Origin of the sequence: Klebsiella sp. CN_Kp104 (assembly GCF_040064515.1) — a bacterium.
Lineage (GTDB): Bacteria > Pseudomonadota > Gammaproteobacteria > Enterobacterales > Enterobacteriaceae > Klebsiella > Klebsiella aerogenes.
The window spans coordinates 1-92,446 of the sequence record NZ_JBEAII010000041.1; the positions used below are offsets into that span (position 1 = coordinate 1).

The window sequence follows — 92,446 nt, forward strand, 5'->3', positions numbered from 1 at the left end:
TCTATCACCGACCAAATTTGAAAAGCCTGCTCAATGAGCAGGCTTTTTTGCATCTGCGGCCCGAAGAGGATGAGAACCTCCGGGGGCAGAGGTTCGACTCGAGCGTAGCGAGAGAACGTTGCGTCAGCAACGGCCCGTAGGGCGAGCCACGAAGTGGCGAGTCATCCTCTATCACCGACCAAATTTGAAAAGCCTGCTCAATGAGCAGGCTTTTTTGCATCTTCGGCCCGAAGAGGTTCGACTCGAGCGCTTCCCTGATTGCGGCGCAAGCGCCTTATCAGGGCTACATTCGCACAGCGCATAGCCCGCTCGGTAGCCCGGCTCAGCGCAGCGCAAGCCGGGGCGAAAACCCCGCCATAATCACAAAAATCGCATTTCCCCGCGTATCTCGCCAGCTGTTCGCTGTTTTGTGACATCTTCCATTGCATTTTTTTATCGATGAACAGATCTTTTTTCGCGAAGCTTATGGCTAACTACAGCATTTTCCGCTGTGCGTTTTAACGTTCGCGCTATTAATCGCTCACATAATGGTCACATGGGAAGAAATTTTCACCATTTTTAAGAATTGTTTATCACCAGATGTTGCAAACTATTAAGGGGTTTATTCTGGCTTATGGCCGCTAGCATAAATTTCTCTGCTGAAAATAGCGCCACCAAGTTTTTTTAATCTTTGCCCACCGATTCTCACCCCTGACGCAAAACCCGGTTAGCTGTATTGACGTTTAACCATTCTGTTGACAGATTGTACGGCATGAGGGGCATTTCATGGAGAATCCGTACTGCAACTCAGTCGTTTTAGCGAACGGAATCCCCATCTCTCTCAACGCCTTCGGGCACCACCGACCAGACCGGGTAAAAAATAAATAAAGGTCTGGCGGCTATATGCAAACAACATCACAGTTTTGGAGCAGAATAATGAGTATTTCCTTGAAAAAGTCAGGGATGCTGAAGCTTGGTCTGAGCCTGGTCGCCATGACCGTTGCCGCAAGCGTACAAGCTAAAACCCTGGTTTATTGTTCTGAAGGTTCGCCGGAAGGCTTTAACCCACAGCTCTTCACCTCGGGTACCACCTATGACGCCAGTTCGGTGCCTATTTATAACCGTCTGGTTGAATTCAAAACCGGTACGACTGAAGTTATTCCTGGTCTTGCTGAGAAGTGGGATGTCAGCGAGGACGGTAAAACCTATACCTTCCACCTGCGTAAAGGTGTGAAGTGGCAGGATAATAAAGACTTTAAACCAACGCGCGAGCTGAATGCCGACGACGTGGTGTTCTCCTTCGACCGCCAGAAAAATGACAAAAACCCGTACCATAAAGTCTCTGGCGGCAGCTATGAGTACTTCGAAGGGATGGGCCTGCAGGACCTGATTAGCGAAGTGAAGAAAGTGGACGATAATACCGTCCAGTTCGTGCTGACTCGCCCGGAAGCGCCGTTCCTCGCTGACCTGGCGATGGACTTTGCTTCTATTCTGTCGAAAGAATATGCCGACAACATGCTGAAAGCCGGCACGCCGGAAAAAGTAGACCTTAACCCAATCGGCACCGGCCCATTCCAGCTGCTGCAGTATCAGAAAGACTCGCGCATTCTGTATAAAGCCTTCCCGGGCTACTGGGGCACCAAGCCGCAGATCGATCGTCTGGTCTTCTCCATCACTCCGGACGCTTCCGTACGCTACGCCAAGCTGCAGAAAAACGAGTGCCAGGTGATGCCGTATCCGAACCCGGCTGACATCGCGCGCATGAAGGAAGATAAAAACATCAACCTGCTGGAACAGCCGGGTCTGAACGTGGGTTATCTCTCCTTCAATACCGAGAAAAAACCGCTGGATAACGTCAAAGTTCGCCAGGCGCTGACCTACGCGGTGAACAAAGAAGCGATCATCAAAGCCGTTTATCAGGGCGCCGGCCAGTCGGCGAAGAACCTGATCCCGCCGACCATGTGGGGCTATAACGATGACGTTAAAGACTACACCTACGATCCTGAGAAGGCGAAGCAACTGTTGAAAGAAGCGGGCATGGAAAAAGGCTTCACCATCGACCTGTGGGCAATGCCGGTACAGCGTCCGTATAACCCGAACGCGCGCCGTATGGCTGAAATGATCCAGGCCGACTGGGCGAAAGTCGGCATACAGGCCAAGATCGTCACCTACGAGTGGGGCGAGTACCTGAAACGCGCGAAAGCGGGCGAGCATCAGACCGTGATGATGGGCTGGACCGGCGACAACGGGGATCCGGATAACTTCTTCGCGACCCTGTTCAGCTGCGCCGCGGCGAAAGACGGCTCTAACTACTCTCGCTGGTGCTATAAGCCGTTTGAAGACCTCATTCAACCGGCACGCGCCACCGACGACCACAACAAGCGTATTGAACTGTACAAACAGGCTCAGGTAGTGATGCATGACCAGGCTCCGGCGCTGATCATTGCTCACTCCACCGTTTACGAGCCAGTGCGTAAAGAAGTCAAAGGCTATGTGGTTGATCCGCTTGGCAAACACCACTTCGATAACGTCTCTGTCGAATAATAAGCACGATGCCTGACCCCCTCTCCCCGCGCGGGAGAGGCGGGGGGCGTATTCCCGCTATTCGGGGAGTACTTTTGTGAGCAATACAGACGCCTTGTCACCAGGCCTGGCGTCACTATAGAGAATCCGGGTTATGTTGCAGTTTATTCTCCGACGTTTGGGACTCGTCATCCCGACATTTATCGGTATTACCCTTCTCACCTTTGCTTTCGTTCATATGATCCCCGGCGATCCGGTGATGATTATGGCGGGCGAACGTGGTATTTCCCCCGAACGTCACGCGCAGTTGCTGGCCGAAATGGGCCTTGATAAGCCGCTGTGGCAGCAATATGCCCATTATATTTGGGGCGTACTGCACGGTGATTTAGGGATCTCGCTGAAAAGCCGAATTCCCGTGTGGCAAGAGTTTGTGCCTCGCTTCAAGGCCACCCTCGAACTGGGCGTCTGCGCGATGATTTTCGCCGTCGCCGTCGGTATTCCGGTGGGCGTGCTGGCTGCGGTAAAACGCGGTTCCATCTTTGACCACACTGCCGTGGGTCTGGCGCTGACCGGCTACTCGATGCCTATCTTCTGGTGGGGCATGATGCTGATTATGCTGGTTTCGGTACAGCTGAATCTGACGCCGGTCTCCGGGCGTATCAGCGATACGGTATTCCTTGACGATACCCTGCCGCTGACCGGTTTTATGCTGATTGACACCGCCATCTGGGGCGAGCAGGGCGACTTTATTGATGCCTTAATGCATATGATCCTACCCGCCATCGTGCTGGGTACGATTCCGCTGGCGGTGATCGTGCGTATGACCCGCTCATCGATGCTGGAAGTGCTTGGCGAGGATTACATCCGTACCGCACGAGCTAAGGGGTTGACCCGCATGCGGGTGATCGTCATCCATGCGCTACGCAACGCGATGCTGCCGGTGGTGACGGTGATTGGTCTCCAGGTGGGCACGCTGCTGGCGGGCGCCATTCTAACCGAAACCATTTTTTCGTGGCCAGGTTTAGGCCGCTGGCTTATCGATGCGCTACAGCGCCGCGATTATCCAGTTGTGCAGGGCGGGGTTCTGCTGGTGGCGACGATGATTATTCTCGTCAACCTGCTGGTCGACCTGCTGTACGGCGTGGTGAACCCGCGTATCCGGCATAAGAAGTAAGGGGCCATCATGTCACAAATTACAGAAAATAAAGTTGTCGCCGCACCGGTGCCAATGACCCCGCTGCAGGAGTTCTGGCACTATTTCAAACGCAATAAGGGTGCCGTCGTCGGGTTGGTGTATGTGGCGGTGATGATTATCATCGCGGTATTCGCCAACTTTCTCGCCCCTTATAACCCGGCGGATCAGTTCCGTGATTCGCTGCTGGCGCCGCCGTTCTGGCAGGATGGCGGCAGCCTGGCGCATCTGCTTGGCACCGATGACGTGGGTCGCGATATTCTCTCACGTCTGATGTACGGCGCGCGCCTGTCGCTGCTGGTGGGCTGTCTGGTGGTAGTACTGTCGCTGATCCTCGGCGTGGTGTTGGGGCTGATTGCTGGCTATTTCGGCGGGGTGGTGGACTCCATCATCATGCGCGTGGTCGATATCATGCTGGCGCTGCCTAGCCTGCTGCTGGCGTTGGTGCTGGTGGCAATCTTCGGGCCGTCAATCGTCAATGCTTCGCTGGCGCTCACCTTTGTTGCCCTACCGCACTATGTGCGTCTGACGCGCGCGGCGGTGCTGGTGGAAGTGCACCGCGATTACGTTACCGCTTCCCGCGTGGCGGGCGCCGGCGCGATGCGCCAGATGTTCGTTAATATTCTCCCTAACTGTCTTGCGCCGCTGATTGTTCAGGCGTCGCTGGGCTTCTCTAACGCCATTCTCGACATGGCAGCGCTGGGGTTCCTCGGTATGGGCGCGCAGCCGCCGACGCCTGAGTGGGGCACCATGCTTTCCGACGTATTGCAGTTCGCGCAAAGCGCCTGGTGGGTAGTGACCTTCCCGGGTGTGGCGATCCTGCTGACGGTGCTGGCATTTAACCTGATGGGTGACGGTCTGCGTGACGCGCTCGATCCCAAACTGAAGCAGTAAGAGGTTCGAGATGGCGTTATTAAATGTAGATAAGTTATCGGTGCATTTCGGCGATGAGAATGCGCCGTTCCGTGCCGTAGACCGCATCAGCTATAGCGTGAAGCAGGGCGAAGTGGTCGGCATCGTGGGGGAATCGGGTTCCGGTAAGTCGGTGAGCTCGCTGGCGATTATGGGGCTGATTGATTACCCCGGCCGGGTGATGGCGGACAAACTGGAATTTAACGGCCGCGATTTGCAGCGTATTTCGGAAAAAGAGCGGCGCCAGCTGGTGGGGGCGGAAGTGGCGATGATCTTCCAGGATCCGATGACCAGCCTCAACCCGTGCTTTACCGTCGGCTACCAGATTATGGAAGCGATTAAGGTCCATCAGGGTGGCAATAAGCAAACCCGCCGCCAGCGGGCGATCGACCTGCTGAACCTGGTGGGTATTCCTGACCCGGCGTCGCGGCTGGACGTTTATCCGCACCAGCTTTCCGGCGGGATGAGCCAGCGCGTGATGATCGCGATGGCGATCGCCTGCCGGCCAAAACTGCTGATTGCCGATGAACCGACCACCGCGCTGGATGTGACCATTCAGGCGCAGATTATCGAACTGCTGCTGGAGTTACAGCAGCAAGAGAATATGGCGCTGGTGCTGATTACCCACGATCTGGCGCTGGTGGCGGAAGCCGCGCATAAAATTATCGTCATGTACGCGGGTCAAGTGGTGGAGACCGGCGATGCGAAAGATATTTTCCGCGCGCCGCGTCACCCGTATACCCAGGCGTTATTGCGTGCGCTGCCGGAATTTGCCCAGGATAAAGCGCGTCTGGCATCGTTACCGGGTGTGGTGCCGGGGAAATACGATCGTCCTAACGGCTGCCTGCTGAACCCGCGCTGCCCCTACGCAACGGATAAATGCCGGAGCGAAGAGCCCGCGCTCGCGGATCTCGACGGCGGCCGTCAGTCTAAATGCCACTACCCACTCGATGATGCCGGGAGGCCTGGATTATGAGTACGCAAAAGGCCGCCACGCAGCAACCGCTGTTGCAGGCCATTGATCTGAAAAAACACTATCCGGTGAAGAAGGGTCTGTTCGCTCCGGAACGGCTGGTGAAAGCGCTGGATGGCGTCTCCTTTACTCTTGAACGCGGTAAAACGCTGGCGGTAGTGGGGGAGTCGGGCTGCGGCAAATCGACGCTGGGTCGTTTACTGACGATGATTGAAATTCCCACCGGCGGCGAGTTGTATTATCAGGGGCAGGATCTGCTCAAGCACGACCCGCAGGCGCAAAAGCTGCGGCGGCAAAAAATCCAGATTGTGTTCCAGAACCCGTATGGTTCGCTGAACCCGCGTAAAAAAGTGGGGCAGATTCTGGAAGAGCCGCTGTTGATTAACAGCAGCCTGAGCAAAGAGCAGCGGCGTGAAAAGGCGCTGGCGATGATGGCGAAGGTGGGCCTGAAAACGGAGCATTACGATCGCTACCCGCATATGTTCTCCGGCGGTCAGCGCCAGCGTATCGCCATTGCCCGCGGGCTGATGCTGGATCCGGATGTGGTGATTGCCGATGAGCCGGTCTCGGCGCTGGATGTTTCGGTACGCGCCCAGGTGCTGAACCTGATGATGGATTTGCAGCAGGATTTAGGGCTGTCCTACGTGTTTATCTCCCACGACCTGTCGGTCGTCGAGCACATCGCTGATGAAGTCATGGTGATGTATCTTGGCCGCTGCGTAGAGAAGGGGACCAAGGATCAGATCTTTAATAACCCGCGTCATCCGTATACTCAGGCGCTGCTGTCGGCGACGCCGCGACTGAACCCGGACGATCGGCGCGAGCGCATCAAGCTGACCGGCGAACTGCCGAGCCCGCTGAATCCGCCGCCGGGCTGCGCCTTTAATGCGCGTTGCCGCCGACGCTTTGGCCCATGCACCCAGCTTCAACCGCAGCTTAAGGATTACGGCGGCCAACTGGTGGCCTGCTTTGCCGTTGATCAGGATGAGAATCCGGAGAAAGCGCGGGCGTGATGGGAGGCGGGTTGTCGCGTGATGATTTCGGCGGGAGATGGCTGGAATGCGCCTCGCAGATTGCCAAAGGGCGGGGTGAAGGCGATGACACGGAGCAGTAGAATCGACGCCAAGCCGGGTTCGCCCGGTGAGGCGCAATGTTGCGGGGGCTTGAACCCCGGCGGCATAGATAAGTTGCTGGAAAGAGAAAACCCTCGCACGTTGCTGGTGTTAACCAGGCAACTGAACGAGGGCTATCATAACTCCAGACAAGTTAAAGATAGCCGCGAACGGTTGCCATTGCAATACAGGCGGCTCTATGACGCTCACACAGTTAGGTCTGATCTTATGGGACGATCTGGCGGCGCCGATAATTACTGGCATCGTGGTCAGTATTATCGTCAGCTGGATGCATAACCAGAAGTGACGGACCGGCGGGCGTGAGTCTGCTGCGTTGGCAATTTGCGCCCGAACAGGCCGCAGGAATTCTCCTGCGGCCTTTTTCGTCTTTACCTGGCGGCACGCAGAATGTGGTTGGATGCTGGAATGCGCCTCGCAGATTGCCAAAGGGCGTGGTGAAGGCGATGACACGGAGCAGTAGAATCGACGCCAAGCCGGGTTCGCCCGGTGAGGCGCAATGTTGCGGGGGCTTGAACCCCGGCGGCATAGATAAGTTGCTGGAAAGAGAAAACCCTCGCACGTTGCTGGTGTTAACCAGGCAACTGAACGAGGGCTATCATAACTCCAGACAAGTTAAAGATAGCCGCGAACGGTTGCCATTGCAATACAGGCGGCTCTATGACGCTCACACAGTTAGGTCTGATCTTATGGGACGATCTGGCAGCGCCGATAATCGCTGGCATCGTGGTCAGCATTATCGTCAGCTGGATGCATAACCAGAAGTGACGGACCGGCGGGCGTGAGTCTGCTGCGTTGGCAATTTGCGCCCGAACAGGCCGCAGGAATTCTCCTGCGGCCTTTTTCGTCTTTACCTGGCGGCACGCAGAATGTGGTTGGATGCTGGAATGCGCCTCGCAGATTGCCAAAGGGCGTGGTGAAGGCGATGACATGGAGCAGTAGAATCGACGCCAAGCCGGGTTCGCCCGGTGAGGCGCAATGTTGCGGGGGCTTGAACCCCGGCGGCATAAATAAGTTGCTGGAAAGAGAAAACCCTCGCACGTTGCTGGTATTAACCAGGCAACTGAACGAGGGCTATCACTAACTCCAAGCAAGTTAAAGATAGCCGCGAACGGTTGCCATTGCAATACAGGCGGCTCTATGACGCTCACACAGTTGGGTCTGATCTTATGGGACGATCTGGCGGCGCCGATAATCGCTGGCATTGTGGTCAGTATTATCGTCAGCTGGATGCATAACCAGAAGTGACGGACCGGCGGGCGTGAGTCTGCTGCGTTGGCAATTTGCGCCCGAACAGGCCGCAGGAATCCTCCTGCGGCCTTTTTCGTATTTACTGCGGATATGGCACCCAACTGCCGCCGTTGAGTTGCACGTAGGGTTTGCCCTGATACTGAATAACAATAGCGTTGGAGTTTTCCGATACCGCCGCGGTCTGCGGCAGGTTAGCGGTGTACTGCTGCCAGTTGACGTTATCCTCGGTAAACATCTTGCCGTCCAGCGCGCGCACCACCAGTTCAGAAACCGCGAGGTAGCTGGAAGGCTGTGTGATTTCCACCGCGGCGCCCTGGTGCGGCGCCTTCATGCCGAAGAATTTCACCGCCGCAGGGACGTTGGTAATCGATGGGCTTGGGATATCGCGCAGCCCGGAAACCTGCATCTTATCCCCCTTCAGCGCGGCGCCGTGTTCCGGCACCACCACCACCATCACTTTACGCCCCGATTTTTCCAGTTCGGTGAAGAAGGCGTCCAGCTCATCAAAGAATTTCTGCGCGCGAGCTTTGTAGTCTGCCGTTTTGCTTTGGCCGGGATAATGGTTGCCATCGTGCAGCGGCAGCGTGTTGTAGAAGGTCGCGGTACGCGGCGTGTTAAGCTTCTCGGTGGACTGTAGCCAGCGATCGAGCGTCGCCTGGTCGTCGTAAACCGGCGATCCGTCGAAGCCTTGCAGGATAACCGGCAAACCGCTCTGATCCATCAATGGACTTTGCATGCCGCCGAGTGAGCGAACCTCTTTGAGGAAGTCACCGAATACGCCGTTATGCCCCAGCATCAGCTGTTGGGTAAAGCCCAGTTTCGCCAGATTTTCGAACAGATAGCACTCGCTGCCCGATGGCTGATACAGGTTGCTATGAGATAGCTGGCCGCAGCTGGCGCGCAGCAGGCGAACCGCTGCCGGGCCGCTGTAGGAGGTCGCGGAGTTGAAGTTTTTGAAGACAATATCGAAATGTTTCCACAGCGGGTGATCCATCAGCCCGGCAGCCTCGATGTCCGACCATGACAGGGAACAGATATTGATCACCAGCAGATCAAACGGCTGCGCATCCTCAGGAAGCTGAGCGGGGAATGACGTTTTTCTTTTCTGTTCAGAAGCATAGAAAGTTTTCAGCCAGTTGCTGAGGTTAGCCGAGGTTGGCGGTTCGGTCTGCGGTGGGATATCGCCGCTGGCGGCAGCGCTGGTGGATGCCGCGGCTGTTGTGGTTCCACCGGTTGTTGCCGCCGGCGTGGCCGCTGCCGTGGTCGGCTGACCGGCAGGCCATAAGGTGAAGGAGGGCAGCAGCGGGCTGATAACCAGCCAGACCATGATAGCCGAAACAAATACGGTAACGCGTAGCCACTGGCTGATGAATAGCCACAGCACCAGCAGCACAAAGAAGGCGCCGACCATATTCCAGTTAATAAAGCGGGTGATCAGATCCCAGATGTAATCGGCGCTGAAACCGGCAATTTGCGAACCCTGGCTCATGATGCTTTCCGGACCCGGTAACCAGGTATCATGCCAGAACAGGGCAAAGCCGAGCGGAATCGCTATCCAGTGGCGTACCCGGTGCAGTTTTTCTCGGGGGATCGGCACCAGCAGAAAGGCGAGGAACACCAGGTTAAGCATCGGATGGAAGTTCAGGTACCCCGCCCACAGCAGGGCAAACTTCACCAGAAAATAGAAGTTCCAGCCAGACAGGCCGCGCCAGTACTGCCATAGCGGAAGCGGCGTAGCGGTAGTTTTTGCTTTGGTCATTTTTTCAGTTTGCCCTGCCTGGTCGCATTATCCCGGCGCAGCACGCCGGCTGGTTTCACATAACGGGGTTTAAAGAACATCAAACGCAATGTCGTGCGAATACGTCGCTGATAATGGCGCGTTAGATATCCCAGCGGGAAAAACAGCAGGGCGCACAATACGATCAGCTGAATGATATCGGCGATAGACATCATGACCGCGGTTCTCCGTCGGTGGAGAGCCGCCAGGGTTCCGGGATTCGCCGCCACTGGCGCCCATCGTGCTTAACGTTAAGAGCTTCGTTTTTGCCTATGGTAATTGGCAGCGGCGTGTTCCAGTTGTCCGGGGAGAGGCCCCGCATCAACAGGATTTCCGCTGAAATTTGCTTGTCTTCAAACCAAATCATACGGTTAGAGAAAATGTCTCCGGTCGGTAATGGGAAGATATGGTTTAATGCGGTGTCGAGGTCATTTACCCGGCAAAACGATAAGAACAGCACTAATCGATTATTACCGATCGTCACGATATCGCCCATGCGGTTAGGTTTACACAGGGTTAATGCCTGTTCAACACGTAGCCCCGGCGCAGGGCGTAACGCCACCATCACCCCTTTGCTATCCGGCGGCAGCAGCGTGTTGGCCATGATATTGCCGACCGCTTCACAGAAGGCGTCCCACTTTTGATAGCCGCGAAGTTTAAGCGGCCGGCTCCACGTCAACAGCGTGTTGAAATCTTCCGGAACGTGGCGAGTAAATTTCTGCTTTTGCACGCTTTCAATGAGCGTCAGGCAGCGTGAAAGCCCGGCGCTGCAGGGGATCACCATGTTGGCGCCGCTGCTTAGCAGCAAGCGTTCATCGGTGGCGCGCAGGCTCGGCGTTTGTTCACGTACCACGATTTTTAGGGCGCTGCCGCGCTGGCGACGCAGGGTATGGATATAGCGGCCGAGCTGCTCTATTTGTTCGTTCTGGGTGATGGAAAATAGCAAGGTGGCCGCTTGCGCGGTACGACCGGCTTCAAACACGGCATCATTGGTTTCGAACAGCGTCCAATATTCGGAAAGTGCGGGCGCCCCTTCCAGCACGCGCAAATTACTGAGGACGATTTTTTCGTCGCTGCGCGGCTGTACCACCGCTTCTTCGTTTTGCGCCAGTCGCCAGCCCTCATCATCGTGTAAAATAACCAACTGCTGCTGCGCGCTAATACCTTTCTCACTGCCCCACCATGCGATATCAAATAGATGGCTATCGCCCTGATAACGAATGCTGGCCAGCCCGGAAAGGGCTCGATACTGGCGTAATAACGGGGAAAGTTGTTTGTCGGTATCGTTAGCAGAATTAAGTATCATAAGAGAGCAGTTATGATATTTGGCCCATCGATTCGATTTTTCTACCCAATGGAGTAATTCTTCTGTTTTTATATTTTGCCAGGAATTTTCTGTACATAGCAGAATAAATAAATAATTGCCAGGTTCCATCGAACAAAGTAGGTCGCGGTGCAACTCCTTCAGGCCTTCCGGGCGATCGGGCATGGTGAATAATGCGATTTTATTAGGGCCGCGATCTTTTTTTAATGACATGACTTCTTTAGGGTTTTTTCCCATCACTATGGCGGCGACTTTGCTGTCCTGCGCCTGGCTTTCCAGCGTTTGATTCATCAGGCTGACGGCGTCGGCATAGCGGTCGACATTAAGCCACCACACCCCGCCAACGGGCATATGGCATACTTCGTCCCATAACGATGAAATACCCAACGTATATACAATATCCACGATGTCCCTCGCGCGCCCTATTTACAATGATTAGTTTACTAGCGAAAGCGTGAGAGTAAACCTAACATTGAAATTAAAGGACATCAGTTTTAGCATGTACACGTAATTTTAGGGATGAGCGGTTTACACTTCCTGGTTTTATAATGTGTTTTTCGAATGGACAGAGAAATGCCGGAAAAAGACCCTGCGGTACCTGGCGATGCGACGCTGGGATATACCTTCCAAAATGATTTCCTGGCATTAAGCCGGGCATTTTCCCTGCCGGATATTGATTACCACGATATTTCCCGACGCGAACAGCTCGCCGCGGCGTTGCAACGCTGGCCGCTGTTGGCCGAATTAGCAGAGAAAAAGTAAGGAAGCCGTCGATGGCGATTCTGGGATTACAAGGCATACGCGGCGGCGTAGGCACCACCTCCATTACCGCCGCACTGGCCTGGGCGCTACAGCTGCTCGGCGAAACGGTACTGGTGGTCGATGCCAGCCCGGACAATATGCTGCGCTTTTTTTTCAACGTTGATTTCGACCATCACAACGGCTGGGCGCGCTCGTTGATTGACGGTCGCGACTGGCGCGACGCCGGACTGCGCTACACCGCGCATATCGATCTTCTGCCGTTTGGCCGCCTGACCCCCGGCGAACGCGAGCACGTTGATAAACTGAGTCCGACCCTGGAACCCATCGCAGCGCAAATCAAATTGCTCGATCAGCAGGGGAGCCACCGCTGGCTGCTGCTTGATATTCCGGAAGGCTACTCTCCGCTTACCCGCGAACTGCTGAGCGTCTGCGATCGTGCGCTGCAGGTTGTGCACCCCGACGGTAACAGTCATATACGTCTGCATCAGCAGGCGCTGCCTGCCAACGCGGATATTTTGATTAACGACCTGCGCGTCGGCAGCCAGCTGCAGGAAGATCTCTATCAACTGTGGCTGGAAAGCCAGCGGCGTATTTTGCCGGTCACGATTCACCGCGATGAAGCGATGGCGGAGTGTCTGGCGGCGAAACAGCCTCTTGGCGAATACCGCCAGGATTCGCTGGCGGCGGAAGAGGTGCTGACGCTGGCCAACTGGTGCCTGCTGCACTATGCCAGGGAGGGGGCGGCATGATCCGCCTGAGTACGTTGCTGCTGGCGCCGCCGGTGGGCGAGCGCTTGAGTGAACGTTATGATGACTATCGTCAGCATGGCGCGTCGGTGCTTTCGGCTTTTCTCGGTTGCCTGTGGGCGTCGCTGGCGTGGGCATTCATGCCGCTTGAGACGCCGCGCTGGCAAGCTATTCGCGAACACCATGGCGACTATTTTCCGCATATTAATCCGCATCGCCCACGCCCGTTAGATCCGCTGCGCTATTTGCTGCAGTCGCTCTGGCTGCTGGCGACCCGGGTGCCGGAAGCGGATAAAAAAATAAACTGGCGCTCGCTGGCGGCGCTGGAAGGGGTTCACGGGCGCTACGCGCAGTGGCTGGAAAAATTACCGGAGAAGGTCAACACCCGTACCGGCCACCTCGATAAGCAAAAAGAGCTTGAACATCTGCATCCGCAGCTGCGGCGGCTGGTGCTTGGCACCATTACCTTCTTCTCGCTGATTCTGGCGCTGTTGTGTATCACCCAGCCGTTTAACCCGCTGTCGCAGTTTATCTTCCTGCTGTTACTGTGGGGCGTTGCGCTGCTGGTGCGGCGTATTCCGGGGCGTTTCTCTGCCCTGATGTTGATCGTGTTGTCATTGACCGTTTCTTGTCGCTATATCTGGTGGCGCTATACCTCCACGCTGAACTGGAATGATCCGGTCAGTCTGGTGTGCGGGCTGATTTTGCTGTTTGCCGAAACCTACGCCTGGATTGTGTTGGTGCTGGGCTATTTCCAGGTGGTGTGGCCGCTGAATCGCCAGCCGGTGCCGCTGCCGGAAGATATGAACGAATGGCCGACGGTGGATATCTTCGTGCCGACCTACAACGAAGATCTCAGCGTGGTGAAAAATACCATCTACGCTTCTCAGGGTATCGACTGGCCGAAGGATAAGCTCAATATCTGGATCCTTGATGACGGCGGGCGCGAAGAGTTTCGCCAGTTCGCGAAAGATGTCGGCGTACATTACATCGCGCGTACCAGTCACGAACATGCCAAGGCCGGCAATATCAACAATGCGCTGAAGTATGCGAAAGGCGAGTTCGTCTCTATTTTTGACTGTGACCACGTGCCCACCCGCTCGTTTCTGCAGATGACTATGGGGTGGTTCCTGAAGGATAAAAAGCTGGCGATGATGCAGACGCCGCACCACTTCTTCTCGCCGGATCCGTTCGAACGCAACCTGGGCCGTTTTCGTAAAACGCCAAATGAAGGGACGCTGTTTTACGGCCTGGTGCAGGACGGCAACGACATGTGGGATGCGACCTTTTTCTGCGGCTCCTGCGCGGTAATTCGCCGCGGCCCGCTGGATGAAATCGGCGGTATCGCCGTTGAAACGGTCACCGAGGATGCTCACACTTCACTGCGCCTGCATCGTCGTGGCCACACCTCCGCCTATATGCGCATCCCGCAGGCGGCGGGGCTGGCGACGGAAAGCTTGTCGGCGCATATCGGCCAGCGTATTCGCTGGGCGCGCGGGATGGTGCAGATTTTCCGTCTCGACAACCCCTTATTCGGTAAAGGGTTGAAGCTGGCGCAGCGTATCTGCTACGTCAACGCGATGCTGCACTTTTTGTCCGGTATCCCGCGGCTTATTTTCCTCACCGCGCCGCTGGCCTTCCTGCTGCTACACGCCTATATCATCTATGCGCCGGCGCTGATGATCGCCTTGTTCGTGCTGCCGCATATGATTCATGCCAGCCTGACCAACTCGAAGATCCAGGGCAAGTACCGCCACTCCTTCTGGAGTGAAATCTACGAAACGGTGTTGGCCTGGTATATCGCGCCGCCGACCTTCGTCGCGCTGATTAACCCGCATAAAGGCAAGTTTAACGTCACCGCCAAAGGCGGGCTGGTGAAAGACGAGTATGTCGATTGGGTTATCTCCCGCCCCTATATTTATCTGGTGTTGCTCAATCTGGTGGGCGTGGCGGTCGGCATCTGGCGCTTTATGTACGGGCCCGAAAACGAAATTTTAACCGTCTGGGTCAGTATCATCTGGGTGTTTTATAACTTAATCATCCTCGGCGGCGCCGTGGCGGTGTCGGTGGAGAGCAAACAGGTGCGGCGTTCGCACCGCGTCGAGATGTCAATGCCGGCGGCGATTGCCCGCCCGGATGGCCACCTGTTCTCCTGTACCGTTCATGACTACTCGGACGGCGGCCTGGGGATAAAAATTCACGGTGAAGCGCGGGTACTGGAAGGGCAACACGTGAATCTGCTGCTCAAACGCGGACAGCAAGAATATGACTTCCCGGTACGCGTCGCGCGGGTGAACGGCGGCGAAGTCGGTCTGCAATTGCTGCCGCTGACAAACCAGCAACATATTGATTTTGTGCAGTGTACGTTTGCCCGCGCTGATACGTGGGCGCTTTGGCAGGATAGCTTCCCGGAAGATAAGCCGATGGAAAGCCTGCTGGATATCCTCAAGCTGGGGTTCCGTGGATATCGTCACCTGGCGGAGTTCTCGCCGCCGTCGGTGAAGGTTATTTTCCGCTCGCTCACCTCGCTGGTGGCCTGGATTGTATCGTTTTTACCGCGCCGTCCCGAACGCGCCGCGGCGGTGCTTTCGGCAGAACCGGCAATGGCTCAACAATGATGATAATGCGATGAAAAGAAAACTTTCCTTGATTTGTGCAGTGGCGGTGGGAATGAGCAGTTGGTACCCCTTCGCAACATTTTCGGCTCCGGCGACGCCGCCGGAGGCCGTGGTTGCCGGAGCTCCAGCGACAGCGGCTCAGCCAGCGCCGGTCATTAACGATGGCCAGCCAACGGCGACGGTTATCGATCCTGCCGCACCGGTGGTGGTAGCGGACAACATTCCCTCTCGCGATGTGAAGCTGACTTTTGCGCAAATCGCGCCGCCGCCGGGGAGCATGGTGCTGCGCGGTTCGCATCCTGAGGGCGCCGTAGAGTTCGGTATGCGCAGCGATGAGGTGGTCGCCAAAGCGCTGCTCAATCTTGACTACACGCCGTCGCCTTCGCTGCTGCCGGTGCAGTCTCAACTGAAGGTTTATCTTAACGACGAGCTGATGGGCGTACTGCCGGTCACCAAAGAGCAACTGGGTAAAAAAGTGAGCGCCCAGATCCCCGTCGATCCGCTGTATATCACCGATTTTAACCGCGTGCGGCTGGAGTTCGTCGGCCACTATCGCGACGTTTGCGAAAACCCGGCGAGCAGTACGTTGTGGCTTGATATCGGTCGTGAGAGCTCGCTGGATTTAACCTATCAGTCGCTGCAGGTCCGTAACGATCTCTCCCACTTCCCGGTGCCGTTCTACGACTCGCGCGACAACCGTCCGCTGACGTTGCCGATGGTTTTTGCTGCTGCGCCTGACGTCATACAACAGCAGGCGGCGGCGATTGTCGCCTCCTGGTTTGGCAGCAAGGCTGGCTGGCGCGGCCAGCAGTTCCCGGTCCACTTCAATGAGATACCGGAACGTAACGCTATCATCTTCGCGACCAACGATAAGCGTCCGGACTTCCTGCGCGACCATCCGCCGGTGAAAGCGCCGACTATCGAAATGGTCAACCATCCGAGCAACCCGTACGTCAAGCTGCTGGTGATCTTCGGTCGCAACGATCAAGACCTGCTGTTGGCGGCCAAGGGCATTGCCCAGGGGAATATTTTGTTCCGCGGCGATAGTGTTGTCGTGGATGGCGTGAAAGAGTTGAAAGCCCGCCAGCCCTATGACGCGCCGAACTGGGTTCGTACCGACAGGCCGGTGACTTTCGGCGAGCTGAAAACCTATGAACAGCAACTGCAATCAAGCGGCCTGGTGCCAGATTCGATTAACGTGGCGCTGAATCTGCCGCCGGATCTGTATCTGCTGCGCGCTAACGGCATCGATATGGACCTCAAGTATCGCTATACCATGCCGCCGATCAAAGATAGCTCGCGAATGGATATCAGCCTAAACGATCAGTTCCTGCAGTCGTTCAGCCTCAATAGCTCGCAGGATGTGAATAAGCTGATTTTACGCCTACCGGTGCTGCAGGGGTTACTGGACGGCCAGAACCAGGTGACCATACCCGCGCTGCGCCTGGGCGCGATGAACCAGCTGCGCTTCGATTTCCAGTACATGAACCCGATGCCCGGCGGCAACATCGATAACTGCATTACCTTCCAGCCGGTGCAAAATCACGTGGTCATCGGCGATGACTCCACCATCGATTTTTCGAAGTATTACCACTTCCTGGCGATGCCGGATCTGCGCGTCTTCGCCAACGCCGGTTTCCCGTATACCCGCATGGCCGATCTCTCTCAGACGCTGATCGTGGTGCCGAAAACGCCTGATGCGGGCCAGGTGGAGACGCTACTGCAGGCGGTAGGTGGCATCGGCGCGCAGAGCGGGCTGGCGGCTATCAACTTGCAGATGACCGATGACGGTAACCAGATTAAGGGCAAAGATGCCGACCTGATGCTGATTGGCGCTATTCCGCCATCGCTGAAAGACGACAGCAAAATCAATCTGCTGGTTGAGGCGACCAAAAGCTGGGTGAAAACGCCGATGCGTCACTATGACCTGGCCAGCATCTACCCGGACGATGACGCCCGCACGCCGCATACGCGAACCGACATCACCTCTTCCGGGCCAATGGCGGCGATTATCGGCTTCCAGTCGCCATACAACGACCAGCGCAGCGTGATCGCCCTGATGGCCGATAGCCCACGCGGCAACGAGCTGCTTACAAACGCCTTAAATGACAGCGGCAAACGGGCGGCGATGTTCGGTTCGGTGGCGGTGATTCGCGAATCCGGCGTCAATAGCCTGCGGGTTGGCGATATCTATTATGTCGGCCATCTGCCGTGGTTCGAGCGCATCTGGTTTGCGCTCTCCAGCCATCCGATACTGTTGGCGATTCTGGCGGCAGTCAGCATTGTGCTGCTGGCGTGGGTGCTGTGGCGCATGCTGCGTATTCTCAGCCGTCGCCGTCTTGATCCTGATGATGAGTAATTGCTGATGAACGCATTTCGTGGGGTACTTCTCTCGGTGTTGATGCTGGCGGCGGGGCAGGTTAGCGCCGCCTGCCAGTGGCCCGCCTGGGAGCAGTTTAAAAAAGCTTATGTCAGTGCCGAAGGGCGGGTCATCGACCCCAGCGATGCGCGCAAAATCACCACCTCCGAAGGGCAAAGCTACGCGCTGTTCTTCGCTCTCGCGGCCAACGATCGCCAGGGCTTCGATAAGCTGTTCCAGTGGACGCAGAACAACCTGGCGCAGGGCGATCTGCGCGCCCATCTGCCGGGATGGCTATGGGGGAAAAAGAGCGAGGATGAATGGACGGTGCTGGACAGCAATTCGGCTGCGGATTCTGATTTGTGGATTGCCTGGGCGCTGCTGGAAGCCGGACGCCTGTGGAAGGTTGATAACTATACTGAGGTAGGAAAAGCGCTGCTGGCGCGGATTGCCGATGAAGAAGTCGGTGATGTTCCGGGGCTCGGGCCGTCGGTACTGCCGGGGAAAGTTGGTTTCGCGGACGACAAGGGCTGGCGCTTTAATCCAAGTTATCTGCCGCCGCAGCTCGCCACCTACTTTACCCGCTTTGGCGCGCCGTGGCCGAAGATCCGCGACAGCAATCTGCGACTGCTGCTGGAAACGGCGCCAAAAGGCTTCTCGCCGGACTGGGTGCGCTATGAGAAAGGCAGCGGCTGGCAGTTGAAAACCGATAAACCGATTATTGGCAGCTATGACGCTATCCGCGTCTATCTGTGGGTCGGAATGCTCAATAACGCCGATAAACAAAAAGCGCCGCTATTGGCGCGTTTCAAACCGATGGCGGTTCAAACGATCAAACAGGGATTACCGCCGGAAAAAACCAATATCGCCAGCGGGAAAACGACTGGCGAGGGGCCGGTTGGCTTTTCCGCCGCCATGCTGCCGTTTTTACAAGATGACGACGCCCGCGCGCTACAACGCCAACGGGTCGCCGATCATTATCCCGACGCGGACGCCTACTACAGCGCGGTGCTGACGCTGTTCGGCCAGGGGTGGGATCAACATCGTTTTCGTTTCGCCGCGGGTGGCGAATTACAACCTGACTGGAACCAGGCATGCGCAAGTTCTCACTAAGCTTCATCACGCTGTCTGTCGGCCTTGGCCTGTTGCCGCTGGCGCAGGCGGAGAATACCCCTGCACAGCAGCATCTGCTGGAACAAGTGCGTCTCGGCGAGGCCAGCAGTCGTGAGGACCTGGTGCGTCAGTCACTTTATAGGCTGGAACTGATCGACCCGAATAACCCCGATTATCTTGCCGCGCGGACGCGCTATCTGCTGCGCCAGGGCGACACCGCCGGCGCGCAAAAGCAACTCGATCTGCTGGCAAAGCTGGCCCCGGAATCGTCGGCGCTACAAGCGACGCGCAACGAGATGAAGATCAGTACCGGTAGCGGTCGCCAGGCGTTGCAGCAGGCGCGATTGCTCGGCGTTGCCGGGAAGGTCGATGAAGCCGTCGCCGCCTATGAAAAGCTCTTCGGCGGCGTCCCAACGGATACCGAAGCCGCTATCGAATACTGGACGCTGGTGGCGCGATTGCCCGCTCGCCATAGCGAAGGCGTCAGCCAGCTGAAAAAACTCAATGCCAGTACTCCGGATAACGTCACGCTATTGACCTCGCTGGCGAAGCAGATGTTTTCAGATAACAAGCCGCAGGAAGGCTTCGCCTATCTGGAACAGATGGCGCGTTCGGCCTCAGGCCGCGGAATTGCGGCTGATATGTGGCTCGGCGAAATTAAAAGTATGCCGGTCAGCAGAGGCAGCGTTCAGGCACTACAGCGATTCCTGCTCCAGTTCCCCGCCGGTTCCGCTGCCGCTAATGCCCGGGTGTTGCTGGCGCAGCAGCAAACTCAACTGCAAGACCCAGCCTTCCGCGCCAAAAGCGAAGGGCTGGCGGCGGTGAAATCCGGGAATGCGGCGCAGGCGGTGGCCGATCTGCAGCAGGCGGTACGCGCGGATGCCCGCGATAGCGATGCCGTCGGCGCGCTGGGCGCCGCCTACTCACAGCGCGGCGATCGGGCGCGGGCGGTGGCGCAGCTTAATAAAGCGATCGCGATGGATCCGAAAAGCCCGAATCGCGATAAGTGGGACAGTTTGCTGAAGACCAACCGCTATTGGTTGTTGATTAAACAGGGCGATAACGCGCTGAAAGCAGGCCAACTGGCGCAGGCGCAAAATGCGTACGCCCAGGCGCAGCGGGTGGATAACACCGACAGTTACGCGGTTCTGGGGTTAGGCGATGTCGCCGCGGCGCGCAAAGATGACGCCGCCGCCGAACGCTACTATCGCCAGGCGTTACGCATGGATCGCGACAATAATCTCGCCGTACGCGGTCTGGCGAATGTTTATCGTCGTGAATCGCCGGAAAAAGCCAGCGCCTATATTGCCAGCCTCCCCGCCAGCCAGCGGCGCAGTATTGATGATATCGAACGCAGTCTTACCAACGATCGGCTGGAAAAACAGGCCGAAGCGCTGGAAAGCCAGGGCAGCTGGGCGCAGGCCGCGGAGGTGCAGCGGCGGCGTCTGGCTCTGGATCCTGAAAGCGTGTGGATAACCTATCGGTTGGCGAAAGATCTAGTCAGCGCCGGCCAGCGGCCGGAAGCGGACGCGCTGATGCGTAACATGGCCAACCGCAAGCCGGGCGATGCCGAACGGGTTTACGCCTACGGCCTCTATTTGTCCGGTAATAATCAGGATGATAGGGCGCTGGCGCAAATTAACGCGCTGCCGCGCGGACAGTGGACCGATAATATTCGTGAACTGGAAGGGCGTCTGCAAAGCGACAAAGTGATGCGCGAGGCCAACCAACTTCGCGATAGCGGGCAGGAAGCGCAGGCCATTGCCTTGATTAAACAGCAGCCGGAATCGATCCGCTACGATCTGGCGTTGGCGGATTGGGCGCAGCAGCGCGGCGATAGCGCAGAGGCGATAGCCCAGTACCATCGGGTGCTGAGCCAGCAGGCTGATAATGGCGATGCGCGTCTTGGCCTGGCGGAAGTCTATCTCGCCGAGGGCGATAAAAACGCCGCCCGCGCGCAGGTCGCGCAGTTGAAGGATGCGGATACGGAATCGATCAACATGCAGCGCCGGGTAGCGCTGGCCCGCGCCGGATTTGACGATACCGCGGGCGCGCAACAAATATTTGACCGCATCGTGCCGCAGGCGAAAAGCCAGCCGCCGTCGATGGAAAGCGCGCTGGTGCTGCGTGATGCCGCGCGTTTCCAGACGCAAAGCGAGCAACCACAGCAGGCCCTGGAAAGCTATAAAGACGCGATGGTGGCCTCGGGCGTGACCCGCGTTCGCCCGCAGGATAATGACACCTTTACCCGCCTGACCCGCAACGATAGCCAGGATGACTGGCTGAAGCGCGGGATCCGCAGCGACGCCGCCGATCTTTATCGCCAGCAGGATCTTAACGTTACCCTTGAGCACGACTATTGGGGATCGAGCGGCACCGGCGGTTATTCAGACCTCAAAGCGCACACTACCATGTTGCAGGTGGACGCGCCGTTGTATGACGGGCGGATGTTCTTCCGTACCGATGTGGTGAATATGAACGCCGGGTCGTTTTCCACTAATAGCGATGGCGGTTATTCGCCGAGTTGGGGAACCTGTGGCGAAATTAGCTGCTATGGCGGCAGTAAAAATCAGAGCGATGGCGGCGCCAGCGTAGCGGTTGGCTGGAAGAACGACACCTGGAGCGGCGATATCGGCACCACGCCGATGGGCTTTAACGTGGTGGATGTCGTGGGGGGACTGAGTTATAGCGGCGATGCCGGCCCGGTCGGCTATACCGTCAACGTCCACCGGCGACCCATTTCCAGCTCGTTGCTCTCCTTCGGCGGGCAAAAAGATAATCCTAACGACGGCCATACCGGCACTACCTGGGGCGGCGTCCGCGCCGCCGGCGGCGGCATCAGCCTCAGCTACGATAAAGGCGAGGCTAACGGCATCTGGTCATCGCTGGGGGCTGACCAACTCACCGGCAAAAACGTCGAGGACAACTGGCGCGTACGCTGGATGACCGGTTACTACTATAAAGCGATCAATGAAAATAATCGCCGGGTGACCGTCGGCCTGACCAATATGATCTGGCACTACGACAAAGACCTCAGCGGTTACACGCTGGGCCAGGGCGGTTACTACAGCCCGCAGGAGTATCTCTCCTTCTCGGTGCCGGTCATCTGGCGTCAGCGTACCGAAAACTGGTCGTGGGAACTCGGCGGGTCGGTGTCGTGGTCCCATTCGCGTACGCAAACTCATGCGCGCTATCCGTTGCTGAATTTGATTCCTTCGCAGTATCGCTACGATGCCAGCCAGCAAAAAGAAGAGGGCGGCAGCAGCCAGGGCTTCGGTTATACCGCACGGGCGCTGGTGGAACGGCGAGTCACCGGCAACTGGTTTGTCGGCGCGGCTGTGGATATTCAGCAGGCTAAAGATTACACCCCGAGCCACGCGCTGCTGTACGTGCGCTATTCTGCTTCCGGCTGGCAGGGCGACATGGATATGCCGCCGCAGCCGTTGGTGCCTTATGCGGATTGGTAGCAGATTAGCCTGATTTCTACGGCTAATCGCCAATCCACCGCGCTGTTCGCGTATACTCGCCGTACCTCGCCCGCCGCTTTCGGGAAGAACCCGCCTTGCGGGCGAGAGCGAACCATTTGCGTATATAATCAGCCTGAAAACGACCGGTATTGATGGATCTTGCCGGATAGTCGTTCAGTTTCAGTGGAGAACACAGTTGCGCGTCAGCCGCTCACTTACAATTAAACAGATGGCGATGGTCGCGAGCGTGTCCATGGCGTTTGTCCTGGTCTTTTGCTCTATTTTGCTGTTTCACTTCGTGCAACAGAGTCGCTATACCACGGCCACGCAATTAGAAAGTATCGCCCGTTCCGTTCGCGAGCCCCTGTCGGCGGCAATTTTGAAAGCCGATATTCCCGAAGCGGAAGCCATTCTGGGCCGCATTCAGCCTGCTGGGATCGTCAGCCGGGCGGATGTGGTGCTACCAAATCAATTTCAGGCGCTGCGGATGCGCTTTATTCCCGAACGCCCGGTGCCGGTGATGATCACCCGCCTGTTTGAACTACCGGTGCAGATATCCCTGCCGATTTACTCGCTTGAGCGCCCGGCAAACCCGCAGCCGCTGGCCTATCTGGTGCTGCAGGCGGATTCCTATCGCATGTATAAATTCGTCATGAGCGCGCTTGCGACGTTAGTGACTACTTACTTACTTTTGGTGCTTATTTTGACGGTGGCGCTAACCTGGTGCATTAACCGGCTGATTGTTCGCCCGCTGCGCGCCATCGCCCGCGAGCTTAACGATATTCCGCCGCAGGAGCGGCTCGGACATCAGCTGAGCCTGCCGCGACTGCACCAGGATGATGAAATCGGCATGCTGGTGCGTTGCTACAATCGCAACCAGCAGTCTTTGCTGCGTCAGCATGATGAGCTATCGCTGCAATCGACCCGTTTCCCGGTGTCTGAGCTCCCCAACAAAGCCTTTTTGATGGCGATGCTGGAGCAGACCACAACCCGTCCACAACCCTCGGCGCTGCTGGTGGTAGCCTGTGAGACCTTGCAAGATGCCGCAGGCGTCCTGAAAGAGAGCCAGCGCGAGATGCTGCTCCTGACGCTGGTTGAGAAGCTGAAAGCGGTTATCCCACCCAATATGGTGCTGACGCAGGTGAGCGGTTACGATTTCGCTATTTTCGCCCCCGGACTCAGCAAGCCGTGGGAAGCGGTGTCGTTAAGTAAGCAAGTGCTTACTTCTATTAGCGAGCGATTGCCGCTGCACGGTGTCCAGCTGCGGCCCTGCGCCAGTGTCGGTATCGCGATGTTTAATAGCGAACTGAGCGCCGAACAGTTTTATCGTCGGGCGGTTTCCGCCGCGGTGACGGCGCGGCGCAAGGGCAAAAATCAGATCGAGTTCTTTGACCCCGAGCAGATGGAAAAAGCCCAGCGTCGGTTAATGGAAGAGCACGATATCCTCACCGCGCTCGAGAATCAGCAGTTCGCCATCTGGTTTCAACCGCAGGTGGATATTGCCAGCGGCGATATTTGCGGTGCGGAAGTTCTGCTTCGCCAGCGACAGGCCGATGGCGGTTGGTCGCTGCCGTGCGATCTGATTGAGCGTATTGAAAACTGCGGGCTGATGGTGCCGGTAGGCTATTGGGTGATGGAAGAAGCCTGCCGCCAGCTGGCAGCCTGGCAGCAGCAGGGGATCATGTTGCCGTTGTCGGTGAATGTCTCGTTACTGCAGTTGCTGCATCCTGACCGCGGCGTTGAGCTACTGGCACTCATTGAACGCTATCGTATCGCCCCGGGCACCTTGGTGCTGGAGGTGACGGAAAGCTGCCGTCTCGAGGATCCGCAGGCGGTGATTGACCTGCTGCGCCCGCTGCGCGACGCCGGCACGCGTATTGCGCTGGATGATTTCGGCATGGGTTATGCCGGGTTGCGCCAGTTGCAACATATGAAATCGCTGCCGGTTGATATCCTGAAAATCGACAAGGCGTTTATTGATATGTTGCCGGATGATACCAGTATGGTCCCGGCGATAATTCAGCTCGCACGCGGGCTCAAGCTGCGGATCGTTGCTGAGGGCGTTGAAAAAGAAGAACAGCTGAAATGGTTGCAAGCGGCTGGCGTGGATGTCGCTCAGGGTTACCTGTTTGGTTGCGCCTTGCCGCTGGAAAGCTTTATGCAGCGCTTCCTGCAGGCCGATAAGGACGATGCAAGTTTGTAACATTTTTATTTGTTTGTGCGAGTCAGCTCAAATATTTTAACAATTCCGTTGCAACTTCGCGCTTACTTATTTCTGAAATGTTTCCAGGGTGTTATTTTTAAGCCACAGACACAGATAACCTTTAATTGTCTGTGGTTATTCCCAAAGGACACCCTATGAAACTCTCTCTCTTCAAAAGCCTCTATGTCCAGGTTTTATCGGCCATAGCTATCGGTATTTTGCTGGGCCATTTCTACCCGGAACTTGGCGCGCAGATGAAACCGTTCGGCGACGCCTTCGTAAAACTGATTAAAATGGTCATTGCTCCGGTTATCTTCTGTACCGTTGTAACAGGGATTGCCGGGATGGAAAGCATGAAGGCCGTCGGTCGTACCGGTGCGGTGGCGCTACTCTACTTTGAAGTGGTGAGTACCATTGCGTTGATTATCGGTCTTATCATCGTCAACGTAGTGCAACCCGGCGCGGGCATGAACGTCGATCCCGCGACGCTGGACGCGCACGCGGTGGCAGTCTACGCCGAGCAGGCTAAAGATCAGGGTGTTGTCGCCTTCTTACTCGATATTATTCCGGGCAGCGTGATTGGCGCTTTCGCCAGCGGTAATATTCTGCAGGTGCTGATGTTTGCCGTCCTGTTTGGCTTTGCGCTGCATCGTTTAGGCAGCAAAGGCCAGCTGATTTTCAACGTCATTGAGAGCTTCTCGCAGGTCATTTTCGGCATCATTAACATGATTATGCGCCTGGCGCCGATCGGCGCTTTCGGGGCCATGGCCTTCACCATCGGTAAATACGGCGTCGGTACCCTGGTACAGCTGGGCCAACTGATCATCTGCTTCTACATCACCTGTATCCTGTTCGTGGTGCTGGTACTGGGTTCTATCGCGCGGGCCACTGGATTTAGTATCTTCAAATTCATTCGCTATATCCGCGAAGAGCTGCTGATTGTACTGGGGACCTCTTCGTCCGAATCCGCGCTGCCGCGAATGCTGGATAAGATGGAGAAGTTGGGTTGCCGTAAATCAGTGGTGGGGCTGGTGATACCGACCGGCTACTCCTTTAACCTCGATGGCACCTCCATCTACCTGACGATGGCGGCAGTGTTCATCGCCCAGGCCACCAATAGCCATATGGATATCTTCCATCAGATCACCCTGCTGGTGGTGCTGCTGCTCTCTTCGAAAGGGGCCGCGGGCGTCACCGGGAGCGGATTTATCGTGCTGGCGGCGACCATCTCTGCGGTAGGGCATCTGCCGGTGGCGGGCCTGGCGCTGATTCTCGGTATCGACCGCTTTATGTCCGAAGCGCGCGCGTTGACCAACCTGGTGGGTAACGGCGTGGCGACCGTGGTTGTCGCGAAATGGGTGAAAGAACTCGATGCCAAACAGCTCGATGATGTGTTGAATAACCGCGTTCCCGCGGACAAATCGCAAGAATTATCCTCGTAATTCCTCATGTTATGCCCATGGACTATGGGCTCCTGCGCAAAATTAGGTATCATTCCCCTTCTGGGGGAATGATACCTCATGATTATTTTACGTCTTCATGTGACATTTTCGCCTACGCGTGGTCTAACCGACGTATTTGATTCACCACCTTTTTCGGTAACCCGGCGATGGGTTGCCTATGTAACCAGGAATGTTCATCAGGGGTTCACATGCAGGGCACAAAAATTCGACTCTTAACCGGTGGTTTGCTGATGATAGCGACGGCCGGTTCTGTGCAGGCAGAAGCGCTCCAGCCGGACCCGGCCTGGCAACAGGGGACGTTGGCGAACGGTTTTTCGTGGCAGGTACTTTCCACGCCGCAGCGCCCTAGCGATCGCGTCGAAGTCCGCCTGGCTGTGAATATTGGCTCGCTGAGCGAAAGCACTCAGCAGAGCGGCTTCAGTCATTTCATTCCGCGCCTGGCGCTGACCCAAAGCGGCAGCCTCCCGACGATGCAGGCGCGTTCGCTGTGGCAGCAGAGTATTGACCCGAAGCGTCCTCTGCCGCCGGCGATCGTTTCGTACGATTTCACCTTGTTTAATCTGAGTTTGCCGAATAACCGCAACGACCTGCTAAAAGAAGCGTTGAACTGGCTGGCGGACGCTAACGGTAAATTGAGTATTACCCAACAAGCCGTCAATCATGCGCTGCAGGGCAGCGATATGGTGGCGACCTGGCCGCTGGATACCCAGGAAGGCTGGTGGCGCTATCGCCTGAAGGGCTCAACGATGCTTGGTCACGATCCGGCGGCGCCGTTGAAGCAACCGATTGATATTAAACAGCTGAAAGAATTTTATCAGAAATGGTATACCCCGGATGCGATGACGCTGATTGTTGTCGGTAACGTCGATAGCCGCAGCGTCGCTGAGCAGATCAACAAAATCTTCGGCGAACTGAAAGGTAAACGCGAGACCCCGGCGGCGGTACCAACGCTATCGCCTCTGCCAGCTGTACCGGTGAGTATCATGACCGATGCCGTGCGTCAGGATAAGCTGTCGATCATGTGGGATTCCCCATGGCAGCCAATCCGCGATTCCGCCGCGCTGCAGCGCTACTGGCGCGATGACCTGGCTCGGGAAGCGCTGTTCTGGCACGTGCAGCAGAACCTGAGCAAAAGCAACGTAAAAGACATCGGTCTCGGTTTTGATTGCCGCGTGCTGTACCAGCGCGCTCAGTGCGCGATCAATATCGACTCGCCGGGCGAACGCCTGAACGCCAACCTGAGCGCGGTATCGCGCGAGCTGGCGAAGGTACGCGACAATGGTCTGCCTCAGGAAGAGTTCGATGCACTGATTGCGCAAAAGAATCTCGAACTGCAAAAACTGTTCGCCACCTATGCCCGCACGGATACCGATATCCTGATTAGCCAACGTATGCGTTCGCTGCAAAATCAGGTGGTGGATATCGCGCCGGAGCAGTATCAAAAGCTGCGCCAGGAGTTCCTGAACTCACTGACGGTCGACATGTTGAACCAGTATCTGCGCCAGCAGCTGTCGCAGGATATGGCGCTGGTATTGCAGCAGCCGAAAGGCGAGCCGGAGTACAACATGAAAGATCTGAAAGCGACATGGGAAAAGCTGATGGCGCCAGCACCCGCTGCGGCGGTGAGCGCGACGCCGGATACGGTTGATGCGCATAACGAGGCGACGGATATTCCCCCAGCGCAGTAGATACTGTTATCGGTTTGCAGCGGTTTTGGTCCGGGAAAAACATGTACTTAGTGTTAATTCCGAGCACATTGCGCTCCCGATATTTCTTCTGCGTTATGTCTCTCATGGCGCAGGGAGCGCACAGAGGGCGGCCAGTCGCCGCCGCCCTCTGTACTCCCGGGCTCTGGCCGCCAAAATCGCCACTTCGTGGTACCTTCGACTTATCCCTGCAGGCTTCGGGTCGGGCCGAGGCAGCGTCCTTGCAAAACACGGCCCTCAGCCCGCATCCATGCGGGCTGCCCCGGCCTTCCGGGAACGTCTCAGCGATTTTGAGGCCGCCAACACCGGCAGTTTCAGCCAGCGAACGGTAGGCCGGGTAAGGCGTTAGCCGCCACCCGGCGCAAAATCAGCTCAGCTTCCGCCGCCTGTGTTGAGGTTTGTGCGGTTTCAAAATCCCCGGTGGCGCTACCGCTTACCGGGGCTACAGCACTGTACGATTTGGTAGCCCTGCTAAGCGCAGCGCAAGCAGGGGGAATAGGGTCTTAGTCCGGCATCGCTTCGCGCGGGATAATCGCCCCGCGATATTGGATAACCGTGCTGGCGGTGAGATGTCCGCGTTTCGCCGCGGATTCCGCGTCGCCGCCGGTCAGGCGCACCGCCAGATAGCCGGCGCTGAACGAATCGCCCGCCGCCGTGGTATCCACTACTTTCTCTTTCGGCAGCTTCACCGCGGGCACCTCCAGCAGCGGCTGGCCGGCGATCGCCACCAGGCAGGAGTCGGCGCCGCGCTTCACCACCACCTCTTCTACGCCAGCGGCGTGGGTGCGGGCGATAACTTCGGCAACCGGTACCGCTCCCCACAGCGCATCTTCATCATCCAGCGTCAGAAAAGCGATATCGGTACATTCCAACATTTGCTGGTACACCTGGCGAGTCTCTTGCTGGCTGGCCCACAGGCGCGGACGGTAGTTATTATCGAAAATCACTTTCCCGCCGTTGGCGCGGCATTCGCGCAGCAGGGTGAGCAACTTTTCCCGGCTGGCCGGGCTGAGGATGGCGAGGCTGATGCCGCTCAGATAGAGGTAATCAAAGGTAGCCAGCTCTTCGCAGATGGCGCCTGCGCGCTCGCTTTCGAGCCAGAATTTGGCCGCCGCTTCGTTGCGCCAATAGTAGAAGGTTCGCTCGCCGGTCTCGTCCGTTTCAATGTAGTAAAGGCCAGGCAGTCGGTCAGCCATGCGCTGAATCAGATCGGTTTTTACCTGTTCGCCCTGCCAGGACTCCAGCATCTGCTGGCTGAAGGTGTCGGTGCCCAGCGCGGTCACGTAGTGTACGCTTAGGGCATCCGCGCTGGTCTGGCGCGCGATGTAGACGGATGTGTTTAAGGTATCGCCGCCGAAACCGCGATTCACCGCCGCGTTTTTCTCTGACAGTTCAATCATGCATTCGCCAATCACGGCAATTTTCTTAGACATAGTGCTGACCTGAAATTGAATCGAAATTAACGGTAGTTTGCGCTGGGCACCCGGCAGGGTCAACCATATTAAAACATCGTTCCATTATTTTTTGACCTGACGCGCAAAATGTGACGAAAAGCGCATTTGGCGGATGAATCCGCGCTCTTCAACTATAGTGAGGAGTGACGAGACGCAAAAGGAGCGGAGAGGGGATGACCAGAACCCGTAAAACGATTGCTATTATCTCGGGAACGATTGTGCTGTTAATCGTTCTTTTTTTCATCGTGTTGGCGACCTTTGACTGGAACCGGCTCAAGCCGACGATCAATCAGAAAGTTTCCGCCGAGCTCAATCGGCCATTCGCCATTCGCGGCGACCTGGGCGTAGTGTGGGAGCGACAGCCTGAGGAGCGCGGCTGGCGTAGCTGGATCCCGTGGCCGCATGTGCATGCCGAAGATATCGTGTTGGGTAACCCGCCCGACATTCCGCAAGTGACGATGGTACATCTGCCGCGCGTGGAAGCGACGCTGGCCCCGCTGGCGCTACTGAGCAAAACGGTCTACTTGCCGTGGATTAAGCTCGAACAGCCCGACGTCCGGCTGATAAGGCTGACGGAAAACAGCAATAACTGGACCTTTAAATTAGCTTCTGACCCGGCATCCGAAAAAGCCAACCCGCCATCGGCCTGGTCTTTCCGCCTTGATAATATTCTCTTCGATCGCGGCAACATCGGCATTGACGATAAGGTAACCCGCAGCAATATCGCGATCGTGGTCGATCCGCTTGGCAAAGCGCTGCCGTTTAGCGAAGTCACCGGTGCGGGCAACAAAGCGCAGGCGAAAAAAGCCGGCGATTATATCTTTGGCCTGTCGGTGAAGGGGCGCTACAAAGGCCAACCGCTGAGCGGCAGCGGCAAAATTGGCGGCATGCTGGCGCTGCGTAGCGATAGTACGCCGTTCCCGCTACAAGGCGATTTTCACTCTGGTAATACCCGGATAGCGTTTAGCGGCACGGTCAGCGATCCGCTTAATGTCGGGGGGCTCGATCTGCGGCTGAAATTCGCCGGCGACTCGTTGCGCGACCTCTACGACCTGACCGGCGTTCTGCTGCCGGAAACGCCGTCCTTTTCCACCGATGGCCGCCTGCGCGCCGACTTTAAACATAAAAACGGCATGCGTTTTGACTATCGCGATTTTAATGGCCGGATTGGCGACAGCGATATCCACGGTTCGTTGACCTATACCACCGGCAAACCGCGACCGAAGCTTACCGGCGATCTGGAGTCTAAACAGCTGCGTCTGGCGGACCTCGGCCCGCTGATTGGCGTTGATTCCGGCGGCGGGGCGAAGAAATCCTCATCACGTAAAGCGGGCGATGCCGTACAGCCAGCGGGAAAAGTCCTGCCGGCCGATCGCTTTGAGACGGATAAATGGCAGGTGATGGACGCCGATGTGCGCTTCAAGGGGCGGCGAATCGAACACGGCGGTACTCTGCCCATCAGCGACCTGGCGACCCACATTATTCTTGAACGCGGCGACCTGCGCCTGCAACCGGTGCGCTTTGGCCTGGCCAACGGTTCGATTGCCGGCAGCGTGCATCTGCAGGGCGATAAAAAACCGCTACAGGGCGAAGCCAATCTGCAGGCGCGGCGGCTTAAGCTCAAGGCGCTGATGCCGAACGTTGAAATGATGCAGAAAACGCTCGGTGAGATGAGCGGCGATGTACAACTGCGCGGCAGCGGTAATTCGGTGGCGGCGCTGCTTGGCAACAGCAACGGCAACCTTAAGCTGCTGATGAATGATGGTCTGATTAGCCGCAACCTGATGGAAATCCTCGGCTTAAACGTCGGAAACTTTATCATTGGGCAGATTTTCGGCGACGAGGAGGTTCGGGTGAACTGCGCGGCGGCCAATATCGATGTGGTCAACGGCGTGGCGCGACCGCAAATTTTCGCCTTCGATACCGAGAACGCGCTGATTAACATTACCGGCACCGCCAGCTTTGCCTCTGAACAGCTGGATCTAACCGTTGACCCGGAAAGTAAGGGCTTGCGGGTGATTACTCTGCGTTCTCCGCTGTACGTGCGCGGTACCTTTAAATCACCGGATGCCGGGGTGAAAGCCGGGCCGCTGATTGCCCGCGGCGCGGTGGCGGCAGCGTTAGCGACGCTGGTCACGCCGGCGGCCGCTTTACTGGCGCTGATCTCGCCGGCGGAAGGCGAGGCGAATCAGTGCCGGACGATTTTGTCGCAGATGAAAAAGTAAGGATGAGATGAGCGATGGCCCTGACGGCAACAGCGTCAGGGCCTGCAACTTACAGCGATTGATGGCGGGTTTCGTGGGTCAACAGCAGGGCGATCAGCGTCAGCGCCGCCATCGCCGCCAGGTAGATACCGACAGCCGGCAGGCCGTAATTGCCCTGCAGCCAGGCGGCAATATATGGTGCGACCGACGCGCCGAGGATCGACGACACGTTATAGGAGAAAGAGGCGCCGGTATAACGAACTTCCGTCGGGAACAGCTCCGGCAACAGCGCGCCCATCGGGCCGAAGGTCAGCCCCATCAGGCTAAGGCCCAGCAGCAGGAAGGCGAAGACCAGAATCGGGTTGCCGGAACCGAGCAGCGGTTTAAAGGCGAACAGCGCGAACAGAATAATCATCGTGGTGATGATAATCATACTTTTACGACGGCCAAAGGCATCCGCCAGCAGGCCCGCCACCGGTACCATCACCCCGAAACCAATGACCGCCATCATCAGCATCCACAGCACTTCGTTACGCGGCAAACCTAAACCAATCGGCGCGGCAGCGGTACTGAAGGTCATGGAGTAAACGGTCATGATATAGAACAGGGTATAGGTCGCCAGCATGATGAAGGTGCCGAGCACGGTCACGCGCACGTGCTTAGTCAGCAGCGTGCCAAGCGGGATTTTGACCTGTTTTTTCGCCGCCGCCACTTTGGCGAACACCGGGGTTTCATGCAGCGACACGCGAACATACAGACCGATAATGACCAGGACCGCGGAGAAGATGAACGGCACGCGCCAGCCCCATTCCATAAACTGCTGGTCGCTCAACAGCCACGACAGCAACAGGAAGGTGCCGTTGGCGAAGAAGAAGCCGATTGGCGCCCCCAGCTGTGGGAAGGAGCCATATAGCGCGCGTTTGCGCGGCGGAGCGTTTTCCGTCGCCAGCAGCGCCGCCCCGCCCCATTCGCCGCCAAGGCCGAGACCCTGACCAAAGCGCGCCAGCGCCAGCAGCATCGGCGCCAGAATACCAATGCTTTCATAGCCCGGCAGCAGGCCGATGACCACGGTGGAGATGCCCATGGTCAGCAGCGAGGCGACGAGTGTGACCTTACGGCCTACACGGTCGCCGAAGTGGCCGAATAGCGCTGAGCCAATCGGGCGCGCGACAAAGGCGATGGCGAACGTCGCCAGCGACTGTAGCGTCGCGGCGGCGGCATCACCCTGTGGGAAAAAGATATGGGGGAAGACGATAACCGCGGCGGTGGCGTAAATATAGAAGTCGAAGAACTCAATGGCGGTGCCGATGAGCGAGGCGACGACGACTTTATTACGCGAGTTAACCGGCGTGGCGTCTTGCGCGTTGTCGATAGTAGTGGCTGTGGCTTGCATAGATCTTTCTTATTTTTGAGCGAACGAAAAGCCATATAGCCACAGCAAAAGAGACATTTCAATCTGTAACAAAACTCGCTATCGCGCAAAAAACAGGCAAAAAGCGGATAATTTTCGCCCTGAGAAAATATCTTCTATGAAATGCTTCACATAATTAAAATATTGGAGAATAAAACCAGTTTTAGGTTAAATAAAAGTTACGCACTGGATTTATCTGCTGAAATGATAGGTCGGGCTGAATTTTGCGTCTTTATTCAGCCCGATAATGACTTTAATCGTGGGCTTTGCCCGGCATCCGCTTATCGTCTTTGTACTCCGCGGTCGCAATCCATGCGGCGCAGAAGAGGGTCAGACGGGCGAAGAAGTAGAAGAAGGCCATTAGCCCGAGTACGGAACCAAAGGCGGCGCCGGATGGGGATTTCACCAGCGCCGGCAGCGTCCAGGTCATCACGATTTTAATAATCTCAAAGCCAATCGCCGCAATTAGCGTACCGCGGAACAGCGCTTTGCGGCGTGGACGGTGGCGCGGCAGTCGCCAGAAGATCCAGAAAAACAGTAGATAGTTCGCGAAGATGGAAATCGCCAGGCCAATCAGGCGCCATGCGGGTTTCAGCCATTCTATATAATCGAGATACAGCGCGGAGATGATCATCTGCTGTGCGGATCCGGCAACGGAGGTAATCGACAGCGTGATAACCAGCGCGACCAGCAGGCCAATCAGCGAGATCAGATCGCGGAAGTATTTTACCCAGATTTTTTCCTGATCCTGCGGCGTACGTTCCCACACGTCGCGCGACTGGGCGCGAATCGCTTCACGCAGGTTGCCCATCCAGTTAATACCGGAGTAGAGCGCGACCAACAGGCCGACCAGCCCGACTGCGGTACGCTGCTGTACGGCGGTGTTGATGGTGTTTTTAAGCGTTGCCGCCAGCGTCGGGTCGCTGACGTTTTGCAGAATTTTATCGAAGATGTCCTGCAGCAGCGTCGGATGCCAGGCCAGTACGAAACCAGCGGCGGCAAATGAGACCATCAGAATGGGGATCATCGACAAAAATGAGAAGTAGGTGATGGCTGCGCCAAACTGATTGCCAAGCCTGTCATTGAACCGCTCGGCGGCGCGCAGCAGGTGGGCTATTACCGGATTGCGCTGAACTTTGGCCGCCGTTCCGGTGACCGTTTTCAGCGCCTGGTTAGCTTTCTGCCCAACGGCGGAATCGTTGATGGCGGCGAGCGTACTTTTGTTTTTCTCCGGCTGCTGGCCCGTTTCCTGTGGCGGTTGGCGATCGTCGTTTTCCGGCGTCATAAGTGATTTCTTCCTTTCTTTACAGCGATATTCAGCCAAAAGTATACCTTAAACGACGCATCTTGCAGGCGCCCATCGGCCCGACGGGCGTTGACGACCCGCGCCGATTAATCGACATAACCTTTCATCAATCCGCCCAGCCACTCCATAAAGAGATGCACGCGGCGGGAGAGATTGCGCCGATGTGGATAGATAATCGACACCGGCATCGGTTCGGCGCGGTACTGCGGCAGGATCTCAACCAGCTCGCCGGTACGCAGCGGTTCACGTACGGCAATGCGCGGGACCTGAATAATGCCGAGCCCGGCCTGGCAGGCGGCCTGGTAGGTTTCGGTGCTATTGACGGTCAACACGCCGCCGGTTTTCACCCAGCGCACGGCGCCGTCGCTGACGACTTCAAAGCCTGACTGCCGCGCGCCGAAGTTGCTGGCGTAGTGGATCAAGGCATGATCCGCCAGATCGTCGAGGCTTTCCGGGTAGCCGAAGCGCGCCAGATAATGCGGACTGGCGCAGTTAATTTGCGTGAGTTTGCCGAGCGGGCGGGCGATGAGTCCCGAGTCTTTAAGCGTACCCACCCGGATCACGCAGTCGAAGCCTTCGCGCACCACATCGACCAGCCGGTCGCTACTGCTCAGTTCGATTTCAATGCCGGGATACTGTTGTAAAAACGCGGGAAGTTTCGGGATGACCAGTTTTTTGGCGACGCTGATCGGCATATCGACACGCAGGCGGCCGCTAATGCTTGACGGATCGCCCTGAAACATACCATCCAGTTCTTCGAGATTACTTAACAGGTCTTTGGCGCGTTCGTAATAGACCATGCCGTCCTGCGTCAACTGCACCCGACGGGTGGTGCGGTGCAGCAGGCGAGCGCCGAGATGGCTCTCCAGCGCCTGGATCTGTCGCGATACGCTACCTTTGGGCAACCCAAGGGTATCGGCGGCGCGAGAGAAACTCTCCAGTTCCGCGACACGAATAAAGAGTTGCATTGCGTGAATTTTATCCATGCTTACTGCCTATTGTTGTTAATAATGAAACAGTAAAACGTAATTTAGCCCATTTATTGTTACTACGTCTGCTAATAAGCTCTTTATTCACACACACGTAATGACGAAGGGGTTTCTGATGACACAACGTATCGCTTTAGTAACCGGCGGCAGCCGCGGTCTGGGAAAAAACGCGGCGCTGAAGCTGGCGGCGAAGGGAACCGATATTATTCTGACTTACCACAGCAACCAGCAGGCGGCGCGGGAAGTGGTGCGCGAAATTGAGCAAACAGGAGCGAAAGCGGCAGCATTGTCGCTGAACGTCGGCGATACCGCCAGTTTTGCAGGCTTTGTACAACAGCTGACGCAATGTCTGAAGGAGAAGTGGCAGCGCGACAGCTTCGATTATTTATTGAACAATGCCGGCATCGGGTTGACCGCGCCGTTTAGCGAGACCAGCGAAGGGCAGTTTGACGAGTTGATGAACATCCACTTTAAGGGACCGTTCTTCCTTACCCAGCAGCTGCTGCCTTTGCTTAAAGACGGTGGGCGCATTCTGAACGTCTCCAGCGGGCTGGCACGCTTTGCACTACCGGGCTATTCCGCTTATGCGGCGATGAAAGGTGCCATGGAGGTGTTAACCCGTTATCAGGCGAAGGAGCTCGGCGCTCGCGGAATATCGGTTAATATCATTGCCCCCGGCGCAATTGAAACCGACTTTGGCGGCGGCGCGGTGCGCGATAATGCCCCGCTTAACCAGCATATTGCCGCCCAGACGGCGCTAGGCCGCGTCGGCCTGCCGGATGATATCGGCGATGCTATCGCCGCGTTGCTGAGTGACGAGCTCGGCTGGATGAACGCCCAGCGCGTTGAGGTTTCCGGCGGCATGTTTTTATAATGATCACGCCCTGCGCATAATAGCGTAGGGCGCCTTCATATTGTGCTTTTTATTATTCCGTAACACTCTTTTGCATCATGCGTATCGCTGATTTTCAGCGACTCGATTACACTGGCAGAAATAATATTATTATCCTGTTATCTATCCGCTTAATTAAGGAATTCCTCACATTAAATGTAATAAATATTATGAATGAGTAATCGTTCCGCGCTGGCGTGTAACTATTCATCATCATGATGTTTATATCATCTCCTCCATCGGTAAAATGGCTTAGGTCATACGGCGAGTTCTTATTTTTGTCGGCTGATATTACCCTTCACCCACTTTTAAAAGGGGTATTTTCGATGGAGAGCAGTCCATGCAAGTAATCATGTTTGACAGGCAGTCAATATTTATTCATGGAATGAAGGTCGGCTTACAACAACGTATTCCTGAAATTAATATTCATAGCACCTGTCAGGCAGAACAGCTGTGGCAACTGCTCACGGCTCATCCGCAGGCGCTCCTCATGCTTGATGGCGACCTGAATAGTGAATTTTGTTGCTGGTTGCTCCAGGAGAAGCAGCAGCGTTTTCCGCATGCCAAAGTATTATTAGTGGTTTCGGATGATAATAAAAGCTGGCTGCAACGGGCGCTGGCGTGGAACGTGCGCGCCATTGCCCAGCGTGAGGATAGCGCCGATATGTTTGCCCAGATCATTAATAGCATCATGTTGGGCATGATGTGTCTGCCTGGCACATGGTTAATGACTTCGGCGGATCGCGGGAAACACGCTGTACATTTAAGTCGTCGCCAGCAGGAAATTTTAAAACTGCTGGCGGAAGGCAGCTCTAATAAGGAAATTAGCCGTACGTTAAATATCAGCGCCGGGACCGTGAAAGCGCATCTTGAGTCGTTATATCGGCGGCTGGATGTGAAAAATCGGACCCAGGCGGCGATGGCATTTAATAGCGTTTGTGACAATTAACCGGTCTGACAAAACCACTCGCACTCCTGCAGGCGAAAGGCGTTATCGCGGTCAATTTTCCGCCATATCGCCAGCGCCTGCGTCATGTTGTGGCCGTTAAGGTAACGCAAAATGGCGTCCAGCTGCGGCTGGGCGCTGCCATCTAAACTGAATACCAGCGCCAGCAGGGCATCGTACTGCGGCTGAGTCAGTTCCACGACCAACCTGCGCTGTAGTATCTGTTGGCACTGCAGCAGGTCTACCGTCAATAGCATCATCGCCAGTTCAGCGGTGATGGGCGTCTCTTTCTCATCTTCATCAATAGCGTGGCCATAGCCGACCCGCCATTGGCCAAACTGGTCCTGATATGGCAGTAGCGCCAGCCCTTGCGTTTGCTGAATAAATCGCAGTCCCGCCAGGCTTAACGTGGTGATAGTCATGGTCTTTTCCTCTATTGTTGGCGGCAGTGTAGAGGAAAAGCGGGGTCGCCCCCATTCGCCGGATGGCCCAGGGCCTTATTGGTAATCGTGGCGCATCAGGCCAAACAGCCAGTCATTATGCCAACGGCCATGTAGCCAGTAGCTTTCGCGTAGCTCTCCTTCCTGTATAAATCCTGTTTTTAGCAGCAGCTGTCTGGAGGCCTGGTTCCCGGCGGTGACGCTGGCGGTAAGACGACGAATGCCGCCTGTAGAAAATGCGTAATCACATAGCGCGCGCAGGGATTCATATCCGTAGCCCAGCCCCTGCGCCTGTGGGGCGAACAGAAAGCCTACTTCGGCGATATCATCATCGTGATGGCAATAGCCGGTCAGGCCAAGGGGCGTATGGCTTTGCCGATCGCGAACCACCAGGCATAGCCAGTGCGAGGACTTAGGCGACCAGACCGGCAGGCGCGCATCAAACGCGGCGCGGATATCGGCGATGGGCCGATTATCCGCGACATAGAGCATCACCTGCGGATCCTGTTGCAGGCTGAGAAAAAAAGACCAGTCGTCAAGCTGCAGCGGCGAGCAGCGCAGCCGCGGCGTAAGCAGTTCGGGCATGTTGTCGGCTCTGGCAAAGGGAAAATAAAACCTTAGCAGCACAGCCTGCCGACGGAAAGTGCCTTACGAAGACCTCGGCTCGCCGTACAGGCTGATAAGCCGCCGCACCACGCCGTTGGTCCAGCCGAAGCCATCCTGCAGCGGATATTCCCCGCCGCCGCCCTCATGTGGTACGCCGCTGGCGATATGATATTTCTCAATCAGCTTGTGGTGTTTGAGATAAAATTGATTCACCGTCTGCAGCCAGCTCTGGGCGATTTCATCGCCAAGCGGGTCGTGGCCGTACATTTTGAATCCCTGTACCGCCATCCACTGCAGCGGCGCCCAGCCGTTGGGTTTATCCCACTGTTCGCCGCTTTCATATTCCGTCGCCATGATGCCGCCAGGGGTGAGCAGACGCGCGCGTACGGCATCCGCCAGCCGTTCGGCCTGGGCGTGGGTCGCCATCCCGACATAAAGCGTGACGATGCTGGCGGCGGAGAACAAGGCCAACTGCTCACGGCGCCAATCGTAATCGCGAAAACAGCCGCACTCTTCATCCCACAGGTAGCGGGTAACCGCCTCCCGGCGCGCGTTAGCTTTACGGCGAAATTCGGCTTCAGCCTCGCGATCGCCCTTCAGGCCGGAAAGATTGGCGATGGTATTTTCCAGCTTAAACAGAAAAGCGTTGAGGTCGATGGGAATAAACTGGGTGGTGCGGATACTCGCCAGCCTGGTGATATCGCGCAGCCAGCGGCTGGAGTAGTCCCAGCCGGAAGCCGCGCCGGCGCGCAGGTCACGATAGACCTCGTTTGGCGGCCGGCCGGAATGCTTCGCCGTTTCGACATCTTCTCGCCAGGATTCATCGCGCGGCGTATCACGGTCGTCCCAGTAGCGGTTAAGCAGTGAACCATCAGGCATACGCACCACGTGACGGTAGGCCTGGTTAGGGATCAGCGATTCCGCGCCGTCCATCCAGAAGGCGTGCTCTAATTTGAGATGATCGAGATAGCGGCGCGCGCCGCGAACGCCATCTTCCTCAAACAGCTCCACCATCAGGGCGAATACCGGCGGCTGGGAGCGGCTGAGATAATAGGTGCGGTTGCCGTTGGGAATGTGGCCGTAGGTTTCAATCATCCAGGCGAAGTTGTCGGCCATACATTTGAGCAAATCTTCACGGCCACTTTCCGCCAGACCCAGCATGGTGAAGTAGGAATCCCAGTAGTAGGTCTCGCTAAAACGCCCGCCGGGGACGATGTACGACTGCGGTAGCGCCAGCAGCGATGACCACGGAATATGATCCTGCGGTTCACGTGTGAGGACTGGCCAGAGCTTATCGATATGCTCTTTTAGCGTCAGTTTCGGATCAGAAGTGTAATCATCGGCGCGGTTATCCGGCAGCCAGAAGTTGTCTTCCACAAACTGACGCAAATCGAACTCCGGCGTACGCTTAACCCGTCGATAGTGCATCAGGATATCAAGCGGATCGTGTTTTGGCGCGCAGTCGGGAAAGGTTTTGCTATCAAGAAAAATGCGCGACTTTTGTACGTTAGTAAACAACTCGAGATAGCGGTCGGCGGGGGTCAGGGCGTCAGACGCCGGTAGCCCTTCGATGATCTCCGGCTCCGGTTCGGCGTCGAACATTTCATCCAGTTTTAACTCATACGGATCGGCTTCGTAGCACGGATCGTTTTCGATCCTCAACTCGTCGTCATCAACGTTGCGTAGTTTCTGGCTGAACATAGCGATACAGGCCTCCGGATAGCGTGAGTTTAGGGGCCGGGCATGCCCGGGCTCTCTAATAAGCGTAGACACTCGCTTCGGTCTGCGGAAGATAAACTGTGCGTCAGGTCACGCTTTTCAGTGCATAAAAATGGCAGGTAATACGAGCAGGTCTTTGAAATTAAAGGGTGAATATTTACCGTTGTCGTGGATGCGCGAAAACGAAATTCGGAGCATTCATTATGCAACAAAATTTGAACCGCCCCGGGTAAACGCAGGCGGTTGGCTCGTTTACTCCCAGGCGGCTTCCAGCATCTCCAGCAGTTGCTCTGACTCAAGCGTGACCGGATTGGCTTTCATCGACGATGAACTACTGGCCGCCAGCGCAGCGGGTTCCAGCGCTTCACGCGGCACGCCGAGGTCGCGTAAATTGCCGAGCCCTGAGCGCTGGCTCCATTCGCGCAGGCTTTGCCACGCGTCATCCGGCGAGACGCCGAGTCCGGCAGCGATCCACTGGCGCACGTCGAGGAAACGCTGGCGCATCGCCGGATTGGTTACCTGCGACTCATTGAGTTCCAGCCCAAAAGGCAGCAGGCAGCCGCAGAGCGCGCCGTGGGAGGCATCGCTTAGCCCGCCAAGCGGCCCCGCAAGACCGTGAACCACACCCAGCCCGGCATTGGCGAGCGCCAGCCCGCCGCACAGGCTGACCCATGCCAGCTCGTCGCGGCTGTCGGCACACTCTTTTTCCATCAGCGTTTTTAACGCGGCGATGCCGCGGGGAATCGCCTCCCGGCACAGGGCATCGGTGAAGGGCGTCGCCCGGGTGCACAGCCAGGGTTCGATAACCTGAGTTAAGGCATCAAGGCCGGAGCCGAGGGTGACGGCGCGGGGGGCGTTATCCGTTAACGCCGGATCGACAATCGCCAGTTGCGGCAGCATGCGATCGTCGCGCAGGCTGACTTTGCGCTGCTGCTGGGGGACGTTGATGACCGCGTTTTTAGTAACCTCCGCGCCGGTGCCGGACGTTGTGGGAATAGCGACAAACGGTAGCGGGCTGGCTTCCAGTATTCTCCCCGTTCCGACGACTTCCAGATAGTCGATGGCAGGCCCGCTTGCCGGGACCAGCGCGGCAATGGCTTTACCGGCATCAATGACCGCGCCGCCGCCGAGGCTGACCACCGCGCCGACGCCGCGCTCGCGCGCCAGCCGTACGCCGCGTTCAATATCGTCCAGCGTGGGTTCATTGGCGATAGCAACAGTGCTGACCTGAAGATGCAATGCGGTCAGTTCGTTCAGTAAAAATTGGGCGCGATTTTTGGTCGCGCCGTGAACCAGCAGCACCGGGGCATCATATTGCGCCAGCCACGGCGCGGCGCTGCGGGCCTGCCCGCGGCCAAAGCGGATATTGCCGGGCGTTAAAATGTTGAAGGGAGTGACCATGTGTAAGGGTACCTGTAGTGGATAATTATTCTGCAATCCACTATACACATTATCCGGCAAGCTTCATGTCTGCCATATTACGAAAAAGGGTTGCTGACGATGATAAGAATCTTGGGTAAACGCTCGTCTATTAACGTGCGTAAAGTCCTCTGGACCTGCGAAGAGGCGGGTATCGAGTATCAGCAGGAAGATTATGGCAGCGGCTATAGCCCGCTTGATACGCCGGAATTTTTGGCGCTGAATCCAAATGCGTTAGTGCCGGTGCTGGTGGATGACGATTTTGTCCTTTGGGAGTCGAACAGCATCTGCCGCTATCTGGCGCGTAAGGTCGGACGTGATGATTTGCTGCCCTCTGCGTTGCGGGCCGCGGCGCAGGTAGAACACTGGATGGACTGGCAGGCGACGGAGTTTAACAGCGCGTGGCGCTACGCGTTCACGGGGCTGGTGCGTAAAGATCCGCGTTTTCAGGATCCGGCGGCAATTAAAGAGAGTATTTCCGCGTGGACGCGCTGCGTACAGATTGTCGACAATCAGCTACAGCGCACCGGCGCGTGGCTGACCGGCGAGACGTTTACGCTGGCGGATATCGTGCTGGGGCTTTCGGTTCATCGCTGGAAAATGACGCCGTTCGCCCATCCGGAGATGGCAAACGTCGAACGCTGGTATATGGCCCTTAACCAGCGCCCGGCATTTATGCGCCACGGCAATAACGGCGTAGCGTAGCGGCTGATTTAGCGTCGCGGGCGGGTACTGCCCCTGACGATAAGCTTCCCCTGCAGAACGTGCTGAACGGCGCTGGTTTCAGCCGCGCCTAGCTGCGTTTTCAGTACGGCGATGGCGGTATCCACCATTTCCGATAGCGGTTGGACCCAGGTGGTTAAATTTATCAGCGGCCAGCTGGCCATGGCGATATCATCGAACCCGACGATGGAGATATCTTTGCCCGCCTTCATGCCCATTTCGCCGACAACCACATTGAGGGCGGCGATGGCCATCATATCGTTGGCGCAAAATAGCGCGTCCGGCGGCGTTGGTAGCGCCATCAGCCTGCGGGTGGCGTTCATCGCTTCTTCTATCGACCACATTCCGCTATCGCGCAGCATCGGGCGGGCGCCGCGGGCCTCCAGACGCTGTCGAAAGCCTGTCTCACGGTCGCGGCTGGTAGAGGAGGTATCTCTACCGGCAACAAATGCCAGCTGCTGATGGCCGAGATCCAGCAGGAAATCGGCAATCGCGGCGCCGCCAGCCAGGTTATCGCTGGTGACGCTGGAAACCGACCGGCTGTCGTTTTTGCGGTTGAGCAGCAGCACCGGCAGGCCGAGCTGCTGGCATTCATGAGCAAAGTGTGAAGAAAGGCTGCTGGACACCAGCACTAGCGCTTCAACACGATGACGCAGAATCTCTTCCATGATGGGGGTAGTGTCATCATCGCGGTACATCGAAAACAACAGTACCCGGTATCCCATCAGGTTCAACGCCTGTGACAGTTCATCCAGAACCGCGGCGTAGAAGGGATTCACCAACCCCGGAACGACGACACCAATAAGCGTTGAGCGGCGGGTGATCAGCGACTGGGCGATAAAGCTCGGACGATAGCCCAGCTCGGCGGCGATCTTACGCACCTTTTCTTTGGTGGCTGGCGAAATTTTCGCTCCTTCGGTAAAGGCGCGGGATACCGCAGATTGCGAGACGCCAGCCGCTTTCGCGACATCGTAACTGGTGACTGCTCGTTTGTTTTGACCTGCCATTCCGTTGCCTCTCCTGACCCATGCCCCGTCATTATGCGTGAATCTTCCCCCCTGTCACTAATTTTGCGATCTCCGTTGCATTCGAATGCATTGCTGCTTCACATAACATTTTATTCACGCCAGGATGCAAGTGAATTCGAATGCATTAGCATTTCATTAACATCATAGTGAGGCAAGTTATGGCTATCTGGCTCAAGCGCGGTGCGGAATCTGAAGCAGTGAAATCTCACGACCGTACGGTTCGTGAAGCAGTAGAGAAAATCCTGGCGGATATTGAAGCGCGCGGTGACGCAGCGGTGCGCGAGCTGTCGATTAAGTTCGATAAGCTCGATCGCGCAAACTTCCGCCTGTCGCAGCAGGAAATCGATGACTGCTATGCTCAGCTGTCGGATCGCGATATTGCTGATATCCGCTTTGCGCAGGAGCAGGTGCGTAACTTCGCTCAGCACCAGCGCGACAGCCTGAAAGATATCGAGGTTGAAACGCTGCCGGGCGTCATTCTGGGACACAAAAATATTCCGGTCAGCGCGGCGGGCTGCTACGTGCCGGGCGGGAAATACCCGCTGCTGGCGTCGGCGCATATGTCGATTATCACCGCGAAAGTCGCAGGTGTGCCGCGCATTGTCACCTGTGCGCCGCCGTTTAACGGTAAACCGGCGCCGGCGATTGTGGTGGCGCAGCATATGGCGGGGGCCGACGAAATCTACTGCCTGGGGGGTATTCAGGCCGTGGCGGCGATGGCCGTCGGTACCGAGAGCATCGCACCGGTGGATATGCTGGTGGGGCCGGGCAACGCCTTTGTCGCTGAAGCCAAACGTCAGCTGTTTGGCCGCGTCGGTATCGATCTGTTCGCCGGGCCGACGGAGACCCTGGTCATTGCCGATGAAAGCGTGGATGGTGAAATCTGCGCCACCGACCTGTTAGGTCAGGCTGAGCATGGTCCTGATTCTCCGGCGATTTTGTTGACGACCTCGGAAACGCTGGCGCGCGAAACGCTGGCGGAAATCGATCGTCTGCTGGCGGTGCTGCCCACCGCGGAAATCGCGCGCCAGTCGTGGGCGAAGTTTGGCGAAATCATTGTGGCTGAAGACCGGGAAGAAATGCTGAAAATCGCCAATGAGCTGGCGTTCGAACATGTGCAGGTAATGACCCGCGACCCGGACTGGTTCCTCGAAAATATGCAGAACTTTGGCGCACTGTTCCTGGGACCTCGAACTAACGTGGCCTACGGCGATAAAGTCATCGGCACCAACCATACCCTGCCGACGCGTAAAGCCGCGCGTTATACCGGGGGGCTGTGGGTTGGGAAGTTCATCAAAACCTGCACCTATCAAAAGGTTCTTACCGATAGCGCCTCCGCGCAGATCGGCGAGTACTGTTCGCGTCTGTGCGCCCTCGAAGGTTTCTCCGGCCATGGTGAACAGGCCAACGTCCGCGTGCGCCGCTACGGCAATAAAGACGTTCCTTACGCTGGGATTCCTGAATAACCCGTAAGGTCTGAAACGGGAAGCGGGATACGCTCCCCAACTTAACATTGGCCGCCCGATAACAAGGAAATAAGCGGCGGCCATGCTGACGGATAACCCTATGGACGTATTGATTGCCTTACTGGCGTTAGGATTGCTGATGCTCGCCGCCTATCGCGGCTATAGCGTGATCCTTTTTGCCCCTTTGGTTGCGCTCGGCGCCGTATTACTCACCCAGCCAGCCGCCGTTGCCCCGGTATTCAGCGATATCTTCATGGATAAGCTGGTCGGGTTCGTAAAACTCTATTTCCCGGTATTTTTACTGGGCGCGGTCTTCGGGAAATTAATTGAGTTTTCCGGATTCTCCCGTTCAATCGTGAGTGCTGTTACCCGGCTGATGGGGCAAAACAAGGCGATGCCGGTGATTATTCTGGTCTGCGCGTTGTTAACCTATGGCGGGGTTTCGCTATTCGTGGTGGTATTTGCGGTCTATCCCTTCGCCGCTGAGATGTTCCGCCAGAGCCAAATTCCGAAACGGCTAATGCCTGCGACTATCGCGCTGGGCGCCTTCACTTTTACGATGGATGCGCTACCGGGTTCGCCGCAGATTCAGAATATTATTCCGACTACTTTTTACGGTACGACCTCCTGGGCAGCGCCCTGGCTTGGGGTGCTGGGTTCCGCATTTGTGGCTATTGGCGGCTGGTTATATCTGGAGGCGATGCGGCGTAAAGCGCAGCGCAGGGGAGAAGGTTATGGAAGCGAGTTGGTAAATGAACCTGAAACACCGGCAGACCTTAACTTGCCGCACCCGGTGATCGCGCTGCTGCCGTTGATTATCGTCGGCGTCGCCAACCTGCTGTTTACCTGGCTTATCCCTCAGGCGTACGGTAGCCATTTCCTGATTGACCTGCCGGGACTGAAAGCGCCGATGGAAAGCGACGTGAAGAAGATGGTGGCGATTTGGGCGGTGATGGCGGCGTTATTGTGCGGAATTATCACTATCTTCTTGTTTGCCGGGCGTAGCCTGAAGGGTAAGCTGGCCGACGGTAGCAAAGTCGCCGTTGGCGGCGCGATGCTGGCGGCGTTGAATACTGCATCAGAGTATGGTTTTGGCGGGGTGATTGCCGCGCTACCGGGCTTTGTTCAGGTGGCCGATGCGCTGAAAGCGATCCCAAATCCTTTACTCAATCAGGCGATTACGATCAATATTTTGTCCGGGATCACCGGTTCATCCTCCGGTGGAATGAGTATTGCCCTGGCGGCGATGGCGGATCGCTTTGTGGAGTCGGCCCATGCTGCGGGGATCCCGCTGGAAGTGATGCACCGTGTGGCGTCGATGGCGGCGGGCGGTATGGATACATTGCCGCACAATGGGGCGATCATCACTTTGCTGGCGGTGACCGGACTGACGCATCGCCAGGCCTATAAACCGATCCTCGGCATCACGTTGTTTAAAATCCTCGGTGCCTTTTTCATTATCGGCGTTTACTACGCCACCGGACTGGTATAAAGCCCGGGCCGTCGGCTGTCTGTGCCGACGGCCTTATTTATTTTTCAGCGTATTCGCTTTGCGCCGGCGGGGTAATGCCGCTACGATCCGCGTCTATTTTTTATCTCATCCCAAAAACGCGCGGCAGGTAGGTGGAGTTTGAACAGGCGGTTAGGCCTTGTGCTATTGGCATTACTGTTGGTTTCAGGCTGCGCCGGCACGCTGTCGCAAATGAGCCCTCCCAGCAATGAAACCAGCCTGGTGGGGCATAACGGGCAGCGGCTTTCCGTCGATACTTTCGTCAGCCAATACATGCGCGAGAAGCAGGTCAGCGGCGTGGTGGTGGCGATTATTCATCACAACGGCCCGGCGGAGTTTCACTGCTTCGGCGTGACGGATGATAAGCAGCGCTACCCGATAACTCCGCAAACGCTTTTTGCCCTCGGTTCGTTAAGTAAAGGTGTTACCGCTGAAGTGGTGACGATGCTGGTCAACGAGGGGCGTTTACACTGGAACGATACGCTGCAAACCCTGCTGCCGCCGGGGACCGTGCTCAGTGAAGATGCCCGCAAGATAACCTTACTGCAGCTGGTCACTCATACCTCCGGGCTGCCGCGTCAGCCGATGAACATGCTGTCGCTTGAGCATCTGTTGGCCTATCTCAACAACGGTGAAAACTTTTATCACGAACTCGATGCCGACGGGGTGCTGAGCTATCTGAGCAACTTCAATGCGCCGCTGGAGCGCGAGCCGAGTTACTCCAACCTGGGTTTTGCGATACTTGGGTATCTTCTCAAATACCAAACCGGTGAATCGATTGAGACGCTGGCGTCACGGATGATCTTCCGGCCATTGGCGATGGGGAATACCAGCTTCCTGCCGCAAACGTTGCGTGAATATCCGTGGCGGGCGCTGGGACACGCAGGCGATCAGCCGAAGTTTAAACCGCGCGGCGCGCTGACGCCGGACTGGCAGTTCACGAATAATATGGTTGGCGCGGCGAGTCTGTACAGCGACGCCGGCGATCTGATTAACTATGCCCGCGCTCACTTCGCCCCCACGGGGCAGGCGGCACTGGATCGGGCGTTTAAAGACGTTAGCGTTGATTATTATCCGCGGCGGGTCGAAGCGGCGAACATTGCCTGGGTGACCGACACATTTGGTCGGCAGCGATTAACTTATCAGGTGGGTTACATCGGCGGCTATTCAAGCTATATCGGCTTCGATAAAGCGAATCAGAATGCGGTGGTGGTGCTGCAAAACAGCTTTAACTGGAGTAACTACATCGGCCATCAGATCCTACGTAATCTGGTGACGGAGTCAAAATGAAGCCCCGTCCTGAGACGGGGCTTCGCGGATTAACGCATGGTGACGAACTCTTCCGCTGCGGTCGGGTGAATGGCGACGGTATTGTCGAAGTCTTTTTTGGTGGCGCCCATTTTCAGCGCTACCGCAAAGCCCTGCAGCATCTCATCCATTCCGAAGCCGATACCGTGAATACCGACAATCTTCTCTTCCGGGCCGACGCAGACCAGCTTCATGCGGCACGGCTGGCGGTGAGAGGTCACGGCGGTATACATTGCGGTGAAGGACGATTTGTACACTTTCACGGCGTCATCGCCGTACTGCTCGCGCGCCTGCGGCTCGGTTAAGCCGATGGTGCCGATTGGCGGGTGGCTGAAGACCACGGTCGGGATATTGCTGTAGTCGAGGTGCTCTTCCGGCTTGTTGTTAAACAGGCGTTCGGACAGACGACGGCCTGCGGCCACGGCGACCGGCGTCAGCTCGACGGCGCCGGTATTATCGCCCACCGCGTAGATGCCCGGCACGTTGGTGTTCTGGAACTTATCAACGATGATGTAGCCTTTATCGTTGGTTTTAACGCCCGTTGCCGCCAGGTTGAAGTTATCGGTCGCCGGTTCGCGGCCAATCGCCCAAATCAGGCAATCTACGGTCTGGCTGCGGCCATCTTCCAGCTCCAGAGTCAGGCTGCCGTCGGCATTCTTGACTACCGCCTTCGGAATTGCGTTCGTGTGCAGCTGTGGGCCTTCGGCATTCATCACTTCCACCAGAGTCTCAACGATCAGCGGATCGAAGCTGCGCAGCGGCGCGTGTTTACGCACGAACAGGTGGGTTTCCGCGCCGAGGCCGTTAATCACGCCGGCCAGTTCAACGGCAATATAGCCCGCGCCGACTACCGCTACGCGCTTCGGCAGCGCCGGCAGTTCGAAGAAACCGTCGGAATCAATACCGTATTCCACACCTGGAATGTTCGGGTGGCTCGGGCGGCCGCCGGTGGCGATTAGGATATGATCGGCGGTAATGGTCTCGCCGTTGACTTCCACGGTATGGGCATCGACAAAGCGCGCGAACCCTTTGATAACATCAACTTTATTCTTACCCAGCACGTTGTCGTAAGAGGTATGAATACGGTCGATATAGGCGCTGCGGCTGGCAACCAGCTTATCCCAGTCGAAATGGTTGATGGTGGTATCGAAACCGTAATCCGGGCCATACAGGTGGATTGCTTCGCGGATCTGCGCCGCATGCCACATCACTTTTTTCGGCACGCAGCCGACGTTAACGCAGGTGCCGCCCAGCTCTTTGGCTTCAATCAGCGCGCACTTCTGGCCGTACATCACCGCACGGTTAATCGAGGCGATGCCGCCGCTGCCGCCGCCGATGGCGAGGTAATCATAATGTTTGCTCATGCCCATATGTCCTTAATCGTTAATTGCCGCGATTGTAGCGCGAGGCTTAAAAGGTTCCACCGATGGTTGCGATTACTCCGGTACGATCCAACTCACGGTCGCGTGACCGGTACCGGCTGGAACCAGTTTGCTGTGCAGCCACGGCAGCACGTTATTCATCTGCTGTTCCAGCTTCCACGGCGGGTTGATGACGATCATCCCGGAGGCGGTCATGCCGCGCTGGTCGCTGTCCGGACGCACCGCCAGCTCGATTTGCAGAATTTTGCGAATACCTGTGGCTTCTAAATCTTTAATCATGCGTTTGATCTGCGCGCGCAGCACCACCGGATACCACAGCGCGTAGGTGCCGGTGGCGAAGCGTTTATAACCTTCGTTGATCCCGGTGACCACCGCCTGATAATCGGTTTTAATTTCGTACGGCGGGTCGATAAGAATCAGACCGCGACGGGAAACCGGCGGCAGCTTGGCCTTCAGCTGCTGATAGCCATCGGCTTTATCGACGCGCGCGCGGCTGTCTTTCTGGAACTCGGCGCGCAGCAGCGGGAAATCGCTCGGGTGCAGTTCTGTCATCTGCAGGCTGTCCTGCTCGCGCAGCAGTTGGCGCGCGATAAGCGGCGAACCCGGGTAGTAACGCAGTTGGCCGCTGCGGTTGAAGTGCTCGACGACCGAAATATACGGCTCCAGCTCGGTCGGTAGATCGTCCTGCTGCCAGATACGGGCGATGCCTTCAAGGTACTCGCCGGTACGTTCGGCGTGCTCGCCGCTCAGCTGATAGCGGCCCGCGCCGGCGTGGGTGTCCAGGTAGAGAAACGGTTTTTCTTTCTCTTTCAGCGATTCAATGATCAAACTCTGAACGGTGTGTTTAAGGACGTCGGCGTGGTTGCCTGCGTGAAAGCTGTGGCGATAACTGAGCATGGATGCAGAGATTCCGGAAATAAACAAGTTAACCGACAGTTTACCGCAGTTCGCCCAGGATTGCCGCTGTCGCACCGCCTGTCATTGAAATTCCCGCAACTATCCCCCATTCTAGATCTCATGCAAAAGCGCCGGAACGCGCGCTTCATTCACCCTCTTCAACAGGACAGCGCATATGACCAATCCATTACTGACGCCTTTTTCATTGCCGCCATTTTCTGCAATTAAACCGGAGCACGTGGTCCCTGCGGTCACTAAAGCGCTGGATGATTGCCGGGCCGCGGTGGAAAGCGCGGTGGCGCACGGCGCGCCGTATAGCTGGGAAAATCTTTGCCAGCCGCTGGCGGAAGTGGACGATGTGCTGGGACGCATCTTCTCGCCAATCAGCCATTTGAATTCGGTAAAAAACAGCCCGGAGCTGCGTGAAGCCTACGAACAGACGCTGCCGCTGCTCTCCGAGTACAGCACTTGGGTCGGCCAGCATGAAGGCCTGTATAAAGCCTACCGCGACCTGCGCGACGGCGATAACTACGCCACGTTGAACACCGCGCAGAAAAAAGCGGTCGATAACGCACTGCGCGATTTTGAATTATCCGGGATTGGCCTGCCGGCAGAAGCGCAGAAACGCTACGGTGAAATCGCCGCGCGCCTCTCTGAGCTTGGCAATCTGTACAGCAACAACGTGCTTGATGCCACCATGGGCTGGAACAAGCTGGTGACCGACGTCGCCGATCTCGCTGGCATGCCGGAAAGCGCGCTGGCCGCCGCTCAGGCCCAGGCGCAGGCGAAAGAGCAGGAAGGATATCTGCTGACGCTGGATATTCCGAGCTATCTGCCGGTGATGACCTACTGCGACAATCAGGCGCTGCGCGAAGAGATGTATCGCGCCTATTCCACCCGCGCCTCCGATCAGGGCCCGAACGCCGGGAAATGGGATAACAGCCCGGTGATGGCGGAGATCCTCGCGCTGCGTCACGAGCTGGCGCAACTGCTGGGCTTTGACAGCTACGCCTTTAAATCTCTGGCCACCAAAATGGCTGAAAATCCGCAGCAGGTCCTCGATTTCCTGACCGACCTGGCAAAACGCGCGCGTCCGCAGGGCGAAAAAGAGCTGGCTCAGCTGCGTGCTTTCGCCAAAGCCGAGTTTGGCGTCGATGAACTGCAGCCGTGGGATATCGCTTACTACAGCGAAAAACAGAAACAGCATCTCTACAGCATTAGCGATGAGCAACTGCGCCCGTATTTCCCGGAAAACAAAGCCGTTAACGGCCTGTTTGAAGTGGTTAAGCGTATTTATGGCATTACCGCCAAAGAGCGTACCGATGTCGATGTGTGGCATCCGGAAGTGCGTTTCTTCGAGCTGTATGACGAAAATAATGAGCTGCGCGGCAGCTTCTATCTTGACCTGTATGCCCGCGAACATAAACGCGGCGGGGCGTGGATGGACGACTGCGTCGGCCAGATGCGTAAGCTGGATGGTTCCCTGCAAAAACCGGTCGCTTATCTGACCTGTAACTTCAACCGCCCGGTAAACGGCAAACCGGCGCTGTTCACGCACGATGAAGTGATTACCCTGTTCCACGAGTTTGGCCATGGTCTGCACCACATGCTGACCCGCATTGATACCGCCGGCGTTTCCGGCATCAGCGGGGTGCCGTGGGATGCGGTCGAGCTGCCGAGCCAGTTTATGGAAAACTGGTGCTGGGAGCCGGAAGCGCTGGCGTTTATCTCCGGGCATTACGAAACCGGTGAACCGCTGCCGCAGGAACTGCTGGAGAAAATGCTGGCGGCGAAAAACTACCAGGCAGCGATGTTTATTCTCCGCCAGCTGGAGTTCGGTCTGTTCGATTTCCGTCTACACGCGGAATACTCGCCGGAGCAGGGGGCGAAAATCCTCGAGACCCTGGCCGAGATTAAAAAGCAGGTCGCCGTGGTGCCGGGCCCAACCTGGGGCCGCTTCCCGCATGCGTTCAGCCACATCTTTGCGGGTGGTTACGCGGCGGGCTACTACAGCTACCTGTGGGCCGATGTATTGGCGGCGGATGCCTTCTCGCGCTTCGAAGAAGAGGGAATTTTCAACCGTGAAACCGGTCAATCATTCCTCGACAATATCCTGAGCCGCGGCGGTTCCGAAGAGCCGATGGAGCTGTTCAAACGCTTCCGCGGGCGCGAGCCGCAGCTGGACGCGATGCTTGAGCATTACGGGATCAAAGGCTGATTGCTACGTGAAAATCTGCTTAATTGATGAAACAGGCGCCGGTGACGGCGCCTTATCTGTTTTGGCCGCCCGTTGGGGGCTGGAGCATGATGCAGAGAATCCGATGGCGCTGGTGCTGACGGACGAGCATCTGGAGCTGCGTAAGCGCGATGAGCCAAAACTTGGCGGCATCTTTGTCGATTTCGTCGGCGGCGCGATGGCTCATCGCCGCAAGTTTGGCGGCGGCCGCGGTGAAGCGGTAGCCAAAGCGGTGGGTATTAAAGGCGATTATCTGCCGGATGTGGTTGACGCCACCGCTGGCCTGGGGCGCGATGCCTTCGTGCTGGCGTCGGTCGGCTGTCGCGTGCGGATGCTTGAGCGTAACCCGGTGGTCGCCGCGCTGCTCGACGATGGTTTGAAACGTGGCTATGCCGATGCGGAGATCGGCGGCTGGCTGCAGGAGCGCTTACAGTTGATTCATGCCTCCAGCCTCAATGCGTTGACCGATATCACCCCGCGCCCACAGGTGGTGTATCTGGATCCGATGTTTCCCCATAAGCAGAAAAGCGCGCTGGTCAAAAAAGAGATGCGGGTATTTCAGTCGCTGGTGGGGCCGGATTTAGACGCCGATGGTCTGTTGGCGCCGGCTCGACAGCTGGCGACCAAACGAGTGGTGGTGAAGCGTCCGGACTATGCGCCGCCGCTGGCGGATGTCGCCACGCCGAACGCGGTGGTGACCAAAGGACATCGGTTTGATATTTACGCCGGTACGCCGGCGTAATTTTTCGTCGTTGTGATATCACCCGGATAGCGGCGCAACGCGCCTTATCCGGGCTACCAAATTGTAGCGCGAGCCGGGAACCGCAATATTTAAACAAACGGCGCCAGCGGATCGGCCATCTTAGATGGTTACTCGGCGCTGGCTGGGGTATTAATCATCCGGTTCAGCCACGGCACCATAAAGGCCATCACCACCGTCACCGCCAGGGTCACGAGGCCAATTTTACTGAACACGTTGGTGTAGATCGGCAGCGTCTGCAGCGGGTCGGTTATATTTTCCGGTACCGCGGTGAAGGTCGCGACATAGCCGCCCATCAGGAACGCGGCGGCCTGAGTCAGGAACCACATCCCCAGAATAAAGCCCATCAGCCGCTGCGGAACCAGCGCGGCAACCATCGCCAGGCCCAGGGCGCTAATCAGCAGTTCGCCGAGACTCTGGAACAGATAAACCAGCACGATAAACCACGGCGAGGTGAGCCCCTGCGGGTCGGCAAACCACATCCCGGCCGCCGCGGCGGTCAGGAAGCCCAGCGCGCAGAGGAACATGCCGAGAGTGAATTTCATCGGCATGGTCAGGTCTTTACCTTTGTTGCCAAGACGGGTGTAGATAGCCGCCAGTACCGGGCTGGCGACCACCACCCAGAACGGGTTCAATGCCTGGAAACTCACCGGGTTAATTGCGATGCCGAGAATGTCGTGATGCACGTTATTGATGGCGAAGAAGTTCAGCGAGGTCGGCATCTGGGCATACAGGATATAAAACACCACCGCTTCGAGCATCAGGATGAAGGCGACGAACATCTTGTTGCGGCCGGTTTTATCGAGGCGGAAAGCTTCGCGGAAGAAGAAAATCGTCACCACGATGGACAGCACGATCAGCACCAGGTTGGCGATTTTAACGTTATGCATCAGCCAGGCGCAGAGGAAAATCATCACCACGGTGCCGACCAGCACGTACAGCAGATTACGGAAACTCAGCGGCTGATGATCCGGGGTTGAACCGATATCTTTCACCATTCCGCGGCAGGCGAAGTAGACCAGCAGCGCGACGATAAGCCCGGCGCCGCACAGATTGTAGGTCACCGCATAGCCGAACTTATCGGCAATAACCGGCGCCAGCGACAGCGAGAGCAGCGAACCGATGTTAATCGACATATAAAACAGGGTGAAGGCGCCGTCGAGACGGGCATCTTTAGGCGGATAGCATTTTGATAGCAGGCTCGCGGGATTGGCTTTAAACAGCCCGTTGCCGACGGCGATAGTGCCAAGCGCGATAAAGATAAGGTCGGGTTTGAGCAGCGACAGACCGGTCATAAAATAGCCGATTGCCAACACGATGGCGCCGAGCACCAGCGTGCGTTTGGTTCCAAGCAGATGGTCACCGACATAGCCGCCGATGGAAATGAGGCCGTAGACCAGCGCCGCAAAGGCGCCAAAGGTGATAAATGCCTGTTCCTGAGAGAAACCAAGCTGTTTAACAAAGAACACCGCCAGGATGCCCTGGACGCCGTAATAGCCAAAACGCTCCCATAACTCTACAAAAAAAATCATGAAGAACGGACGGGGTTGCTGTAGCAAACCCGTAGGTGCAGTTGTTTTCATATTCCTTCGCCTTTTAGTGCTATCCCAAAAAGTATGAACGCGTCTGCCAAAACGCGCCGAAAAAGTCTGATGGCCCATAATGATTCGGCCATTGGCTGAATGTATAGATTATTATATAGATATTAATTCTAATAAATGGTTGATCACACTAACCGATATTAATTATCTGGATTGATATCCTGATGGGATCAATGGGATTCAGGCGGGAAGTAGCATAAAAACAAAAACGCCCGCAGGCGCGGGCGTTGACTGGCGAGGAAAGTGGATTATTCGTCTTCTTCGTCGCGCAGCGGTACGATCAGCATATCAACGTGAACGGTGTTGATCAGCTGACGCGCGGAGGACATCAGCTTGCTCCAGAAGTCCTGATGGTGACCGCAGACCACCAGGTCCATATCATATTTTTTAATCGCATCGACCAGCACCTGGCCCAGATCGCCGCTGCCGCTCAGGGTTTCGGTAATCGGGTAGCCAGCGTTGGTGGAAAGCTCGGTCAGCGCGTGGTGCGTCTCTTCAGAGATGCGTTTCTGCATGTCGCCCAGATTAACATCGATAAGACCGGTGTAGAGGTCGGAGTAATTCACATCCACGTGAATCAGGGAAACTTTCGCATTGTAGGGACGCGCCATAGAAACCGCTTTCTCTACCAGCACTTTGCTTTCCGGTGATAGGTCTACTGCAATAAGAATGTGTTTGTAAGCCATAGTGTTACTCCTTCCATAAGTTGTCGATGACCGTTGGACCAGACAGCCTGTGCTGTCGATTCGCCCGCGTCCTGCAAGCTAGATTCGCGGGGGGTAAGCCTTTAAGGACTTAATTGTAGAAGATAATTTCTACAATATAGCGCCCCTCGCACTCCGTCAATGCACCTGGTTCACCGTTAGTTAAACAAATTATTCCGTCTTACGTATTGATAACGATTAACCTTGTGGTAAAAAAATTAACTGATCTCCTACACTATTTAATGAGCCGGTCGGATAAATAAACGTGACCGGAATCGCACTCTTTTACTGTACGGTGGGTTGGATGATATTGGGGAGCGGTAGTCCCGGAGGGATCTCCGTGGATGGGTCGCCGGGGAGGAAGTATGATCAGCACTGTTGCGCTGTTTTGGGCCCTGTGTATCGTTTGTGTGGTGAATATGGCACGTTACTTCTCATCGTTGCGTGCATTATTGGTTGTGCTACGTGGTTGCGATCCCTTGCTCTATCAATATGTTGATGGCGGAGGTTTTTTCACCTCGCATGGGCAGCCCAGTAAACAAATGCGGCTGGTTTGGTATATCTATGCCCAACGATATCGCGATCATCATGATGACGAGTTTATTCGTCGCTGTGAGCGTGTTCGCCGGCAGTTCATCCTGACCAGCGCGCTGTGTGGTCTGGTGCTGGTGAGTATGATTGCACTGCTTATCTGGCATTGAGCTGCCTGAATTGAGTGCAAAAAAATGGGCCAGTTTCCTGACCCATTTTTCGCATGGCTATTGCTTAGATAAGCTTCAGAGCCAGCCAGTACAGCACGCCTGACAGCAAAATGGCTGCCGGCAGGGTGAGTACCCATGCCATCAGGATGCTGGTGACGGTTTTCTTCTGCAGACCACCGCCATCAACGAGCATCGTCCCCGCAACCGAGGAAGAGAGCACGTGGGTGGTGGAAACCGGCATGCCGGTGTAGCTGGCAAGGCCGATAGAAACCGCGGCGGTCATCTGGGCGGACATACCTTGCGCGTAGGTCATACCCTTCTTACCAATCTTCTCGCCGATAGTGGTCGCCACGCGGCGCCAGCCGATCATGGTGCCAATACCCAGCGCCAGCGCGACCGCCATAATGATCCAGATTGGCGCGTACTCGATGGTGCTTAGCATATCGGTTTTCAGTTTCTTCAGCAGGCGCTGGTCGTCAGTGCTCACATCCGGCAGTTTGGCCACTTTGTCGGTGGTGTCGGAGATGCAGAGCATAATGCGACGCAGCTGGCCGCGCTGATCCACTGACAGTGTATCGTAGCTTTCCGTACCGGTGAGCATTGTCTTCACGCGGTCAAGCGCGTTGATGGTGTTCGCCGGATGGCAGTGAAACTCGCCGTTGGCCGCGGTATTGGTTTCCGGTGACGGAACCAGTTGATCAACGCCGGTGGCTTTCTTCAGCAGCTCAGGGCGCTGTTGGAAGAAGGTTTCCACGTTGTTGACTGCATCGCGGGTACGAGTGATTTCGTAACCAGACGCGTTCATGTTGACCACGAAGCCCGCCGGCGCGACGCCAATCAGTACCAGCATGACCAGACCAATGCCTTTCTGCCCATCATTGGCGCCGTGCGAGAACGACACGCCGATAGCGGACAGGATCAGCGCGATACGGGTCCAGAACGGCGGTTTTTTCTTACCGTCTTTCTTTTCGCGTTCCGCTGGGGTCAGGTGTATACGAGCGCGTTTTTTGGTACCGCTCCAGTAACGACGCAGAATGAAAATCAGGCCGCCCGCTACCACCAGGCCAACAATCGGCGAGACGATAAGTGAGGCAAAAATGCCGATGACTTTCGGGATATTCAGCGCATCCACCACTGAAGTACCGGTCATCAGCGCATTGGTTAAACCAATACCGATGATGGCGCCAATCAGGGTGTGAGAACTGGAGGCCGGTAGGCCGAAATACCAGGTTCCGAGGTTCCAGATGATTGCCGCCAGCAGCATAGAGAACACCATGGCGAGGCCATGTGCGGAACCCATGTTAAGCAGCAGGTCCGTTGGCAGCATATGCACGATGGCATAGGCTACGCTGAGACCGCCCAGCAGAACGCCGAAAAAGTTGAAGAGTGCCGCCATCGCAACAGCAAGCTGCGACCGCATTGCGCGAGTGTAAATCACCGTTGCAACTGCGTTTGCGGTATCATGAAAACCGTTAATCGCTTCGTAAAACAGTACAAAAGCTAAAGCAAGCAATAATAATAGTCCGGTATGTAAATCCAGACCGGCAAATAAATGTAGCATAGGACGTTACGCCATTTTGAGGACATGAACGCGGCGCATTATCAGTGACTTTAGCGGCGCGGGCAAAGTGAAATATAGACTTTTTTTGATTTTCTTCCTGTTTGGTTTCTACCCGGTTGGGAGTAATCCTATATCTTTCAAAGACGTAACTGAATGTTGTTTTTTTCGTGCTGGTGTGACCAGAGTGAAATATTTACAATTCCCGACAATTGGGGAATGAGGAAAGTTGAGTGGAAAGGTTTGATGCCATTGTGATCGGCGCCGGTGCGGCGGGAATGTTTTGTGCGGCGCAGGCGGGGCAGTTGGGCTGCCGGGTGCTGCTGCTCGATAATGGCAAAAAGCCGGGGCGCAAAATCCTGATGTCCGGCGGCGGCCGCTGCAACTTTACTAACATGTATGTCGAACCCGCGGCATATCTCAGCCAAAACCCGCATTTTTGCAAATCTGCGCTAGCGCGCTATACCCAGTGGGACTTTATCGAACTGGTTGGCAAATATGGTATTGCCTGGCATGAGAAGACCTTAGGTCAGCTGTTTTGCGATGATTCCGCGGAGCAAATCGTCAATCTGCTGCTGTCGGAATGTGAAAAAGGCGGCGTACAGATCCGTCTGCGCAGCGAAATTCTCAGCGTCGAACGCGATGAACAAGGCTACCGGCTACAGGTGAACGGCGAAATGCTGACGGCGAAGAAGCTGGTGATCGCTTCCGGCGGCCTGTCGATGCCGGGGCTGGGCGCATCGCCGTTTGGTTACAGGGTGGCCGAACAGTTCGGCCTGAAGGTGCTGCCGACCCGCGCCGGGCTGGTGCCGTTTACCCTGCATAAACCGCTGCTTGAGCAGCTGCAGGTGCTTTCCGGCGTTTCGGTGCCCTCTACGATTACCGCCGAGAACGGTACGCTGTTTCGCGAAAATTTGCTGTTTACCCATCGTGGCCTTTCCGGCCCGGCGGTGCTGCAGATTTCCAGCTACTGGCAGCCCGGCGAGTTTGTCACCGTCAACCTGCTGCCGGACTGCGATCTTGAGGCGTTCCTCAACGAGCAGCGGGGCGCTCATCCCAACCAAAGTCTGAAAAATACCCTGGCGATGCAGCTGCCGAAGCGGCTGGTCGAATGTTTACAGCAGCTTGGGCAGATACCTGATGTGACACTGAAGCAACTGAACGTTCGCGATCAGCAGACGCTGGTGGAGACGTTAACTGCCTGGCGCGTGCAGCCGAACGGTACCGAAGGCTACCGAACGGCGGAGGTGACCCTCGGCGGCGTGGATACCAATGAGCTTTCGTCACGCACCATGGAGGCGCGCAAAGCGCCGGGGCTTTACTTTATCGGTGAAGTGATGGACGTCACCGGCTGGCTTGGCGGCTATAACTTCCAGTGGGCGTGGTCAAGCGCCTGGGCCTGCGCGCAGGCGCTGGCGGAAGCTTAATCAGAGAGCCCGGGCACCCTGGCGCCCGGGCTGTTTCGATCAGTTCAACCCAAGAAAATACTGGGCGATTTTGAAATAGATAATCAGCCCGGTGCCATCTATCAGCGTGGCGATAAACGGCGCGGAAACCACCGCCGGGTCGATACCGATCCGCTTAAGCAGCATCGGAATAACCGAAGACACCACCGCGCTCCACAGGGTAATACAGACCAGCGTCAGGCTGACGATCAGCGTGATTTCCATGCCAATCCCCATCATCCAGGCGCGCAGGCAGCCCGCCAGACCCAGGGTCAGGGCAATCAGAAACGAGGTCGACACCTCTTTGCGGATAACCCGTCCCATGTCACGTAAACGGACTTCGCCCAGCGCCATCGAACGCACCAGCGTTGAGGTGATCTGAGTTCCGCTGTTGCCGCCGGTGCCGATCAGTAACGGGATGAAGAAGGCCAGCGCGATGGCCGATTCCAGCGCCTCTTCAAAATGCTGCAGCACGCTGCTGGTGTAAGCTTCGGCAACAAATAACAGTAGCAGCCAGACCGAGCGTTTCTTCCACAGCGTCCACGGACTGATTTCCAGATACGGTTTTTCCAGCGGTAGCGTCGCCCCCTGCAGCTGGGCGTCTTCGGTGACGTCATCCTCCAGCAGGTGGGCAATTTCTTTTTCCATCAGGCAGCCGACCAGCTCGCCTTTATCGACAACCGGCACCAGATCGAGGCCGCGCTCGGTGAGTTCGGCAATCACCTGAGGGCGCTCATCGTCGGGTTTGACGCGAAACAGACAGCTGTCCATCAGGTAGCGAATAGACTGGCCTATCTCTGCCTCCTGCAAAAGTTTTTTGACTGATAAGCTGCCGCGCAGCTTGTTACCGGCGACGACAAATACCTGGCCGGGAATATCGTCGCTGGCGAGCTGCGAGATAAAGTGTTCACGCGCCTCATGGACGCTGAAATGTTCCTGCAGCGTAATAAAGTCGGTACGCATGTACTGGGCGATCGCATCGCCGTCGAAGCCAGAGGTCGCCTGATGCGCGGCGCAGAGTTGAATGGAAGACATGATTAAAATCCCTATAAAAAATCACTCATAGGGGCGAACAAGACAGGGTTAGCGCAGGCAGATCCCTACGTCCTGGTTTTAGCACTGCATAACGTATCTGAACGGTTAATACCGCCAGAAGTTACCTTGGCAACACCTTGATTCGATGGAAGCCTGTATTTCCCTGAGTGGTCTCTCTCGATACCAACAGGGCGGTAACTTGTATTTATGCAGGAGCCTCGCCATAACGAGATCGTTAAATGAGGCGCCATTATTGGCGAACAGGGATAATTAACTAAGCGTATAGTTTATGTGGTTTATCAACTGTTGATAAACAAACTTCATCAGGACACAGCTTGACTTCATCTTGTGCTATCATGATATTGACTTCAATGGATGAAGTCATGGAGCAAGGCGATGGAGCAGCAGGTTTTATCTTTACGTAAAAAACAGCGCAACACGCTGGAGCAGCTGTTTAAAACCCCCGTGCCGCAGGGTATTAAATGGGCCGACATTGAATCGCTAATTAAAGCGTTAGGTGGGGAGATTAAAGAAGGACGCGGCTCGCGCTGTAAATTTTTGTTGAACCACAGCATTGCCAGCTTTCACAGGCCTCACCCTTCGCCGGATACTGACAAAGGCGCCGTGGAGAGCGTGCGCGATTGGTTAATCACTATAGGGGTAAAACCATGATCAAACCTAAAACGCCAAATTCAATGGAGATTGCCGGGCAGCCTGCTGTTATTAACTACGTGCCTGAACTCAATGCATTCCGCGGTAAGTTCCTGGGATTATCAGGATATTGCGATTTTGTTTCCGATAGCATTCAAGGGTTACAACAGGAGGGCGAGATATCATTACAGGAATATCTTGCTGATTGTCGTGAAGCGGGCATCGAGCCTTATGCTCAGCCGGAAAAGCTGAAAACCTTCACATTGCGCTATCCTGAATCATTTGGTGAGCGTCTTAGCTCCGCCGCTGCAGAGGAGCAGGTTTCCGTAAATACCTGGATCCTTGAGACGCTCAATGAACGTCTCAAACAGGCTTAAAACAATCTGCATCAAATTGCCATCGTTTTAATTATCATCCGCTAAACACTGCAAATGCCCATGCCGCACGCCGCGCTGGGCAATCACCTCGTCGGCAAAATGCTGTACTTCGTCCATGTTGCCTTTTAGCACCGCGATCTCCAGACAGTCATCATGATTGATGTGGACATGTAACGTGGCGACCGAGAGATCGTGATGCTGATGCGAAGAGGCGACCAGCCGGCTCGCCAGTTCGCGTTTTTCATGCTCATACACGTACGACAGAACCGCATAGCCGCGTTGCGTCGGCTGCTGTAGCGGATTGTGGTGAAGCGCGTCACGCAGGATATCGCGCACTGCTTCCGAACGGTTGTGATAGCCGCGGTGGGCGCTGTGCGCGTCGAGCGCGGCCAGCAGATCATCATCCAGAGTCAGGGTTACGCGCTGCATAGCATGGCCTCGTTAAGCAGAGTGCGGGGAAAGGGCGGGAGTACCGCGCGTTGTAGCGCCTGTCCGGCAGCGGATGTAAGGCGCAGCGGCAAACTTACTGCGGCCGTTTCGACGATGCGTCCGCTATCCATCACCAGTACCCGCTGGCAAAAACGCTCCACCAGCCGCAGGTCGTGGGTGATAAACAGGCAGGCGGTGGCGAACTGCGCCTGCAGGCGTTTGAGCAGGGCAATAATATCCGCCTGAAGCATCAGATCGAGATTCGATACCGCTTCGTCGAGAATTAATAGCTGCGGCCGGACCACCAGCGCCCGCGCCAGGCACACGCGCTGCAGCTGTCCGCCGCTGAGCTGCGCCGGACGCTTGTCGAGCAGCGCCGGGGCGAGGTCAACCGCCAGCAGCATCTCCTCCACCCGCTGCGTACGCTCTTCACGCGATAAACTAAACAGGTGCCGCAGCGGCTCGCTGATAATCTCGCGCACCGTTTTGCGCGGATTCACCGCGCTAACGGCATCCTGAAACACCAGCTGAATATCGCGGCGAAAGGCGCCGGTCGCCTCCCCCTTCAGGGAGGTCAGCGACGCGCCGCGCCAGGCGACATCGCCATACCGCGGCGTTTCGAGACCGACCAGCATCCGCGCCAGGGTACTTTTGCCGCAGCCGCTGCGCCCGAGCAGCGCCACCGTTTCACCGAGGGCGATGTCGAACTGGATATCGCGCAATACCGCACCGTGGTGGGGATAATCGTGGCTCACTGCGTTCACGCTGAGTAAATTCATGGTGTTTTCTCCAGGCCATATAGCGCCAGATGGGCGGCCAGCAGGCGCTGGCTGAGCGGGTGCTGTGGGGCGCTAAATAGCGTGTTAACGTCGCAGCGTTCAACAAGACGGCCGTTTTCCATCACCGCCACGTCATGCGCCAGCCGGGCGACAACGCCCATATCATGGGTCACCAGCAGCAGCCCCTGCCCGCGGTTGGCGACGATATCCGCCAGCAGGTCGAGAATGCGCGCCAGGGCGACGGCATCAAGGTCGGTGGTCGGTTCGTCGGCGATGATAAACGGCGCGCGACTGAGCAGGGCCAGGGCCACCATCATCCTTTGCAGCATGCCCCCGCTCATCTCGAAGGGATAGCGCTTGAGCAGCGAGAGAGGATTTTCCAGCCCCACCTCTTCCATCGCCGCCAGCAGCGCGACGTTATTGGCCTCGTGGCCCGCTGCCCGGCAGGTTTCCCGCGCGTGCGCCGCCATGGTGTGCAGCGGATTAAAGGCGCTGCGCGGGTTTTGCATAATGGTGGCGATGGTCGCGCCGCGCAGCTGTTCACCGTATACCGGGATACCGTCGAGCAGCACCCGGCCCGCGGTTTGCCTGACGCCAGGCGGTAAAATACCGAGCGTGGCGGCGCAGGTCAGCGATTTACCGCTGCCGCTACTGCCGAGCAGCGCCAGTACCTGACCGCGGCGCAGGGTAAGGGAAACGTCGCTGACCAGCGGACGGTCGGCGACGAGCGAGAGTTGTTCCAGTTGGATCTTTTGCGGCATCAGTGGTTATGCTCCGCGATCAGCTGAGGATCGAGACGATCGCGCAGCGCGTCGCCCACCAGATTAAAAGCCATCACGCTGATAAACAGCGCCAGTCCGGGCCAGACCATTTGCAGCGGCTGCGTCCAGATGTACTGGCGGGCGTCGTTGATCATCACTCCCCATTCCGCCGTCGGCGCGCTGACGCCGAGGCCGAGGAATGACATCCCGGCTACGTGGAGCATCATATGACCGATATCCAGCGAGGCGAGCACCAGCAGCGAAGGGATCACCGCGCCGGCCAAATGGTCACGAAACAATGGCCAATGTCCCGCGCCGCTCAGGCGCGCGGCGAGAATAAACTCGCGCTGGCGCAGAGAGACCACCAGATTGCGCACCATCCTTGCGTACCAGGCCCAGTGCGACAGCGCAATAGCGATAATCACGTTGCTAAGACCGGTACCGAGTACGCCGACCATAAAGAATGACAGTATTGAAGTCGGGAAGGTCATAAACAGCTCGGCCAGGCGCATCAGGCCGCGATCGACGCGTCCGCCCACCATCCCGGCGGCGCCGCCCACCGTAAGGCCGATCAGCAGCACCAGCAGCAGGCAGGCCATCACCGCGCCCAGCGAGACGCGGGTGGCGGCGAGAAGGCGCGAGAAAATATCCCGCCCGAGATGATCGGTGCCGAGCCAGTGGGCGTCGCCCGGAGAGAGCAGACGTTGATGGAGATCGATGGCCGCCGGGTCATAGGGCAGCCACCAGCCGCTGCTCATGGCGATTGCCGCCAGCAGCGCAATAGTGAGTAGCGCCAGTTTTACCGGCCAGCGGAAGGTCGCGAACAGCGTCATACGGCGGCCTCCTCATGGCGGCGCAGGCGCGGATCGAGCGCGGCGTTAAGCAGGTCGACCGCCAGATTGGCCAGCACGAACACCGCCACCATCATCAGGGTAAAGCACTGGATCACCGGGTAGTCGCGATTGAATATCGCGGAAACCGCATAGCGACCGACGCCGGGCCAGGCGAAGATATTTTCGATGATCATCGTCCCGCCGATCAGCTCGCCGATGTGCATACCCAGCGCCGTCACTACCGGCAACGTCGCGTTACGCAGCACGTGTCGCCGCTCCACCTGACCCTCGCTCAGCCCGCGCAGACGCGCCCAGACCACGTGGCGCTGGCTGGACACTTCCAGCATGCTGGCGCGCAGCAGACGGGCATTGATCGCCAGCGACATCAGGGCGATGGAAAACGCCGGTAGTAGCAGATGTCGCCAGCCGCCGTAGCCCATCGCCGGTAGCCAGCGCAGATGGACGGAAAAGAGCATTACCAGCAAAAATGCCAGCCAGAAGTTGGGCATTGAGACGCCGAGGAAGGCAATCAATCGTACGGCGAAATCAGGTAAGCGGTCGCGATGCCGCGCCGCCCAGATCCCCAGCGGTAGCGAGGTCAGCAGAATAATCACCAGCGCCGCGCCGGTGAGCTGCAGCGTCGCGGGCAGAAAATGCAGCAGGTCGCCCAGCACCGGGCGCTGGCTGGCGTAGGAGACGCCAAAATCGAGATGCAGCGCGCGCCACAGCCAGTGTAGATACTGCAGCGCCAGCGGCTGATTGAGCCCGAGCTGCTCGCGGGTAGCGGCAATCATTTCGCTGGTAGGCGGCACGTTAGAGAGGCGCAGATAGTCCAGTGCCGGGTCGCCGGCGCCAAGACGTAACAACAGGAAGATGATCGCCGAGGCGGCAAGCAGCATCAGCGGTAGCGGTAGCAGGCGGCGAAGGAGATATTTCAGCATCATGGCGCCACCGGCGTAATGAGCTCTAACGGCAGATCGGTGGTCACCGGCGCGAAGGGCACTTCGCCGAGCGTTTTGCGGGCGACGGACATCAGCGAGACATAGCTTATCGGCAGATAGACCGCTTCGTTGTGCAAACGGGTGAGGATATCGCGATACAGTTCGCGACGGCGGCCCTCGTCGGTGGTAGTCAGGACCTCGCCGATCTCTTTATCAATCACTGCTTTATCTGGCAGGCCGCGCTGCGCCTGATAGTCGGCGTGCGAAGCGACGCGCATTGAGCTCATAAACGCGTGCGGGTCGAACGGCGCGCCCCAGGTATGGTTGAAGATCATCGTGAAGCGGCCATCGTGCTGGCGGGCATAGATACTGCTCTCCTCTTCGCCGACCAGCCCAACATCGATACCTACCTGGCGCAGATCGGCCTGGATGATTTCCGCCATCGATTTGGCCAGCGCATCGGTGCCGATAAACGCCAGTTCAAGATGCAACGGGTGCCCGTCTTTTTCACGAATATCCTTGCCGGGCGTTAGCGTCCAGCCGGCGTTTTCCAACAGCGTACGGGCTTTATCCTGATTGAAGCGGCGCGGCGGCAGATCATCCGGCGCGTAAGGTACCGAGGGCGCGAAAAGCGTGTCGGCAACCTGTTGGGTGCCGTACAGCACGCCGTCAATAAGCGCCTGTTTATTGACGGCATAGTTAAGCGCCTCGCGTACCGCCAGTTCATTCGTGGGCGCTTGCAGCGTATTGAGCGCCAGCATCACGGTTTGCGTCGGGGCGGAAAGACGCGTGTGATACTCATACAGCTGGCGAAAACGGGCGAACGTATCCAGCGGCAGTAGCCCTTCATCACCGTAAAGCAGATCAACTTCACCGGTTTCAAAGGCGACCGCCCGGCTGGTGGCGTCGGGGATCACTTTCACGGTGACTTTCTCAAGCGCCGGTTTTTTGCCCCAGTAGCGCGGGTTGCGTACCAGCACATCCTGCTGATTAAGTTGCGAACTGGACAGCATCCACGGACCGGTGCCGATGGGCGCTTTGATGCCTCGCTGCGTACTACCGTCAACAAACTGCGAGGGGGCGATAAAACGAAACGGGCGGGGAAGGGCGAGTTCCTGCAGGAACGGGTAGTAGGCGCTTTTCAGGGTGATTTGTAGTTCGTTATCGCTGAGCGCTTGAACGTCGGTTATCTGATTGGTCAACTCCAGCCAGGCGTGCCGCTGGCGGTTGGCCAGCACCGCCTGGAAATTGGCCACTGCGGCCTGGGCGTTAAACGGTTCGCCGTTGGAGAAGTAGACATCATCGCGCAGGGTGAAACGCCAGATTTTACCATCGGCTGAGTGGATCCAGCGGGTAGCCAGCCAGGGTTTAACCCGGCCATCGGCCTGATATTTGACTAACGGCTCATACACCATACTTTGGGCGAACATTTGGTTCGGTGTATACAGATGTGGATTGAGAGGACCGACGTTAACCGGCCAGGCGATGGCGATTTCATGCATGGCGGCGGGCGCGAGCAGAGGAATGCAGGCGCAGAGCGCCAGCAAGGTGGTGCGGAAAATAGACAAGGTTTACATCCAGAAGGAACGAAAAGTATGACGATTTTAATAATTTGTCATACTTAAGGAGTAACCTGGATCAATATGATGGGAGAAAACCATAACAAAATCATATGTAGCGTAAGTTTACGATTGTCTGAACAAATCCAGCAGGGTGGTGACCTGTTCATCGAGCGGCGCCAGATCCCGCTTCACTATCAAATGCAGCGGCGTGGCGCGGCGAGCGCCATGGCTCAGCGGCAGCGCTTTCAGCACACCCTGTTCCAGGTGTGCGCGGATCCGTTCCTCCGGCAGCCAGCCGAATCCCACCTGATACAGCACCGCATCTATAGCGGCATCAATGGTAGAAAAGGTCCAGGCATCGCGCGTGGATGAGGCGTCGCCGCTACGGTCGGCAATGCGGATCAGCGGCCAGGGGGCCAGCGCGTTGTCGTCCAGCGGTACTTCCGATTGCGACAGCGGATGGTCGCGATGGGCGACCGCGATAAAATCGATATTCATCAGCCATTCGCCGCGTCCGGTAATATCCTGGCGACGCGTTAAGACCATCACGTCGGCCTCGCTGCGGGCGGCGCTAGCCTCATCGATGTTTTCCAGCACTTCGGTCAGCCGAACCTGAGTTTGCGGGTAGCGTTGCTGAAACTGACGCAGAATGGCGAAGAGCCGCTGGCGGGGAAAAATGCTGTCGACGACCAGATCCAGGCGGGTGCGCGCGCCGTTGCGCAGCGTTGCGGCGTGGGTCTCAACCCACGAAAAGGCCTTCAGTAACGGTTTCACCTGATTGAGCAGCAGTTCGCCAGCGGGCGTCAGCACCGCTCGCCGTCCGGACGGCGCCAGCAGCGCCACCCCTAAACGTTCCTGCAGCAGCGCCAGGTTATAGCTCACCGAAGACTGGCTGCGGTTGGTCTCTTCCGCGGCTTTGGCAAAGCTGCCCAGCTCAATCACCTTTTCCAATAGCGCCCATTGTTCCAGCGTGGTCTTGTGCATTATTCATCTAAAAATTAGATTATTTTCATCCAAACATAGCGTTATTCATTCAATTTTTAAAGCCGTATTCTTACCTCAACGAAACAGAGGAGAATAAATAATGAGCACTTTCGACAAACATGACCTCAGCGGCTTTATCGGTAAACATCTGGTTTATACCTACGACAACGGCTGGAACTACGAAATTTACGTTAAAAATGGCACCACTCTGGACTATCGTATTCACAGCGGTATCGTTGCTAATCGTTGGGTGAAAGACCAGCATGCGTACATCGTGCGGGTAGGCGAAAGCATTTATAAAATTTCCTGGACTGAACCAACCGGTACCGACGTCAGCCTGATCGTCAACCTGGGCGACAAACTGTTCCACGGCACCATTTTCTTCCCCCGCTGGATCATGAATAACCCGGAAAAAACCGTCTGCTTCCAGAACGATCATATTCCGTTAATGAACGCCTATCGTGACGCCGGCCCGGCCTACCCGACCGAAGTGATTGATGAATTCGCGACTATCACTTTTGTTCGCGATTGCGGCGCGGATAATAACGATGTTATTAATTGCCCGGCTAATGAATTACCCGCAGATTTTCCTGCAAATTTGTAATACAGCAGAAATAATTCTGTGATCTAACGCTAATTTTTCCGCTAGATTAAAACGTAAATAAATATTTATTGCGGGCTGGTTGACGATTCGTTTACTTTCACCCGTTAAGCCCCAGTTTTCTCTATGAAACTGGGGCTTTTTGCTGCTAATTCCTGCCATAAGAAAATACTATCCATCTGATTCTAAATGAGATATTACTATTCTCGCGAAAAATATTAATTTCTTAATATTATCCTAAGCAACAGCGACTAGATTTATAACCGTCGAAATACCCTGGAATGAAATGTGGCGGTGAACCGACTTCATTTTCATTTTGTTTAAGTCCGCTGGCGCAGGATATTTCTTTCTACCGGCCCCCTTTTTTAGTGGGTTATTAATAGAACAGGAAAAAGATGAGCGAATTTCTGCCGTTTTCGCGCCCGTCGATGGGCGACGCAGAGCTGGCTGCGCTGCGTGAAGTTTTGCAATCAGGATGGATCACTACCGGTCCTAAAAACCAGGCGCTGGAAGAGGCGTTTTGCCAACTGACCGGCAACCGCCACGCCATCGCCGTCAGCTCCGCTACCGGCGGTATGCACGTTACGCTAATGGCGATGGGCATTGGCCCTGGCGACGAAGTGATCACCCCTTCGCAAACCTGGGTTTCGACGCTGAATATGATCTGTCTGCTGGGCGCTACGCCGGTGATGATCGATGTCGACCACGACAATCTGATGATTACCCCTGAGGCGGTGGAAGCGGCGATCACTTCGCGGACGAAAGCGATTATACCCGTCCACTACGCGGGCGCGCCTGCGGATATCGATGCGATCCGCGCCGTTGGCGAGCGCCACGGTATACCGGTAATCGAAGATGCCGCGCATGCCGCGGGAACGCACTATAAAGGCCGCCACGTCGGCTGGCGCGGCACCGCGATTTTCTCGTTCCACGCGATCAAAAATATGACCTGCGCCGAAGGGGGGCTTATCGTCACCGATGATGACGAGCTGGCTTCCCGCATCCGCAGCCTCAAATTCCACGGCCTGGGCGTAGACGCCTACGACCGTCAGACCCACGGCCGCGCGCCGCAGGCGGAAGTGATTACTCCCGGCTTCAAATACAATCTGGCCGATATCAACGCCGCGCTGGCGCTGGTGCAGCTGGATAAGCTGGCGCAGGCGAATCAACGTCGCGCTGAAATCGCCCAACGCTACCTGCGCGAGCTGGCGGATACCCCCTTTAAGCCGCTGACCATTCCGGCATGGGATCACCAGCACGCCTGGCACCTGTTTATTATCCGCGTTGATGAAGCGGCCTGCGGCATCAGCCGCGATGCCCTGATGGAAAAACTCAAAGCCATGGGCATAGGCACCGGTCTGCACTTCCGCGCGGCCCATACGCAAAAGTATTACCGCGAGCGTTTTCCTGAAGTTTCGTTACCGAATACCGAATGGAACAGCGCGCGCATTTGTTCCATCCCGCTGTTCCCGGATATGACCGACGACGATGTCACCCGCGTCATTACCGCGCTGCATCAGTTGTCAGGACGTTGATATGCTTACTTATCCTCCCGTAAAAAAAGTCTCGGTGGTTATCCCGGTTTATAACGAACAGGATAGTCTGCCGGAGCTGCTGCGTCGGACCGACGCCGCCTGTGCGACGCTAGGGCGCCAATATGAAATTCTGCTGATCGACGACGGCAGCAGCGACGATTCCGCGCGCATGCTGACCGAGGCCGCCGAAGCCGAAGGCAGCCACGTAGTGGCGGTGCTGTTGAACCGCAACTACGGCCAGCACTCGGCGATTATGGCCGGTTTCAGCCATGTCACCGGCGATCTGATCATCACCCTTGATGCCGACCTACAAAATCCGCCGGAAGAGATCCCGCGGCTGGTGGCAAAAGCCGATGAAGGCTATGACGTGGTCGGTACCGTGCGCCAGAACCGTCAGGACAGCATCTTCCGTAAATCTGCCTCGAAGATGATTAACCGCCTGATTCAGCGTACCACCGGTAAGGCAATGGGCGATTACGGCTGCATGCTGCGCGCCTATCGCCGCCATATCATCGACGCCATGCTCAACTGCCATGAGCGCAGCACCTTTATCCCGATTCTGGCGAATACCTTCGCCCGCCGGGCGGTCGAGATCCCGGTGATGCACGCCGAGCGCGAATTCGGCGACTCCAAATATAGCTTCATGCGTCTGATTAACCTGATGTATGACCTGGTGACCTGTCTGACCACCACCCCGCTGCGTTTACTGAGTATTTTCGGCAGCGTGATAGCCCTGTTGGGCTTCGCCTTCGGCCTGCTGCTGGTGGTGCTGCGTCTGGCCTTCGGTCCGCAATGGGCGGCGGAAGGGGTGTTTATGCTCTTCGCCGTGCTGTTCATGTTCATCGGCGCCCAGTTTGTCGGTATGGGCCTGCTCGGGGAGTATATCGGCCGCATCTATAACGATGTTCGCGCCCGTCCCCGTTACTTTATTCAACGTGTTGTTCGCCAGCCGGAAACGGCGTCTCAAGAGGAAGATCGTTCATGAAAGCAGTAGTCTTCGCTTATCACGATATGGGTTGCGCAGGTATTCAGTCACTGCTGGATGCCGGGTATGACATCGCCGCTATTTTCACCCATCCGGATAACCCTGGCGAAAACCAATTCTTTGGTTCCGTAGCCCGTATTGCCGCCGAGCAAGGTATCCCGGTATGGGCGCCGGAAGATGTTAACCATCCGCTGTGGATTGAACGTATTCGCGAGATGAAGCCGGATGTGCTGTTCTCGTTCTACTACCGCAACCTGCTGTGCGATGAGATCCTGAATATCGCGCCGAAGGGGGCTTTCAACCTGCATGGTTCTCTGCTGCCGAAATACCGCGGTCGCGCGCCGCTGAATTGGGTACTGGTCAACGGCGAAAGCGAAACCGGCGTGACCCTGCACCGGATGGTTAACCGCGCCGACGCGGGCGATATCGTCGCTCAACAAGCTGTGGCTATCGGCCCGGATGACGCGGCGCTGGCGCTGCACCGTAAGCTGTGCGCCGCCGCCTCCGATCTGCTTGGCCAGGCGCTGCCGGCTATTCGTGAGGGTAAGACTGAGGAGCGGGCGCAGGACCACAGCCAGGCGACCTACGTTGGCCGTCGTACCCCGGAAGACGGACGTCTCGATTGGGATAAACCGGCGCAGACTCTGCACAACCTGGTGCGCGCGGTATCCGATCCGTGGCCGGGCGCCTTCGCCTATGCCGGCGCGAACAAATTTATCGTCTGGAAATCCCGCGTGCGCGCCGATCTGCCGGCGGCGAAGCCCGGCACCGTTATCTCCGTCGCGCCGCTAGTGGTTGCCTGTCAGCAGGGGGCGCTGGAAATCGTCACCGGCCAGACCGAACGCGGCGTTTACATGCAGGGCGCCCAGCTGGCGCAGGCGCTGGGGCTGGTGACCAGCGCGGTGCTGAGCAGCAAACCGGTGGTGGCGGTGAAGCGCCGTACCCGCGTGCTGATCCTCGGCGTTAACGGCTTTATCGGTAACCACCTGACCGAGCGCCTGTTGCAGGACGACAACTATGAGATTTACGGCCTGGATATCGGCTCCGACGCCATCAGTCGTTTCCTTGACTGCCCGCGTTTCCACTTTGTTGAAGGCGATATCAGCATTCACTCCGAGTGGATCGAATACCACATTAAGAAATGCGACGTGGTACTGCCGCTGGTCGCGATCGCGACGCCTATCGAATACACCCGTAACCCGCTGCGCGTGTTCGAACTGGATTTCGAAGAGAACCTGAAGATCATCCGTGACTGCGTGAAATACAATAAGCGCATTATCTTCCCGTCGACCTCGGAAGTGTACGGCATGTGCACCGACAAAAACTTCGACGAAGATAATTCCAATCTGGTGGTCGGGCCGATCAACAAACAGCGTTGGATCTACTCGGTTTCTAAACAGCTGCTGGACCGCGTGATCTGGGCCTATGGCGATAAGAACGGCCTCAAGTTCACCCTGTTCCGTCCGTTCAACTGGATGGGGCCGCGTCTGGATAACCTTAATGCCGCACGTATCGGTAGCTCCCGCGCCATCACTCAGCTGATCCTCAACCTGGTGGAAGGTTCGCCGATTAAGCTTATCGAAGGCGGCAAACAGAAGCGCTGCTTCACCGATATCAGCGACGGTATCGAAGCGTTGTTCCGCATCATTGAGAACAAAGATGGTCGCTGCGATGGTCAGATCATCAACATCGGTAACCCGGAAAACGAAGCGAGCATCAAAGAGCTGGCGGAAATGCTGCTCGCCTGCTTCGAGCGCCATCCGCTGCGCGATCGCTTCCCGCCGTTCGCTGGCTTCCGCGAAGTGGAAAGCAGCGATTACTACGGTAAAGGCTACCAGGACGTTGAGCATCGTAAACCGAGCATTCGCAACGCGAAACGCTGCCTGAACTGGGAACCGACCGTCGAGATGGAAGAGACCGTTGAACACACTCTGGACTTCTTCCTGCGCACCGTTGAGCTCACGGACGATAAAAACTCATGAAACAAGTCGGCTTACGCATAGATGTCGATACCTTTCGCGGGACGCGTGATGGCGTACCGCGGCTGCTGGCCCTGCTGGGCAAGCACGGGATTCAGGCAAGCTTCTTTTTCAGCGTCGGGCCGGACAATATGGGGCGCCATTTATGGCGCCTGGTAAAACCGAAGTTTCTGTGGAAAATGCTGCGCTCCAACGCGGCCTCGCTGTATGGCTGGGATATTCTGCTGGCCGGCACCGCGTGGCCGGGGCGCAGGATTGGCGCGGGTAACGAAGAGGTTATTCGCGCCGCCGCGCAGATCCATGAAGTGGGCCTGCACGCCTGGGACCACTACAGCTGGCAAGCGTGGAGCGGCGTCTGGCCGCAGGAACGTCTGACGCTGGAAATTGAACGCGGTCTGCTCGAACTGGAACGCATTATCGGCCGCCCGGTGACCTGCTCCGCCGTCGCCGGCTGGCGTGCCGACCAGCGGGTGGTAAAAGCGAAAGAATCCTTCGATTTCCTCTACAACAGCGATTGTCGCGGCACGCGGCCATTCCTGCCGCAGATTGGCGGCGGGGCCTCCGGCACCGTACAAATTCCGGTGACGCTTCCCACCTGGGATGAAGTGGTCGGTAGCGCCGTCGATACCGCTGGCTTCAACCGCTATCTGCTGGACTGCATTCATCGTGACAAGGGAACGCCGGTCTATACCATCCACGCCGAAGTGGAAGGCATTGCCTACGCCGATCAGTTCGATGCGCTGCTGACCATGGCGGAGGAAGAAGAAATACAATTTTGCCCACTGAGCCAGCTGCTGCCCGCTGACTTTAGCGAGCTGCCGTCAGGCAAAGTGGTCCGTGGTGAGCTGGCTGGCCGGGAAGGTTGGCTTGGACGTGAACAATTACTGGGCTCGGGTGTATGAAAAGCATTCGTTATGGCATCTCTCTGGTTGTACTCTTTGCGCTGTATTACTTATTGCCGCTGAATTTCCGTTTGCTGTGGCAGCCTGATGAAACCCGCTATGCCGAGATCAGTCGTGAAATGCTGGCCTCCGGCGACTGGGTGGTGCCGCATCTGCTGGGCCTGCGTTACTTTGAAAAGCCGATTGCCGGTTACTGGATTAACAGTATTGGCCAGTGGCTATTTGGTCATAATAACTTTGGCGTGCGTTTCGGTTCGGTCTTCGCCATTACCGTCAGCGCGTTGCTGGTGGCGTGGCTGGCGTGGCGTATTTTCCGCGATAAACGCGTGGCGATCCTGTCGCCGGTTATCTTCCTGACCGCGATGCTGGTATACGGTATCGGAACCTATGCGGTGCTGGATCCGATGATCACCATGTGGCTGGCGCTGGCGATGTGCAGCTTCTGGGGAGCCTCCCAGGCGCAGAGCCGCAGCGGGAAGATGTTGGGTTATGTCCTGCTGGGAGTCGCCTGCGGTATGGGGGTGATGACGAAAGGCTTCCTGGCGCTGGCGGTACCGGTGGTTGGCGTGCTGCCGTGGGTGATGGCGCGTAAACGCTGGCGCGAAGTGCTGACCTACGGCTGGCTGGCGGTGGCGGTCTGTACGTTGGTAGTGCTGCCGTGGGGATTGGCTATCGCCAATCGCGAACCCGATTTCTGGCGCTATTTCTTCTGGGTCGAGCATATTCAGCGTTTCGCTGAGAAAGACGCGCAGCATAAAGCGCCGTTCTGGTACTACATTCCGTTCCTGATTGCCGGCAGCCTGCCGTGGTTGGCGCTGTTACCGGGCGCGCTGAAGCGCGGCTGGAGCGAGCGCGATGATGCCCGCGGCGCGCTGTATCTGCTAGGCTGGATAGCGATGCCGTTCCTGTTCTTCAGCATCGCCAAGGGAAAACTGCCGACCTACATTCTGCCGTGCTTTATGCCGCTGTCGATTTTGATGGCCCGCTACGCGCTGGATGCCGCGAAGGCGGGGGCGAAAGCGCTGCGCATCAACGGCATGATCAACCTCGGTTTTGGTCTGATCGGCCTGGTCGCCGTGCTGGTGGTCTCGCCGTGGGGCGTCATGCATAAACCGGTGTGGACGAAGATCGAGTTGTATAAATGTCTGCTGGCGGCGATTGCCTTTGCCGTATGGGCGCTGATGGGCTGGCTGGCGATAAAAGACAACGGTCGTCGCTGGACGCTGGCCGCCATCTGTCCGCTGGGAGTGGCGCTGCTGGTGGGCTTCGCTATCCCGGATCGGGTTATCGACAGTAAACAGCCGCAGTTTCTGGTGGATATTGTTAGCGAATCGCTGGCGCCAAGCCGCTATGTACTGACCAACAGCGTCGGTATCGGCGCGGGGCTGGCGTGGGAGCTCAAGCGTGACGACATCATCCTGTATGAAAGGCAGGGGGAGCTGAAATATGGCCTCGGCTGGCCGGATGCGCAGAGCAAATTCCTGGCGACTCACGAATTTGCTGATTGGCTGGCAGCGCACCGCCAGCAGGGACCCATCTCTCTGGTGCTGCTGATGGATAAAGGTGAAACGATGAACGAACTGGCGTTACCGAAACCTGATAACTCCTACGTGCTGGGGCGCGTGGTATTTATTCAGTATCTGCCGCAATGAGTGTCTGGTTCTGTCTGATACTCGCCAGTCTGCTTAGCTGCGTCGGTCAGCTGTGCCAGAAGCAGGCGACCCGGCCGTCGCGTAGCGGGCGGCGCGGGCGGCATATTTTGCTGTGGCTGGGGTTAGCCCTGTTGGCGCTCGGCGGCGGTATGCTGCTGTGGCTGGGGGTGCTGCAGGCGATCCCGGTCGGTATCGCTTATCCGATGCTGAGCCTCAATTTTGTCTGGGTAACGCTGGCGGCATGGGGTATCTGGCGCGAGCCGGTGGCGCGCCGCCACTGGCTTGGCGTCGGGCTGATCGTCGTCGGCATCGCCGTTCTGGGGAGTAGCGTCTGATGGGGTTAATCTGGGCGTTATTGAGCGTCGGGCTGGTCAGCAGCGCGCAGCTGTTACTGCGCAGCGCGATGGTTGAGCTGCCGCCATTGACCGATATCCTGACCTTTCTCAATCATCTACTGCATTTGCGCACCGGTACCTTCAGCCTGGGTTTCGGCCTGGTTGGCTATCTGCTGTCGATGGTCTGCTGGTATTTCGCGCTACACCGCTTGCCGTTGGCCAAAGCTTACGCGCTGCTCAGCCTGAGCTACATTCTGGTGTGGGCCGCCGCCATCTGGCTGCCCGGTTGGCACGAGCCGTTTTACTGGCAATCGCTGCTGGGCGTGCTGATTATTATCGCCGGCGTGCTGACTATCTTCTGGCCGGTCAAGCCGCGCCGTTGAAACCTTGAATGTGCGCCGCCGTCAGCGAGAACGGCGTTGGCGTACAGGCCGCAATACTTAACCCTTGATACTGAATCTGGCTTAATGACAGCGCGCCGCGAAAGGCGCTGTCAACAGAGGCCATCTGCCAGGCGCTGCCGCCGCGTTGCTTTACCAGCGCTTCTTTGCGCGTCCAGATTCGCCAAAAGGCGGCTAGCTGCCGCTCCGGCGGTTCGCGCTCCAGTTCCTGATGCTCGCCCTCGCTAAACAGGGCGTTGGCCAACCGCTGCCAGCCGTTGCGCGGACGAATCACTTCGATATCGCAGCCAACCTCGCCTTCATCGCTCAGCAGCAGGGCAATATGGTCGCCGCTGTGGCTAAGGTTAAACCACCGCCCGCAGCCGGGCGGGAAAGCCGGTTTGCCCTGCTCGCCATACGCAATATCCGCCAGCGGGGCCGCCGCATGCGCCAGCAGCGCGCGCCCCGCAAGCCAGCTTGCCCGCCGCGGGCCGTCAGGCGCCTGGGCCGCTAACCCAGTCGGTAACGGCAGGGCGCTAAGCGTTGAGATTTGGCCAAGGATAAGCTGATACATTTCAGGACCAGCGCTGAATAATCATTGAGGTGTTAATACCGCCGAAGGCGAAGTTGTTACTCTGCAGGAATTCACAATCAATCTGGCGCGCTTCGCCCATGATGTAATCCAGTTCTCCGCAATTGGCGTCCGGATTATGCAAATTCAGCGTTGGCGCGAACCAGCCCTCGCGCATCATCTGCAGACTCATCCACGCTTCCAGCGCCCCGCAGGCGCCAAGGGTATGGCCGAAATAGCTTTTCAGCGAGGAGATCGGCACGCTATCGCCGTAAATCGCCGCCGTCGCCTGGCTTTCGGCGATATCGCCGCGGTCGGTCGCGGTGCCGTGGGCCGAAATGTAGCCGATATCCCGGGCGCTCAGGCCTGCTATTTTTAATGATTGTTCCATGCAGATCTGCATGGTTTCACGCTGCGGTTGAGTGATATGCGCAGCATCGCAGTTGGTGGCGAAGCCGATGATTTCGCCGTAAATGGTCGCCCCGCGTGCTTTGGCGTGCTCCAGTTCTTCCAGAATGAGAGTACCGGCCCCTTCGCCAATCACCAGCCCATCGCGCAGCACATCAAAGGGGGAGGGGGTAATGTCGGGCTGCTCATTGCGCTGGCTGGTGGCAAACAGAGTATCGAATACCGCGGCCTCCGACGGGCAAAGCTCTTCCGCGCCGCCGGCGACCATCACCGTTTGATAGCCGTGGCGAATCGCTTCCCAGGCGTAACCAATCGCCTGGCTTCCGGAGGTACAGGCGCTGGACGTCGGGATCACGCGGCCGCGCAGGCCAAAAAACAGGCCCGTATTGACGGCGGTGGTATGCGGCATCATCTGCACGTAGGTGGTAGCAGTAATATTATTGGTGTGCTTTTCCGTCAACATGGTGGCGAATTCGCTCATCGGGGCGGTACTGCCGGTTGATGAACCGTAGGCGATGCCGGTTTCGCCGTTACTCAGTATGGCATCGTCGATAAGCCCGGCCTGTTCCAGCGCCAGTTCAGTGGCGCGGGTGGAGAGCAACGATACGCGTCCCATCGCGCGAATGCGCTTGCGGGTATAGTGGTCGGGCAGGGTGAAATCATCGATAGGCGCGCCCAGCAGCGTATGCAGCCCGTCGTAAATACGCCACTCCGGCATGGCGCGTACGGCGTTTTTATATCTCTTCAGCCCCGCTGAGACATCCTGCCATTTTTCGCCAAATGCGGTGACGCCGCCCATCCCGGTAATGACCACACGGCGTGTCATAACATCCCTCCATTGATGGAAATGACCTGCCGGGTGACATAACCCGCCACATCCGACATTAAATAACTCGCCAGTCCCGCCACTTCTTCCGCCTGTCCCATGCGTTTCATCGGGATCATCGACATCGCCTCTTTCAACGCAGCCTCTTCCATTTCGATCATCCCGGTGTCGATAAGTCCGGGGGCGATGCAGTTCACGGTGATTTTGCGCTTCGCCAGTTCAATCGCCAGCGCTTTGGTGGCGCCGATGATACCCGCCTTGGCGGCGCTATAGTTGACCTGACCGCGGTTGCCCATCACGCCGGAAACGGAAGAGAGCGTGATGATGCGCCCGCCCTGGCGTGCGCTAATCATCGGCATGATGCACGGATGAATAACGTTGTAGAAACTGTCGAGGTTGGTGTGGATCACCGCGTCCCAGTCGTCTTCGCCGAGCGCCGGGAAGGCGCCGTCGCGGGCGATGCCGGCGTTGCTGACAATGCCGTACCACGCGCCGTGTTCGGCCATATCCTGCTCAAGGACTTCGCGGCACTGCGTGCGATTGGCGACGTCAAAGCTCAGCAGACGCCCCGCGCCGCCGGCGGCGGTAATCGCTTCCAGCGTCTGCTGCGCGCCTGACGCGTCGCGATGATAGTGGACGCCTACCATAAAACCGTCCGCCGCCAGCTGGCAGGCGATGGCGCGACCGATACCTTTGCTGGCCCCGGTAACCAAAACTGAACGACTCATTCTGACGCTCCTTGTTGAAATAGGGTGTTAAGTTCTGTTGGCGTTGGCTGGAAGGTATTAACCCTTCCGCTGGCCAGCAGGTCATCGTCCGCCATCACGGCGCCTTCGAAGCTAGCGAAACGCTCGTCCTGCATGAGCAGTTTAACGGTAATGGACAGAGCCTTGCCGCGCGGGAGGGAGCCTGCCGCACAAACTAATTCGCGCGCGCCAAGCACCATACCTAATGAGATGGATGCTTGCCCTTTTTGCAGGCGGTGCCAGCCGGACCAGACGCCGACGGTTTGCGCCATTAATTCAAGGGCGAACCAACCGGGGAGATTGCCCTCGGCATCGAGAAATGGCGCCAGGACGCTATGGGGCGAGACCGTGACCCGGCAGGTCGCGGTTTCATCGGTCACATTGACGACCTCTTCCAGCAGCAGCATCGGTGCATCGTGCGGTAGATAGTCGCCGGGCGATAAATAGTGGTTCATTGAATGCTCCCGAGCAGGATGCTGGCGTTGTTACCGCCAAAAGCAAAAGAGTTCGACAGGATAATCGGTCGCGGCAGCGGCTGGGGATGTTCGATGATCCCGCATGGCGGTAGTGTTTCATCGCGCGGCGACTGGCTGAAATCCTGCGCTGGCAGCGGCAGGTTTCGCTGCAGAATCAGCATGCCGATGGCGGCTTCGGTGATCCCCGCGGCGCCCAGCGTGTGTCCGGTCAGGTGTTTCGTTGAACTACAGGGTACCCGAACGCCAAATAGCGCGTTGATGACGTGAGACTCTATTCTATCGTTAAGCGGCGTGGCGGTGCCGTGCAGGTTGATATAACCCACTTGTTCAGGGGCGATGCCCGCATCCCCCAGCGCCTGCTGGATGGCGCGGATCGCCCCCTCTCCTTCAGGATGCGGGGCGGAAATATGCCAGGCGTCGCTGGACTCGCCGATACCCAGTAGCGCGACTGGCTGCGGTTCGCGGGTCAACAGCATCAGCGCCGCCCCTTCGCCGATAGTGATGCCGTTACGGTCGCGGGCAAATGGCTGGCACTGCGTCGTGGAGAGCGATTCCAGACTGTGAAAGCCGTTGATCGGCATTCGGCTGAGGGTGTCTGCGCCGCCGACGATCGCCACATCCGCCAGCCCGGCTTCAATTAGTCGGCGTCCGCTGATAATCGCTCTGGCGCTGGAGGAGCAGGCGGTTGACAGCGTAAATGCCGGGCCATCCAGCGCCAGCCAGTGGCTGAGAAAACGCGATGGGTCGCCCAGCTCCTGTTGCGGATATTGCCAGGCCGCGCTTTCCTTGCCGCCAAGCGTCAGGGTGACATGCGCGTCACCCTCATCCAGCCCCGAGGTGCTGGTGCCGAGCACCACGGCCACGCGCTCTCGTCCGTATCGGGCGATGGCGCGATCCACCAGCGGCTGAATTTGCGCCAGCGCCGCCAGCAGCAGCTGATTATTGCGCGAACGATGGGCGCTAAAGGTATCGGGAATGGCGGGCAATTCGCCGTCCACACCCGCGAAAACCGCCTGCGGATGCCCCTGTAGCCACCCCTCGCGCGGACGCATGCCGGGCGCGATACCGCGAGCCAAATTGGCGGCGATTTCATCGTTATCGCGGCCCAGCGCGTTAATCATGCCGACGGCGGAAATGTAGATCATCTCAGTCACCCAGGTATTGAATGGTGATGTGGTATTTAAAGACGTGCTGTTCGATGCTGATCGGCACGCGCTGGCCTTGGCGGTTGATATAGGTGATTTCGGTGACCAGCTTCCCGCGCGCGTTACGTAGTTCGCGTTTGTCGCCGCGCTCGGTCAACGTCCACCCTTTTGGCAACTGCGGCAGCCATGCGCTAACCGGCCAGTGGCTGAGCATCACATCGGCCAGCACCTGGCTGGCTGGCGGCAGTTGCGGAACCACCATCGACTGTTCAGCGCGCAGCCCTCTTTCATCATAGGTCACCAGGAACAGGCGGATACCGACGGACGACAGACCCGCCAGCGTGAGCTTTTTATCATCGGCATTGAGCATGACCAGCAGCGACTGGGTTTGGCCGTTGAAGCTGCCGGTGAGCAACTGCTGCGAGCTGATGTCCGGCGAGATGCCAGGCGGCGGCAACGTGACGCGGGTACCCGGTTCCAGCCACGCCTGCGGGCGGCCTTGCGGCTCCGGCTGCGAACGGCTGCAGCCGGCCAGCAATAAGGCGGCGAGTAGCGCGAAGGCGCGCCAGAATGATGGTCTTCTCATCGTCTTTTTTTCTCTTTTTTGGTCGGCATCGCTAACGGCGAAAGCAGGAAGGCGGCGAAAATGCCGCTTACCAAAACAATACCAAAACTGCTAATGGCCTGCGTGGTGCTAAACACCAACATGCCGAGCGTCAATAAGGTGGTCATCATCGCCAGGGTGACCGCCAGCAGCGATGTCAGCGGCGTACCACGCGGGTTGCTGAAAAACAGCGTGTAGTTAATGCCGATGCCCAGTACCAGCACCAGCGCCAGCAAGGAGAACAGGTTAACCGCGTGGCCGCTAAATGCCAGCACCGCCAGCCCGCATCCCAGCGACAACACCGACGGCACCAGGCTAACCAGCCCTTTGCGCCAGCCAAGGCGGAGCATAGCGCCGCAGGCAATCACCGCCAGCGCAACGCCCAGCAGGCCGGTTAGAATGTGGCGGTAGAGCGCGAACAGCTGGTCGAAATCGCTTTTACGATCGACCCACGCAACGCCAGCCTGTTTTGTACTAAGCGTTTTTAGCGCCGCGCTGTCTTTCACGCCGCTCACCGGGACCAGTACGCCGCTTTCGCCATCCGGCAGCGTCAGCCACAGCAGTCGCCAGCCTTCGCTGGCCGGGCTGGCAAGCCAGACGTCGACGGTCACTGGCATCGGGTTGAGATCGGGATTGATCGTTGCCAGTCCGGCGTGGTTCAGCACGTTACTGACGGTGGGCGCGGCGCGTTGCAGCAGAGTAAGATCCTGCTGCTGGCGAGCGAGTGAATTCAGCGGAATAGCGCGATATCCGCCGAGCAGGCCGTCGCTTTGCGCCTGCGTCAGCGCGGGCATTAATGCCTCCAGGCGCTGCAGCGTCTGCTGGGCCGTTTTGCCGTAAACCACAAACCACTTTTGATCGACGCTTTGCCCGGTGAGCGCGGTGATGGCTTTTTCCTGGGCCAGGATATCCTGCGGCAACGCCTGGAGCTGCGAAATATCATCATCCACCCGCAGCGTCGCGAGACCCGCCAGCGAGAACAGGGCCAGCGCGACGGGGAGGCCGATGGACAGCTTTTTATGGCGTCGCCAGGCGGCAAGCCAGCGTAACAACAATGCCATCGCCGGAACCGGGCGCACGGGAAGTCCACGGCACAACCATGGATGCCAGAAAATTACCGTCAGACACGAGGCGCTCAGGCCGACCGCCGCGAAGAGCGCCATCTGGCGAATCGCCGGAAAGGGGGCCAGCATCATAATCAGATAAGCCGCCACGGTAGTAAGTAGCGCCAGCAGCAACGCATGACGCACTTTGGCGAGGCTTTGCCACGGGGTTGATTCCGCGCCATGCACCATCCGTTCGGTCAGATAATAGAGCGTATAGTCGGCGGAGATGCCGATGATGCTCATGCTCATCACCAGGGTCATCAGATGCAGCTCGCCAAATAGCAGCAGCGTGACGACGGTGCCGGCCAGCGCGCCGATGGCGATGGAAATCAGGCACAGCAGCAGCGGGCGCAGCGAGCGAAATGTCGCGACGATAAGCAGGATTACGCCGAACAGCGTCGCCGCGCCGAGTGTAGAAATATCGTGCTTCGCCTGCTGACTGGCGTAATCGCTATAGAACACGGTGCCGCGCGACAGCAGCTGCGCCTGCGGATGCTGCGTTTTCCACTGCTTCTCCAGCTCGCCGAGCGTAGTGACCAGCCGGTGCGTCTGCTGCATATCGAATGAGGAACCCGCCAGTTCGCCATGCAACAGATACCAGAGGTTGCCCTGGGCATCTTTGGTCACCAGCCAGCCATCCTGCAGTTGCATCCGCTGGCCGCCTTTCGCCATCGCCAGCTGCGAGCCGCGCATCAGCATCAGCGGATCGTTTTGCAGTTCTTTACCGCTGACGCCGGAAAATGCCGAATAGAGCTGTGAGAGGATCCATTGCGCCTGCGCCTCGCCGCCGTTTTGCAGGCGCGCGCGGGTAGCGGGGTCAATTAAACCGTTACGATGCTGCCAGAAAAATGTCCCCCAGGCCTGCTGATTATCGGCATTCATTGGGCCTTTGACGTCTGCCAGCGCCTTCGAGGTTTGCAGCAGACGCAGCCAGTCGCCGGCTACCTGCGGATCGGCCTGTTTACCGGGACTGACCAGCCAAACCAACTGGCGGTCAAGGCGCTGCATAAAACCGTCGTTCAGGCTGGGCGGGATTGCGCCAAGCGTCTGCTTCGGCATCATCGCCAGTACGCTGCTGTTGAGCCGGGCCTGCGGCAGCAGCGCCAGCAGCGCGCCCGCCAGGAGCAGGCAGACGACGGCCCATAACAGCGCGGGGCGTTTACTGGGCGGCAAAGCGTTGGCGTTCGTCATCGGTCAGTTGCGCAGGCGTCAATTGGTGTTGGGAAAGGGTGATATCGGTGCGATCGCCTTGCTTGTCGTTGAGTTGAATATGTTCCAGATAGTCTTTCCCGGCCAAATCGATGCGGGCAAAAATCTTATCCAGCGGCGTAGTGGTGGGCGTCAGGCGCAGCGTCCACTGGCCTTCGCCTTTATCGGCAAATTCCACGCGGAAGTTATCCTCCAGGACTTTTCGATCCGCCTGGAACAGCGCGCGCAGCAAATGGTTGAACTGGAACATCTGCGGATTGTTTTCGGCAGTAATGGTTTGCGGCGGCTGGCCGTTGATCGCCTGCACCATCCGTTTGTCATCCAGCAACAGCTGCATCGGGAATGGCGAGGTTTGATCCCACAGCAACCCCTTATCGCGGGCGATCAACATCTGCCCCTGGGATCGCAGCGGCTGCGGCAGATCCTTAATCGTGCGAACCTGATCGAAGTGGGCGCGTACCACCGGCTGTTCGCTAAATTGTTTTTGCAGATCATCAAGCGTGAGGGCGCTGACCAGCGGGCTGATAAACAGCCCTAACAGCAGCAGTAATCTCATGGCGTAACCCCCATGCGTTCAAACAGGATATCCGGGCTGACGAAACACATCTCGCGGCTGTTTTCATCCACCGCAACCTGGATGGTGTAGCCGGTGGTGGTGCGCTTGCCGCTATCGACATCAAAAATTTCGTAGCCAATGCGTAGGCGGTTCTCAAACTCTTCTATCCGCGCGCGCACGCGAATGCGCTGCTCGAAGGTGATAACGTCGCGGTATTTCACGCGGGTATCGACCACCGGCCACAAATAGCCTGAGGCTTTCATCTGCCGGTAGCCGTAGTTGAACTGGTTAAGCAGCGCCTCACGGGCAATTTCGAAGTAGCGGAAATAGTTGCCATGCCACACGACGCCCATCATATCGATGTCATGAAACGGAATAGTCAGCTCTACTTCAGCAGTAAAACGGGGATCGTTAAGCACCCTTTACTCCTTGTCTTTGGGATCCGGCAGACGCCAGAAATCGAAAAAGTTAAACCAGTCGAGCGGCGACTGCAGCGCGTAGTGTTCCAGCCGTTCGGCGTAGCGGTCGATGATGTGTTGCAATGCCTGTTGGCGATCGGCGCGCGGTAATAGCAGCGGGTCGGCGAACGGCTCGCAGTAAATGCGCAGTTTGCCCTGCTGGCGGAGAGCGAAAAGCAAATTAACCGGGCAGCGCAAAATGGCGGCGAGGATAAATGGCCCCTGCGGGAAGGGGGCGGCTTGCCCCATAAAACGGCTCCAGCAGACACGCCATTCGCCGCCGCGCTGTGGGTTAACCGCAATACGGTCGCCGACAATCGCGATCCACTCGCCGCGATCCAGCTTTTCTTGCAACAGGATGGCGGTATCCGGGCCGATATCGTTCACCGGCATCAGGTTGAGCCCGGCCTGAGGGGCCATTTCTGTCATAATCTGTTTAAAACGTTGCGCATTTTCGCTGAATACCAGAGCGTTGATGGTTTTGCCGCCCTGTAGTTGCGCCAGCGCGCGGCAGGCTTCGACATCGCCGAGATGCGAAACCAACAGCAGCTTCCCCCGCGGATCGCTGATATTTAGCGTCTCCTCGGCGCCTGCGGTAAAAACCACGTCGCGGCCGAACTGCAATTCGCCGCGCCAGCTGGCGATTTTATCCAGCATCGCCTCGCCGAAGCGCTGGAAGTGCCGATAGCTGGTTAGCGTTGGCGGTATCGGCATCTGGCGAGCGGCGAGCTGTTCGCGCACGCGGGTTATCCATTGTTGCGAAGCACGGCGGGCCGTCGCGGCCGTCAGCCAGTACACGCCGACCACCGGATAAAGCAGCAGCGAGAACGCCTTGCGCCCCAGCAGCCGCCACACCAGTAGCATCAGGCGCATTCCCCATAATCCTTTTACCTCCTGCTGACGCGCCCAGTGCGGCGAGGCGCGGCGAAACAACAGCGAGGGGATCCGCGGCAGCATGCCGAGGAACAGACGCGTGTGCATCAGCGAGATGCGGCAGTTATCTTTGATGGCATCAAAATGCGACAAACCGTCCGGCGGGTAGGTCACGCGGGTTGGCACAAAATAGCTGGTATTTCCCTGCCAGTAGAGGCGCACCATCACTTCGGTATCAAAATCCATTCGCTGGCCGAGCGACACGCGCTGCGCCAGCTGTAGCGTTGGCGTCACCGGGTAGACGCGAAAACCGCACATGCTGTCTTTCAACTGCAGCGACAGCGTTTCAATCCATACCCAGACGTGGGTTATCCAGCGCCCGTAGAGGCGGGAACGCGGGATGGAGTCGTCGTAAATCGGTTGCCCGGAAATCAGCGCTTCGGGATGGGCCTGCGCCAGCGCCAACAGTTGCGGAATATCTTCGATGGCGTGCTGACCATCGGCATCGACCTGCACCGCGTGGCTGAACCCGGCTTGCGCTGCGGCCTGTAGCCCACGGATCACCGCTGCGCCTTTGCCCGCGTTCTGTGGTAAGCGGATTAAGGTCAGATTAGCGGTTTCCGCCGCCAGCCGCTCCAACTGCTGCCGCGTACTGCTATCGCTGCCGTCGTCCACCACGATGCAAGGCAGGCCAAAGGGCTGCAGGCGCGCCAGCACCCGCGGCATCATGGCGCCGTGGTTATAGCAGGGGATCAGCACGCAGGGAGAGAAATCTAGCGGCATAAGCGAATTTTCCCGCTGCTGGCGGTGTGCCGGGTTTCACCGTCGTGGCGCTGATAGTTAAAGGTCAGGGTCTGGCGCGCCTCCTGCCATGTCAGGGTGAGCGTGACGATCGCGCCTGGCAGCAGCGGCGACTGAAATTTCACGTTCTGAATGTCATGAAAGCGCCAGCCGGGCGCGAGCAGGCGGGTGGCGTAATGCATCGCCCAATCGATCTGTGCGACGCCGGGTAGCAGCGGCTGCACGGCAAAATGGCCGCGAAACCAGAATAGCGCCGGGTCGAGAGAGAGCACGATTTCAACCCGATCGGCTTGCGGCTGACGGCGCTCAATTTCATGGGGCTTCATGAAATAACTCCTGTAATTGCGCGTAGACACGCTTATTCATGCTATTAACGGGGATCTCGTCAACCACCCTCCAGTAGCGAGGGATGGCCACAGGTTCCAGCGAGGCGCGCAGCGCTTTCCGCCATTGTAATTCCTGGCTTTTCCCCCAGCGGCGACGGGCGTCATGGTCGAGCACTAACAACGCGCCAACGCTCTGGCGGCTGCCGCGGGTAATCGGCAGGACGGCGGCCTCAAGAACGCCATCCAGTTGCAGTAACCGGTATTCCACTTCGCTTAGCGAAATGCGCTTCTCTTCAATTTTCACTACCCGGTCGCGACGACCTGCCAGCTGGAATTGACCGCTTTCATTGAAATGCAAAATATCATCGATAACCAGGCCGTTATCGTCGGCGATAAGCGGCGAAAATAGACGAATTGTGTTGCCCTGCGGCTGAAAGCGGATGCCTGGGAACGGCTGCCACGGTGCATTATCTTGCAGGCGCTGGCGGCAGGCGATAACCCCGCTTTCCGTGCTGCCGTAGATTTCATCCGGCCAGGTATTGAACCAGTTAGCGGTGTGCACGGCATCCTGCCAGGGCAGCTTGCCGCCGGCGGACAAAATCATCGCGACCGGTGGCGGGGTAAGCCGATAGTCGAGACGTTTGAGAAAAGCCGGGCTACTGATAAACAAATAATGATGATCATGGCTTAATGCCGCCAGCTGCTCGGCGTACTCAATCATCGCCGCGTGCAGCGGCAACCCCAGCGCCATTGGCAGGAACAGACGGAACGTCAGGCCGTACAAGTGCTGCGGCGCGACCGATGCCACTACCCGACTGCCTGTCAGGCGCCCGGCATAGTGCGCGGCTATCAGCGCCGCCTCGCGGTCGAGACTCTTAACGGGCTTACTAATTCGCTTTGGTTCACCGGTAGAACCGGAGGTAAAAAGCTCAATGCAGGCGTTATCGCCGATCGCCGGGAACGCGTATTCGTGGGATGCGGTCGCCATGGCGGACTGGATAACCCGCAGCGGCCCGCGCCATGGCAGCGTCTTATCGCTCAGGATGCCGTCGAAAAGCGCTCGCTGTTCGTGTAATAGCGCCGCTCGGCTATGGCCAGGAAGCACTGGCGTTTTCCCCGCATGCAGCGTGGCCAACAGCGCGACCAAAAACAGGTAGCTGTTGTCAAAACAGAGCGCCCAACGCTCGCCTGGCTGTTGTTGCAGGTTGTTAAGCAGGTGAGCGACATCATAGCGCAGATGCGCCAGCGTCCAGCTGTGCGCTTCCTGCCATGCAATCAGCGTTTGCGGCGGACGCGGGGCGCTGAGCCACTGGGCCAGCGTGAGGGGCTGCATCATGGTTTATCTCGTTTAATCACCCGCTGGCGCACCAGCCACTCTCCGGCCATCAACATGCCCATCAGTAGATAGGAAATCATGCCGTTCCACGCCGTCCATAGCGACATATCGCCGTATAACGCGGTAACCAGCGCTATACCGCCGTTGCCGATGAAAAAGGCGCACCAGATTTGGGTGACCCGGCGGGTGTAGCGCACGGCTTGCTCAGGAAGAACCGGGTCCCGCAACCGCGCCAGGCGCTCGACTACAGGCATACTTGACCACAGCGAACCGCCAAACACCGCCAGCATCACGCCGCTCACCACCACCGGGTAAAATAGCAGTAGCTGATGGGTCTTTAGCAGGTAGCTGGCAATGCACAGCGTCATGCCGGCTACCGCAACGATCTGAGTGACCACGCTCAACGGCCCTGACTGTCGCCGGGTCTGGCGAAAGCGTAAAAACAGCAGTAGCGCCATTAGCGGCAACAGCCATGGCAGGCTGTTATGCGCGAGGCCAAACCAGATCAAAAATGGCCAGGTCAGCAGTAATAACCCCGTCATAATTGAAACGACCGGCAGCGAGCGGATGCCCGACACGGTGAATTACGCTTCTTTCAGCAGGCGATCCGCCGCATCGACCACGTCCTGCACGGTGCGTACGGTTTTAAAGTCTTCTGGCTTGATTTTCTTGCCGATTTTCTTTTGTAGATGGACGATCATGTCGATGGCGTCGATGCTGTCCAGTTCGAGGTCTTCGTACAGGCGGGCCTCAGGTTTAATATCCTGCGGATCGATTTCAAACACCTTCACCAGCAGCGCGGAGACTTCTTCGTAAATAGCTTTTTGTTCGGTCATAACGGTTCTCCTCAGGCACGCTGCGCTTGAATAAAGGATGCCAGCGTGGCGACGGAAAAGAAGTGCTGGCGCATCTCTTCGCTTTCTGCCGACAGCACCACGCCGTACTGTTTTTTCACCGCCAGACCCAGCTCCAGCGCATCGATGGAGTCCAGACCCAGACCATCGCCAAACAGCGCGGCATCGGTGTCGATATCATCAGCGGACAACTCGTCCAGGTTCAATGTACTGATAATTAGATTTTTAATTTCAAGATAGAGCGCTTCCATCATTAATTCCTGTTTCAGGCGCAACGCCTGATTCTAATTTAAGCAAAATATGCCGGTTTAACTGCCGTGCGGCCAGCGCCGGTTCTTGTGTGTTGGCATCGTAAAATTGGTCTATTCGTAGCCGTTCTCCGACTTCAACGATAAATAACGGCTTCGTTCGCGGCGGGTCGTACCATTTGCTCCGTTTGCCCAGCATATGCTCGGTACAGCGGATAACGACGACGCGTAAATCGCTGCCGCAGCGCACGGCGATATTGGCCGCGCCGCGCTGCAGCTGCATTTTTTCTCCCGGCACCGTTCGGGTTCCTTCCGGGAAAATCAAAATAGTATCGCCCTGCTGTAAACGCTGCCGACTGGCCGGAAGCAGGGTATCGGCGCGATCGTTAATCAAATAATCCGCCGCGCGGATCACGCCGCTGACAAATGGGTTTTTCAGCAACGCGCTTTTCACCAGGCAGTCGGTTTCCGGCATCACCGAGGCCAGCATCACGTAGTCGATGAGGCTGGGATGATTAGCGACCACCAGGCAACCGCGCTCCTGACGTAAAATCTCGCGCCCTTTAATCTGGTAGTCCAGTACGCCGACGGCTTTCACGACGTTAAGAAAAACGCGAAAGCTGGCGGAAATGCTGCGCCGTGCGAGACGACGACGGCGGGTGCTATCGTGCACTACGATCAGCAGCAGATTGAACCAGATCAGTGACAGCAGCAGCCCGCCAAGGCCAAACAGCGCGAAACAAAAACCGGTCATCGCTGCGCGCCACAGGCGATTTAACCGTTGGAAAAGCGGCGTCATGCGCGGCTCCAGCGCCACTGCACGCGCTCGCCGGGCAGGGTGAACGTATGGGAATTCTGCAGATAGTGCCGTAAAAACAGCAGGCTTTGCGGTAGGGGGCTTTCAGGAACGGCATCATAGCGCTCAGCCTGGCACTGCCATTCGCCGCCGGACTCAATAACCCAGGCCGTCGCATAGGGCCAGGTCGGCATAGCCGTCGGCAGCTGCGAATGGTAAAACTCCGGCAGAAAACCATCAAAATCAACCATCAACACGCGTTGATAACCTGCCTGCAGAAGCCCCATGACTTCATATAATCCCTGCTGGAAAGTGTCGCGCCCGGCAGAAAGCGATGACGACGCAATGGGCTTTTTGGCCGCAATCGTCAGATTACCGACGGCGGAATTATGTACCGATAGGGCGAAATCGGTAGGCGATACCGCTTGCTCCATCGCCAGGGCGTGGAGGATCCGATAGTTGCGCTCTAGCTCGCCGTGACGGCTGGTATAGAGAACGGCGTCGATCTCATGGCGGCGCAGCATCGCCAGCCCGCACTCAACCGCCAGCTTGCTGCCGGAGCTAAGTCGGCGAGCGGTCATCATTGGCAGTTCGTTGAGTTTGGCCGCCGGGGCCGCCGGATCGATGGTGTGCGAATACCGTGACCATTGCTGCCACTGCTCGGCTTCGCAAAGCCCAGGCGCTCTCGCCTGCCAGTCGATTATGTTCAGGGTAAAATTCATCTACGCGCGTCCGCGGTAAGCCTGTAGTTCTATGATCGCGACGTTTATAGAACCCGAAACCCGGCGATAACCATCACGAAGCCGTTAATTGGGGGCTTTGCAACCGAAAATCAGCCTCGCCAGCTAAGGGTGACGCCAAGCATATCCGCAGCGCAAAACTTTGCGATGAGATAATGCTGTATTTTCGGTATTTTCACCGCTTAGTGCAATTTATTGCGTTAATCTCCCCATAAAGGATGATAATTCCGCTGAATAGATGGCGCCAATAGCGGGAACTGCAATTACCGACCGGACATGGTAAATAGTAGATATCTGTTGCCAATATCTGGTGGAACCTGATGCCCGAACCCGTCGCCGAACCGGCGCTCAATGGACTGCGCCTTAATCTGCGGATTGTCTCCGTCGTTATTTTCAACTTTGCCAGCTATCTCACCATCGGCCTGCCGTTGGCGGTTCTGCCGGGCTACGTTCACGATGTGATGGGTTTTAGCGCCTTCTGGGCCGGGCTGGTGATTAGTCTGCAGTATTTCGCCACGCTGCTGAGCCGACCGCACGCCGGGCGCTACGCCGATCTGCTCGGGCCGAAAAAGATTGTCGTTTTCGGCCTGTGCGGCTGTTTCCTGAGTGGTTTGAGCTACCTGCTGGCAGCCTGGAGCAGCAGCTGGCCGCTGCTGAGTCTGCTGCTGTTATGCCTTGGACGAGCGATCCTCGGCATTGGCCAGAGCTTTGCCGGCACGGGGTCGACGCTATGGGGCGTAGGCGTTGTCGGCTCGCTGCATATCGGGCGGGTGATTTCGTGGAACGGCATTGTGACCTACGGCGCGATGGCGATGGGCGCGCCGCTGGGCGTGCTGTGCTATTCATATATTGGCCTCAGTGGCCTGGCGATGGTCATTATGGCGGTTGCTCTGGTGGCTATCATTTGCGCGCTACCGCGAACGGCGGTGAAGGCAACGAAAGGGAAGGCGATGTCATTTCGCGCGGTGCTGGGCCGGGTTTGGCCTTACGGCATGGCGCTGGCGTTGGCTTCTGCCGGCTTTGGGGTTATCGCGACCTTTATTACCCTGTTTTATGACGCGAAAGGCTGGGACGGCGCGGCCTTTGCGTTAACGCTGTTCAGCTGCGCGTTTGTCGGCACGCGGCTGCTTTTTCCCAACGGTATTAACCGCCTCGGCGGCCTGAACGTGGCAATGCTCTGTTTTAGCGTGGAGGTTATTGGCCTGCTGCTGGTGGGCTTTGCACAGACGCCGCTGATGGCGAAAGTCGGGACTTTCCTCACCGGCGCGGGGTTCTCGCTGGTCTTCCCGGCGCTGGGCGTGGTGGCGGTAAAAGCCGTGCCGCAGCACAATCAGGGCTCGGCGCTGGCGACCTATACCGTATTTATGGATTTGTCGTTGGGGATAACCGGGCCGCTGGCCGGGCTTTTGATGGCGTGGACCGGGATACCGACGATTTATCTGGCGGCGGCAGGGTTGGTGATGGCCGCGCTACTGCTGGGCTGGCGGTTAAAAAAACGGCCCCCGGTGGTTGAACCGGAGGCCGCTGCATCAGGGCAATAAAATTAGTTAATGACCAGCGTGTTGACGATGCTTTCCGCTTCGGTCTGCGCCTGCTGCTGGTTGTCCGCTGGCAGAGTGACCTGCAGGGTCAGCAGTTTGTCATCGATCTTACCGAGCAGTACGGAAGACCACGCGGTCTGACCTTTGGCGGAGATGATGCTGTCCAGTTGCTGTAAGGTGTGGCCTTTAATCTCAATCGATTTGTTAGACACAACCTGCAGCTGCGGGTCGCGGCTGCGCTGCTGATCTTCCAGACGTTTGGACAGCACCGCCAGATCTTCATTAGTGTTGTCGCCGACAATCACAATCACCGCTTTCTGGCCGGTGGCGTCAGAATAGACATGCATATTGTTGGCCTGGGTACCGAGCTTACCACTCTGGTCGGCCATGCCCGCGGGCAGAGTGAAGCTCAGTTTACCATCCAGCAGGCTAATCGCCTGGCCGCTGGTATTGCTCTCTGCTGCCGCCCCGACGGTCGGCGCTTTTGAATCGCTGTTATCACAGGCCGCAAGTCCCATAACCAGCAGGCCAATACCGACATATTTAACCAAATTGCGCATTGACATCTTCCTTTCGATAAACGGCCATTAACGGCTCATCCGGTTATCTTATCACAACCGTTAGCGAGTACCTTTAACCTGGCTGCAATGCCGACAAATCAGATTTATCCGCCAGTTTTTTCAACAGCATATTCAACAGCACGCCGTACATCGGCAAGAAGAAGACAATGCTGATAAGCACTTTGAAGCAGTAGTCGACCATGGCAATTTCTCCCCAGTGGGCGGCCATAAACGGATCCGGGCTGCGCCAGAAGGCGATGAAGAAGAAGGCCAGGGTATCGCTGACGTTACCGAACAAGGTCGACGCCGTCGGCGCCAGCCACCAGCGACGATTCTGACGCAGGCGGTTGAAAACGTGGACGTCGAGAATTTGCCCCAGCGCATAAGCCATAAAGCTGGCGGCGGCGATACGGGCGACGAACAGATTAAAGGTGCCCAGCGCGGCAAAGCCCTGCCACTCGCCCATATAAAACAGCGCCGAAATGCCATAGGAAATAATCAGCGCCGGGATCATCACCGCGAAGATGATGCGTCGCGCCAGCGGGGCGCCGAAAATGCGTACCGTCAGATCGGTGGCGAGGAAAATAAAGGGAAAACTGAACGCGCCCCAGGTGGTATGGAAACCGAAAATGGAGATCGGCAGCTGGACCAGATAGTTGCTGGAGGTGATCACCAGCAGATGAAATAGCGAAAGCCAGACGAGCGCTTTCTTACGCTGTACGGTAGTAAAGGGATTCATATTGTGACCTTTTTATGTCCGTCATGCTTCATACCAATGAAGGAATCGGGAGCGGAACGTTGGGGTGAGGGAACCCAATTAAAAACGGCTGCATGATACTGCGTTGCGAGCGTAATGCAATGGTTGTTTTTCGCGCAAACGTTAACCTGGCTTGCGTACTGGCGAAGTGGGGGTAAACTAGGGCCGTTTTGTTGAAGTGAGATAAAAATGAGCGAACTTTTTTCCAGTCCTGACCATACGCTGGACGCCCTTGGGCTCCGCTGCCCGGAGCCGGTGATGATGGTGCGTAAAACCGTGCGTACCATGCCGGTGGGCGAGACCCTGCTGATTATTGCCGACGATCCGGCCACCACCCGCGATATTCCCGGTTTTTGCCTCTTTATGGAGCATGAACTGGTGGCGCAGGAAACCGAAGCCCTGCCGTACCGCTACCTGATCCGCAAAAGCCACTGAATCCGCGTTATCCGGGCTACCTAACGACCCGGAACCGCAGCCCTGCTAAGCGCAGCGCGAGCAGGGAACACCCCCGGATGGCGGCGCGTTGCGCTTTATCCGGGCTACCCAACGGCCCGGAACCGTAGCCCTGCTAAGCGCAGCGCGAGC

Annotated in this window: 85 protein-coding genes, 1 other RNA gene and 1 riboswitch; of the genes, 42 read left to right on the plus strand and 44 right to left on the minus strand. The window is 57.3% G+C overall.

From position 1 onward, the window contains the following. Window positions 1-48 precede the first annotated feature (48 nt). The 10 genes from ABLU80_RS21185 to ABLU80_RS21230 all read left to right on the plus strand — a co-directional run bounded on the left by ABLU80_RS21185 (window position 49) and on the right by ABLU80_RS21230 (window position 7,957). A non-coding RNA gene (locus ABLU80_RS21185) (RtT sRNA) lies at window positions 49-181 on the plus strand. 734 nt (window positions 182-915) lie between these two features. Next, window positions 916-2,523 carry a dipeptide ABC transporter periplasmic-binding protein DppA gene (dppA, locus tag ABLU80_RS21190; RefSeq protein ID WP_047079867.1) on the plus strand — a complete coding sequence of 536 codons (1,608 nt, stop codon included), beginning with the start codon at window positions 916-918 and terminating at the stop codon, window positions 2,521-2,523. Window positions 2,524-2,656: 133 nt separating this feature from the next. Then, window positions 2,657-3,676, plus strand: coding sequence for a dipeptide ABC transporter permease DppB (gene dppB, locus ABLU80_RS21195; protein WP_002921786.1), 1,020 nt, complete (start codon window positions 2,657-2,659; stop codon window positions 3,674-3,676). A gap of 9 nt (window positions 3,677-3,685) precedes the next feature. Next, complete coding sequence (dppC, locus tag ABLU80_RS21200; RefSeq protein ID WP_015703766.1) at window positions 3,686-4,588, plus strand: dipeptide ABC transporter permease DppC; 903 nt, start codon at window positions 3,686-3,688, stop codon at window positions 4,586-4,588. A 10-nt stretch (window positions 4,589-4,598) separates the two neighbouring features. Further along, entirely contained in the window at window positions 4,599-5,582 is a 984-nt protein-coding gene (gene dppD, locus ABLU80_RS21205; RefSeq protein WP_015703765.1) for a dipeptide ABC transporter ATP-binding protein, read from the plus strand. Continuing rightward, window positions 5,579-6,592, plus strand: coding sequence for a dipeptide ABC transporter ATP-binding subunit DppF (gene dppF / locus ABLU80_RS21210; RefSeq protein WP_015369233.1), 1,014 nt, complete (start codon window positions 5,579-5,581; stop codon window positions 6,590-6,592). Before dppD ends, dppF begins: the two co-directional genes overlap by 4 nt. A gap of 298 nt (window positions 6,593-6,890) precedes the next feature. Next, window positions 6,891-6,998 carry a type I toxin-antitoxin system toxin Ldr family protein gene (locus ABLU80_RS21215; protein WP_213796202.1) on the plus strand — a complete coding sequence of 36 codons (108 nt, stop codon included), beginning with the start codon at window positions 6,891-6,893 and terminating at the stop codon, window positions 6,996-6,998. A gap of 371 nt (window positions 6,999-7,369) precedes the next feature. Further along, a complete protein-coding gene (locus ABLU80_RS21220; RefSeq protein ID WP_015703763.1) occupies window positions 7,370-7,477 on the plus strand; it encodes a type I toxin-antitoxin system toxin Ldr family protein in 108 nt (35 codons plus the stop codon). A 13-nt stretch (window positions 7,478-7,490) separates the two neighbouring features. Further along, window positions 7,491-7,793: a hypothetical protein gene (locus ABLU80_RS21225; protein WP_155953766.1), complete on the plus strand. Its 303-nt coding sequence runs from the start codon at window positions 7,491-7,493 to the stop codon at window positions 7,791-7,793. 56 nt (window positions 7,794-7,849) lie between these two features. Further along, window positions 7,850-7,957 (plus strand): type I toxin-antitoxin system toxin Ldr family protein, encoded by a 108-nt coding sequence (locus ABLU80_RS21230; protein ID WP_015703763.1) that lies wholly within the window; start codon window positions 7,850-7,852, stop codon window positions 7,955-7,957. Between the two features lie 82 nt (window positions 7,958-8,039). On the opposite strand, the gene bcsG is transcribed toward ABLU80_RS21230, so the two are convergent. From bcsG to bcsE, 3 genes are read right to left on the minus strand one after another with little or no spacing between them, the layout of a single operon-like run. Beyond that, window positions 8,040-9,719 (minus strand): cellulose biosynthesis protein BcsG, encoded by a 1,680-nt coding sequence (gene bcsG / locus ABLU80_RS21235; protein ID WP_015369234.1) that lies wholly within the window; start codon window positions 9,717-9,719, stop codon window positions 8,040-8,042. Next, window positions 9,716-9,913 carry a cellulose biosynthesis protein BcsF gene (gene bcsF / locus ABLU80_RS21240; protein ID WP_015369235.1) on the minus strand — a complete coding sequence of 66 codons (198 nt, stop codon included), beginning with the start codon at window positions 9,911-9,913 and terminating at the stop codon, window positions 9,716-9,718. The genes bcsG and bcsF overlap by 4 nt, the downstream gene beginning before the upstream one ends. Next, window positions 9,910-11,466 (minus strand): cellulose biosynthesis protein BcsE, encoded by a 1,557-nt coding sequence (bcsE, locus tag ABLU80_RS21245; RefSeq protein ID WP_045365119.1) that lies wholly within the window; start codon window positions 11,464-11,466, stop codon window positions 9,910-9,912. Before bcsE ends, bcsF begins: the two co-directional genes overlap by 4 nt. 168 nt (window positions 11,467-11,634) lie before the next feature. Here bcsE and bcsR point away from each other — a divergent pair, with 168 nt between their 5' ends. The 9 genes from bcsR (at window position 11,635) to ABLU80_RS21290 (ending at window position 27,480) form a co-directional block, all read left to right on the plus strand. Continuing rightward, a complete protein-coding gene (gene bcsR, locus ABLU80_RS21250; RefSeq protein ID WP_015369237.1) occupies window positions 11,635-11,823 on the plus strand; it encodes a cellulose biosynthesis protein BcsR in 189 nt (62 codons plus the stop codon). Between the two features lie 11 nt (window positions 11,824-11,834). After that, window positions 11,835-12,572: a cellulose biosynthesis protein BcsQ gene (gene bcsQ, locus ABLU80_RS21255; RefSeq protein WP_015369238.1), complete on the plus strand. Its 738-nt coding sequence runs from the start codon at window positions 11,835-11,837 to the stop codon at window positions 12,570-12,572. Further along, on the plus strand, window positions 12,569-15,187 hold the full coding sequence (bcsA, locus tag ABLU80_RS21260; protein ID WP_015369239.1) for a UDP-forming cellulose synthase catalytic subunit: 2,619 nt from the start codon (window positions 12,569-12,571) through the stop codon (window positions 15,185-15,187). The genes bcsQ and bcsA overlap by 4 nt, the downstream gene beginning before the upstream one ends. 10 nt (window positions 15,188-15,197) lie before the next feature. Beyond that, window positions 15,198-17,546: a cellulose biosynthesis cyclic di-GMP-binding regulatory protein BcsB gene (gene bcsB / locus ABLU80_RS21265; RefSeq protein WP_026612198.1), complete on the plus strand. Its 2,349-nt coding sequence runs from the start codon at window positions 15,198-15,200 to the stop codon at window positions 17,544-17,546. Window positions 17,547-17,552: 6 nt separating this feature from the next. After that, window positions 17,553-18,659 carry a cellulose synthase complex periplasmic endoglucanase BcsZ gene (gene bcsZ, locus ABLU80_RS21270; RefSeq protein WP_213759463.1) on the plus strand — a complete coding sequence of 369 codons (1,107 nt, stop codon included), beginning with the start codon at window positions 17,553-17,555 and terminating at the stop codon, window positions 18,657-18,659. Beyond that, window positions 18,641-22,126 (plus strand): cellulose synthase complex outer membrane protein BcsC, encoded by a 3,486-nt coding sequence (bcsC, locus tag ABLU80_RS21275; RefSeq protein WP_348850448.1) that lies wholly within the window; start codon window positions 18,641-18,643, stop codon window positions 22,124-22,126. Before bcsZ ends, bcsC begins: the two co-directional genes overlap by 19 nt. 196 nt (window positions 22,127-22,322) lie before the next feature. Continuing rightward, entirely contained in the window at window positions 22,323-24,329 is a 2,007-nt protein-coding gene (hmsP, locus tag ABLU80_RS21280) for a biofilm formation regulator HmsP (RefSeq protein WP_063447029.1), read from the plus strand. Window positions 24,330-24,484: 155 nt separating this feature from the next. Continuing rightward, window positions 24,485-25,771 carry a dicarboxylate/amino acid:cation symporter gene (locus ABLU80_RS21285; RefSeq protein WP_015369244.1) on the plus strand — a complete coding sequence of 429 codons (1,287 nt, stop codon included), beginning with the start codon at window positions 24,485-24,487 and terminating at the stop codon, window positions 25,769-25,771. Between the two features lie 209 nt (window positions 25,772-25,980). Beyond that, the gene (locus tag ABLU80_RS21290) at window positions 25,981-27,480 is read left to right on the plus strand and encodes a pitrilysin family protein (protein WP_015703757.1); all 1,500 of its coding nucleotides are present in this window, start codon (window positions 25,981-25,983) and stop codon (window positions 27,478-27,480) included. 521 nt (window positions 27,481-28,001) lie between these two features. On the opposite strand, the gene ABLU80_RS21295 is transcribed toward ABLU80_RS21290, so the two are convergent. Continuing rightward, complete coding sequence (locus ABLU80_RS21295) at window positions 28,002-28,931, minus strand: sugar kinase (protein WP_015703756.1); 930 nt, start codon at window positions 28,929-28,931, stop codon at window positions 28,002-28,004. Between the two features lie 194 nt (window positions 28,932-29,125). Between ABLU80_RS21295 and ABLU80_RS21300 the strand changes: the two genes are divergently transcribed. Continuing rightward, window positions 29,126-31,177: an AsmA family protein gene (locus ABLU80_RS21300; RefSeq protein ID WP_047079878.1), complete on the plus strand. Its 2,052-nt coding sequence runs from the start codon at window positions 29,126-29,128 to the stop codon at window positions 31,175-31,177. 49 nt (window positions 31,178-31,226) lie between these two features. Here the strand turns inward: ABLU80_RS21300 and ABLU80_RS21305 are convergent, their stop codons facing one another. The 3 genes from ABLU80_RS21305 to ABLU80_RS21315 form a co-directional block, all read right to left on the minus strand. After that, entirely contained in the window at window positions 31,227-32,549 is a 1,323-nt protein-coding gene (locus ABLU80_RS21305) for an MFS transporter (protein ID WP_015703754.1), read from the minus strand. Between the two features lie 271 nt (window positions 32,550-32,820). Beyond that, on the minus strand, window positions 32,821-33,852 hold the full coding sequence (yhjD, locus tag ABLU80_RS21310; RefSeq protein WP_020077734.1) for an inner membrane protein YhjD: 1,032 nt from the start codon (window positions 33,850-33,852) through the stop codon (window positions 32,821-32,823). Window positions 33,853-33,959: 107 nt separating this feature from the next. Further along, the gene (locus ABLU80_RS21315) at window positions 33,960-34,859 is read right to left on the minus strand and encodes a LysR family transcriptional regulator (protein WP_015369250.1); all 900 of its coding nucleotides are present in this window, start codon (window positions 34,857-34,859) and stop codon (window positions 33,960-33,962) included. A 118-nt stretch (window positions 34,860-34,977) separates the two neighbouring features. Between ABLU80_RS21315 and ABLU80_RS21320 the strand changes: the two genes are divergently transcribed. Together ABLU80_RS21320 and ABLU80_RS21325 are read left to right on the plus strand one after the other, a co-directional pair. Further along, complete coding sequence (locus tag ABLU80_RS21320) at window positions 34,978-35,736, plus strand: SDR family oxidoreductase (RefSeq protein WP_047466596.1); 759 nt, start codon at window positions 34,978-34,980, stop codon at window positions 35,734-35,736. 358 nt (window positions 35,737-36,094) lie between these two features. Beyond that, window positions 36,095-36,703 (plus strand): response regulator transcription factor, encoded by a 609-nt coding sequence (locus ABLU80_RS21325; RefSeq protein WP_032715270.1) that lies wholly within the window; start codon window positions 36,095-36,097, stop codon window positions 36,701-36,703. Here the strand turns inward: ABLU80_RS21325 and ABLU80_RS21330 are convergent. The 4 genes from ABLU80_RS21330 to ABLU80_RS21345 form a co-directional block, all read right to left on the minus strand. Then, window positions 36,700-37,122, minus strand: a complete 423-nt coding sequence (locus ABLU80_RS21330) for a muraminidase (protein ID WP_348850449.1) — start codon at window positions 37,120-37,122, stop codon at window positions 36,700-36,702. The genes ABLU80_RS21325 and ABLU80_RS21330 overlap by 4 nt on opposite strands. Before the next feature lie 75 nt (window positions 37,123-37,197). Further along, entirely contained in the window at window positions 37,198-37,725 is a 528-nt protein-coding gene (locus tag ABLU80_RS21335) for a GNAT family protein (RefSeq protein WP_047079880.1), read from the minus strand. A gap of 63 nt (window positions 37,726-37,788) precedes the next feature. Continuing rightward, on the minus strand, window positions 37,789-39,447 hold the full coding sequence (locus tag ABLU80_RS21340; protein WP_047078846.1) for an alpha,alpha-trehalase: 1,659 nt from the start codon (window positions 39,445-39,447) through the stop codon (window positions 37,789-37,791). A gap of 270 nt (window positions 39,448-39,717) precedes the next feature. Then, window positions 39,718-40,866, minus strand: a complete 1,149-nt coding sequence (locus ABLU80_RS21345; RefSeq protein ID WP_348850450.1) for an iron-containing alcohol dehydrogenase — start codon at window positions 40,864-40,866, stop codon at window positions 39,718-39,720. A gap of 99 nt (window positions 40,867-40,965) precedes the next feature. Here ABLU80_RS21345 and ABLU80_RS21350 point away from each other — a divergent pair, with 99 nt between their 5' ends. Further along, complete coding sequence (locus tag ABLU80_RS21350; protein ID WP_348850451.1) at window positions 40,966-41,589, plus strand: glutathione S-transferase; 624 nt, start codon at window positions 40,966-40,968, stop codon at window positions 41,587-41,589. Window positions 41,590-41,597: 8 nt separating this feature from the next. On the opposite strand, the gene ABLU80_RS21355 is transcribed toward ABLU80_RS21350, so the two are convergent. Beyond that, window positions 41,598-42,614 carry a LacI family DNA-binding transcriptional regulator gene (locus ABLU80_RS21355; protein ID WP_045359210.1) on the minus strand — a complete coding sequence of 339 codons (1,017 nt, stop codon included), beginning with the start codon at window positions 42,612-42,614 and terminating at the stop codon, window positions 41,598-41,600. A 179-nt stretch (window positions 42,615-42,793) separates the two neighbouring features. On the opposite strand from ABLU80_RS21355, the gene hisD reads away from it, so the two are divergent. From hisD to ABLU80_RS21370, 3 genes are all read left to right on the plus strand, one after another. Continuing rightward, window positions 42,794-44,101 (plus strand): histidinol dehydrogenase, encoded by a 1,308-nt coding sequence (gene hisD, locus ABLU80_RS21360; RefSeq protein ID WP_015369260.1) that lies wholly within the window; start codon window positions 42,794-42,796, stop codon window positions 44,099-44,101. Window positions 44,102-44,201: 100 nt separating this feature from the next. Continuing rightward, window positions 44,202-45,593 (plus strand): GntP family permease, encoded by a 1,392-nt coding sequence (locus tag ABLU80_RS21365; RefSeq protein WP_026612201.1) that lies wholly within the window; start codon window positions 44,202-44,204, stop codon window positions 45,591-45,593. Window positions 45,594-45,803: 210 nt separating this feature from the next. Further along, entirely contained in the window at window positions 45,804-46,901 is a 1,098-nt protein-coding gene (locus tag ABLU80_RS21370) for a serine hydrolase domain-containing protein (protein WP_063410334.1), read from the plus strand. A gap of 29 nt (window positions 46,902-46,930) precedes the next feature. Here ABLU80_RS21370 and gorA read toward each other — a convergent pair whose 3' ends face one another. Further along, window positions 46,931-48,283 carry a glutathione-disulfide reductase gene (gorA, locus tag ABLU80_RS21375; RefSeq protein ID WP_348850452.1) on the minus strand — a complete coding sequence of 451 codons (1,353 nt, stop codon included), beginning with the start codon at window positions 48,281-48,283 and terminating at the stop codon, window positions 46,931-46,933. 72 nt (window positions 48,284-48,355) lie between these two features. Further along, window positions 48,356-49,198 (minus strand): 23S rRNA (adenine(2030)-N(6))-methyltransferase RlmJ, encoded by an 843-nt coding sequence (locus ABLU80_RS21380; protein WP_015703746.1) that lies wholly within the window; start codon window positions 49,196-49,198, stop codon window positions 48,356-48,358. A gap of 175 nt (window positions 49,199-49,373) precedes the next feature. Between ABLU80_RS21380 and prlC the strand changes: the two genes are divergently transcribed. After that, window positions 49,374-51,416, plus strand: coding sequence for an oligopeptidase A (prlC, locus tag ABLU80_RS21385; protein ID WP_015369266.1), 2,043 nt, complete (start codon window positions 49,374-49,376; stop codon window positions 51,414-51,416). Window positions 51,417-51,423: 7 nt separating this feature from the next. Further along, window positions 51,424-52,176 (plus strand): 16S rRNA (guanine(1516)-N(2))-methyltransferase RsmJ, encoded by a 753-nt coding sequence (gene rsmJ / locus ABLU80_RS21390; RefSeq protein WP_015369267.1) that lies wholly within the window; start codon window positions 51,424-51,426, stop codon window positions 52,174-52,176. Between the two features lie 128 nt (window positions 52,177-52,304). Here the strand turns inward: rsmJ and dtpB are convergent, their stop codons facing one another. Together dtpB and uspA are read right to left on the minus strand one after the other, a co-directional pair. Further along, entirely contained in the window at window positions 52,305-53,777 is a 1,473-nt protein-coding gene (gene dtpB / locus ABLU80_RS21395; protein WP_020077742.1) for a dipeptide/tripeptide permease DtpB, read from the minus strand. A 266-nt stretch (window positions 53,778-54,043) separates the two neighbouring features. Continuing rightward, entirely contained in the window at window positions 54,044-54,481 is a 438-nt protein-coding gene (gene uspA / locus ABLU80_RS21400) for a universal stress protein UspA (protein ID WP_004145166.1), read from the minus strand. Between the two features lie 383 nt (window positions 54,482-54,864). Between uspA and uspB the strand changes: the two genes are divergently transcribed. After that, entirely contained in the window at window positions 54,865-55,200 is a 336-nt protein-coding gene (gene uspB / locus ABLU80_RS21405; RefSeq protein WP_015703743.1) for a universal stress protein UspB, read from the plus strand. Window positions 55,201-55,264: 64 nt separating this feature from the next. Here uspB and pitA read toward each other — a convergent pair whose 3' ends face one another. Then, entirely contained in the window at window positions 55,265-56,761 is a 1,497-nt protein-coding gene (gene pitA, locus ABLU80_RS21410) for an inorganic phosphate transporter PitA (protein ID WP_015369272.1), read from the minus strand. A 230-nt stretch (window positions 56,762-56,991) separates the two neighbouring features. Here pitA and ABLU80_RS21415 point away from each other — a divergent pair, with 230 nt between their 5' ends. After that, on the plus strand, window positions 56,992-58,185 hold the full coding sequence (locus tag ABLU80_RS21415; RefSeq protein WP_020077743.1) for an NAD(P)/FAD-dependent oxidoreductase: 1,194 nt from the start codon (window positions 56,992-56,994) through the stop codon (window positions 58,183-58,185). 39 nt (window positions 58,186-58,224) lie between these two features. On the opposite strand, the gene ABLU80_RS21420 is transcribed toward ABLU80_RS21415, so the two are convergent. Next, a complete protein-coding gene (locus tag ABLU80_RS21420; protein ID WP_213193303.1) occupies window positions 58,225-59,238 on the minus strand; it encodes a magnesium transporter in 1,014 nt (337 codons plus the stop codon). A gap of 56 nt (window positions 59,239-59,294) precedes the next feature. After that, a riboswitch (M-box (ykoK) riboswitch) is annotated at window positions 59,295-59,476 on the minus strand. Between the two features lie 158 nt (window positions 59,477-59,634). Here ABLU80_RS21420 and ABLU80_RS21425 point away from each other — a divergent pair. Together ABLU80_RS21425 and ABLU80_RS21430 are read left to right on the plus strand one after the other, a co-directional pair. After that, complete coding sequence (locus tag ABLU80_RS21425; protein ID WP_015703741.1) at window positions 59,635-59,910, plus strand: type II toxin-antitoxin system HicA family toxin; 276 nt, start codon at window positions 59,635-59,637, stop codon at window positions 59,908-59,910. Continuing rightward, a complete protein-coding gene (locus ABLU80_RS21430) occupies window positions 59,907-60,266 on the plus strand; it encodes a type II toxin-antitoxin system HicB family antitoxin (protein WP_015703740.1) in 360 nt (119 codons plus the stop codon). The genes ABLU80_RS21425 and ABLU80_RS21430 overlap by 4 nt, the downstream gene beginning before the upstream one ends. Window positions 60,267-60,293: 27 nt before the next feature. Here the strand turns inward: ABLU80_RS21430 and nikR are convergent, their stop codons facing one another. The 7 genes from nikR to ABLU80_RS21465 all read right to left on the minus strand — a co-directional run bounded on the left by nikR (window position 60,294) and on the right by ABLU80_RS21465 (window position 66,555). Continuing rightward, entirely contained in the window at window positions 60,294-60,695 is a 402-nt protein-coding gene (gene nikR, locus ABLU80_RS21435; protein WP_047079886.1) for a nickel-responsive transcriptional regulator NikR, read from the minus strand. Beyond that, complete coding sequence (nikE, locus tag ABLU80_RS21440) at window positions 60,683-61,474, minus strand: nickel import ATP-binding protein NikE (RefSeq protein WP_047079887.1); 792 nt, start codon at window positions 61,472-61,474, stop codon at window positions 60,683-60,685. Before nikE ends, nikR begins: the two co-directional genes overlap by 13 nt. Next, entirely contained in the window at window positions 61,471-62,235 is a 765-nt protein-coding gene (locus ABLU80_RS21445; RefSeq protein WP_045359192.1) for a nickel import ATP-binding protein NikD, read from the minus strand. Before ABLU80_RS21445 ends, nikE begins: the two co-directional genes overlap by 4 nt. Then, on the minus strand, window positions 62,235-63,068 hold the full coding sequence (gene nikC / locus ABLU80_RS21450; RefSeq protein ID WP_015369278.1) for a nickel ABC transporter permease subunit NikC: 834 nt from the start codon (window positions 63,066-63,068) through the stop codon (window positions 62,235-62,237). Before nikC ends, ABLU80_RS21445 begins: the two co-directional genes overlap by 1 nt. After that, window positions 63,065-64,009: a nickel ABC transporter permease subunit NikB gene (nikB, locus tag ABLU80_RS21455; RefSeq protein ID WP_348850458.1), complete on the minus strand. Its 945-nt coding sequence runs from the start codon at window positions 64,007-64,009 to the stop codon at window positions 63,065-63,067. Before nikB ends, nikC begins: the two co-directional genes overlap by 4 nt. After that, complete coding sequence (gene nikA, locus ABLU80_RS21460) at window positions 64,009-65,577, minus strand: nickel ABC transporter substrate-binding protein (RefSeq protein ID WP_213796209.1); 1,569 nt, start codon at window positions 65,575-65,577, stop codon at window positions 64,009-64,011. Before nikA ends, nikB begins: the two co-directional genes overlap by 1 nt. Window positions 65,578-65,694: 117 nt before the next feature. Further along, entirely contained in the window at window positions 65,695-66,555 is an 861-nt protein-coding gene (locus ABLU80_RS21465; RefSeq protein WP_348850453.1) for a LysR family transcriptional regulator, read from the minus strand. A 97-nt stretch (window positions 66,556-66,652) separates the two neighbouring features. On the opposite strand from ABLU80_RS21465, the gene ABLU80_RS21470 reads away from it, so the two are divergent. From ABLU80_RS21470 to arnF, 8 genes are all read left to right on the plus strand, one after another. Further along, complete coding sequence (locus tag ABLU80_RS21470; protein WP_026612202.1) at window positions 66,653-67,159, plus strand: phenolic acid decarboxylase; 507 nt, start codon at window positions 66,653-66,655, stop codon at window positions 67,157-67,159. A gap of 392 nt (window positions 67,160-67,551) precedes the next feature. Further along, window positions 67,552-68,691: a UDP-4-amino-4-deoxy-L-arabinose aminotransferase gene (arnB, locus tag ABLU80_RS21475; protein ID WP_032715256.1), complete on the plus strand. Its 1,140-nt coding sequence runs from the start codon at window positions 67,552-67,554 to the stop codon at window positions 68,689-68,691. Window position 68,692: 1 nt separating this feature from the next. Beyond that, window positions 68,693-69,676 carry an undecaprenyl-phosphate 4-deoxy-4-formamido-L-arabinose transferase gene (gene arnC, locus ABLU80_RS21480; RefSeq protein ID WP_015369284.1) on the plus strand — a complete coding sequence of 328 codons (984 nt, stop codon included), beginning with the start codon at window positions 68,693-68,695 and terminating at the stop codon, window positions 69,674-69,676. Beyond that, window positions 69,673-71,658 carry a bifunctional UDP-4-amino-4-deoxy-L-arabinose formyltransferase/UDP-glucuronic acid oxidase ArnA gene (gene arnA / locus ABLU80_RS21485; protein ID WP_015369285.1) on the plus strand — a complete coding sequence of 662 codons (1,986 nt, stop codon included), beginning with the start codon at window positions 69,673-69,675 and terminating at the stop codon, window positions 71,656-71,658. Before arnC ends, arnA begins: the two co-directional genes overlap by 4 nt. Next, on the plus strand, window positions 71,655-72,557 hold the full coding sequence (gene arnD, locus ABLU80_RS21490; protein ID WP_047076083.1) for a 4-deoxy-4-formamido-L-arabinose-phosphoundecaprenol deformylase: 903 nt from the start codon (window positions 71,655-71,657) through the stop codon (window positions 72,555-72,557). The genes arnA and arnD overlap by 4 nt, the downstream gene beginning before the upstream one ends. Beyond that, a complete protein-coding gene (gene arnT, locus ABLU80_RS21495; RefSeq protein ID WP_348850454.1) occupies window positions 72,554-74,209 on the plus strand; it encodes a lipid IV(A) 4-amino-4-deoxy-L-arabinosyltransferase in 1,656 nt (551 codons plus the stop codon). Before arnD ends, arnT begins: the two co-directional genes overlap by 4 nt. Further along, window positions 74,206-74,544: a 4-amino-4-deoxy-L-arabinose-phosphoundecaprenol flippase subunit ArnE gene (gene arnE / locus ABLU80_RS21500; RefSeq protein ID WP_047079894.1), complete on the plus strand. Its 339-nt coding sequence runs from the start codon at window positions 74,206-74,208 to the stop codon at window positions 74,542-74,544. The genes arnT and arnE overlap by 4 nt, the downstream gene beginning before the upstream one ends. Beyond that, window positions 74,544-74,927: a 4-amino-4-deoxy-L-arabinose-phosphoundecaprenol flippase subunit ArnF gene (arnF, locus tag ABLU80_RS21505; RefSeq protein ID WP_320944650.1), complete on the plus strand. Its 384-nt coding sequence runs from the start codon at window positions 74,544-74,546 to the stop codon at window positions 74,925-74,927. Before arnE ends, arnF begins: the two co-directional genes overlap by 1 nt. Here the strand turns inward: arnF and acpT are convergent. The 17 genes from acpT to ABLU80_RS21590 are packed head-to-tail and all read right to left on the minus strand — an operon-like array spanning window position 74,911 to window position 88,985. Further along, entirely contained in the window at window positions 74,911-75,498 is a 588-nt protein-coding gene (gene acpT / locus ABLU80_RS21510; protein WP_047079895.1) for a 4'-phosphopantetheinyl transferase AcpT, read from the minus strand. The two genes, arnF and acpT, sit on opposite strands and share 17 nt — an antisense overlap. Window position 75,499: 1 nt before the next feature. Beyond that, the gene (locus ABLU80_RS21515; protein WP_015703725.1) at window positions 75,500-76,729 is read right to left on the minus strand and encodes a beta-ketoacyl-ACP synthase; all 1,230 of its coding nucleotides are present in this window, start codon (window positions 76,727-76,729) and stop codon (window positions 75,500-75,502) included. Next, window positions 76,726-77,457, minus strand: a complete 732-nt coding sequence (locus ABLU80_RS21520; RefSeq protein WP_260841951.1) for a 3-ketoacyl-ACP reductase FabG2 — start codon at window positions 77,455-77,457, stop codon at window positions 76,726-76,728. Before ABLU80_RS21520 ends, ABLU80_RS21515 begins: the two co-directional genes overlap by 4 nt. Beyond that, window positions 77,454-77,930 (minus strand): 3-hydroxy-fatty acyl-ACP dehydratase, encoded by a 477-nt coding sequence (locus ABLU80_RS21525; RefSeq protein WP_015369293.1) that lies wholly within the window; start codon window positions 77,928-77,930, stop codon window positions 77,454-77,456. Before ABLU80_RS21525 ends, ABLU80_RS21520 begins: the two co-directional genes overlap by 4 nt. After that, complete coding sequence (locus ABLU80_RS21530; protein WP_348850455.1) at window positions 77,927-79,096, minus strand: beta-ketoacyl-[acyl-carrier-protein] synthase family protein; 1,170 nt, start codon at window positions 79,094-79,096, stop codon at window positions 77,927-77,929. The genes ABLU80_RS21525 and ABLU80_RS21530 overlap by 4 nt, the downstream gene beginning before the upstream one ends. 1 nt (window position 79,097) lies before the next feature. Beyond that, window positions 79,098-79,682, minus strand: a complete 585-nt coding sequence (locus ABLU80_RS21535) for a DUF3261 domain-containing protein (protein WP_230250403.1) — start codon at window positions 79,680-79,682, stop codon at window positions 79,098-79,100. Then, a complete protein-coding gene (locus ABLU80_RS21540) occupies window positions 79,679-81,997 on the minus strand; it encodes an MMPL family transporter (RefSeq protein ID WP_348850457.1) in 2,319 nt (772 codons plus the stop codon). The genes ABLU80_RS21535 and ABLU80_RS21540 overlap by 4 nt, the downstream gene beginning before the upstream one ends. Further along, on the minus strand, window positions 81,966-82,571 hold the full coding sequence (locus ABLU80_RS21545; protein WP_047079900.1) for an outer membrane lipoprotein carrier protein LolA: 606 nt from the start codon (window positions 82,569-82,571) through the stop codon (window positions 81,966-81,968). Before ABLU80_RS21545 ends, ABLU80_RS21540 begins: the two co-directional genes overlap by 32 nt. Further along, window positions 82,568-82,990, minus strand: coding sequence for a thioesterase family protein (locus ABLU80_RS21550; protein WP_015369298.1), 423 nt, complete (start codon window positions 82,988-82,990; stop codon window positions 82,568-82,570). Before ABLU80_RS21550 ends, ABLU80_RS21545 begins: the two co-directional genes overlap by 4 nt. A 3-nt stretch (window positions 82,991-82,993) precedes the next feature. Beyond that, on the minus strand, window positions 82,994-84,685 hold the full coding sequence (locus ABLU80_RS21555) for a glycosyltransferase family 2 protein (protein ID WP_116326408.1): 1,692 nt from the start codon (window positions 84,683-84,685) through the stop codon (window positions 82,994-82,996). Beyond that, window positions 84,676-85,029: a beta-hydroxyacyl-ACP dehydratase gene (locus ABLU80_RS21560; RefSeq protein ID WP_032715240.1), complete on the minus strand. Its 354-nt coding sequence runs from the start codon at window positions 85,027-85,029 to the stop codon at window positions 84,676-84,678. Before ABLU80_RS21560 ends, ABLU80_RS21555 begins: the two co-directional genes overlap by 10 nt. Beyond that, entirely contained in the window at window positions 85,016-86,365 is a 1,350-nt protein-coding gene (locus tag ABLU80_RS21565) for an AMP-binding protein (protein WP_213193297.1), read from the minus strand. The genes ABLU80_RS21560 and ABLU80_RS21565 overlap by 14 nt, the downstream gene beginning before the upstream one ends. Next, window positions 86,362-86,943: a hypothetical protein gene (locus tag ABLU80_RS21570; protein ID WP_032709338.1), complete on the minus strand. Its 582-nt coding sequence runs from the start codon at window positions 86,941-86,943 to the stop codon at window positions 86,362-86,364. Before ABLU80_RS21570 ends, ABLU80_RS21565 begins: the two co-directional genes overlap by 4 nt. A 6-nt stretch (window positions 86,944-86,949) precedes the next feature. Beyond that, entirely contained in the window at window positions 86,950-87,201 is a 252-nt protein-coding gene (locus ABLU80_RS21575; RefSeq protein WP_015369303.1) for an acyl carrier protein, read from the minus strand. Between the two features lie 11 nt (window positions 87,202-87,212). Then, entirely contained in the window at window positions 87,213-87,470 is a 258-nt protein-coding gene (locus ABLU80_RS21580) for a phosphopantetheine-binding protein (RefSeq protein WP_015369304.1), read from the minus strand. Next, window positions 87,451-88,266: a lysophospholipid acyltransferase family protein gene (locus ABLU80_RS21585; protein ID WP_047079903.1), complete on the minus strand. Its 816-nt coding sequence runs from the start codon at window positions 88,264-88,266 to the stop codon at window positions 87,451-87,453. The genes ABLU80_RS21580 and ABLU80_RS21585 overlap by 20 nt, the downstream gene beginning before the upstream one ends. Continuing rightward, window positions 88,263-88,985, minus strand: a complete 723-nt coding sequence (locus tag ABLU80_RS21590) for a beta-ketoacyl synthase chain length factor (RefSeq protein ID WP_020077758.1) — start codon at window positions 88,983-88,985, stop codon at window positions 88,263-88,265. Before ABLU80_RS21590 ends, ABLU80_RS21585 begins: the two co-directional genes overlap by 4 nt. A gap of 338 nt (window positions 88,986-89,323) precedes the next feature. Here ABLU80_RS21590 and ABLU80_RS21595 point away from each other — a divergent pair, with 338 nt between their 5' ends. Then, window positions 89,324-90,544, plus strand: a complete 1,221-nt coding sequence (locus ABLU80_RS21595; protein ID WP_020077759.1) for an MFS transporter — start codon at window positions 89,324-89,326, stop codon at window positions 90,542-90,544. A gap of 2 nt (window positions 90,545-90,546) precedes the next feature. Here the strand turns inward: ABLU80_RS21595 and ABLU80_RS21600 are convergent, their stop codons facing one another. Together ABLU80_RS21600 and ABLU80_RS21605 are read right to left on the minus strand one after the other, a co-directional pair. Continuing rightward, a complete protein-coding gene (locus ABLU80_RS21600) occupies window positions 90,547-91,104 on the minus strand; it encodes a DcrB family lipoprotein (RefSeq protein ID WP_015369308.1) in 558 nt (185 codons plus the stop codon). A gap of 73 nt (window positions 91,105-91,177) precedes the next feature. Further along, window positions 91,178-91,843 (minus strand): 7-cyano-7-deazaguanine/7-aminomethyl-7-deazaguanine transporter, encoded by a 666-nt coding sequence (locus ABLU80_RS21605; protein WP_032709333.1) that lies wholly within the window; start codon window positions 91,841-91,843, stop codon window positions 91,178-91,180. A 207-nt stretch (window positions 91,844-92,050) separates the two neighbouring features. On the opposite strand from ABLU80_RS21605, the gene tusA reads away from it, so the two are divergent. Further along, window positions 92,051-92,296 carry a sulfurtransferase TusA gene (tusA, locus tag ABLU80_RS21610; protein ID WP_015703711.1) on the plus strand — a complete coding sequence of 82 codons (246 nt, stop codon included), beginning with the start codon at window positions 92,051-92,053 and terminating at the stop codon, window positions 92,294-92,296. The last annotated feature ends 150 nt before the right edge of the window (window positions 92,297-92,446 follow it).

Coding starts and splice junctions, on each gene's coding strand:
- dppA (WP_047079867.1), top strand. CDS start 916: ATGAGTATTTCCTTGAAAAAGTCAGGGATGCTGAAGCTTGGTCTGAGC.
- dppB (WP_002921786.1), top strand. CDS start 2,657: ATGTTGCAGTTTATTCTCCGACGTTTGGGACTCGTCATCCCGACATTT.
- dppC (WP_015703766.1), top strand. CDS start 3,686: ATGTCACAAATTACAGAAAATAAAGTTGTCGCCGCACCGGTGCCAATG.
- dppD (WP_015703765.1), top strand. CDS start 4,599: ATGGCGTTATTAAATGTAGATAAGTTATCGGTGCATTTCGGCGATGAG.
- dppF (WP_015369233.1), top strand. CDS start 5,579: ATGAGTACGCAAAAGGCCGCCACGCAGCAACCGCTGTTGCAGGCCATT.
- ABLU80_RS21215 (WP_213796202.1), top strand. CDS start 6,891: ATGACGCTCACACAGTTAGGTCTGATCTTATGGGACGATCTGGCGGCG.
- ABLU80_RS21220 (WP_015703763.1), top strand. CDS start 7,370: ATGACGCTCACACAGTTAGGTCTGATCTTATGGGACGATCTGGCAGCG.
- ABLU80_RS21230 (WP_015703763.1), top strand. CDS start 7,850: ATGACGCTCACACAGTTGGGTCTGATCTTATGGGACGATCTGGCGGCG.
- bcsG (WP_015369234.1), bottom strand. CDS start 9,719: ATGACCAAAGCAAAAACTACCGCTACGCCGCTTCCGCTATGGCAGTAC.
- bcsF (WP_015369235.1), bottom strand. CDS start 9,913: ATGATGTCTATCGCCGATATCATTCAGCTGATCGTATTGTGCGCCCTG.
- bcsR (WP_015369237.1), top strand. CDS start 11,635: ATGCCGGAAAAAGACCCTGCGGTACCTGGCGATGCGACGCTGGGATAT.
- bcsQ (WP_015369238.1), top strand. CDS start 11,835: ATGGCGATTCTGGGATTACAAGGCATACGCGGCGGCGTAGGCACCACC.
- bcsA (WP_015369239.1), top strand. CDS start 12,569: ATGATCCGCCTGAGTACGTTGCTGCTGGCGCCGCCGGTGGGCGAGCGC.
- bcsB (WP_026612198.1), top strand. CDS start 15,198: ATGAAAAGAAAACTTTCCTTGATTTGTGCAGTGGCGGTGGGAATGAGC.
- bcsZ (WP_213759463.1), top strand. CDS start 17,553: ATGAACGCATTTCGTGGGGTACTTCTCTCGGTGTTGATGCTGGCGGCG.
- bcsC (WP_348850448.1), top strand. CDS start 18,641: ATGCGCAAGTTCTCACTAAGCTTCATCACGCTGTCTGTCGGCCTTGGC.
- ABLU80_RS21285 (WP_015369244.1), top strand. CDS start 24,485: ATGAAACTCTCTCTCTTCAAAAGCCTCTATGTCCAGGTTTTATCGGCC.
- ABLU80_RS21290 (WP_015703757.1), top strand. CDS start 25,981: ATGCAGGGCACAAAAATTCGACTCTTAACCGGTGGTTTGCTGATGATA.
- ABLU80_RS21295 (WP_015703756.1), bottom strand. CDS start 28,931: ATGTCTAAGAAAATTGCCGTGATTGGCGAATGCATGATTGAACTGTCA.
- ABLU80_RS21300 (WP_047079878.1), top strand. CDS start 29,126: ATGACCAGAACCCGTAAAACGATTGCTATTATCTCGGGAACGATTGTG.
- ABLU80_RS21305 (WP_015703754.1), bottom strand. CDS start 32,549: ATGCAAGCCACAGCCACTACTATCGACAACGCGCAAGACGCCACGCCG.
- yhjD (WP_020077734.1), bottom strand. CDS start 33,852: ATGACGCCGGAAAACGACGATCGCCAACCGCCACAGGAAACGGGCCAG.
- ABLU80_RS21315 (WP_015369250.1), bottom strand. CDS start 34,859: ATGGATAAAATTCACGCAATGCAACTCTTTATTCGTGTCGCGGAACTG.
- ABLU80_RS21320 (WP_047466596.1), top strand. CDS start 34,978: ATGACACAACGTATCGCTTTAGTAACCGGCGGCAGCCGCGGTCTGGGA.
- ABLU80_RS21325 (WP_032715270.1), top strand. CDS start 36,095: ATGCAAGTAATCATGTTTGACAGGCAGTCAATATTTATTCATGGAATG.
- ABLU80_RS21330 (WP_348850449.1), bottom strand. CDS start 37,122: ATGACTATCACCACGTTAAGCCTGGCGGGACTGCGATTTATTCAGCAA.
- ABLU80_RS21335 (WP_047079880.1), bottom strand. CDS start 37,725: ATGCCCGAACTGCTTACGCCGCGGCTGCGCTGCTCGCCGCTGCAGCTT.
- ABLU80_RS21340 (WP_047078846.1), bottom strand. CDS start 39,447: ATGTTCAGCCAGAAACTACGCAACGTTGATGACGACGAGTTGAGGATC.
- ABLU80_RS21345 (WP_348850450.1), bottom strand. CDS start 40,866: ATGGTCACTCCCTTCAACATTTTAACGCCCGGCAATATCCGCTTTGGC.
- ABLU80_RS21350 (WP_348850451.1), top strand. CDS start 40,966: ATGATAAGAATCTTGGGTAAACGCTCGTCTATTAACGTGCGTAAAGTC.
- ABLU80_RS21355 (WP_045359210.1), bottom strand. CDS start 42,614: ATGGCAGGTCAAAACAAACGAGCAGTCACCAGTTACGATGTCGCGAAA.
- hisD (WP_015369260.1), top strand. CDS start 42,794: ATGGCTATCTGGCTCAAGCGCGGTGCGGAATCTGAAGCAGTGAAATCT.
- ABLU80_RS21365 (WP_026612201.1), top strand. CDS start 44,202: ATGGACGTATTGATTGCCTTACTGGCGTTAGGATTGCTGATGCTCGCC.
- ABLU80_RS21370 (WP_063410334.1), top strand. CDS start 45,804: ATGAGCCCTCCCAGCAATGAAACCAGCCTGGTGGGGCATAACGGGCAG.
- gorA (WP_348850452.1), bottom strand. CDS start 48,283: ATGAGCAAACATTATGATTACCTCGCCATCGGCGGCGGCAGCGGCGGC.
- ABLU80_RS21380 (WP_015703746.1), bottom strand. CDS start 49,198: ATGCTCAGTTATCGCCACAGCTTTCACGCAGGCAACCACGCCGACGTC.
- prlC (WP_015369266.1), top strand. CDS start 49,374: ATGACCAATCCATTACTGACGCCTTTTTCATTGCCGCCATTTTCTGCA.
- dtpB (WP_020077742.1), bottom strand. CDS start 53,777: ATGAAAACAACTGCACCTACGGGTTTGCTACAGCAACCCCGTCCGTTC.
- uspA (WP_004145166.1), bottom strand. CDS start 54,481: ATGGCTTACAAACACATTCTTATTGCAGTAGACCTATCACCGGAAAGC.
- uspB (WP_015703743.1), top strand. CDS start 54,865: ATGATCAGCACTGTTGCGCTGTTTTGGGCCCTGTGTATCGTTTGTGTG.
- pitA (WP_015369272.1), bottom strand. CDS start 56,761: ATGCTACATTTATTTGCCGGTCTGGATTTACATACCGGACTATTATTA.
- ABLU80_RS21420 (WP_213193303.1), bottom strand. CDS start 59,238: ATGTCTTCCATTCAACTCTGCGCCGCGCATCAGGCGACCTCTGGCTTC.
- ABLU80_RS21425 (WP_015703741.1), top strand. CDS start 59,635: ATGGAGCAGCAGGTTTTATCTTTACGTAAAAAACAGCGCAACACGCTG.
- ABLU80_RS21430 (WP_015703740.1), top strand. CDS start 59,907: ATGATCAAACCTAAAACGCCAAATTCAATGGAGATTGCCGGGCAGCCT.
- nikR (WP_047079886.1), bottom strand. CDS start 60,695: ATGCAGCGCGTAACCCTGACTCTGGATGATGATCTGCTGGCCGCGCTC.
- nikE (WP_047079887.1), bottom strand. CDS start 61,474: ATGAATTTACTCAGCGTGAACGCAGTGAGCCACGATTATCCCCACCAC.
- ABLU80_RS21445 (WP_045359192.1), bottom strand. CDS start 62,235: ATGCCGCAAAAGATCCAACTGGAACAACTCTCGCTCGTCGCCGACCGT.
- nikC (WP_015369278.1), bottom strand. CDS start 63,068: ATGACGCTGTTCGCGACCTTCCGCTGGCCGGTAAAACTGGCGCTACTC.
- nikB (WP_348850458.1), bottom strand. CDS start 64,009: ATGCTGAAATATCTCCTTCGCCGCCTGCTACCGCTACCGCTGATGCTG.
- ABLU80_RS21465 (WP_348850453.1), bottom strand. CDS start 66,555: ATGCACAAGACCACGCTGGAACAATGGGCGCTATTGGAAAAGGTGATT.
- arnB (WP_032715256.1), top strand. CDS start 67,552: ATGAGCGAATTTCTGCCGTTTTCGCGCCCGTCGATGGGCGACGCAGAG.
- arnC (WP_015369284.1), top strand. CDS start 68,693: ATGCTTACTTATCCTCCCGTAAAAAAAGTCTCGGTGGTTATCCCGGTT.
- arnA (WP_015369285.1), top strand. CDS start 69,673: ATGAAAGCAGTAGTCTTCGCTTATCACGATATGGGTTGCGCAGGTATT.
- arnD (WP_047076083.1), top strand. CDS start 71,655: ATGAAACAAGTCGGCTTACGCATAGATGTCGATACCTTTCGCGGGACG.
- arnT (WP_348850454.1), top strand. CDS start 72,554: ATGAAAAGCATTCGTTATGGCATCTCTCTGGTTGTACTCTTTGCGCTG.
- arnE (WP_047079894.1), top strand. CDS start 74,206: ATGAGTGTCTGGTTCTGTCTGATACTCGCCAGTCTGCTTAGCTGCGTC.
- arnF (WP_320944650.1), top strand. CDS start 74,544: ATGGGGTTAATCTGGGCGTTATTGAGCGTCGGGCTGGTCAGCAGCGCG.
- acpT (WP_047079895.1), bottom strand. CDS start 75,498: ATGTATCAGCTTATCCTTGGCCAAATCTCAACGCTTAGCGCCCTGCCG.
- ABLU80_RS21515 (WP_015703725.1), bottom strand. CDS start 76,729: ATGACACGCCGTGTGGTCATTACCGGGATGGGCGGCGTCACCGCATTT.
- ABLU80_RS21520 (WP_260841951.1), bottom strand. CDS start 77,457: ATGAGTCGTTCAGTTTTGGTTACCGGGGCCAGCAAAGGTATCGGTCGC.
- ABLU80_RS21525 (WP_015369293.1), bottom strand. CDS start 77,930: ATGAACCACTATTTATCGCCCGGCGACTATCTACCGCACGATGCACCG.
- ABLU80_RS21530 (WP_348850455.1), bottom strand. CDS start 79,096: ATGATCTACATTTCCGCCGTCGGCATGATTAACGCGCTGGGCCGCGAT.
- ABLU80_RS21535 (WP_230250403.1), bottom strand. CDS start 79,682: ATGAGAAGACCATCATTCTGGCGCGCCTTCGCGCTACTCGCCGCCTTA.
- ABLU80_RS21540 (WP_348850457.1), bottom strand. CDS start 81,997: ATGACGAACGCCAACGCTTTGCCGCCCAGTAAACGCCCCGCGCTGTTA.
- ABLU80_RS21545 (WP_047079900.1), bottom strand. CDS start 82,571: ATGAGATTACTGCTGCTGTTAGGGCTGTTTATCAGCCCGCTGGTCAGC.
- ABLU80_RS21555 (WP_116326408.1), bottom strand. CDS start 84,685: ATGCCGCTAGATTTCTCTCCCTGCGTGCTGATCCCCTGCTATAACCAC.
- ABLU80_RS21560 (WP_032715240.1), bottom strand. CDS start 85,029: ATGAAGCCCCATGAAATTGAGCGCCGTCAGCCGCAAGCCGATCGGGTT.
- ABLU80_RS21565 (WP_213193297.1), bottom strand. CDS start 86,365: ATGATGCAGCCCCTCACGCTGGCCCAGTGGCTCAGCGCCCCGCGTCCG.
- ABLU80_RS21575 (WP_015369303.1), bottom strand. CDS start 87,201: ATGACCGAACAAAAAGCTATTTACGAAGAAGTCTCCGCGCTGCTGGTG.
- ABLU80_RS21580 (WP_015369304.1), bottom strand. CDS start 87,470: ATGGAAGCGCTCTATCTTGAAATTAAAAATCTAATTATCAGTACATTG.
- ABLU80_RS21585 (WP_047079903.1), bottom strand. CDS start 88,266: ATGACGCCGCTTTTCCAACGGTTAAATCGCCTGTGGCGCGCAGCGATG.
- ABLU80_RS21590 (WP_020077758.1), bottom strand. CDS start 88,985: ATGAATTTTACCCTGAACATAATCGACTGGCAGGCGAGAGCGCCTGGG.
- ABLU80_RS21595 (WP_020077759.1), top strand. CDS start 89,324: ATGCCCGAACCCGTCGCCGAACCGGCGCTCAATGGACTGCGCCTTAAT.
- ABLU80_RS21600 (WP_015369308.1), bottom strand. CDS start 91,104: ATGCGCAATTTGGTTAAATATGTCGGTATTGGCCTGCTGGTTATGGGA.
- ABLU80_RS21605 (WP_032709333.1), bottom strand. CDS start 91,843: ATGAATCCCTTTACTACCGTACAGCGTAAGAAAGCGCTCGTCTGGCTT.
- tusA (WP_015703711.1), top strand. CDS start 92,051: ATGAGCGAACTTTTTTCCAGTCCTGACCATACGCTGGACGCCCTTGGG.